86 protein-coding genes, 1 tRNA gene, 1 rRNA gene, 1 other RNA gene, 2 riboswitches and 1 other annotated feature are annotated in these 89032 nt (G+C 36.8%); of the genes, 30 read left to right on the forward strand and 59 right to left on the reverse strand.

Annotated features, from left to right (window positions below):
- The 5 genes from KRR19_RS09605 to KRR19_RS09625 all read right to left on the reverse strand — a co-directional run.
- Positions 1–77 (reverse strand): 16S ribosomal RNA (locus KRR19_RS09605); the annotation flags it as partial.
- A 518-nt stretch (positions 78–595) separates the two neighbouring features.
- A complete protein-coding gene (gene recR, locus KRR19_RS09610) occupies positions 596–1192 on the reverse strand; it encodes a recombination mediator RecR (protein ID WP_216733606.1) in 597 nt (198 codons plus the stop codon).
- A gap of 6 nt (positions 1193–1198) precedes the next feature.
- Entirely contained in the window at positions 1199–1516 is a 318-nt protein-coding gene (locus KRR19_RS09615) for a YbaB/EbfC family nucleoid-associated protein (RefSeq protein WP_002480398.1), read from the reverse strand.
- A 209-nt stretch (positions 1517–1725) separates the two neighbouring features.
- Positions 1726–3456: a DNA polymerase III subunit gamma/tau gene (gene dnaX / locus KRR19_RS09620; protein ID WP_156666698.1), complete on the reverse strand. Its 1731-nt coding sequence runs from the start codon at positions 3454–3456 to the stop codon at positions 1726–1728.
- 68 nt (positions 3457–3524) lie between these two features.
- Positions 3525–4052 (reverse strand): GNAT family N-acetyltransferase, encoded by a 528-nt coding sequence (locus KRR19_RS09625; protein WP_002480396.1) that lies wholly within the window; start codon positions 4050–4052, stop codon positions 3525–3527.
- Positions 4053–4276: 224 nt separating this feature from the next.
- Between KRR19_RS09625 and KRR19_RS09630 the strand changes: the two genes are divergently transcribed.
- Complete coding sequence (locus KRR19_RS09630) at positions 4277–4468, forward strand: hypothetical protein (protein WP_023014937.1); 192 nt, start codon at positions 4277–4279, stop codon at positions 4466–4468.
- Positions 4469–4509: 41 nt separating this feature from the next.
- On the opposite strand, the gene KRR19_RS09635 is transcribed toward KRR19_RS09630, so the two are convergent.
- Complete coding sequence (locus KRR19_RS09635; protein ID WP_023014936.1) at positions 4510–4875, reverse strand: hypothetical protein; 366 nt, start codon at positions 4873–4875, stop codon at positions 4510–4512.
- A gap of 11 nt (positions 4876–4886) precedes the next feature.
- Entirely contained in the window at positions 4887–6059 is a 1173-nt protein-coding gene (locus KRR19_RS09640; RefSeq protein ID WP_156666697.1) for a hypothetical protein, read from the reverse strand.
- Positions 6060–6168: 109 nt separating this feature from the next.
- On the opposite strand from KRR19_RS09640, the gene KRR19_RS09645 reads away from it, so the two are divergent.
- Entirely contained in the window at positions 6169–6570 is a 402-nt protein-coding gene (locus tag KRR19_RS09645; protein ID WP_023014934.1) for a DUF1433 domain-containing protein, read from the forward strand.
- 88 nt (positions 6571–6658) lie between these two features.
- Here KRR19_RS09645 and KRR19_RS09650 read toward each other — a convergent pair whose 3' ends face one another.
- Positions 6659–7840 (reverse strand): MFS transporter, encoded by a 1182-nt coding sequence (locus KRR19_RS09650; protein WP_023014933.1) that lies wholly within the window; start codon positions 7838–7840, stop codon positions 6659–6661.
- A gap of 126 nt (positions 7841–7966) precedes the next feature.
- Between KRR19_RS09650 and KRR19_RS09655 the strand changes: the two genes are divergently transcribed.
- On the forward strand, positions 7967–8875 hold the full coding sequence (locus KRR19_RS09655; protein WP_216733607.1) for a LysR family transcriptional regulator: 909 nt from the start codon (positions 7967–7969) through the stop codon (positions 8873–8875).
- Positions 8876–8970: 95 nt separating this feature from the next.
- On the opposite strand, the gene ffs is transcribed toward KRR19_RS09655, so the two are convergent.
- The 8 genes from ffs to gltB all read right to left on the reverse strand — a co-directional run bounded on the left by ffs (position 8971) and on the right by gltB (position 20185).
- Positions 8971–9238, reverse strand: an RNA gene (ffs, locus tag KRR19_RS09660) — signal recognition particle sRNA large type.
- 88 nt (positions 9239–9326) lie between these two features.
- Positions 9327–10049 carry a trehalose operon repressor gene (gene treR / locus KRR19_RS09665; protein WP_483316486.1) on the reverse strand — a complete coding sequence of 241 codons (723 nt, stop codon included), beginning with the start codon at positions 10047–10049 and terminating at the stop codon, positions 9327–9329.
- A 42-nt stretch (positions 10050–10091) separates the two neighbouring features.
- Positions 10092–11738, reverse strand: coding sequence for an alpha,alpha-phosphotrehalase (treC, locus tag KRR19_RS09670; RefSeq protein WP_002480391.1), 1647 nt, complete (start codon positions 11736–11738; stop codon positions 10092–10094).
- 97 nt (positions 11739–11835) lie between these two features.
- Positions 11836–13263: a PTS system trehalose-specific EIIBC component gene (treP, locus tag KRR19_RS09675; RefSeq protein WP_002480390.1), complete on the reverse strand. Its 1428-nt coding sequence runs from the start codon at positions 13261–13263 to the stop codon at positions 11836–11838.
- A 138-nt stretch (positions 13264–13401) separates the two neighbouring features.
- A complete protein-coding gene (locus tag KRR19_RS09680) occupies positions 13402–13791 on the reverse strand; it encodes a VOC family protein (RefSeq protein ID WP_061054935.1) in 390 nt (129 codons plus the stop codon).
- Positions 13792–13969: 178 nt separating this feature from the next.
- Positions 13970–14062, reverse strand: a tRNA-Ser gene (locus KRR19_RS09685).
- Between the two features lie 135 nt (positions 14063–14197).
- Positions 14198–15670, reverse strand: coding sequence for a glutamate synthase subunit beta (locus tag KRR19_RS09690; RefSeq protein ID WP_156666693.1), 1473 nt, complete (start codon positions 15668–15670; stop codon positions 14198–14200).
- A gap of 24 nt (positions 15671–15694) precedes the next feature.
- Positions 15695–20185 (reverse strand): glutamate synthase large subunit, encoded by a 4491-nt coding sequence (gltB, locus tag KRR19_RS09695; RefSeq protein WP_156666692.1) that lies wholly within the window; start codon positions 20183–20185, stop codon positions 15695–15697.
- A 147-nt stretch (positions 20186–20332) separates the two neighbouring features.
- Between gltB and gltC the strand changes: the two genes are divergently transcribed.
- From gltC to KRR19_RS09725, 6 genes are all read left to right on the forward strand, one after another.
- On the forward strand, positions 20333–21217 hold the full coding sequence (gltC, locus tag KRR19_RS09700) for a glutamate biosynthesis transcriptional regulator GltC (protein WP_156666691.1): 885 nt from the start codon (positions 20333–20335) through the stop codon (positions 21215–21217).
- Between the two features lie 198 nt (positions 21218–21415).
- Positions 21416–21811 carry a hypothetical protein gene (locus tag KRR19_RS09705; protein ID WP_002480385.1) on the forward strand — a complete coding sequence of 132 codons (396 nt, stop codon included), beginning with the start codon at positions 21416–21418 and terminating at the stop codon, positions 21809–21811.
- A gap of 95 nt (positions 21812–21906) precedes the next feature.
- Positions 21907–23019 carry a YibE/F family protein gene (locus KRR19_RS09710; RefSeq protein WP_002480384.1) on the forward strand — a complete coding sequence of 371 codons (1113 nt, stop codon included), beginning with the start codon at positions 21907–21909 and terminating at the stop codon, positions 23017–23019.
- Positions 23016–23798: a YibE/F family protein gene (locus tag KRR19_RS09715; RefSeq protein ID WP_105978209.1), complete on the forward strand. Its 783-nt coding sequence runs from the start codon at positions 23016–23018 to the stop codon at positions 23796–23798. Before KRR19_RS09710 ends, KRR19_RS09715 begins: the two co-directional genes overlap by 4 nt.
- 80 nt (positions 23799–23878) lie before the next feature.
- Positions 23879–24151, forward strand: coding sequence for a hypothetical protein (locus KRR19_RS09720; RefSeq protein WP_002480382.1), 273 nt, complete (start codon positions 23879–23881; stop codon positions 24149–24151).
- A 358-nt stretch (positions 24152–24509) separates the two neighbouring features.
- Positions 24510–24806 carry a HesB/YadR/YfhF family protein gene (locus KRR19_RS09725; protein ID WP_002480381.1) on the forward strand — a complete coding sequence of 99 codons (297 nt, stop codon included), beginning with the start codon at positions 24510–24512 and terminating at the stop codon, positions 24804–24806.
- An 89-nt stretch (positions 24807–24895) separates the two neighbouring features.
- Here KRR19_RS09725 and KRR19_RS09730 read toward each other — a convergent pair whose 3' ends face one another.
- On the reverse strand, positions 24896–25903 hold the full coding sequence (locus KRR19_RS09730) for a LysM peptidoglycan-binding domain-containing protein (protein WP_002480380.1): 1008 nt from the start codon (positions 25901–25903) through the stop codon (positions 24896–24898).
- 518 nt (positions 25904–26421) lie between these two features.
- Here KRR19_RS09730 and KRR19_RS09735 point away from each other — a divergent pair.
- A complete protein-coding gene (locus tag KRR19_RS09735; protein ID WP_216733609.1) occupies positions 26422–28896 on the forward strand; it encodes a 5'-nucleotidase C-terminal domain-containing protein in 2475 nt (824 codons plus the stop codon).
- Positions 28897–28986: 90 nt separating this feature from the next.
- Here the strand turns inward: KRR19_RS09735 and KRR19_RS09740 are convergent, their stop codons facing one another.
- Entirely contained in the window at positions 28987–29766 is a 780-nt protein-coding gene (locus KRR19_RS09740; RefSeq protein WP_002480378.1) for an arylamine N-acetyltransferase family protein, read from the reverse strand.
- A gap of 106 nt (positions 29767–29872) precedes the next feature.
- Between KRR19_RS09740 and merB the strand changes: the two genes are divergently transcribed.
- Positions 29873–30472, forward strand: a complete 600-nt coding sequence (merB, locus tag KRR19_RS09745; protein WP_002480377.1) for an organomercurial lyase — start codon at positions 29873–29875, stop codon at positions 30470–30472.
- A gap of 71 nt (positions 30473–30543) precedes the next feature.
- Here the strand turns inward: merB and KRR19_RS09750 are convergent, their stop codons facing one another.
- The gene (locus tag KRR19_RS09750; protein WP_002480376.1) at positions 30544–31692 is read right to left on the reverse strand and encodes a bifunctional cystathionine gamma-lyase/homocysteine desulfhydrase; all 1149 of its coding nucleotides are present in this window, start codon (positions 31690–31692) and stop codon (positions 30544–30546) included.
- A 22-nt stretch (positions 31693–31714) separates the two neighbouring features.
- On the reverse strand, positions 31715–32614 hold the full coding sequence (locus KRR19_RS09755; RefSeq protein ID WP_037556152.1) for a PLP-dependent cysteine synthase family protein: 900 nt from the start codon (positions 32612–32614) through the stop codon (positions 31715–31717).
- 310 nt (positions 32615–32924) lie between these two features.
- Here KRR19_RS09755 and KRR19_RS09760 point away from each other — a divergent pair, with 310 nt between their 5' ends.
- Entirely contained in the window at positions 32925–33713 is a 789-nt protein-coding gene (locus KRR19_RS09760; protein WP_180363386.1) for a CPBP family intramembrane glutamic endopeptidase, read from the forward strand.
- 109 nt (positions 33714–33822) lie between these two features.
- Here KRR19_RS09760 and KRR19_RS09765 read toward each other — a convergent pair whose 3' ends face one another.
- The 4 genes from KRR19_RS09765 to KRR19_RS09780 form a co-directional block, all read right to left on the reverse strand.
- Positions 33823–35154, reverse strand: a complete 1332-nt coding sequence (locus tag KRR19_RS09765; protein ID WP_002480373.1) for a sodium-dependent transporter — start codon at positions 35152–35154, stop codon at positions 33823–33825.
- A 305-nt stretch (positions 35155–35459) separates the two neighbouring features.
- On the reverse strand, positions 35460–36023 hold the full coding sequence (locus KRR19_RS09770; protein ID WP_002480372.1) for a TetR/AcrR family transcriptional regulator: 564 nt from the start codon (positions 36021–36023) through the stop codon (positions 35460–35462).
- A 275-nt stretch (positions 36024–36298) separates the two neighbouring features.
- Positions 36299–37024, reverse strand: a complete 726-nt coding sequence (locus KRR19_RS09775) for an alpha/beta hydrolase (protein WP_002480371.1) — start codon at positions 37022–37024, stop codon at positions 36299–36301.
- Between the two features lie 158 nt (positions 37025–37182).
- Positions 37183–37683: an isoprenylcysteine carboxyl methyltransferase family protein gene (locus tag KRR19_RS09780; protein WP_002480370.1), complete on the reverse strand. Its 501-nt coding sequence runs from the start codon at positions 37681–37683 to the stop codon at positions 37183–37185.
- Positions 37684–38096: 413 nt separating this feature from the next.
- Between KRR19_RS09780 and KRR19_RS09785 the strand changes: the two genes are divergently transcribed.
- The gene (locus KRR19_RS09785; RefSeq protein WP_002480369.1) at positions 38097–38714 is read left to right on the forward strand and encodes a LysE/ArgO family amino acid transporter; all 618 of its coding nucleotides are present in this window, start codon (positions 38097–38099) and stop codon (positions 38712–38714) included.
- Positions 38715–38904: 190 nt separating this feature from the next.
- Here the strand turns inward: KRR19_RS09785 and KRR19_RS09790 are convergent, their stop codons facing one another.
- The 10 genes from KRR19_RS09790 to KRR19_RS09835 form a co-directional block, all read right to left on the reverse strand.
- Positions 38905–39504, reverse strand: coding sequence for an alpha/beta hydrolase (locus tag KRR19_RS09790; protein ID WP_031262377.1), 600 nt, complete (start codon positions 39502–39504; stop codon positions 38905–38907).
- A gap of 39 nt (positions 39505–39543) precedes the next feature.
- Complete coding sequence (locus KRR19_RS09795) at positions 39544–40533, reverse strand: ring-cleaving dioxygenase (RefSeq protein ID WP_002480367.1); 990 nt, start codon at positions 40531–40533, stop codon at positions 39544–39546.
- Between the two features lie 183 nt (positions 40534–40716).
- Positions 40717–41265 carry a hypothetical protein gene (locus KRR19_RS09800; RefSeq protein WP_002480366.1) on the reverse strand — a complete coding sequence of 183 codons (549 nt, stop codon included), beginning with the start codon at positions 41263–41265 and terminating at the stop codon, positions 40717–40719.
- A gap of 166 nt (positions 41266–41431) precedes the next feature.
- Positions 41432–42235, reverse strand: coding sequence for a DUF4097 family beta strand repeat-containing protein (locus tag KRR19_RS09805; protein WP_002480365.1), 804 nt, complete (start codon positions 42233–42235; stop codon positions 41432–41434).
- Positions 42232–42792 carry an HAAS signaling domain-containing protein gene (locus KRR19_RS09810; protein ID WP_002480364.1) on the reverse strand — a complete coding sequence of 187 codons (561 nt, stop codon included), beginning with the start codon at positions 42790–42792 and terminating at the stop codon, positions 42232–42234. Before KRR19_RS09810 ends, KRR19_RS09805 begins: the two co-directional genes overlap by 4 nt.
- Positions 42785–43108 carry a PadR family transcriptional regulator gene (locus KRR19_RS09815; protein WP_002480363.1) on the reverse strand — a complete coding sequence of 108 codons (324 nt, stop codon included), beginning with the start codon at positions 43106–43108 and terminating at the stop codon, positions 42785–42787. The genes KRR19_RS09810 and KRR19_RS09815 overlap by 8 nt, the downstream gene beginning before the upstream one ends.
- Positions 43109–43324: 216 nt before the next feature.
- Complete coding sequence (locus KRR19_RS09820) at positions 43325–44449, reverse strand: 5-methyltetrahydropteroyltriglutamate--homocysteine S-methyltransferase (RefSeq protein ID WP_002480362.1); 1125 nt, start codon at positions 44447–44449, stop codon at positions 43325–43327.
- Positions 44450–44522: 73 nt separating this feature from the next.
- Positions 44523–44757, reverse strand: a binding site (T-box leader).
- A gap of 70 nt (positions 44758–44827) precedes the next feature.
- The gene (locus KRR19_RS09825; protein WP_002480361.1) at positions 44828–45265 is read right to left on the reverse strand and encodes a 2-thiouracil desulfurase family protein; all 438 of its coding nucleotides are present in this window, start codon (positions 45263–45265) and stop codon (positions 44828–44830) included.
- A gap of 16 nt (positions 45266–45281) precedes the next feature.
- Entirely contained in the window at positions 45282–45464 is a 183-nt protein-coding gene (locus KRR19_RS09830) for a hypothetical protein (RefSeq protein WP_002480360.1), read from the reverse strand.
- A gap of 75 nt (positions 45465–45539) precedes the next feature.
- Positions 45540–45639: riboswitch (SAM riboswitch) on the reverse strand.
- A gap of 122 nt (positions 45640–45761) precedes the next feature.
- A complete protein-coding gene (locus KRR19_RS09835; RefSeq protein ID WP_002480359.1) occupies positions 45762–46394 on the reverse strand; it encodes a DUF5067 domain-containing protein in 633 nt (210 codons plus the stop codon).
- A 390-nt stretch (positions 46395–46784) separates the two neighbouring features.
- Here KRR19_RS09835 and KRR19_RS09840 point away from each other — a divergent pair, with 390 nt between their 5' ends.
- A complete protein-coding gene (locus tag KRR19_RS09840) occupies positions 46785–47255 on the forward strand; it encodes a thioesterase family protein (protein WP_002480358.1) in 471 nt (156 codons plus the stop codon).
- Between the two features lie 52 nt (positions 47256–47307).
- On the opposite strand, the gene KRR19_RS09845 is transcribed toward KRR19_RS09840, so the two are convergent.
- From KRR19_RS09845 to KRR19_RS09890, 10 genes are all read right to left on the reverse strand, one after another.
- The gene (locus KRR19_RS09845) at positions 47308–48090 is read right to left on the reverse strand and encodes a (S)-acetoin forming diacetyl reductase (protein WP_002480357.1); all 783 of its coding nucleotides are present in this window, start codon (positions 48088–48090) and stop codon (positions 47308–47310) included.
- A gap of 140 nt (positions 48091–48230) precedes the next feature.
- Positions 48231–48830, reverse strand: a complete 600-nt coding sequence (gene cysC, locus KRR19_RS09850; protein ID WP_002480356.1) for an adenylyl-sulfate kinase — start codon at positions 48828–48830, stop codon at positions 48231–48233.
- A 2-nt stretch (positions 48831–48832) separates the two neighbouring features.
- Entirely contained in the window at positions 48833–50032 is a 1200-nt protein-coding gene (gene sat, locus KRR19_RS09855; RefSeq protein ID WP_002480355.1) for a sulfate adenylyltransferase, read from the reverse strand.
- Positions 50033–50047: 15 nt separating this feature from the next.
- Positions 50048–50962: a sulfite exporter TauE/SafE family protein gene (locus tag KRR19_RS09860; protein WP_002480354.1), complete on the reverse strand. Its 915-nt coding sequence runs from the start codon at positions 50960–50962 to the stop codon at positions 50048–50050.
- 158 nt (positions 50963–51120) lie between these two features.
- Complete coding sequence (gene cobA, locus KRR19_RS09865) at positions 51121–51882, reverse strand: uroporphyrinogen-III C-methyltransferase (RefSeq protein ID WP_216733610.1); 762 nt, start codon at positions 51880–51882, stop codon at positions 51121–51123.
- Positions 51883–51984: 102 nt separating this feature from the next.
- Complete coding sequence (locus KRR19_RS09870; protein ID WP_002480352.1) at positions 51985–53691, reverse strand: NADPH-dependent assimilatory sulfite reductase hemoprotein subunit; 1707 nt, start codon at positions 53689–53691, stop codon at positions 51985–51987.
- Positions 53692–53709: 18 nt separating this feature from the next.
- The gene (locus KRR19_RS09875; RefSeq protein WP_037556148.1) at positions 53710–55545 is read right to left on the reverse strand and encodes an assimilatory sulfite reductase (NADPH) flavoprotein subunit; all 1836 of its coding nucleotides are present in this window, start codon (positions 55543–55545) and stop codon (positions 53710–53712) included.
- 159 nt (positions 55546–55704) lie between these two features.
- Positions 55705–56430, reverse strand: coding sequence for a phosphoadenylyl-sulfate reductase (locus KRR19_RS09880; RefSeq protein WP_002480350.1), 726 nt, complete (start codon positions 56428–56430; stop codon positions 55705–55707).
- A 279-nt stretch (positions 56431–56709) separates the two neighbouring features.
- Positions 56710–58608 (reverse strand): glycosyltransferase family 2 protein, encoded by a 1899-nt coding sequence (locus KRR19_RS09885; RefSeq protein ID WP_002480349.1) that lies wholly within the window; start codon positions 58606–58608, stop codon positions 56710–56712.
- Positions 58609–58741: 133 nt separating this feature from the next.
- A complete protein-coding gene (locus KRR19_RS09890) occupies positions 58742–59338 on the reverse strand; it encodes a complement inhibitor SCIN family protein (RefSeq protein ID WP_002480348.1) in 597 nt (198 codons plus the stop codon).
- A 163-nt stretch (positions 59339–59501) separates the two neighbouring features.
- Between KRR19_RS09890 and KRR19_RS09895 the strand changes: the two genes are divergently transcribed.
- Entirely contained in the window at positions 59502–59906 is a 405-nt protein-coding gene (locus KRR19_RS09895; RefSeq protein WP_002480347.1) for an NUDIX hydrolase, read from the forward strand.
- A gap of 151 nt (positions 59907–60057) precedes the next feature.
- Complete coding sequence (gene chrA / locus KRR19_RS09900; protein ID WP_002480346.1) at positions 60058–61215, forward strand: chromate efflux transporter; 1158 nt, start codon at positions 60058–60060, stop codon at positions 61213–61215.
- Positions 61216–61297: 82 nt separating this feature from the next.
- On the opposite strand, the gene KRR19_RS09905 is transcribed toward chrA, so the two are convergent.
- From KRR19_RS09905 to xpt, 6 genes are all read right to left on the reverse strand, one after another.
- Positions 61298–62359 (reverse strand): PTS sugar transporter subunit IIC, encoded by a 1062-nt coding sequence (locus tag KRR19_RS09905; protein ID WP_031262374.1) that lies wholly within the window; start codon positions 62357–62359, stop codon positions 61298–61300.
- A 518-nt stretch (positions 62360–62877) separates the two neighbouring features.
- Positions 62878–63657 carry a VOC family protein gene (locus tag KRR19_RS09910; protein WP_002480344.1) on the reverse strand — a complete coding sequence of 260 codons (780 nt, stop codon included), beginning with the start codon at positions 63655–63657 and terminating at the stop codon, positions 62878–62880.
- A gap of 473 nt (positions 63658–64130) precedes the next feature.
- Positions 64131–65672 (reverse strand): glutamine-hydrolyzing GMP synthase, encoded by a 1542-nt coding sequence (gene guaA, locus KRR19_RS09915; protein WP_002480343.1) that lies wholly within the window; start codon positions 65670–65672, stop codon positions 64131–64133.
- Between the two features lie 16 nt (positions 65673–65688).
- The gene (gene guaB, locus KRR19_RS09920; protein WP_002480342.1) at positions 65689–67155 is read right to left on the reverse strand and encodes an IMP dehydrogenase; all 1467 of its coding nucleotides are present in this window, start codon (positions 67153–67155) and stop codon (positions 65689–65691) included.
- Between the two features lie 33 nt (positions 67156–67188).
- The gene (gene pbuX / locus KRR19_RS09925) at positions 67189–68457 is read right to left on the reverse strand and encodes a xanthine permease PbuX (RefSeq protein ID WP_002480341.1); all 1269 of its coding nucleotides are present in this window, start codon (positions 68455–68457) and stop codon (positions 67189–67191) included.
- Entirely contained in the window at positions 68454–69044 is a 591-nt protein-coding gene (gene xpt, locus KRR19_RS09930) for a xanthine phosphoribosyltransferase (RefSeq protein WP_002480340.1), read from the reverse strand. The genes pbuX and xpt overlap by 4 nt, the downstream gene beginning before the upstream one ends.
- Before the next feature lie 393 nt (positions 69045–69437).
- Positions 69438–69539, reverse strand: a riboswitch (purine riboswitch).
- A gap of 232 nt (positions 69540–69771) precedes the next feature.
- Between xpt and KRR19_RS09935 the strand changes: the two genes are divergently transcribed.
- The 4 genes from KRR19_RS09935 (at position 69772) to KRR19_RS09950 (ending at position 73706) form a co-directional block, all read left to right on the forward strand.
- Positions 69772–70158, forward strand: a complete 387-nt coding sequence (locus KRR19_RS09935; protein WP_002480339.1) for a general stress protein — start codon at positions 69772–69774, stop codon at positions 70156–70158.
- Positions 70159–70266: 108 nt separating this feature from the next.
- Positions 70267–70932 carry a hypothetical protein gene (locus tag KRR19_RS09940; RefSeq protein WP_002480338.1) on the forward strand — a complete coding sequence of 222 codons (666 nt, stop codon included), beginning with the start codon at positions 70267–70269 and terminating at the stop codon, positions 70930–70932.
- A gap of 116 nt (positions 70933–71048) precedes the next feature.
- Positions 71049–72020 (forward strand): hypothetical protein, encoded by a 972-nt coding sequence (locus KRR19_RS09945; RefSeq protein WP_002480337.1) that lies wholly within the window; start codon positions 71049–71051, stop codon positions 72018–72020.
- 360 nt (positions 72021–72380) lie between these two features.
- The gene (locus KRR19_RS09950) at positions 72381–73706 is read left to right on the forward strand and encodes an L-cystine transporter (RefSeq protein ID WP_371099726.1); all 1326 of its coding nucleotides are present in this window, start codon (positions 72381–72383) and stop codon (positions 73704–73706) included.
- Between the two features lie 152 nt (positions 73707–73858).
- On the opposite strand, the gene nfsA is transcribed toward KRR19_RS09950, so the two are convergent.
- Positions 73859–74614 carry an oxygen-insensitive NADPH nitroreductase gene (gene nfsA, locus KRR19_RS09955; RefSeq protein WP_002480335.1) on the reverse strand — a complete coding sequence of 252 codons (756 nt, stop codon included), beginning with the start codon at positions 74612–74614 and terminating at the stop codon, positions 73859–73861.
- A 144-nt stretch (positions 74615–74758) separates the two neighbouring features.
- Here nfsA and KRR19_RS09960 point away from each other — a divergent pair, with 144 nt between their 5' ends.
- From KRR19_RS09960 to KRR19_RS09985, 6 genes are all read left to right on the forward strand, one after another.
- On the forward strand, positions 74759–75535 hold the full coding sequence (locus KRR19_RS09960; protein WP_002480334.1) for a 2-keto-4-pentenoate hydratase: 777 nt from the start codon (positions 74759–74761) through the stop codon (positions 75533–75535).
- A 377-nt stretch (positions 75536–75912) separates the two neighbouring features.
- Positions 75913–76482, forward strand: a complete 570-nt coding sequence (gene ahpC, locus KRR19_RS09965) for an alkyl hydroperoxide reductase subunit C (RefSeq protein ID WP_002480333.1) — start codon at positions 75913–75915, stop codon at positions 76480–76482.
- A 16-nt stretch (positions 76483–76498) separates the two neighbouring features.
- Positions 76499–78022 carry an alkyl hydroperoxide reductase subunit F gene (gene ahpF, locus KRR19_RS09970; protein ID WP_002480332.1) on the forward strand — a complete coding sequence of 508 codons (1524 nt, stop codon included), beginning with the start codon at positions 76499–76501 and terminating at the stop codon, positions 78020–78022.
- A 158-nt stretch (positions 78023–78180) separates the two neighbouring features.
- On the forward strand, positions 78181–78507 hold the full coding sequence (locus KRR19_RS09975; protein WP_002480331.1) for a hypothetical protein: 327 nt from the start codon (positions 78181–78183) through the stop codon (positions 78505–78507).
- A 195-nt stretch (positions 78508–78702) separates the two neighbouring features.
- Positions 78703–79239 carry a phosphatase PAP2 family protein gene (locus KRR19_RS09980; protein ID WP_023014895.1) on the forward strand — a complete coding sequence of 179 codons (537 nt, stop codon included), beginning with the start codon at positions 78703–78705 and terminating at the stop codon, positions 79237–79239.
- Between the two features lie 63 nt (positions 79240–79302).
- On the forward strand, positions 79303–79926 hold the full coding sequence (locus KRR19_RS09985; protein WP_002480329.1) for an NDxxF motif lipoprotein: 624 nt from the start codon (positions 79303–79305) through the stop codon (positions 79924–79926).
- 65 nt (positions 79927–79991) lie between these two features.
- Here the strand turns inward: KRR19_RS09985 and KRR19_RS09990 are convergent, their stop codons facing one another.
- Positions 79992–80432, reverse strand: coding sequence for a carboxymuconolactone decarboxylase family protein (locus KRR19_RS09990; RefSeq protein WP_002480328.1), 441 nt, complete (start codon positions 80430–80432; stop codon positions 79992–79994).
- A 158-nt stretch (positions 80433–80590) separates the two neighbouring features.
- Between KRR19_RS09990 and KRR19_RS09995 the strand changes: the two genes are divergently transcribed.
- Positions 80591–81757 (forward strand): ArgE/DapE family deacylase, encoded by a 1167-nt coding sequence (locus KRR19_RS09995; RefSeq protein WP_002480327.1) that lies wholly within the window; start codon positions 80591–80593, stop codon positions 81755–81757.
- A gap of 56 nt (positions 81758–81813) precedes the next feature.
- On the opposite strand, the gene KRR19_RS10000 is transcribed toward KRR19_RS09995, so the two are convergent.
- The 6 genes from KRR19_RS10000 to KRR19_RS10025 all read right to left on the reverse strand — a co-directional run bounded on the left by KRR19_RS10000 (position 81814) and on the right by KRR19_RS10025 (position 86170).
- Positions 81814–82401: a histidine phosphatase family protein gene (locus KRR19_RS10000; RefSeq protein WP_002480326.1), complete on the reverse strand. Its 588-nt coding sequence runs from the start codon at positions 82399–82401 to the stop codon at positions 81814–81816.
- Positions 82402–82737: 336 nt separating this feature from the next.
- Entirely contained in the window at positions 82738–83349 is a 612-nt protein-coding gene (locus KRR19_RS10005) for a hypothetical protein (RefSeq protein ID WP_002480325.1), read from the reverse strand.
- A gap of 543 nt (positions 83350–83892) precedes the next feature.
- Positions 83893–84135 (reverse strand): 30S ribosomal protein S18, encoded by a 243-nt coding sequence (rpsR, locus tag KRR19_RS10010; RefSeq protein WP_002480324.1) that lies wholly within the window; start codon positions 84133–84135, stop codon positions 83893–83895.
- Positions 84136–84188: 53 nt separating this feature from the next.
- Positions 84189–84707: a single-stranded DNA-binding protein gene (gene ssb, locus KRR19_RS10015; protein WP_002480323.1), complete on the reverse strand. Its 519-nt coding sequence runs from the start codon at positions 84705–84707 to the stop codon at positions 84189–84191.
- Between the two features lie 21 nt (positions 84708–84728).
- Positions 84729–85025, reverse strand: a complete 297-nt coding sequence (rpsF, locus tag KRR19_RS10020; protein ID WP_002480322.1) for a 30S ribosomal protein S6 — start codon at positions 85023–85025, stop codon at positions 84729–84731.
- Between the two features lie 161 nt (positions 85026–85186).
- On the reverse strand, positions 85187–86170 hold the full coding sequence (locus tag KRR19_RS10025) for a thermonuclease family protein (RefSeq protein WP_070684289.1): 984 nt from the start codon (positions 86168–86170) through the stop codon (positions 85187–85189).
- 153 nt (positions 86171–86323) lie between these two features.
- Here KRR19_RS10025 and KRR19_RS10030 point away from each other — a divergent pair, with 153 nt between their 5' ends.
- From KRR19_RS10030 to argF, 3 genes are all read left to right on the forward strand, one after another.
- Positions 86324–86581 (forward strand): AbrB/MazE/SpoVT family DNA-binding domain-containing protein, encoded by a 258-nt coding sequence (locus KRR19_RS10030; RefSeq protein WP_002480320.1) that lies wholly within the window; start codon positions 86324–86326, stop codon positions 86579–86581.
- Entirely contained in the window at positions 86575–86913 is a 339-nt protein-coding gene (locus tag KRR19_RS10035) for a type II toxin-antitoxin system PemK/MazF family toxin (protein WP_002480319.1), read from the forward strand. Before KRR19_RS10030 ends, KRR19_RS10035 begins: the two co-directional genes overlap by 7 nt.
- 275 nt (positions 86914–87188) lie before the next feature.
- Positions 87189–88193 carry an ornithine carbamoyltransferase gene (gene argF, locus KRR19_RS10040; protein ID WP_207021275.1) on the forward strand — a complete coding sequence of 335 codons (1005 nt, stop codon included), beginning with the start codon at positions 87189–87191 and terminating at the stop codon, positions 88191–88193.
- Positions 88194–88280: 87 nt separating this feature from the next.
- Here the strand turns inward: argF and KRR19_RS10045 are convergent.
- Positions 88281–89032, reverse strand: a 752-nt coding sequence (locus KRR19_RS10045; RefSeq protein ID WP_216733611.1) for an LPXTG cell wall anchor domain-containing protein, incomplete at its 5' end; no start/stop codon positions are given.

Consider the following 89032-nt stretch of genomic DNA (forward strand, 5'->3'; position numbering starts at 1 on the left):
TCGTCTGTTCGCTCGACTTGCATGTATTAGGCACGCCGCCAGCGTTCATCCTGAGCCAGGATCAAACTCTCCATAATAATTTATGATGTTTGACTAGCTCATAAAAACTAATTGTTTTAAAACGTCCTTAGGACGTTTGTTAATTTGGAATTAACGTTGACATATTGTCATTCAGTTTTCAATGTTCATTCGGTTTATTTTTCCGACTCACAAGAATCAATTATACTCTCTTAAAACTTCAAAGTCAACACTTTTTAAAAGTTTTTTAAGAAGTTTTTTCTATGTGATTGTTGAAGTTATTTGTTTCGTTCGTTCAACAGGTATTAACTATACTAGCTTCTGCGTTTTTTTGCAACCCTTAAAACCCATCTTTTTTCGCTCTTAAACTACTCGATGACGCTATTTTCCGTACTTTTATTCTGATGAAACTTGTAATGTTCGTTAAATATCCCCTTACATTTCTATAACCCTTCACAATCTCTTAACATTCCTCACAAAAAACAAACTTTATTTTTTTCTAAAAAAGTTTTAAAAAAGTGCAGAAGGGCATAATAAGAGGTTGAACCTCTAGTATTATGACACCTCTGCACTGATTTTACATCTCTGTTCTGCCAGCAATTGCGCGTGACAAAGTCACTTCATCTGTATATTCTAAGTCTCCGCCTACAGAAAGACCTTGCGCCAATCTTGTGACTTTAATACCGATTGGTTTCACAAGTCGAGAAATATACATTGCTGTCGATTCACCCTCTAAGTTAGGATTCATCGCAAGAATCAATTCTTTTACTTCTTCATCTTTTAATCGTTCTATTAATGAAGGAATATTAATATCCTCCGGCCCGATACCATCCATTGGAGAGATTGCACCATGCAATACATGATATAACCCTTTATACTCCCTCATTTTTTCCATTGCAATAACATCCTTGTCGTCTTCAACCACACAAATGACAGAACGATCTCTCTGTTTATCTTGGCAAATATAACAAGGGTCTTCTTCAGTAATATGACCACATGTACTGCAATATGTTAATTCACGTTTGACATCTACAAGTGCTTTTGCGAATTGAACGACGTCATCTTCTTTCATATCTAAGACATGAAATGCCAGACGTTGTGCCGTTTTCGGCCCAATGCCTGGCAATTTCATGAAACTATCAATAAGTTTCGAAATTGGTTCTGGATAATGCATGGCTTATCACATTCCAGGAATGTTCAAGCCTTTAGTGTGTTTGCCTAAGCGTTCTGATGTTAATTCATCTGCTTTATTCATCGCTTCATTTGTAGCAGCTAACACTAAATCTTGAAGCATTTCAACATCATCTGGGTCGACTGCTTCTTCATTGATTTCAACATCCACGACTTCTTTATGACCTGTTACAGTTACAGTCACCATACCGCCGCCTGCTGTACCTTTAACTCTTTCGTCTTTTAATTTTTCTTGCTCTTCAGCCATTTTCTTTTGCATTTTCTGCATTTGTTTCATCATTTGTTGCATATTTCCGCCACCGCGCATAATATAGTTCCTCCTTAGATTCTAGCTTTATTATTCAACATAAGTCTAAGATACAAGAGTTCAATCGTATTCAATCGATTTTTTTACTTATAATGGAAGAAACCCATTATTTACTCTCCTATCTCTTCTATTGATATGCAAATTATAACACAAAGCACACAGGTCTTTCGACAATGATGGTATCTGAAAGGCTGTGTGCTGTATTTACTTTATTCTTCATCCATGACATGAACAGTGTCTTCACCAAACATGTCTTTGGCTTTTTGAACAATATCATCTTGAGGTTCTTCTTGTTTCGTTTCTGTTTGGTTTGCTTGTTGATTACGTTTTCGATTTTGAAGATATTCAGAGCGTACTTGCATCCATTGGTCTGCAGGTACACCGACAACTGCAACATCTTTGTTGATAATACTGCGTACAACTTCTTCTAAGTTTTTACGTTTCTCATCATCGTCATTTACGATTTCACAATGAATCTCTGCTTCAAATTGAACCAAGACGCTTTTTTCACTCGCTGCGACTGGAATAGAGTTTTGCAATAAACTCACCAACGCTTTTTGATTGTGATTTTTCGCATGATCAATTACTTCTTGCCAATGCTCTTTTAATAATTGAATATCTTCTTTATTCGCATTATCTAGTACCTTCGCAATTTGCGTCATAGAGTAACTATTCTTACTCTTACGACGCCCTCTAGATGCTGTATGTTGCTTAGGTGGTGTGTTCACTTGTGGAACACCTTGTTGTTTTAAAGCGTGCAATTCTTGCTCAAGGTGTTCTAAACGTTGTAATAAAGCACTATTAACATCATTGGCACCTGCTGTTTGCGTTGCTTGCGGTTGATTCATTGAAGTTTGAGGCTCTGATGTTTTAGAAGCTCCACCCGCTTTAATCAATTCCGCCAATTTAACTAATAATACTTCAAAGTGTACGTTTTGATTTACACTAAAACGCACAGATACTAATGTATCATTAATTAAATCAATCATTTTATATAAGGTATCAAAGTCAAAGCCCATCAAAGCATCATATTCTGTTTGATTTTGGGCTGTTTTATTCATAATCGTATCACGTACAAAGTAAATCAGATCATTAATCAAACGATTGACTTCCTTACCGTCTTCTATAAATTGATGATAGCGTGCAAAAGCTGCTTTCACTTCTCCATTTGCGACATCATTTAATAAAGCATTCAGAGAAGCTTCATCTACACTACCAGTTACATTCAACGCATCTTGCAATGTTAAGTGTTCATCACCGAATGCAATCGCTTGGTCCATGATACTCAATGCATCACGCATACCGCCTTCTGAAGCTTTCGCAATAAACGCAATCGCTTCTTCATCGAATTCAATATGTTGAGATTCCGCAACATAACGCAAACGATCAATAATTTGATCTAAACTGATAGCTTTGAAATCAAAGCGTTGCGCACGTGAAATAATAGTAGGCGGAATTTTATGCGGTTCCGTTGTCGCCAGAATAAAAATAGCATGTGCTGGCGGTTCTTCTAACGTTTTTAACAACGCATTAAATGCACCCGTTGTCAGCATATGCACTTCATCGATAATATAGACTTTATATTTTGATTGTGATGGTGCGTATTTCACTTTATCTCGTATGTTTCTGATTTCATCGACACCATTATTACTTGCTGCGTCAATTTCAATGACATCTGAATTAGAGCCTTGCGTAATACTCTTACAAATGTCGCATTCATTACAGGGTTCTCCGTCAACGCTGTTAGGACAGTTGATTGCTTTCGCAAATACTTTCGCAATACTCGTTTTCCCAGTCCCTCTAGGACCGCTGAAAATATAAGCATGCGATTGTTTACCTTTAGCAATCGCGTTACGGAGCGTCTTAGTTACATGCTCTTGTCCAACCACATCACTGAAACTTTGTGGTCGATACATTCTATATAAAGCTTGATAATTCACTTTCGCACCTCCGAATACAAATCATCATTATTATAGCACGCAGACAGGATGCAATGCGATGATAGAAATCAAACTTCATTTTCAAAGATTAACTGTCCTTGTGGATGCGCATCTAAAGTATCCCACAATAGATAAACACTATATTGATCTATATCTTCGCCCTCTGGAACTTCTACACTGAAATTACTTAAAGGGATAAAACCGAGCGATCTAAAATAATCTGGTTCACCCTCTACAATAATTTCATTATAGCCAGCCTCTTTTGCTCGGCTTTCTACTGCTTCTACCAAAGCCTTGCCGATTCCATATTCTCTATAATCCTCTTTCACAGATAATGAACGTATCATTAAAGGGCGCTGTATATCTTCTTCATTTCGAATCAACTCTTGCATCATCAAAATATGACCGACGATTTCATTATCATCAGTACGCGCAATCATTTCAAAATCATGATTATAGTTAGGCAAGCGTCTTAATTCACGCAAACTATCTTCGTAATATTCCCCTTCGAAGAGCCCTTCACTATCTTTTTTGTCTTTTAAGTGTGCAATCACTGGATAATCGTTTTCTGTTACTGTACCTAGAAATATCTGCATACGTTCCCCTCCGTTATTCAGTAAAAAGTAATAAGTACATTATAACGTAACTTACTTTTTTCTCTTATTAATATGGGTTTATGCATTTTCGTCAATCGCTAAAAACCCATGACGCTCCTTTTTTGAAGAAATTATATAATATTTGTAAAATTAATGTAAATTATGTGATAAGATATGAGTTAACTAAGTCAGCATTGTCAAAATCCATTAAGGGGGCGACACACATGGTAATGAAAAATAAAGCTTATACCCTTTTAGGCATCGTGTTTATTGTATTGTGTCTAGCCAATTTTGTTGTTTTGTATAATATATGGGCAGTTCTGCCAGGCTTGATTTGTGGCATCGTCTTTTTACGCTACGGTATTCAATTCAAAAGTGCAGAAGAAATTTTAAAAACTAAAAGCAAAGAAATATAAAACATGCGATATGTCTCAAATATAGAGATATATCGCATGTTTTATAACCAAGAATAGGTTTTACAACTATCAAGCGCTCTTTTTACTAATACTTGTCCTATACATATCTTCGATTTAATTTTCTCTAATTCACCTATTGCTTTATCCGCCATTTTACCCTCTGCTGCTTCATTAATTTCACCACTAAAAGCATTAATATCCTGAAATAATAAATGCAATTCCTCTTCTATATCGCTTAATTTTTCTCTTTCATCACGGATCATCTGATCAGTCTCTTTTTTCATTTGCATTTTTAATGACATCAAGTAAGCTTGTTCTTTTGCAAATTGAACCCCTTCTTCTATAGTTTCTCCTGTTTTTCCAGTCACATCTTCAACTGTTTCTATTAATTCTTTTCTAATATACATACTTATCTCCTCTAGTTCAAACCAAACTTTTCACTTAAATCCATTTCTAATGTATGCATTTCTTTTGTATTGGTTTCTAAGTGATTGGCAAATTGTACAATTAAACTTTTAATTTTTTTCAAACTGTCTGCACTTTCCTCGAACTCTAATCCATCATAAAAGTCATAGTGTTCTGTTTTAGAAAGCTCTTGCATATAATTTTCAATATCACTTCTACTAATATACTCAAATCCGCCATTAGAAATTTTTTCTGCATATTTACTTTCTATTGCTTTAGCTTGTATTTTAGTTTCATCGATATAGTTTTCTAATTCTTTTAAAGCAACTCCAATAAATTCAACCTTACTCGGTAATTTTTTGGATATATTATATAACATCTCATAATCCATTTTTATAACAATATGGTCTCCATCGAATAGATAGGTATCCAATCCATGACCTTTAATCGTCTTGTAGTGTGTGTGTTTGTCCTGTATCGCAAATTCTTTACCAATAATGGGATGCAAAAATTCAATCGTTCCAATTAAATCTGTATTATGAGAGTAATCAATAAAACGACTAGCATATTTAGAATTATTAAAATTCTTTTTGATTTCTGGTGGTAATAGACTAAAACTATTAGGAGCTGAAAAAGTTCTGACCTGATCAAAATCGAACATTACACCCACAGGCACAATACCAGCACCACCTAAACTGTGTCCGGTACCATATTTGTACTTAAGATTATACTTTTCAATCACTGATTTGACCCAAATTGCACCTTCATCAAATTGATTAATTTTAAATGAATTTACTTTACCTATTTCAGTTTTAGGACTTTTAATTTCCACATTTTCTAAATCACTATACTTTTTTATTTTTGGGGTTGAGTAATTTATCTGTAACGGAAGCGCATTCGCCACTAAAATGTGTACATCAGCTTTAATATCCGCACCCTTATCTTCAAATAAGTTCGTTCCAGCAAAAGCAAAATACATTTCATCTTTATCTACTGAACCATCACTTCTCACTGGCGCAACAGCCATTGCTTTAAAACCATTCTCATGATCAATACGCGAAGACATTACTTTAAACGTTTGTTCTTTATGACTAATTGATACTGTGAAGTCTTTTTCGAACCCTTTTATATTATAGACTTTTGAAGATAATTCATGATAGGTTTTATCCTTTTGGTATAGTTTCATTATTCCACCTCTTTAGGTATACTTATTAATAAGTATTATACATCTTGATATTACAATACGCTATTATATTTTTTATGTATAAATAAAATTAATCTGCGAAAGGTACAATATGAAACAAAAACTATTATTCTATATCTCCATCATTATTATTTTAATATTTATAGTTTGGAAAGGATATGAATGGAAAATGCAACATGATATTGAACAAGAAAGATTTGATAAACTTAAAAATGAAATCACTCTATATTTGAAATATAATTTAAATAGCTTCAAAAGTGTTAAGTTCACTAAAACAGATATTGACCCTCTCGGTTTTTACGTTGTTGAAGGTTATGTGAATAATAATAAAGGCATGAGATTTTCCGCTAGTAAAGATGGTACTAATTCTCAATATTATGAAGGTAACATAGGCGGTAGTGAAACATTCATGAAGCTATTAAAAAAAGACAGAAAATCCATTCCTGAAATTGAAAAAGAAATTCGCAATTCCAAAAACAAAGGACTCCAATAATTAAACATTAGAGTAAATAATTGAAAAACGTCTTATAAAGCATTCAATCTAGTGGCTGCTTTATAAGACGTTTTTTGTATTATCTTGATTAATATTCTATTGTTTTATGTTTGCGACCATGCATGAAATAATAAAGCGCAATTACACCAACTAGTAATAATGCCATTAACATATAAAGGTTTCGATAGCCTACACTACCAATTAAAATGCCGAGTAACGTTGGACCAGCACCAGCACCTAAATCCGCAAAGATATAGAATGTTGAAGTCGCAAGTCCAATCTTTTCAGGTGGTGAGGCTTGAATCGCAATCGTTTGGAAAGATGGAATTAATGTACCATAACCAATACCGATGAATATAGCTGAGAATAATAACATCCAGCTGCTATGCGTCACACTTAATAACACTAAGCCAATGACGAATAGTACTAACACAGGATAAACAACTTTATTCGCACCATAATTATCGAACACTTTACCTGTAATCGGTCTGACAACGAACGTACTAAATGCGTAAACCACAAAGAAGAAACTTGCGGCAGCCGCTAAACCAATGTGACTGGCATACGAATCTAAGAATGCGAGTACGCTTGAATATGCAATCCCTACAAAGACAATGACAATAGAAATCGGTATGGCCTGTTTTTGTAGAAATTGGCCGATGCCTTTAGCTGAATTCACTTCTTTATTCTCTGCATCTACCATAGGTTGTCTAATATTAGAGATAAAGAGTGATAAAACTCCAGCAAGTAAGATACAGATTAAACATACAATGAAGTTACTTTCAAAACTGAAGCGTTGGTTGATTAAAATACCTAAGAAAGGACCAATCGCTGAAGCTACTGTTGTACTTAGTGCGTAATAGCCGATACCTTCACCTTTTCGATCTTCTGGCACAATCGTAGATGAATACGTTCCTGTTGTTGTAGAAGCCATCCCAAATGCGATACCATGGATTAAACGAACAATGATTAAAATAAATAAGCTATGAATAAGGAAATACAACGCTATGGCCACAAATGAAAAGACCAAACTTGCTAAAAGTGTCTTTTTCAAATTAAGCTGATCAATATATTTCCCAGTAAATAAACGCCCGAATAACATTCCAATAATAAAGATACCAGCAGCTAAGCCACCCATACCTTCTCCCGCATGGAAAGTATCTATTGTAAAAGAAGTAACAGTTACGATTAAGGCGTAATGAATGATATACATTAAGAAGTTAATCAATGTAATAAATATAAAATCTTTCGTCCACAAATGACGATACATATTTGTACACTCCCTCTATACGTCACAAAATTTTCAATGAAACTATTATAATCATAAATAACACTAATGTATAATGGAATTTATTAATGTTTTCATAAGCAGAACTAATGAATAAGAGGTATAGTTATGAATTTCACACAGTTATATTATGTTAAAACAATCACTGAAACAGGTTCAATTACAAAAGCAGCAACCTTATTACATATCACGCAATCCGCGTTAAGTCAGTCTATCTCTCATTTAGAAGACGAGTTAAATTTAAAGCTGTTTCAACGTCAAAAAAGCGGTACGACTTTAACACCGCAAGGCAAAGAAATATATCCCTTCATCTTAGATCTGTTAGAACAAGAATCCACACTTTACGAGAAAATTGAAACTTTGAATTCAGAAATGAAAGGGACCCTTTCAGTTGCTACAGTTCCAAGTTTATTTATGACTATCGTCCCAAGTGTAATGTCTACATTTAAAAGAGACAACCCCAATATTGATGTACAAATTACTGAAGCTGAAAATGATGAAGTTCAACGTTTAGTTGTCAGCGGAGAAGCTGACATCGGTTTATATACTATCTTAAAAGAAGAAGACTTAGACGTACGTGGTGCACGTTATGCGCCATTATTCTCTAGCGGTTTTACCGCTATTGTCCCAAGTGACTCTAAACTTGCTTACTATAAACAACTTTCACTAGAAGATATCAAAGGCTTCCCATTCATCCTATATGATCGTAACTTTTATAAAAAGAACATCCAAAATTTCGAAGAAAAGAATGGTTCAATCAACCTTTTATTTTCCACAGAAAACGTCGGTGTATTATTCAATTCTGTTGCGGAAGGCTTAGGTATCAGTATTCTGTCGGATTTAATGGTAGAAAGCACACCTTATTATCAACGCGATATGATTACTACAGTTTCTGTAGGTGCGCCATTTAATCAAATGATAGAATACGGAGTCCTTTATATGGAAGATTCCGAGAAACAAAAACAGATTTCAGAGTTCACGAAGTATTTAGTTAAAGCTGCTCATGACAACCATTAAATAATCCAAATTAAAAAGTGCTTTCATAAGATAAGTTTCAACCTACCTTATGAAAGCACTTCTTTATATATTCGTTCATTATAGACATAAAAAAACCGCGCAACTTTGCTTTGAATGTGTATCATGAACGTTACCAAAGTCGACAGCTAAATCTCGGCTACCCTACGGCACATATGATAATCCACTTAATGCTGCTTCCGTCAGGACCTGACATGATTCATGGGTTCATATTGCATAGGACCGAAATCTTCAAACACCTCGTGCTTTGGGCAGACTTCACAAGTACACACCCTAGGCAAAGTATTCAGTCTCGCATAAGCGGATTTCGAGAATAGGGAACCGCTACCTCCCCACCTAGCACGGCAAGTTATATCTTACTATATATTAAGCAGGTAATGCAAGTATTAATGATTTGTAAATCTCCCTCTTAATAAGTGCTTCATTTTCTTTCTTATCTTCTTGAGAAATCCACAAATCTGAATTCAGTCGCAATATGTTTTGCGATATTGTATTGGAATTTCGTTGTATCTTTTAAATGCACGACACCTCTGACGGTGGCAGTGTAAGGTGGATTTACTTGTCCGAAAGCTTCATATTCCGCTTCTCCAAACGCCTCAAACGTAATGGCCTTACTAGAATAACTAATCTCTTGTTTAAGTTGTTGCTCAATATATTCATAAAGCGAATTCTTCACAATCGTTTCTGTTAAACCTGGAACGACAGCTTCCACCAAGTAATCTTCATCTATAATTTTGACTCTGCCATCCATTTTACGATAACGCACAAGATGCCACAACACGGCATTGTTAGTTAAATCTAGTGCTTCTTGGACAGCAGGAACTTCTTGTGCTCGTACAGTTTCTAATAATTTCACTTCTGTTTCTAAAGTAATCCCTAAATTTTGTTGGACCTCTTTGAAACTTGTCAGCTTAGAAAATGGAAATTCTTTAACACCTTGATAAATCACAATTGAGCCTTTGCCTCTGATTTTTTGAATCATACCTTCACTGACCAATAAATTCAGTGCACGACGTACTGTTTCACGAGAAGCGTGATACATTGTGACCAAATCATGTTCAGAAGGCAGTTGTGTCCCATATTCCAACTTTTCATTTACAATTTGCGTTCTTAAATCATCATAAATCTTGGTGAATTTCTTCGGTTTCGTCATCATCGTTCTCACTCTATCCTTCATTCGTCTTAATCGTTATAGTGCCTAGTTATCCTCTTGTGCAATGACAATCGCACCATAACCTTCAATTTCTCCATCTACAATCGTACCGCGCTCTAAAACAACCTCTCCTGTTGTTTCAAGATCTTCTGGTAATAAAGCCGCTTCTTTACTAAAGTTTGCGATTACCAACCATTGTTGATTTTGATACGTACGACGATAAATCATTAATTGCTTATCATCCATATATAATGGCGTTATATCTCCATACGTTATAATATCATGTTCATGACGTAAGCGGATTAATTCACGGTATGTTTGTAAAACAGAATGTTCATTTTCAATTTCATCTTCAACATTAATATAACGTGCGTTGTCTGGAATATCAATCCAAGGTGTACCACTTGTAAAGCCAGCATTTTCAGCCGGTGTCCACTGCATAGGTGTACGTGAATTATCACGAGATTTTTGCGCAAGAATCTGCATAATACGTGCTTCTTCTACACCTTGTTCTTTTAAATTACGGTACGCGTTCAACGATTCAACATCGCGATATTGATCAATACTTGTGAAATGCGGATTAGTCATTCCGATTTCTTCACCTTGATAAATATAAGGTGTCCCTTGCAGCATATGCAGTGCTACAGCTAACATTTTCGCACTCTTTTGACGTAATTCCTCTGTTGAATCATCTCCAAAACGAGAAACAACACGGGGCTGATCGTGATTGCACCAGAAGATTGCGTTCCAACCGCCGCCTTCATGAATACCCACTTGCCATTCCATCAAAATGCGTTTAAGTGCTAAGAAATCATAATCTGCATACGTCCATTTTTCACCATTCTCATAATCTACTTTTAAATGATGGAAGTTAAACACACTATTTAATTCTTCACGCTCTGGTTTCGTATACTTAATACAATTTTCAATCGTAGTTGAAGACATTTCTCCGACTGTCATTAAGTCTTTGCCTCCGAATGTTTCTCGATTCATTTCATGAATGAATTCATGTACACGTGGACCATCTGTATAGAACTCTTTCCCAATCGCTTCAGAATCTTTGAATTCATCTTTGGAAATTAAATTGATAACGTCAAAGCGGAAACCATCTACACCGAAATCAATCCAATAATTGATCATGTCGTATAATGCTGCTCTCACTTCAGGATTTTCCCAGTTCAAGTCTGCTTGCGTCACGTCAAAAAGATGTAAGTAATATTCATCGGTTTTTTCATCATACTTCCATGCATTACCCCCAAATTTTGACTCCCAGTTTGTCGGAGGCGTACCTTCTTTTGCGGGCTTACGGAAGAAGTAATAATCACGATATGGATTTTCTTTTGATGAAATCGCTGATTTAAACCACTCATGTTCTGTTGACGTGTGATTGATGACGATATCCATCATCACTTTTAAATTATGCGCATGCGCTTCATCTAGTAAACGTCTTAATTCTTCTTTCGTTCCGAAGTCTTCATTAATATTATAGTAATCACTGATATCATAACCATTGTCATTCATCGGTGATTGATACACTGGTGTTAACCAAAGGTAATCGACACCTAAATACTCTAGATAATCCATCTTTTCAATAATCCCGTTTAAATCTCCTACACCATTTCCTGTCGTGTCATTAAATGATTTTGGATAAATTTGATAAACAACAGACTTTCTCCAATCGTTATGTTTCATAGTATGATCACCTTTTCCTCTCTCTTTATAAAAAAACAGAACACCTTTTATATGATGTTCTGTTTTTTAAACGTACGTTTTATATATCTATAATAACTTAATCTACCATTTCTTTTGCTTTTGTTTTCGCAAATTTTGAGAAGATGACTGTTAGAATGGCTGGTACAATCACCGCAATAACTGTACAAATCGCATAGACTACCCAATATTCTTTTTGGATAGAAATGATTGCGGGCACACCGCCGACACCAACGTTACCTAATACTTTGCTGGCACCGATGAAAGCACCAAGCACACCTGATGTTAAAATTGCCGCAACAAATGGATATTTTAATGGAATGTTTACCCCGAACATTGCAGGTTCTGTAACACCTAGTAAACCAGACACACTTGATGTAATCGCTAAACCTTGTTCTTTCACCATCTTACGACGTTTGTAGACGTACCAAGCACCAAGCGCTGCTGAACCTTGACAGATATTTGAAATCGCAAGAATCGGCCATAAGTATGTCCCTTTTAATGAGCTACCCATTAATTGGAAGTCCACAGCTAAGAACATGTGGTGCAAACCTGTAATTACAAGCGGTGCGTAGAATAAGCCGTAAATCGCGCCGCCTAACCAACCTGCGCGGTTGAATAAGAAAGTAACGACATCTGTAATACCTGTACCAATCCATAAAGCAATCGGTCCAATAACTAAGAATGCAAGGAACCCTGTTACTAATAATGCGATAGGGCCTACAACTAACATCTTAATTGAGTCATGAACGACTTTGTTTAAACCTTTTTCAATTTGTGCTAAAACATAAGACGCTAATAATACGGGTAATACTTGTCCTTGATAGTTTAACTGTTTTACATCTAATCCGAAGATATGCCAAACAGGAATCTTAGATCCTTCATTTAAAGCATATTGTGATACCAATTGCGGATGCATTAAGACAAGTCCTAATACTAAACCAAGTACTGGGTTACCACCGAATACACGCATACTACTCCAACCAATCAACGCTGGCAAGAAGATAAAAGCTGTTGTCGCAATCACGTTCACAATGTCTGCGAAGTCATGAATTTGCGGGAATTGTTTCACTAATGGTTGCGGACCGAATAAGTCCTCCATTGTTAAAAGGTTATAAATCCCCATTAATAAACCGGCAGTTACGATAGCTGGTAAGATTGGGATGAAGATATCCCCTAATAATTTTACGAGTCTCTGCAACGGATTACCTTTTTTCGCAGCCGCTGCTTTTACTTCATCTTTAGAAGCTCCTTCTTTACCGACTTCATTCATAAAACGTTTATATACTTCATCGACTGTCCCTGGGCCAATGACAATTTGATATTGATTATCCGCTTTAAATTGTCCTTTAACGAGCGGATTCTCGCTTAATTCATCCTTATTTACTTTATCATCATCTTTTAATACTAAACGTAATCTCGTGACACAGTGCGTCGCTGTCTCTAAGTTTTCAGCTCCCCCGATTGCTTCCACAATCTGTTTAACATCTTTATCTTTTACAGCCATCTGACTCACTCCCTTTATTTTATCTTTGAATCTATTGTACTTGTCTAGACAAGTTATGTAAAGGCTTTCATCAGAAATATTTTTAAAAAAGCGATAATCCTACAAAATGATTACCGCTTCTTCGCTAAAACACCATCACTATGGACGCTCTATAATTTGAATTAAATTACCGCAAGTATCATCAAACACCGCAAACTTTACACCATTTCCCATATCCATAGGTGCCATGGTGAACCCTACACCTTGTTCTTTTAAATTTTGATAAGTTGCTTGTACATCCTCTACATCAAACATCGTGCAAGGAATCCCTTCTTGCTTCAGACCATCTTGATAAGCCTTTGCGACAGGATGTTGATTAGGTTCTAATAATAATTCAGTGCCTTCAGGATTCTCTGATGATACAACTGTCAGCCATCTGTATTCTCCCGCAGGTTCGTCTGCATGTTTTTGAAATCCTAATACTTCAGTATAAAATTTTAATGCATGGTCTTGATCTTCCACAAAAACACTTGAAACTTTAATTTCCATATGAGTGTACCTCCGTTGTTTCGTCACTCTTTCATTCCTTAATTTTGCACAATTTAAACCTATAGTTGAACCAAACCCTATAACGTTGAAGTTATAACAGAAACTAAAAAGGCAATCATTCAACGTAACAGTTGAGTGATTGCCTTTTTATATCTATTAGTCTTGGATTTAAAAATAATGGCGGAGGAAGAGGGATTCGAACCCCCGCGAGCCGTTAAGCCCCTGTCGGTTTTCAAGACCGATCCCTTCAGCCGGACTTGGGTATTCCTCCAAAATAAGCACAAGAACTATTATATGATATTTATAAAAAGAAGTCAACATTGCTTAAAAAATTAATGTTAAGTTTTGTGAGAATGACGCAAAATTAAAACACACAGCCATTTGATTATAGCTGTGTGTTGTATTATTAACTGAATACAGTTTGTTTTTGTAGATATTTGTGTACAGCTTTCGCAACACCGCGTCCTTCTTTAATCGCCCAAACGACTAAACTTTGACCACGTCTCGCGTCACCTGCCGCAAAGATATGCGGTTGACTTGTCGCATAATCTTTATCATTCGCAACGATACTGTTACGTTCTGTTTTTAAGTTAAAATCATTCGGTACGGTATTTTCAGTACCGATAAAGCCAATTGCTAACAAGACTAAGTCAGCTGGCCAATGACGTAAAGTATCATTCATTTCTGTTGAACCATCTGGTAGTTGTCGCAATGTTTGTGTATACACACCACGTACATTACCAAGCTTATCAACGTCGTAACGCATAGAGTTTTCACCATATGCACGTGGTTCAAAACCGAATTTTTCTTCGTATTCACTATGCGCATAATCCATTTTAAAGACTGGCATAGACATCGGCCAATATGGATTACCTTCTATTTCATAACGCTCTGGTAATCTTGTGAACTGGTTGAACTGTACAATAGATTTACAGTTTTCACGTAAAGCTGTTGCGACACAGTCGGCACCTGTATCACCGGCACCGATTACAATCACATTTTTACCTTCTGCACTGATTGTCGCATCTTCTGGTTTCAATTCACCATTTAAGATTTGTGTTTGTTCTGTTAAATAATCTAAGGCAAAATGGATACCTTGTCCCATACGGCCTTCAAGCGGTAAATCTCTCGCTTGATGTGATCCAGTACAAACGATAATCGCATCAAATTGTTCATCTAACGTTTTCCGGGAAATATCGACACCAACTTCAGTATCAGTGACAAATTTCACACCCGCTTCTTCCATCAAATGAACTCTGCGACGAACAACTGCTTTATCCAATTTCATATTTGGAATACCGTACATTAATAAGCCGCCTGGTTCATGTGCACGTTCATAAACTGTCACATCATACCCCTTCGCATTTAATTCATCCGCAGCTGTTAAACCAGCAGGTCCACTTCCGACAATCGCAACGGATTGTCCTAAGCGTTTCTCTGGTACGCGCGGTTGTACCCATCCATTTTCAAATGCTTCATCAATAATCGTTCTCTCAATCCCCTTGATTGCGATCGACTCTCGATTAATTTTCATCACACACGCTTGTTCACAAGGTGCTGGACAGACACGTCCTGTAAAGTCAGGGAAGTTATTAGTTTCAGAGAGACGTTCATAAGCCTCTCTGAAATCACCGTGATAAACTAAATCGTTCCATTCTGGAATATAGTTACCGATTGGACAACCGATTGTTTGTCGTCCTAAACTTTGACCTGTTTGACAAAACGGTGTACCACAATCCATACAACGCGCACCTTGACGCTGTGCATCTTCTTTAGTGAAACGCTGCTGGAATTGAAGATGGTTCGTTAAACGCTCTGCTAACGAAAGTTCCGGCAGTGCTTGTTTGTCATATTTCATAAAACCTTTGAATTCACCCATATCTAAACACTCCTTCTTATTTCGTTAATAAACAACTGAGAATGGTCCTTCTAAGTCTGTTGCTTTACGTGTATCGTAGAAGGCATTCAAAATTGCTGCTTTAGAATTGTCTGCTTTACGTTCTTGATCTTCAATTTTATGCATCATTAATTTGTAGTCTTTTGGAATAACTTTGACAACTTTTTGAGCCACATGATCAAAATCAGCTAATACTGCTTTGGCTTTTTTGCTGTCTGTGTATTGAACATGTTCTTCTAACATGTCTTTAATAATTGAAAATTCTTCTGGTTCAGTAATGGTATCGAAATCAAGTGTTGGTAATGCATTGTACGATTTGAAGTGTTCCACATCATCAGGGAAGATGTAAGCGACACCGCCACTCATACCTTGACCGAAGTTGTCACCGACATTACCTAATACGATGACACGACCGCCAGTCATATACTCTAAACCATGATTTCCGATACCTTCTACAACTGCATGAACACCACTGTTTCTGATACAGAAACGCTCACCGGCATAACCGTTAATAAAGGCTTTACCGCTTGTAGCGCCGTAGAAGCATACATTACCGACAATAATATTTTCTTCACGTTCTTCATTTGGCGCATTAATGATAATCTTACCTCCGGATAAACCTTTACCAACATAGTCATTGGCATCACCTGTATGATGAATTGTTAATCCTGAAGGTGTAAATGCACCGACACTTTGGCCTGCATGGCCTGTAGTTTCAACATAGATTGTATCTTCGGGTAAACCTTCCGCTCCATGTGCGCGAGTAATCAAGCTGCCGGCAGTTACGCCTACATCACGTTGCTCATTGCACAACTTATATGTCCCTCTAAATAAAGTACCGTCTTGAATTGCTGCTTCAGCATCCGGAATCAATTCTGTTTGATCGAAACCTTTTTCTAAGTGATGCTGTTGCTCAATTTGTTTGAATGTCGGTCCTTCATTTTGATAAAGCAACGGTGCCACATCAAGTGAACGTGCTTTTTCATTAGCTACCGAATGATTTGCTTCTAATAAATCAGTTCGGCCAATCAATTCTTCAACAGAACGTAGACCAAGTTCAGCGAGTACTTCACGTAATTCTTGTGCAATAAAGTGCATAAAGTTAACAACGTGATGTGCACGACCGTTAAAGAGTTGACGTAAATCTTCGTTTTGTGTAGCCACGCCGACAGGACATGTATCTTTATGGCACACACGCATCATGACACAACCTAAAACAACTAACGGTGCTGTCGCAAAACCAAACTCTTCAGCACCCAATGCACAAGCATAAGCAACGTCATGTCCAGTTAATAACTTACCGTCTGTTTCTAAACGGATACGTGAACGTAAATCATTCATCATTAATGTTTGATGCGTTTCTGCTAGACCGATTTCCCAAGGCAATCCAGCATGTTGAATACTTGTTTTAGGTGAAGCACCTGTACCGCCGTCATAACCGCTGATGACGATTTTGTCAGCAAAGGCTTTGGCAACACCTGCCGCAATTGTACCGACACCACTCTTAGATACTAATTTCACAGCGATATTCGCTTGAGGGTTCGCATTCTTCAAGTCATGAATCAATTGCGCTAAGTCTTCAATTGAGTAAATATCATGATGAGGTGGTGGTGAAATCAAGCCGATACCTGGCGTTGAACCACGTACTTCAGCAATCCAAGGATAAACTTTCGTACCTGGCAACTGTCCGCCTTCCCCTGGTTTAGCACCTTGTGCGACTTTAATTTGAATTTCAGTCGCATGTTGTAAATAATCACTTGTTACACCGAAACGACCTGATGCAACTTGTTTAATTGTACTTGTATAATCTTCACCTTCTGGACCTTTCACATAACGTTCAGGGTCCTCTCCACCTTCACCGCTGTTACTCTTACCGCCAATTAAGTTCATCGCTTCCGCTAAAGTTTTATGTGCTTCGGCAGAAATTGAACCATAACTCATAGCACCTGTATTGAATCGGTGCACAATATCTTCAATCGGTTCAACCGCATCAATACTGATCGGTGTACGTGATTTGAATTTCATTAAATGACGAATACGATCAGTACGTTGGTGATTCACTGTTTTTGAATACTCTTTGAACATGTCATAGTCATTTTCACGACATGCATGTTGCAGCAACCTAATGGTAGTTGGGTTGAAAGCGTGATATTGACCTTGTTGACGCCATTGGAACGTACTGCCTGATTCAAGATGTTCTTCTTTACGACCTTGACGTTTTTTATTTTCTTCATCAATCAAATCAATCGTTAAACCAGATAACTTAGATTGAGTACCTGTAAAGTATTTATCGATGACGTCATGTGATAAACCGACTGCTTCAAAGATTTGTGCACCTTGATAACTTTGAACCGTTGAAATACCCATTTTAGACATGACTTTAATAACCCCTTCAGCTAACACGTCTGTATAAGTTTTCACTTGTACTTCAACAGGTCCGGATAATTCACCTTGTTCTACCAATGCCGCAATTGTTTCTTGTGCTAAATAAGGTACAACTGCGTTAGCACCATAACCTAATAAACAAGCGACATGGTGGACTTCGCGGATTTCTCCACCTTTCGCAACTAAACTTGTTTCTTGGCGTAAATCTTCAGTAATCAACGCCTGATGCAAGTAGCTGACTGCAAGTAAAATCGGAATCGCGTAGCCAGGTTCATCACGTAAACTGCTGTCATCTAAGACTAAAATGTCATAACCCGCTTTAACCGCTTCAACCGCTTTCTCTCTCAACACTTCTAGCGCATCTTCTAAGCTACCACTATATACTGTAGATAAATGTTTCGCACGGAATGGTCCGTTCTCTGCTACTTTTAATTGCGCTTCTGTTAAAACAGGATGTTTCAATTGAAGACGATTCAACGCATCTGTATCAGGTACAAGCAAGTTACCTTCTTTACCTAAGTATGACAATTCACTTGTTACGATTTTTTCACGATACGCATCAATTGGCGGATTCGTAACTTGTGCGAATAATTGTTTGAAGTAATTGAATAACGATTCAGGACGTTCATTCAATACCGCAAGCGGGGCATCATAACCCATCGCACCGATTGGATCTTTCTTACCACGTACTAATTCAGCCATATATTTATGAATTTCTTCACGTGTATAACCGAATTGTTTTTGTAAACGTTCAACCGTTTCAAAATCCCAACCTTTTGATTCAAACGGCACTTCCAAATCTAAATCGACTTTATGTTTTTTCAACCATGTTTCATAAGGCAACTCGCTTGCAATTTCTGCTTTCAACATATGGTTATGTACCACTTCGTGTTTATCAAAATCAACAAGTAATAAACGACCTGGATTCAAGCGACCTTTAAACGCAACATCTTCTTCCTCTACATCGATTACACCGACTTCAGAAGAGAAGATAATATAGTTGTCTTTCGTAACTGTATAACGACCTGGACGTAAGCCGTTACGGTCAGTCAAAGCACCGATTTTGTCACCATTACAGAAAGCAATCATCGTTGGGCCATCCCATGGTTCCATCATATAACTGTAGTACTCATAAAAAGCACGGACAGCACTTTGGTTAGCTTTGCTGTATTGCCATGGTTCAGGCACTAATAACATCGCAGCTTTCTCAGGTTCCATCGCAAGCGATAAAAACTCAAGCGCATTGTCGACAATTGCAGAGTCACTGCCGTCTACATCTAATACAGCATGTACTTTTGGTCGATCATTTTCATCAAAAATGGTTTCAACTAAACGTTTCTGACGTGCACGCATCCAGTTGACATTGCCTCGAATCGTATTGATTTCACCATTATGCATCAACAAACGGTTAGGATGGGCACGTTTCCAACTAGGAAATGTATTCGTACTGAAACGAGAGTGTACTAAACCTAATTTAGATTCATAATCAGGATGATTTAAATCTTCATATAATCCTTTAATTTGGTCAGAACGTAACCAACCTTTATATACAATTGTTTTCGGAGATAAACTTGTGAAGTATAGTTCCAACTCTTGTTCATCACCGTAAAATTCAATTTGTTTACGTGCGAGATATAAGCGTTTCGCCGCATCTGCACTATGATTTAAATCGATAAAGACCTGTTGAATGACCGGCATTGTTTCAGCAACATGCGGTGCAACAGCTGAAACATCCACAGGCACATCGCGATACCCGATCACGCGAAGACCTTCAGTTTCAAAATAGGCTTTAAAGATTGTTTCGTGTCTTGAACCTGCAATGCGTTCATTAGCGAAAAAGAAACCGACAGCGTAGTTACCTTCTTCAGGTAAGTCTAAGTCTGTCTGTTCTTTGAAAAATTTAAATGGAATTTCAGTCATAATTCCTGCTCCATCACCAGTCATCCCGTCAGCACCGATTCCCCCACGGTGATCCAAACGGCGCAGCATTTCTAGTGACTTAATGACAATATCATGCGATCGTAAATTGTCCATGTTTGCATAAAATCCTATGCCGCAAGCATCATGTTCGTTTCTTGCATCGTACAAACCTTGATTCTGCTCATTTACCATGCTTGCTCCTCCTTTAAATATGCGTTGTATGAATTTTCAGATTATTATCGATAACTATTATAATATAGGAGGGTATTCTTCTGTTCAATTCAAAAATTAGATGATATCATTCTAATAATTAGAACATTAAGTGTGGTGCAGAAAATCATGGAATTTAAACAACTTAAATACTTCATTGAAGTTGCTAAAAGAGAACATTTATCTGAAGCTGCTTTAGAACTGAACATTGCGCAATCAGCCATCAGTCGCCAAATTTCACAATTAGAAGAAGAGTTAAATACAAAACTATTCAGAAGAGAAGGCAGAAATATTTATTTAACCGAAGCTGGTCAACGCTTTATGACCCAAGCAACGAAAATTGTCGAACAAACTGAACAAACTTTAAATATGTTTCGACACGAACAAGAAGCTGAAGCTAAACGTATTAAAATCGGTTATGTCGAAAGCTATGTCTCACAACTCTTAACTTTACTCATACAAAAATTTGAAAAAGAACATACAACAACACTCCTCCCTATGAGGCAATCAAATAAAACATTATTAAAATCAACTCTGAATCGTGATTTAGATGTAGCATTTGTTGATTTAACTTCTTCATTAAAGAAATATAATGAAATTGAAATCATACCGTTATTCGAAGATAACTATCAATTATATGTGCCAAAACAAGATCCATTAACTGCGACAGTCAATCCGCCTTTAAAACAACTGAATACACAACCGATATTTTTAATGGCAGATTTACCTCAGCCACTGATACATCTTCTTGAAAACACAGCGAAATGTACTACATATCGTATTTCAACTGAACGTTTAGCAAACTATTTATTGAGACATCATCGCGGTTATGTCATTACACCACAATATATTGCTTTACCAGAAAGCGAACAGTTTGTACGTTTAAGCCTAGCGCACACAGAACTCAAACGAACGTTAAGCGCAATCGTCAGAAAAGATAATCATAAACCAGAACTGACTGCTTTACTCAAAGAAATTACTACCCTGCTTTCTCATACTTCGGTTTATCATTAAAATGAACAATAATATTCTGTTCTTATTAAAACCTCTACGACATGTCGATATAATTCGGCGCACCGTAGAGGTTTCTTTGTTTGTTAATTTTGACTCTTAAATCATTTGAATTTCTATTAAACAAACGCTTCCAAAAATGACTACTTTATTATAGATTTAAAGTTATAATACAAATAAAAGATAGAAAGGAACTTTTCAATGCGTTACAAACTTAAAGAAAAAGATTTATTAGAATGTTTGAAACTTCATCATCCAGAACATGAATTTAAAGAGGGACGCTTACTCGTCGGTCAAAACAAACGTAACAATTTAGAAATTTATTATTTAGGAGAAGAAGATTTTTTCGCAGTGGTGACGGTTGATTTCTTCACTTTTGATTTCCTTGAAATAGCACTCGTAGACAAGACAAGCATTGATGAAATTTATTTGAAAGATGGTTTGCTGTATAGAAAAATGTTTGTGAAGGTCGGCGATGAAATCGTGAAATATAGTACATCTCGAATGTTGCTCACGGACTTCCAACAAGCACATTATAATAAGTTCATTGACGGACAAAAAGAACGTGTTATTTATAAAGATGGAAAGTTTTTGTAAAAATAATATATTTGAAATCATTGGCATTCTGCTTCCATTAAGCTTATAATCACGTTGTTAATATTTGATTGAGAATCTTAGAAAGGGTGACGATTATGTCATTCAAACAAAGACTGCATCAGCCGTTTTCTTGGGTGTTGATCAGCTTTGCGGTTATTTTTATCGCAAGTCTGCTATTCACATTATTTAATGCCCGTTTTTACCACATGCCTATTGGTGAAATTACAAAAATTCATCACCAAAAGTCGGTTGATGTAACGGATGAACATCATAATCAAGATACAAAATATACGGAACAGCTTAACTTCAAAGTATTAAATGGAAAGTTCGAAGGTCAAACCGGAACCATTAAGCACACTTATTATCAATCACAAGTGGACTCTGAAAAGTTTCATGTGCATAATAAAGTGCTGTTACATATTAATAAGCATCCGAATGATGCGACGATTATAGAAAAGAAACGCGATACATTAGTGGTAGCCATCACTGGTATCTTCTTACTGATAGTATTATGGGTTGGCCGCAAAGTCGGCATACAATCAATTTTATCGCTGATTATTAATAGTGGCGCTATCTTAGGCGCCATTGCGATTCACAATGCGGTACCCTCAGTCAGCCTCTTTTGGTTAATGAGTTTGGCAGTGATACTAGCAACTGTCATTACATTACTGTTAGTCACAGGTTGGCATTGGCGGACACTCATTACCGTTATCAGCACTCTATTCGGCACCTTTATTTGTGTCGGTATTGCAGAGTTGGTGATTCAAGCTACAGGCGGTTCTGGTATTAAATATGAAACGATGGATTTACTGACATTACCGCCTAAAGAAGTCTTTATGGCTTCAGTAATTGTCGGTACATTAGGCGCTGTGATGGATGTAGCAATTACTATCGCAAGCGGTATGTATGAAATCAAAGAACGTACACCTGCGATTGATTTAAAAAGATGGGCACTAGCCGGCCGACATATCGGCCAAGATATTATGGGTACGATGACTAACATCTTACTCTTCTCTTATTTAGCAGGCAGCTTGCCGATGATGTTGATCTATTTAAGAAACGCCAATACGATTACCTACACTATTTCTATGAATTGGTCATTAGAAATTGCACGTGCGCTCATTGGCGGAATTGGTATTGTGTTAACGATACCTGTCACGATTTTATTAATGGAACTCTGGGTGAAAGTAAGGGGTGAGCAAACATGAATGCGGTAGTTATTTTAGCCTTAATTCTTTTGATTTTAATGATCATCTTCGGTGGTAAAAAAGGCGCCATTTCTTACGCCATGTTATTTCTGAACTTTGTCTGTGTATTGCTTGCTTTGATTGCGATTGTATTGCAGTTACCCATTCCGATTATCGCTTTAATCTTCTGCATAGTAGTCGCAAGTTTGAACTTATTTGGTTTAAATGGCAATAATGTTAAAACACAAGCTGCCTTTTATAGTACTTGTATTACGACACTTGTTTTATTAAGCGCAATATATCTAGCCGTGGCATTCGGTCATTTACAAGGGTTTGCGGCCGAACAACAAGACGAAACCTACGTTTACTCTATGAATATCGGTATTAACATGGTTCAGTTTATGGTCTTCACCACCTTGCTTGCGGTCATTGCGGCAGTAGTAGACCTTGCCATAACAATCAGTTCACCAATGTATGAATTAAGCGAAACGAACCCTGAATTGAATCGACGAGAATTGTTTAAGTCAGGCATGCGCATAGGCAGAGAAATTTTAGCTACTTCCGCAAATACCATTTACTTAGCATATTTTGGCGGCCAATTAACGTTATTCTTTTGGTTCTTTAAATTGAATTACTCTTTCGGCCATATCATTAACTCTAAAATATTCGCACAAGAATTTGTTTCTATCCTATTTGGAGGCATCGCGGTCGCGATGAGTATACCGATTACCGCCTGGATAACTGCTTGGCTAATCAAACGTCAAACAAAAGTTAAAGTCGTTCAGACTACACAAAACTAAGGTGAGTCAATCTATCGTCATACATTTTGCGCAATGTTATAATGTGTAGGTATCTAATCAGGATAGGAGGTTTATTTTTCATGGCAAAACAACCTAAATCAAAATTACGTCGTTTATCTAATACGTTAAATATTGTCGGTTATGGTATTGAAGCTTATAATGCTTATGCCTATGATTCTAAAAATCGTAAATTATCAAGCATCGGTTTAGCGATTAACGTCACAGGAGGCATTCTTGATTTCTATACAGCATTAAAATCAGGACGCTTCCTTACAAAAGTATTCTCTTTCGCAAACTTGGCAACAGTCGTTGTCACTTCTTATAACCGCTTCAAATCATTAAAATCAAAATAAATTTAAAATGAAGGCTCTATTTTATGTCACTTGGATATAAAATAGAGCCTTCATTTTTTCGATGATACAACTTATTCCACTTATTCTATTTGAAGTTCCACTGAATTAAATCGCTGTCTTTGGTAGTTATGACAACCTATTCATCCAACTTAACACACAAAGTTTCACTTTCATTCAACTAATTTGTCCAATCTATTACAACTGATTATCAATTCATTTTTTAATAGCTTTAAATACAGATTGTGCAAGACTTTTCTTCAAAAGACTGCTATAATCGGTGGTAAATAGAGATATATTTCAATAGTACTTCTGCCTATCGACACAGTTTAGTATGCAGCAACACCTAGGAGGTAACAACATGAAACTTCAAATCACTGACGAAGCATTGAAATGGTTTAGAAACGAATTAGACTTAGAGCCAGGAGATAAGGTCAACTTCTACGTACAAGCTTATGTACACACTGGTTTACATGAACATTTTACAACTGCATTCAAGATTGAACCGCATGACAAAAACGCATCTGTATCAGTTACAGTCGACCGCATCACATTCTATATCAACGATTCTGATGAATGGTTCTTCAAAGGGCTAGACTTATTAGTAGATTACAACTCTGAAACAGATGAAATTGAATACAAAAGCACAAAACTATAAAATAACGAGAGGTATTGGTATAACCAGTTCCTCTCGTTTTTCATATTAAAAACCCAGAGGCCTATCCACCTCTGGGTTTAACATCCAAATTAATGAATGAAATTATAATAGCCGACTTGGCTTGCTGGAATTGTACGGTAAGTTGTGTAACCTGGGTTGCCTGTAAAGTTCATTTCAGACACCAATACACTGCCGTCACCATTAATACGTTCTACGAAAGCAACATGGCCGAAGTAACCTGCATCTGATTGTAAGATTGATCCTACTGTCGGGTTACGGTCTACTGTGTAACCATCTGCACGTGCTGCGTTGTCCCAATTGTATGCATGCCACCAGTAAGTACTGATTGGTTTGCCGATTTGAGCACGACGGTTAAATGTATGCCATGTACATTGACCCCAGTCGTATAAATTAGAGTGATTGAAAACTGGTGAATAGTATCCACCTGTTGATGTTGATACACCTGGTGATGGCGAATTTGTATTCGCTGCAGTTGTACCTGTCACTTTTAATTTTTGGCCTGGATAAATAAAGAAGTTATTCAAACCATTTAAACTCATAATGTTTTGGTAAGTTGTACCGTATTTAGATGCAATCAATGATAATGAATCACCTGGTTGCACTGTATATACTGAACCACCTGAAACACGTGTCGTATTAGAAGTTGTCGTACTGTTAGATGCTGTACCTGACACCTTCAATACTTGTCCTGGATGAATTAAGAAACCGTTTAAACCATTTAATCGCATAATATTTTGGTAAGTTGTACCGTATTTAGACGCGATTAATGATAATGAATCACCCGGTTGTACTGTATAAGTTGAACCACCTGACACAGATGATCCACCTGAAGTACGTTGACTGCTTGTATTAGCAGAACCAGCTACTTTTAAGACCTGATTCGGGAAGATTAAGTTTGAACTTAAGTTGTTTAATGATTTAATGTTCGCAATTGACGTATTATGACGTTGAGCAATTGACCATAAAGAGTCACCAGCTTGGACTCTATAAGTCGTAGCTGCATCTGCAGCTCCAGCTGTTGCGATAGCGGAAACCGCACTTGTTCCTACAACAGCAGCAATAATTTTCTTTTGCAATGGAAATGCCTCCTGACAATAGTATATTCTCTCTTTCAGTCTTGAATCTTCTGTTCTGCCCCAACAGAAGTTCAATAACCGTTTTCTCTCTTTTCCACCTATACACTTAATTATTATACACATCATTGAGCAAGGCTATATTATTATTAGATGACATTTGTATTACAAAAGATTCTTTTAACTTTTTTAAATAGTAATGTAAGCGCTTAACTTATTGATGTAATAGCTTTGTGTAGACCTAATAATCCTGAATCTCATACTATTCGTATCTCTTCTATTTAATACATTTTTGAAAGATTACAGCCTCATAACGTATTCAAAAACCTACTTTTCAAGAAGACTTTCTATCCTTTATTATCCAATACAAAGCTTCATCATATTAATCACACAATTTGATTAAATAATTTACAAAATTAACAAAAAGACAATACCCCTCTACAACTTTCATTGATAAGATAGTGTTGTATGCATGACATGCATATATAACTTCATACGAGATATAGAAAAGGAGGCTCCTCATGCACAAGCTACTTATCAGAACCTGCTTCTTAGTTGCGATGTTGTTCATGGTATTCAGTTTCACAAGTTTCGCGGCAGAAACAACGCAACCTGAAACTAATACAACAGATGTAAAAGTCGAACAGCCGGCACCGACACCTGCATCTGACACAACAACGCAATCAACACAAGCACCTGTACCTGTCCAATCATCAGCTTCACCAGAACAACCTGCAGAAGATGTTGCGTCAAAGACTGATTCAAATGAACCGGCAGTGACAACAGAACAGGCACCTACAGATAAAACAACACCACCGGCAACACAAACACAGACGGTTGAACCTAAAACAGAAGCAACCGTTCAATCAAATGAACCAGCGCAAAAGACAGCACCTTCAACTGAAGCTACTCCAGATACAACACCAGCTGTAACTGAACCTAAAGCAGCTGAACCGGCACCTACAACGACACAACACACGAAAATTCTTCACACGAACGATATGCATGGACGTATCTTAGAAGAAGACGGACGTGTCATCGGGATGGCTAAATTAAAAACAGTCAAACAACAAGAAAATCCTGATTTAATGTTAGATTCTGGTGATGCTTTCCAAGGCTTACCAATTTCAAACAATACGAAAGGTGCAGACATGGCAAATGCTATGAACGAAGTAGGTTACGACGCAATGGCAGTCGGTAACCATGAATTTGACTTCGGTGTTGAACAAGCACAAAAGTACAAAGAACAATTAAACTTCCCTATTCTTTCCGCAAATACATATAAAGATGGGAAGCTTATGTTTGACCCTTACACAATCGTGAACAAAAATGGGATTAACTACGGCATTATCGGTGTGACGACACCAGAAACAGCTGTCAAAACACACCCAGATAACATTAAAGGTGTCACATTTACAGAACCGATTCCTGCTGTCCAAAACATCATGAATCAAATTAAAGCTCAAACAGATATCTTTGTTATTTTATCCCACCTAGGCATTGATCCTTCGACTAAAGCAGAGTGGCGCGGAGATACACTTGCGGATACACTCGCACGTGACCGTCGTTTCTATGACAACGAAATCATCGTATTAGACGGCCATTCTCACTCAGTTATTGAAAATGGCAAAATTAATCGTAATACTTTACTAGCACAAACAGGAACAGCACTCGCTAATATCGGTAAAGTTGAATTCAATTATCAAAATGGGACTATCTCTAACTTGAATGCTTCATTAATCAACGTTAAAGATACAGCAGATGTTACACCAGACCCTGTTTTACAACAACAACTTGATGAAGCTAAAGCGAAATTCGAAGCTCAAGTTTCAGAAGTAATCATTCCTAATAATACAATTCAATTCCAAGGTGAACGTGATGACGTGCGCAGACACGAAACAAACTTAGGTAACGCAATTGCGGACAGTATGGAAGCATACAGCCAAAACGGCTTTTCCCATCCTGCTGATTTCGCAGTCACAAATGGAGGCGGAATCCGTGCTTCTATCGACAAAAACCAAGATGTTACACTAGGCGATATCATTACTGTCTTACCTTTCGGCAACACGATTTCACAAATCCAAGTCAAAGGGACAGATGTCGAAAAAATGTTTGAACATAGTTTAAGCGCACCTGTTGAAAATGGACAATTAGGCGCTAACGGCGCGTTCTTGCATATTTCTAAATCAATTCGTGTTTATTACGATATTAATAAAGCACCTGGCGAACGCGTGTTAAAAATCGAAGTATTAAACAAACAGACACAACAATTTGAAGCGTTAGATCCTAACCGTACTTACTACATGACTACAAATGACTTTACCGCTTCAGGCGGCGACGGTTACGACATGTTAGGCGGTTTACGTGAAGAAGGCGGCTCTTTAGATAAAGTCTTCTCAGATTACTTAAGAGAAGCAGACTTATCACAATACGACACTGACAAAATCAGCCGTATTATCAACGGTCAACCACCTGTGGCACAAACAGAGGAACAAGCAGATACAGAAACACAACCAGCAACTGGCGATACTGCACAACCAGCACCAAATACAACAACACCAGCAGTACCGACACAACCAGCATTACAACCTGTCGCAAGCACACAAACAACGCAACCAACAGCTTCAACTTCAAATGTAATTCCGTTCCCTGCAGCTACAACAACAGCACAAGCAGGTACATCACAAGTTAATACGTCACAAAACAGCGCATCAATGACAGCACATCAAACAACTACAGCACAGGTTAACTCAGCTGTGACAAACCTAGAGACAATTCAGTCTCATCTAACAACAAAAGCTTCAAATGTTTACCCATTGCATGCCAACCATGCACAACAACAAGCTAAAACAGCTTCAACTACGAAAAATGACTCAAACACTGAACAGACTTTACCGGATACAGGAAGCAATGATCTTCCAGTATGGCCAATCGGTTTAGTACTGACAGGTTTAGGTGTGGCATATATCTCACGCAAACGAGATCATGCGGCATAAAAAACACAGCACAACTTCTGATTTTTCAGAGGTTGTGCTGTTTCTTTTTCTCACTTATGATTTTACTGTTTTCATCTCATAACCGTATGACTATTCAAATGTCTGAATCGTCATTTCAGGAATTCCAAAGTACTTTTCTAAGAATGCTTGATAATTATCAGGCGTTGTATCTTGAACAGTCTTCTCACCATTGACCAATAATGTTAAATGATTTTCAGTCAACGTATTACGTCCGACTTCGGTTGCTATTGTGATCAATAAACCTTGCACAAAGATAGAATCTGGACTGGATTGGTTAAATTCAATGCCATCTTTAAAATCATCTAATTGTTTCGGCTCATTTAATACACGATAACTAGTCTGCCATTGATGATTATCATTAGACCATTTTTCAATATCATAATGTGTCTCATCGACGTGATGCACACGATAACTGCCTGTCACGTCCTGCATACTCGTTTCATCCATCGGCAACGCAAACTTCGGCATATCTCCAAAACCGACATCTACAACATACGGTACACCTTCAATTACGACTTGAAGTGACATATGCGAACCTTCACGCGCCCACCCTTTTGGACTTAACACAGTTGCAGATAATGCCTTCACTTCAAAACCTTTATATTCCAGATAATGTTTAAAGAAATAATTCATTTCATAACAAAAGCCTCCACGTTGTTCATCAACAACTTTATGCATCATCGCTTCATCTGTTAACGCAAGCGGCCAGCCATTTTGTACATTGATATTCTCAAAGGGTACATGCAGCGCATATTGTCTGATATAGGCATTTAATGTTTCTAAACTTGTATCATGGTATTGATCAGTATCTATTTCTAAATATTGTTCTAGTCTTGCAAAATCCACCATACTTTATCTTCCCTTTCTATATATTTTGTTTTATTTGTTTAATATGTTTAATAGGCGTAGAATTAAATCGAAATTATTACGATTAAAGAGAAAGGAGTCGTTTTAGATGCATTACTTTAATTTTGATGCGTTACTTACACCGCATGAACATCAACAAAGACAATCTTTAATTCGAGAGATTGTTAAACAACCGACTACTCCCCCTGCATTTACAGACGCTTATCAAACATTACTTGATAAACATGTGATTGTTGTACAAGACCACCTTATCACTTGTCTCTATCCTTTTGCGACACATCCAACTTCATTTAAAGTTCAGCTTTCAGATCATACCACTGTCTATGCGATGTGTGCGATTGATGCATTAGGCATTCACTATGCCTTGAATGAACCGATTCATATAGAAGCACAATGCGCAGAAACGAAAGAACCGATTCAAATCTCACTTAAAAACGGTCAACTTAACACTGAGAATCCAGCTATCTATGTATTATTTAAAAACTTATGTTCAGAAACACAGTGTGCAGACAGTTGTTGTCCTGAAATTCAATTTTTCATCAATAAAAACGCATTAGATCAATACTATCACACACATATCAATCAAAATATTGCGGTCGAAAATCATACAACTTATCACGCTTTACCACTTACTGAAGCAGATACGGTTGCTAAAGAGATTTTCGAAATTCGCGAAATCAATGAATAGCAAATTGCTTAAATAATAAAGGTGCCTCTCCGACTTGGAAGGCACCTTTATCTATACATCTTTATATGAAATTATTTTTGTAATTGGTCTAAAGCTTGTTTTAAATCAGCGACTAAGTCTTCTGTATCTTCAATACCAACAGATAAACGGATTAAACCGTCTTCAATACCTTCTTTTTCACGTACTTCTTTTGGAATAGAAGCGTGTGTCATTAGAGCAGGTACTGAAATTAAACTTTCCACTGCACCTAAGCTTTCAGCTAATGTGAAGTATTCTGTTTCACGAATCACTGCCTTTGCGGCATCAATATCAGAAACTACAAATGACACAACACCTGTATGACCTGATGCTTGGTTTTCATGTACATCGTGATTTGGATGACTTTCTAAGCTTGGATGATATACTTTTTGAACATTAGGGTGTTCCGCAAGCATTTTCGCAACTGCCACTGCACTACGGCTGACTTGTTCCATACGTAAACCTAATGTTTTAATACCACGAATTAATAAATAACTGTCTTGTGGTCCAAGCACACCGCCTGTTGAGTTTTGAATGAAGCCAAGACGTTCAGCTAAATCTTCATCGCTTGTTGCGAGTAAACCACCGATAACATCACTGTGGCCACCGATATATTTAGAAGCAGAATGTAAGACAATGTCTGCACCTAATTTTAATGGATTTTGGAAATAAGGAGACATGAATGTATTATCCACTACAGAAATTAAATCATGCTTTTTCGCAATTTCTGCTGAAGCTTTAATATCCGTCACACGTAATAATGGGTTAGATGGTGTTTCAACCATTAACATTTTTGTTTCTGGTTTAATCGCTGCTTCAATTTTTTCAACTTCTGTTGTATCTACAAAGTCCGCATCAATACCGAAGCGATTGAACACTTTTGTCAACACTCGGAATGTACCGCCGTAGACATCAGAATTCACAACGATGTGATCACCTTTATCTAATAACATGATAACTGCAGACATCGCGGCTACACCTGAGCCGAATGCGAAACCAAAATGTCCATATTCTATATCTGCAATCGCACTTTCTAGGGCAGCACGTGTTGGATTACCGCTACGTGAATATTCATAACCCTCACGCAAATCCCCGATATCATCTTGTAAATAAGTGCTTGTTTGATAAATCGGTGTCGTTACCGCACCTGTATAATCATCTGTTGTATGGCCGCCATGTACCATTTGTGTTTTCTTATTCATAAATCTTTAACTCCTTTACGCCTTATTTTTTTCCCGAATAATTAAAAATCGATTTAGACATATAACGATCACTGCCGTCTGGGAAGACTGTGACAATCGTTCCTTTGTCTATACGTGCTTTAATTTCTAATGCACCTTGTAATGCAGCACCTGAGGAACTGCCTACTAACAGTCCTTCTTGTAGCGCAAGTTGTTTTACATTATGAAAGGCATCTTCATCTGTAATAGTTAAAATGTCCGTTACTAAACCTTTATCTAAGAAGCCCGGCCATTTTTCAGAACCGATACCTTCTGTGTCATGCAGGCGTTTTTTACCACCGTTTAACACTGACCCGACAGGTTCAACAATGACATTTTTAACACCGTGTTGTGCTAATACTTCGGCAGTTCCTGTAAATGTTCCGCCTGAACCAACACCTGCCACAAAGTAATCTACTTTCGGCAATTCTTTTAAGATTTCTTGTGCCATCGTATCTCGATACGCACCTGGATTATCTTCTGACTCAAACTGATTCGTATAATACGCACCATGTTCAGCCGCATAATCACGTGCCGCTTGTTGCGCACCTAACATACCGCCATTTTGCGGTGTACGAATTACTTTTGCTCCTAATGCTTCCATAATTGAAATCTTTTCTGCCGCAAAACCGATCGGCGCATAAATCACACATTGTAAACTATAGTGGTTCGCCGCAATTGCTAAGCCAATACCCGTATTGCCTGCTGAGGCTTCCACTATTGTGTCACCGCGCTTAATTTGTCCACGTTCCATTGCTTGTTCAATTAAATATTTGCCTAAGCGGTCTTTTACACTGCCGCCAGGGTTGAATTGTTCTAGTTTTGCATAAATTGATACTTTATCATCACTGAACGACTCTAATTTAACCAAAGGTGTATTGCCGATTAAATCAAATCCAATCATAGATGTCCTCCCCGTGAAATGCATGATGACAGGCCCGACTCCTGTTTCCCCATCATTCATTCCCATTATTCCTATCGTACTGGTATGAATTATAGCGCAATGCAGTTGTAAATGCAATTTTCTCTTAAAGTGTAACTTAAAAATATTGATGTAACTTCATTGTGTCTATTCACAAATAATCAAAATAAAATTAAAAGTTAGGAGAGGATGCAACGTGCTTCACACGCACAATACTTTTAAAAACTTCATACAAACTATTTTTCTAGCAATTAAATGGATTATCATATCAATACTACTCATGAGTGCTTTTATGTATAGCTTATTATTTGCGACTGATCACTTTGAAAATCCGATAACACTATGTGTACTTTATATTATTATTCCGATACTCGTTTTATTCGTTTATCAGTATTATTTGAAAATATGTCATATACCTTCTTTATTCAACCCCAAATACGTTCAATCAACAAAATTAGGTTGGTCTATCAAATTTTCCTTGATTACTGTTTCCTATTTTTCCACAAGTATTCTAAGTAGACTTGTTTACACAGGCGAGTCAGAGAATCAAAGGATTTTAAAAGAGCAAGCTGTTGATTTTCCTTCTTCATTTCTTGGTACTAGTTTTAATGCACCTATCATAGAAGAAGTAATATTTAGAGGTATGCTTTTTATCATTATTTTAACCGCCACTTCTTTTCTGTTTAACGAAACTAACCGCAAATCCATGTTTTTGAGAATGGCAATTTATGTAACACTTTCTACAATCATTTTCGGCTTTCTTCATGTGGTAGTCTCAGGCGATTACCAGCATGTTTTCCCTTATTTAGTTCCAGGATTCATTTACAGTATCGTTTTTGCATTAACTAGAGATATCAAAATCACTATCTTACTGCACATACTTAATAATTCTAGCGTTCACCTCTATGAATATGGCTATGAACAAATTAATGTTGTTATTAATATCTTGTTAGTTTTAACTTCACTTATAGGGTTACTTGTCTATCTTAAATCTGATGACTTTAAACAGTTGCGTCATAAGTGGAAGCACCACCAATATATAAAGCTAAAGCGTAAATTCAATAAGGTGGAGACTCCATAAAATTTACTGGATACATTCTCAAATTAAGTTAGATATTGAGGCTAAATAGTAAAGAATTCCCGCTGCATGCATGATGCAACGGGAATTTTCTTTTGTGATTCATTTTATTTTAATTAAAGAATTGGATGACGAAAACTAAGAGTATTACCACAGGCAAGACATATTTAACTAAGTAATACCAAGGCATAAAAATTTTCAAACGATCATTACCAAATACTGATTTCAGGTCTTCTTTTTTCAATAATTGACCGACAAATAAAGTCGTCGCAAGTGCGCCTAAAGGCATTAAAATATTAGAAACTAAAAAGTCCATATTGTCGAAAATCGTACCCGCTAAAAAGTGTACATGACTTAATGTACTAAATGATAAAGTTGCTGGGATACTGATAATAAAGACTAATATACTGCCGATTAAAGCTACTTTACCACGTTTACGGTTGTCATTCTTAGTAAAGTTAGACACATTCAATTCCAGTAATGAAATGGATGATGTTAACGCTGCGAATAAGAATAAAATCAAGAAGATGAAATAAAATCCTGGACCAAAGCTCATTTTCTCAAATACATGCGGCAGTACTTTAAAGAGTAAGCCAGGACCTTCTTCTGGTTTATAACCAAACGCATTGATTGCAGGGAAGATCGCTAAACCTGCAAGTAAAGCCACAATAATATTCATAATTACAATGGATAACGCAGAAGTTTTAATCGTCATTTCTTTAGGGGCATAACTTGCGTACGTAATCATCCCTGTCGTTCCTAATGAGAGGGCGAAGAATGATTGGCCAAGCGCAAAGAGAATACCTTCCATAGATAGCTCTTCCATACGTGGTTCTAATAAGAAACGTACACCTTCAGAAGCACCTTCTAATGAGAGTGAACGTACCACAATTAATATTAAAAAGATGAACAGCAAAGGCATCATAACTTTAGATGCTTTCTCAAGCCCATGCTCAACACCTAACATAACAATTACCATCGTCACTAAGATAAAAGAACCTTGTCCTAACATGGTATAAAGCGGACTTGAGATGACTTGTTCAAATTGAATACTGCCAAGTGTCCCGTCTCTTAGTCCTATTATCTGCATCGCAACTTGTGCGATATAAATCATAATCCAACCACCAACAACGCTATAGAAACCAAATAAGACAAAGACAGCGAGGTTACCGCTCCAGCCGATAACATTTGTCCATTTCTTATTTGATAATTTACCGAAAATAGCGGTTGTATAAGTTCTTCCAAGCTTACCGATTGTAAATTCCATAATGAGTAACGGCAAGCCTATAAAAATTGTAAATATTAAAAACATAAGTAGAAACGCACCGCCGCCATAGATACCAGCCATATATGGGAATTTCCACATGGCCCCTAATCCGATGGCCGAACCTGCGCTTGCTAAAATAAAACCGGTTGAGGTTTTCCACTGTGATTGTTTCGACACGCTGCTCATCCTTTTCTGTTATTTTCAGGTTAAAAAAACTAATTTACTTTAAAGCGTTAAAGCGTTCATGTAAGTAAGTATACTATAACACAAATATAGCAATCCCTCAACTAGCAATTAAACAGAATATCTTGTTGTAACCTTGTCATCATAGGCTTTCTCATATATTTTCGATTTTTTCTATCCCGTATCTCTTAAAGCTACTTAACATTGCTTATGCATTCATTTTCAACTCAAAATGGCATAAAAAAAGATTACCCTTTTGGATAATCTCATCTTGCTTTAAAGTTATGATGGGTATGAACTTATTTGAGTTCCAACAAAGCGTTCAATGTTGATTCAACATCTTTTTCCATAGTATATCTGCGATAGCTTAATTCATCAAAGTAATTAACGAAAGTTGTTCTGATAAAGCCGCTTTCCATGATACCTAACATTAAATCTTTAAACTCTCTGATTGGCATTGAAATATCATTAGCTTCATAATATAGTTCTAAAATACGACTCAATTTACTATGCAGCGTAGCAATACCTTGATACAGTTGTTCTTTAAACTCATTTGGTGCTTGGTTAAATTGTATATACATACGTAAATAACTGATGTTAGGTTTAAAAACCATATCTATGATAAATTGACGTAAGTTTTCTAAAGTACGTTGCGATATATTTTCTTGTAAGTCTAAGATTCTATTAAAATATTGGATAATTCTATTTGAACATGCTTCATAAATATTAGCTTTACTTGGGAAATAATAGTATAAGCTCGCTTTTTTTATAGATACACTGTTGGCTATTTCTTCTAAAGTACAACCATAGTATCCTTTTTTCGCAAATAGCTCAATCGCGTTGTTGACTATTTCGTTTTTCATAACGAAATCCCTCCAATTCATCTTTCTCTTCTTCTTGGGTGGAAATATCTATTTTTCAGGGTAATTAGTTTTTGTTTGTTGATTTACAATCGAATACTCTATATTTAACTATCACAGTCAACACACGGTTCGAGTGTTCGTAGAAAATTTAATAGTAAAAGTACTCTTATGGCCATCTTATCATATACGAACACTCTGAAAAAAACATTATCTTGTATGATTTTACGCTACTTTCGTTGTTAAGTAAAACGGTTTCACAAAAATTCATTTTAATCTTACATAAAATTAATGATTTTTTCTATGATTTTTTGTTTCTCTGTGCTTCTTGTCATTAAATGACCTGAATCCTCAAAACATCCAGTTTCAATATCCGATGCATGAACCAACTTTTTAGCGATGCTATCTACACTTTCCTTATACGAAACATCATCTTTTCCACCGTATAATAACAGCGTCGGTGCTTTGATTCTGCCAAGCTCATTCATGGTTTGATTCACAAACGCTTCAAAATGGGCGGCACCCTCTTGATAAGCAGGCACATATGCCATTTCTTCTGCTTGTTCCTCTTCAGTACAACCAATATAGTATTGTAGTCGTGTACCATAATGGTTCAATCTGCTTAACACACCTTCTGCAGATTTATGATAAGGCACTGACATCCCAATCACACGATCTACGTCAAATTGTTCAGCTATTTTTAATGCAAAAATACCACCTAACGACACGCCAAGAACAGTGATTTTACGGTATCCCTTTGCATGTAGAAAACCATAAGCCGCTTCTGCATCTTCCCACCAATCTCTAATATCATATTGTACGAACTCAGAAACAGGCAGACCATGCCCCCTATAACAAGGCGCATAACAGGTATAACACTCTTTATGTAATGCTTCTGCTACTTCTTTGACATCTTGTACAGTCCCAGTAAAAGAATGCAACAACAACACCGCTTCATCTCCCCCTTCCAAAAAGAGATGTTTCGGTGCTTTCACCTTCAACATACTTACTCACCTCCAACACATTCGTATTAATTCTATTATAGGTTCTCTTTCCTCTTTATTTCCACCTTCAATTAAACGCCATTAAATATTGTAAAACTCTTAACAAAAAAGACTAAGAACGTTTAAAATTTGTTCTTAGTCTTACACCGTTATGTTATTTATTTAAGATGTGCCATCGCGCTTTCTTCTTGTTGAATGCGTACATATAGTGAAACTGCATACGGAATAAGCAGTACACTTACTGGATAAGCTTGTGTTAATAAAATCACACCGATTAATTCAGGAATAATATTTAAGAAGTAATTGGGATGTTTAACGAATTTAAAGAGCCCTGATTTTACAATATGATGTTCTTTAAGTATGTAGACCTTCAACGTCCAAATTGGACCTAGTGTACGAATGACCCAAAACAACATCACATAACTGACGATCAGTAATACGAGGCCAATTTGTGATACTACATTAAATGCGGGTTGAGCGATTGTCGCATAAACAAAGCTGGCCACATAAATTAAAATATGTAATAACGCAAGATATTTTGAGTTCTTTGCGCCATATTGCACTGCACCTTGCGCAATCAATTCACGCTCATGACGAATAGAGATGGATAAAGAGTATAAGCGAATAATAAAGAATAAACCTAGAATCATTAAAACCATAAAAAGCGTAACCTGCCTTTTCTCAAAGAAATAAAAAATCCGAATTTTGAACGATAGCCAAAATCCGGATATCCAACGAATAAGGATAATTGGTTTCATATAGCGGTCAACTAATGAAAATCCATAGAAAATAATTACTTAATTTCCTATTTTCAGTGTAGCGTTTTGTATCTGCATACACCATAAACCAAAGTTTAATAAATTCTTAATTCGAGTTAACAAAATAGATTACAAACGAATGAGAGACTGAATTATATACCTATCTTATTTGTCTTTTTGTTATGCGTTGTTCACCGTTTAGTTTTTGTATATACTACAAATTAACTAACATACATACAATCCCTCTTTATGTACACGCTTAGCCCAATCACAAAATCAAAGAGACATTGTATAGAGAAAGTGGGTAGTCATTTATGTTACAAGCGATACTTCATGGTGTTTTGTTAGCGTTAGGTCTGATTTTGCCTTTAGGCGCACAAAATGTCTTTGTGTTTAACCAAGGTGCGAATCAGAAAAAATTGACGCATGCTTTACCTGTCATCCTCACTGCAGGATTTTGTGACACATTTTTAATTGTAGTCGCAATACTCGGTGTGTCTTTGATTTTAATGTCTATGCCGACGTTACAATTAGTGATCTATATCATTGGTTTTGTATTCTTAATCTATATGGCTTGGTCACTTTGGAAAGAAAAGCCTTCTAATATTGATGAAATTGAACCGATGAGTCCTAAGAAACAAATTCTATTTGCACTCTCTGTTTCCTTACTTAACCCACACGCTATTATGGATACAGTCGGTGTCATTGGGACAAGCGCCTCAATCTATGAAGGGGATGACAAATTGGCCTTTTCTATCGCCACCATCTCCATTTCTTGGATTTGGTTTATCTTCTTGGCAGTTTTAGGACGTATAGTCGGCACTGTCGATAAGTCTGGCAAATTCATTTTAATTCTTAACAAAGTATCCAGCGTTATCGTTTTTTTGGTCGCGTTGATTATATTAAAGAATATTCTCGCTTTAATACTCTGAATTTAAAAAGATCTATCCGTATTAATTTAGCTTCTGTGTCTGCAGAAGCTTTTTATTATACTTTCACATATTAAAAAGCACTCAGCACTTTTTGAATTTTAGTCAAAAAGCCTGAGTGCTTGATTACGGGGTTTGATTGAATTGGTCTGGAGGTCCTTCAATCACGTGTCTATTAAGCTATTATTTAAGTTTATTGTTCGTTCACAACTTTCACTGCTTCATTAAGTGACTCTTCAGTAATGCCGTGTGATTGTGTCCAATGTGTTGTAACATTCGCACCTGAACGTTGGAATAAATCAATTAAACGTTCACTTTCAGATACAGGTACGATAGGGTCATGCGTACCCATTGAAAGATAGATGTCTGTGCCACTTAAATCTTTCACATGGTCAATGTGTGTTGGATAAAGCCCTGCGAATAATAATGCTTTCGCAAATTTAGTTTCCTCACGTAATAGTAAGTTAATCGCAATGTTCGTACCGTTTGAGAAACCAACTAAGATTGCATTTTCTAAATCAAAGTCATATTCTTTTGCGGCTGCTTGTAAGAACTCATATAATTCTGTGCCGCGTTCTTCTAAGTCTTTCCAATCATATTGACCTTCACCATGACGTTTGAAGAAACGTGTCATACCATTTTCATCCACATTTCCTTTCACACCTAACATGTTATAGTTTGGGTTCAAACGTAATGCGAGCGGGAATAAATCAGATTCGTCTCCACCTGTTCCGTGTAATAAGATGAATGTAGGTTGATCTGAACTTTGACCTTTTCTAAAAATGTGCTTCATTGTATCTAAAGCCATGATACCTGCCTCCTTAGTGATAAATTATTGATTTGTACGGCCTGGTTGGTTGTGGCGCGTTGTTTCAATATGACGTACTTGTGCTTCGATTTGTTCTCTTTTTGGTTCCAAGAATGGTGGTAATGATAAGATTTCACCTACTGTTTCGTATGGTTCATCTCCCATGAAACCTGGACCATCTGTCGCAATTTCAATTAAGATACCTGGATAGAATTTAGAATAAAGTGATTTGAAGAAGTAACGTTCTACAAATCCAGAGTTGCCGATTTGATATTTATTCATACGGTCAATCCAGACATCTAATTCATCTTTATCAGCCACACGGAACGCAGTGTGATGGATTGTACCATAACCTTGCATACCTGGGTTGCCGCCAAGTTTACGTACGATAACTTGTCCGCCGTTACCGCCTTTTCCTGTTTCGAATAAATGATAGTCGCCTTCAGATTCAACTTCTTTATAGCCGTATACTTCTTCGAAAATTTGTTTGAATGGATCGAAACGGCTCACGTTTAATTCGATAGGTCCTAAACCGACAATCGCATATTCTTCTGGTACTGGCGCATTTTTCCAAGCAACACCTGGTTCTACACTGTCTGCTGAATCTGATTCATCAGAAATTAATGTGTAAAGTTGGCCATCAAAATCTTCAAAACGTAAGATTTTTTTACCGAATAGTTCTGTTGGCGCTTCATGTTTCACGTCAAACTCACTTAAACGGTCATTCCAAAATTCAATCGCCGCATCTGATGGTACACGTAATGTAATACGTGCAATTTCATCTGTTCCATGTGTACCTTTAGGAATTCCAGGGAAATCGAAGAATGTGACATCTGTTCCTGCATTCCCTTCATCATCCGCAAAGAATAAATGATACGTTTGGATATCATCTTGGTTTACTGTTTTTTTCACTAATCTTAGACCTAATACGTCTGTAAAGAAATCATATATTTTAATCGCATCACTTGTAATCGCAGTGACATGGTGCATACCTTTTAAGTTGTTGTTGTTCATTTATTTCATCTCCTTATCTTTGAATAACTTCCCTTTTCTACTCTTTTCTATCTTATAATGAGGACGTTGTTCTTCTGATATACTTATTATACTTAATATAATAATACTACTTTAGGAATAATGCAAGTATTTATGCTCATACATAAAAAAAGACCCCAAACTTGATATTTTGGAGCCCATTCACTATTGGTTAATCGCAGATTTTTGAACAAACTGCAATTCATAGATTGGATTTTCATCTAATTGATTGAAACTATCGATTTTACCGAATAACTCTATATGCTGTGTTTTACGGCTTAAGTTGTGTTTGAAGTTTATATCTACTTTTAAAGCTGCTTCATAGCCATTCTGTTGAATCGTTTCTTCTAATTCATGAAAGACACCTTCATTAATAGGCACAAGATAATACTCTTTACTTGGTAAAATACTGACATATTTCCTTTGAAGTACTTCTTCTTTACCCATGTGTGTGATTGTGACTATCACTTCTTTTGCGGCACCGCCGCCTAAGTTATACAGCTTTAAAAAGCGATTGCTATCTTGGTTTGCTGCGCTGATATTAAATAACTTCAATCGATCATTTTTACTTGTCTGCAGTAAAATTTGATTAAAACCAATGGCTGGCGTAAATGAAATACGCAGTTGATAGAGTTGAATCGATACAGACACTAAATAGAACAAAGCCATAATAAATGTCCCGATAGATCCAATGGCTGATAACAGATTAATCATATATTTCTCCTTTCTTTCATTTTCGCAAAAGACATTCTAACGTATACATAAACGAGAAAAAAGTAATTAAACTTATATACAAAAATAAATTTAAAAATATTAATTTTATCAATATAAAGAAGCACCTAGACAGAACTTCTCTGCTTAGGTGCTCATAGTGATAACTTTAATTAATTTCTACTGTACCTGTATCTGATTCTAATTCAATTGTGTGCGAAGCATTGCCATAACGTTTTGCTTTTAAAGCAGGTTGATGAATATCCATATCTACATCTTCTTTATGAATAGCCTTAGTATTTTTAGGTGGTTCTGCATAATCTACCTCAATATCACCTGTGTCTGATTGTACTTGGAGATTCACATCGCCTTTGATACCTTTGACTTCAGTATCGCCAGTATCATTTCCAATTCTCATATTTTTGAAAAGTGTTTGTGTGATTTCAATATCACCTGTATCACTTGTTAAATCTACTTTATTAAGATCAACTGCTTTTAACACTAACTCTCCTGTGTCCAACTGTGCTTCTAAATGATTCGCTTTTAAACCTTCAATTGTCATGTCTCCTGTATCATTATAAATTGTCACATCTGACAATTGACGTTCAGGTACTGTAATTGTGATGGTGCTGTTTGTGATATTTCCAAATGTAAAATTAATCGTAGGGTTTGGAAGTTTTGATTCAACCGCTAATGTATCACCTTTGATAGTACTGTTAATTTTTGTTTTTCCTTTAATACCACCTTCCCCTTTAACATGGAAGTGGTTACCTTTTTTAATGATGACGTTTGATGTATCCGTATTGATTTTCAAGTTTTTTATTTTCGCATCTTCATGCTTATAGTCTTTTGTGTAATGAATTGGATTATCAGCTTTTTTAAGTTGCTTTTTTCCTTCTACATAGCCCGCAATTCCGAAACCGACTGTAATCACTAAGCCTATACTAAAGATAATCAACAATGCTTTTTTCATGATTGCGCACTTCCTTTCACAACTTTAATATTCCAACGTAAATATCTCATAAAGAGAACGAAGCTCCATTTATAAGCAAGGTACGTTACTGTAAATAACATCAATCCGATTCCAAAGCATGTAAATGAAACATAGATATCTAGAGGAATAATTTCTCCAAATCCATCTATCATGCCTTTGACCAGTAAGAATATAGGTGCAGCTAGAAAAGTAAGCGTCGCCACACCTAAAGATAAAAGCACACCGAACCATGTCGCAATTACAATGGTAATAACGAAGAAGTTTAAAATACTTAATCCCATAACCGCTAACACAGCATTCGTGACATTGCCGGCATTGCGAGAAGATTCTGCTTTATCTACCGCCGCATTCGCACTCATTTCACGCCCGATGTCTTTCGGATTACCTAATTCCCGGGAAATTTCTTCTTCAGTTTTTCCTGCTTCTTTACCACTGATGAAGTGTGTTTCATACTCGTTTAAAATATCTTGGCGTTCTTCCGGTGAAACGCGCGTTAAATAACGATTTAATAACTGTAAATATTCTTGTTTACTCATCTCTCTCACTCTCCTCAATAAATAAATCTACAGCTTCTGTAAAGGCCTTCCATTCTTCAAGTAGTGCTTCTAAACGTTCATGACCCTCTTCGGTAATTCGGTAATACTTGCGTGCTGGTCCTTCTGTCGACGGTTTAAAATAAGTTGTTAAATAACCTTCCTTAACTAAACGGCGCATTAAAGGATAGACGGTACCTTCTGCGATTGTGATACGCGGTGTTATCTTTTGTACAAGTGAATAGCCATACTGATCTTCACCTTGAATAATAAGCAAGACTAAAAATTCAAGTGCGCCTTTCTTAAATTGTATATTCATAGCAAACCTCCAACACATTATTCAGTACTGTTTAATGTTTAATAGTAGTTCACTTATAATATACCCCTTACTATTAAATAATACAAGGTAGTGATTAAAAATCTTTGTCAGCTTGGTGACTTTTGTGAAGTTAACTTAAAGAAATGAATAAAAAAAGATGAATTCCACCTTCTCTAGTGAAATTCATCTTCTATCATTCATTAATGTATTGATGATTTAACCTTTTACTTTTTCAGGCCATACTTCTTCCGCAATACTTTTGACTAAACGAATTTTAGCCCATTGTTGTGCTTCAGTTAAGTTATTACCTTCTTCTGTTGATGCGAAGCCGCATTGTGTACTTAAAGCTAAACGGTCTAACGGGATATATTGTGACGCTTCTTTAATACGTTTTATGACTTCATCAATATCTTCTAATTCACCATCTTTAGAAGTAATGAGACCTAATACGACTTGTTTATCATCTGATACGTATTGAAGCGGTTCAAATCCACCTGAACGATCACTATCGTATTCTAAAAGATAAGCATCTACATTTTCTTGGTCGAACAACGGTGTTGCGACACTGTCATATGCGCCTGATGCGAACCATGTGGAACGGTAATTACCGCGACAAATATGAGTTTGAACACGCAAGTCTTTAGGTAAACGTTCAATTGCGCGGTTATTCACGTCTTTGAATAATTGTTTTAAGCGTTCTTTTTCTTGTTGGTCACCGTTTTTACCGTTAATTTCAGTTTGGTCTCCGACTAAACGCCCCCATGTTGTATCGTCAAATTGAATCGTTTTGAGACCCGCTTCATATAAATCTTCAATCACTGTTTGATATGCATCCGCAATGGCATCAATTAATGCGTCATCTGTTTCGTAATATTTGCGTGTTGCTTCAATATTTTCTTTTCGTGTCAGCTCTGAGAAGAGTCTGGCAGGTGCTGGTACAGTTTGACGTGCCTCGATACCTTCTGGTGTATGAGCTAATAAGAATTTGAAGTCTGCCACAAACGGATGATTGTCTCCTGAAATCGGGCCTGATAAACGTGCTGTTTCAATACGAGATTGAACCGCATCGAACTCAAATCCGCCTTCATCTTTGACTGTTTCTACACCATTCAATCCCCAGAAGAAATCTAAATGCCACCAACTTCTACGAAATTCTCCATCTGTAATTGATTTCAAACCATTCTCTACTTGCTTCTCAATCAATGTTTTAATCTCACGGTCTTCTACTTCTCTTAAGGCAGCTTGATCGATTTCTCCTTTTTCGAACGCTGCACGCGCTTCTTTTAATGCCTCTGGTCTTAAGAAACTTCCTACAATATCATAACGTAATAATTCACTCATCTTAACTTCCCCCTATGTTTATGTTCTTATTTCAAATAATAAAAAAGCCCCCATAAAGCCTATACTAAAGCTTTACAGGGGCGTAGAATTCGATTCTGCGCGGTACCACCCAGTTTCAAGAAGTCCATACTTCTCCTTAACAGTACTATCATACTCGAGCAGTGGTAACGTTTGCTAACACGTGCCAACTTAACGATTCAGCTGACAGATTCAGAGTCCATTTTCGATATTGTCGAATTACTTTTTCACACCAACCAAAAGCTCTCTGTTAATTCTTCAATATGTACTTTACTCATCATAATCAATTAATATTATTTGAATTAATCCTAGTCTATAGTTAAAAGAATATTCTGTCAATAAGAAAATTCACACTAAAAATTAAATCGACGTGAAATCTAATTTTTTTCTCCAGTTTAATTCATTCATAATTGTAATTCCGTGCCGTATTAATAACGCTGTACAGACACCCTCGCCGGATTTCAAGGTTCCACAAGAAGGACTTTTCGACTTTAGAATCATTGCCGTACATTGATGTGCTTGTAGCAATTCCAATGTCTTTAATGCACCTTCTTTAAATGCCTCCGTAACATCTTCACCTGTCGTCGCAATGACTTTAGCACGACCTGACCACACATCAAAACCATCCCCGCCAACAATTTCAGCTGCTAGTCTCGGTGTAGTCAAACCGCCTAATACTTCAGGACATAGCGCTATCGCTTTATCCTCTTGAACAAGTTGGCGTAATGTATCATTCAATTTATGACTGCCGTCGTAACGTACATTCTCTCCAATTAAACACGCACTGATTGCGATCATGAACTTCTCTTCTTTCTTACTTTTCTTCTAGCCAATCTTTAATCACTTCCAATGGAACCATTTGTCTGATTGTTGCCTCAATATCATGAATTTGGGCTTTTCTTCCCATACTGCTAGCCATATTCATTGGTTCATAATTCTCCCATTGTTCCAGCTCTTGCATTTTCTCTCTGATTTGTTGTTTAGCGAATGTTGTCATTTTATTTACCACCTTTTTCTCATTTTGGATAAATAAAATAGCCCTCCTTGCAAGAAGAAGCGCTTCACGTACGTCTTCTTATCTTTCAAGTTACCTTGTTGGATTTAGCACGTCACCTTGCGGTTGTTGCTGGAGCTTCACAGGGCCAAGTCCCTCCACTCACTCTTAATAAGAACTATTTTATTTATTACTATCATACCGTATTAACTTATTTTTTCAACTTATTTGATAAACTTTATTGATTTAAACCAACATAATAAAACACTGAAATATCGTTTATTCCAGTGTTTTAATTTCTTATAAGTCAGTCATATCCTCACTTTTAATATCGTCTTCAGATGACTTCTTATCAGATGATTTATTATCAGATGATTTCTTGTCTTTAATATTAATTTTGATTGAACCGATGTTTGGATCCTCGTAGTTCTCTTGATCTTTCGCTTTTAATAACACAGGTGACTCTAAATCATTTAACTTGTACGTTTCAATAGATGAAATTGTACTTCCTTTTTTAATATTATCTTCACCTTTATCTCTTTCACTATCATAAGTTTCTCCTCTTACATGACCGTAATCTAAGCGCTTTTCTGAATCTTTACTATCTTGATACGCTTCAAACACTTTCAAATAAGACCTAGTTGGTTTAACTTCATTGTCATCTTTACTGTTATTCGTCACTTCATATTTTACAACTAAAACATCATCATCTTGATATTCTGTTGTCCCCTTAGGCACAATTTCTGTACCCACAATTTTCACCTTTACCCCTTTGATTTCAACTGCGTTATCTTTAATTTTAGCTTTTTCTTTTGTTTTTGCTTGTTTCGCATCTAAACTAGATGTTTCCTCTTTCTCCGACTCCTCTTTTTTGTCACCACAAGCCGCTAAAATTAATACTGATGCACTTAATAAACATAATAGCCTCTTCATGATATCCCCCCATTTGTTTAATGTGTTGCATTATTACAAATCATTATACACAAATTTCATAAAATAGTTAACTTTATACAGAAGAATATTTTAGTTCTATTCTTTATACATTCTTTAACATTTACTATACTTTTTCGATGATAAATTTCATTGATAATACACTTCAGCAAAATAGTTGGTATTGTATCTATTACTTAAATTGATAATTTGAATTCATTTTTAGAATGTGCGAATAAAATAATTCTAATCCTGTTTCAATTTCAGGAACGTTTCTCCTACTTTAGTCACTTCATACGAATGTCATCATAGTCTAAAGAAAGTACGTCCAAGCTATCGATTTCATTTATATGATACACTGCAGTTATATGCATTAAAGGGGGAAAATTAAATATGGGGTACATTTATACTTATGAGGATAAGGTGCATCCTTCTTGGATTGATCATAATCAACATTTACATGATGCACAGTATTTTTCAATTTTCAGTGATGCGGTCGTCGGTTTCTTTGCGAAAATGGGGTTCTCGATTGATTACCGACAAAAACATGACACAACAATTTTTAATTTAGAAGCACATATCACTTACTTAAAAGAAATGTTGCTAGATGAAACGTTTACGGTAGAAGTTTATGTTTATGACTATGACCATAAACGTGTACATTTCTTTTTAAAGATGTTTAATCAAGATCAAATACCGACTGCAACGTATGAGGTTATCATGATGGCTATTGATAACCAACAACGTCGCAGCAGTGCTTTTCCAGATTTTGTTTTTGATAACATCAAAACATATTATGAGGAACAAGGGGAATTTGAAACACCGAAACAACTCGGTCATGCGATTGGTATTCCTAGAAAATAAAAAGAAGGCAAGTGTCCTGTTTAGGTGCACTTGCCTTTCTTTATGTCTTGTATTAATTGAAGACCATACCGCCATCAATAATTAAAGCTTGGCCAGTCATATAATCACTATCTGGTCCTGCAAGATAAGATACACATGCTGCTACATCTGAAGGTTCTGATAAACGTTTTAATGCGATATTTTTAGAGAATTGTTCCATACCCCATTCATATGGTTTACCTGCTTCATCAGCTGTTTTTTGTGCGATATCTTCCATCATCGGTGTTTTAACGATACCTGGGCAATACGCATTCACAGTAATACCTTTATCAGCTAAGTCACGTGCTGCAGTTTGTGTAATACCACGGATTGCGAATTTAGTTGCGCCATATAATGCAAGTCCTGGGTTTCCGACTTGTCCTGCTTGAGAAGAAGCGTTAATAATTTTACCACCGTGACCAAATGATTCAAAAGCTTCAACCGCTGCTTGAATGCCCCAGAAAATTGCGCCGACGTTTACATCGAAAACTTTGCGATATTGATCATACGTAATTGTATCAAGTGGTGTTTGTGGTCCTAATCCAGCGTTATTAACAATCACATTAAAATCTCCGAAGTGCTCTTTCACTGTATTGACTGCTTGGAAGACTTGATCACGATCTGATACATCTACTTTAACCGCAAGTGCTTCATAGCCTTCATCACGTAAGCTTTGTGCAACCGCTTCTGCAGTTGTTTCATTAAAATCTGCCACCCCTACTTTAAACCCGTCTTTTGCGAGTCTGCGACAAATTGCTTCTCCGATACCTTGTCCGCCGCCTGTCACCATTGCTACTTTGCCTTTTACTTCTGCCATGTTGTTCGACTCTCCTTGTTGTTCCATATATTATTGTACACTTCTATTTTAATTCAATTTCAGAATAATCGCAAAACTTAACCGTGATAATAGCCACCAAAAAAGCACACACAATTTAAGGTTTGTGTGTGCTCGGGATATTAAATAATTTGTTTGTCTTCTAAATAGTTTAGAATCTGCTGAACCGCTTCTTCCACAGAAGTTGTCTCTGTATCCACGACAATTTCCGCATGTTCTGGCGCTTCATATGGCGCATCAATACCAGTAAAGTTCTTAATTTCTCCTGCACGTGCTTTTTTATACAACTGTTTCGGGTCACGCTGCTCACACGTTTCAACACTGGCTTTCGCATATACCTCGATAAATTCGCCATCTTCTAAAATTTCACGGACACGATCACGATCTTCACGATAAGGTGAGATGAACGCCGTTAATGTAATCAGTCCTGCATCTGCTAATAATTTACTGACTTCACCGATACGACGGATATTTTCTTTACGGTCTTCTGGACTGAAACCGAGGTTATTATTTAAACCATGACGGATGTTATCCCCATCTAAACGATACGCATGAATACGACGTTCGAATAATGCTTTTTCTAAAGCGACACTGATGGTAGACTTACCTGAACCGGATAAACCAGTGAACCATAGGACTACACTCTTATGGCCATTTTGAGCTTGACGTTCTGTTTTCGTTACTTCTGAATCATGCCATGTAATGTTTTGAGATTTTGTCATCGTTACGCCTCCTCATTTTGTTCTCTATGTCTGCGTAAACCGCGAATTAACACTTCAGCGACTTCAGGACGTGAGAATTCTTTCGGTAAAGATTCTCCATTACGTAATTTTTCACGGACTTTTGTCCCGCTTAAATGCACATGATGTTCTGCACCATGCGGGCACGTTTTCGCTGTCGCCATATTACCGCACTTCGTGCAATAGAAAGCATGTTCAAATTTTAAAATATGAATACCCAACTCTTCTTGATATTTCGTAATCAACTCTTGCGCTTCATATGTACCATAATAGTCACCTACACCTGCATGGTCACGTCCTACAATGAAATGTGTACAACCATAGTTTTGGCGCACAATCGCATGTAAAATCGCTTCACGCGGTCCTGCATAACGCATCGCAGCTGGATAAATCGCTAAGCGTGCACGATCTTCTGGATAATAGTGTTTTAAAATCACTTGGTAACTTTCCATACGAACATCCGCTGGGATATCATCAGACTTTGTTTCCCCTACTAATGGATTCAATAAGAGACCATCAACTGTTTCTAACGCACTTTTTTGGATATACTCATGTGCACGATGTACTGGGTTACGTGTTTGGAAACCTACGACTGTTTTCCATCCCAAATCATGGAACATTTGACGTACTTCAATCGGATCTAATTCAAATTCTTCAAACTCACTATGGTCTGGACGATTTACTAATTGAATCGGACCTGCTAGATACACATTACCTTTGTCATATACTTTTTTGACGCCTGGATGAGCTTCTTCTGTCGTTCCATAAACATTTTGTGCTTCTTTTTCTTTATCATACGTATATTTTTCTTCTAAAGTTAAGACACCGTATAACTGTTGATCTTCTCCATAAAGCGCAATCTGTTCTCCAATTTCATATTGGTCCGCTTCTGCTTCATTAACTGGTAAAGTAATTGGAATACTCCATAACGTTCCATCTGCAAGATGTAAGTTTTCAACGACGTTTTGATAGTCCGCTTCTCCCATAAATCCTGTTAATGGACTGAAACCGCCAATTGCGATTAATTCTAAGTCGGATAAACTCCATGCGTTTAACGTTAATGTTTTAAAAGCTTCTGCTGCTTCAATTAATGCTTCACGTTCTGCTCCTTCAAGTTGACGATTAATTAACTTACCACCATGCGGTGTGTTCGTATGTTCTAAAATTTGTGTTGTTGTAGCCATTTAACTCATCTCCTCTTATTGTTTTACTCTTCCTACTTTATTTGCTTCTTTTTTGTGAAAAAAGTTCGATAATTTACCTTCTTTGCGCAAAATGACAAACAATAATGCAAACCAACCAATAACCACTGCGACTCTTACGAAAGCAATCGCTTCACCCGGTGCACCAAATGCGTTCAACAAAGTATTGCTGTTGGTAAAGATAATCAAACCGCCGACAAAAATACCTAAGACATTCACTGGGATGATCTTAACGAGCCATGCCGCAAATGGTGCAGCCGCAACGCCGCCGACACTTAATGCCAGAACCAATCCCCAATTAATTAAATGAAGAGGTAAGAAAATCAAGAAACTGATAGACGCTGCAATCGTTACGAAAAACTCACTGATAGATACACTGCCGATAACATGACGAACATTGATATCACGACGTGCAAGTAATGCAGAAGTATTGACTGGTCCCCAGCCGCCTCCACCGATAGCTGTTAAAAATCCAGCAGTCGCACCAAGCGGAAACATAAATTTATTACTCAACTCTGACCCTCTTGTCAGCTTTTTAGTTTGTCCGCGTTTAAACGCAAATTGAACTAAAATATAAATACCGATGGTAATCAGGAACAAAGCAACGACAGGCTTAACTAAACCTGCATGCAGATGGCTGACTGCCGCTGCACCAATGAAAGCTGCCATCGATCCCGGCACCGCTAATTTCAGTATTAAACGCTTATCTGCGTTAGAGAATGACATGTGCGAAACACCTGATGCTGCTGTTGTCGCAATTTCAGAAAAATGGATTGTCGCTGATACAATGGCTGGTGCTAAACCAAGCGATAACAAAATCGATGATGATGTTACGCCGAAGCCCATGCCGAGGGAACCGTCAACCAATTGTGCAAAAAACCCTACGAAGGCAATAATTAATAGTTTTTTCATTGTCTTTGCTCCTTTCTTTCAATAATCAAGTTTTGATTGTTAGAATTTTCATATTATTTATGTTGTGTAGCACACAGATAATACTATTCTTATCAGTTTACAAGGAATTAAAGTTAAAAAAATGAACTTAATATGTCTTGCTTGTCGGAATGACACATTTATTGATGCGCTGCTGCTTGGGCTGAAACAGATTCAAACCAGCTGATTTTCTCACGTAATTGTACGACTTCACCGATTACAATCATCGATGGATTTTTAAAATCTTTTGCGACATCAACAATGGTTTCTAAAGTACCGACTGCAGTTTGTTGAACTCCGCTTGTTCCTTGATAAACCAATGCGGCAGGTGTATCTTTCGGTCTGCCATGTTGCACTAACAAGCGACAGATTTCAGGCAACCTGCTGACCCCCATGTAAATACACAGTGTTTCAGGACCTAATGCTAAATGTTTCCAATAATCTTCTTTTAACGTTTTCTCTTTATTAACACCTGTCACAAATGCGACAGAAGAACTATAGTCTCGATGTGTAACTGGGATACCTGCATAAGCAGGTGCGGCGATACCTGAGGTAATACCAGGTACAATTTCAAAAGCGATGTGATGTTCTGCCAGAACTTCCGCTTCTTCTCCACCTCTACCGAACAAGAAAGGATCTCCGCCTTTTAATCTTGTTACAGTAAGACCTTTACGTGCGAAACTCACCATTAATGCATTGATTTCTACTTGAGGAATTGATAAACCACTCGGGTCTTTCCCATAATAAATCAATCTTGTATTCGGCTTTGCGTATTGCAATAAGGCCTTATTAACGAGGCGATCATATAGAATCACATTGGCTTGTTCTATAGCTTTGACACCTTTTACTGTGATTAAATCCGGATCTCCGGGACCTGCGCCTACGATATATACTTTTCCCATTCGATCACCTCTTTGTTTTATTTAAATAGATGTTGAGCATTACTGGAGAAAGGACGTATCCAAGTGCGTAGATACGTCACTTTCTGAGGTAATGCTTACTGCTTATCTGAAGTCACGACCATCTGTAACTTTTTCTACAATACCTTTACGTACTACAAAGTCACCGAAGTGTTCCCCTGTTTCACGCTCTTTACTGTATTGTTCTAAAATTGGACGTAAGCTTTCTAAAATTTCCGCTTCTCCGATATTTTCTTTATATAATTTATTCAAACGTTCACCGATAAAGCTACCGCCTAAATAGAAATTATATTTACCAGGTGCTTTACCAATAAAAGCAATTTCAGCTAATGCAGGACGTGCACAGCCGTTCGGGCAACCTGTCATACGAATCGTGATTTCTTCTTCTCGTAAACCAAATTCATCTAAAATGTCTTCAATTTTAGTCACTAAAGAAGGTAAATAACGTTCTGACTCTGCCATCGCAAGCCCGCAAGTCGGAAAGGCCACACAAGCCATAGAGTTACGACGTAAACCACTGTAATTTTTGCCGTCTGTTAAACCATACTCTTCGATAATCGCATCAATAGCGGCTTTATCTTCTTTCTCAACATTCGCAAAAATCAGGTTTTGGTTCGGTGTCATGCGAATTTCACCTTTATGTGTTTGCGCTAATTTCTTAATCGCTGTTTTCAACTTAAAGTCTTCTGTATCTTTAATACGACCATTTTGAATGAATAATGTATAGTGATACTTACCTGAACCTTCAACCCAACCTAAACGGTCACCGTTACTGTCAAATTCAAATGGTTTCGCATCTTCGATTTCCCAGCCTAAACGACGATTTAATTCTTCACGAATCCAATCCACGCCTTTACGTTCCACTGTATATTTGAAACGCGCTTGTTGACGGTCTGCACGGTCACCGAAATCACGTTGAATCGTTAAGATTTTCTCACAAACTTCCGGTGCTGTTTCTTTAGGAATATAACCTAATACTTTACCGACTTGAGGATGTGTTCTTAAATCATCATGCTTACTGCCCATACCGCCGCCGACAGTTACTGTGAAGCCGGTTAATTCATCATTTTCAACGATACCGATTAAGCCGATGTCTTGTGAATAGACATCAATATCGTTAGAAGGTGGTAACGCAATACCGATTTTAAATTTACGCGGCAAGTATGTTTTACCGTACATAGGTTCATGATCTTCTTGTTTAGAATCGATGATTTTTTCACCGTCTAACCAAATTTCATGGTACGCTGTTGTCTTCGGTAATAAATGTCCGCTGATTTTATCCGCATAATCATTTATTTCACTATACACATCAGATTGGTAGGGATTAGGGTTGCACATGACATTACGATTGACGTCACCGCACGCTGCGATTGAATCAAGTACAGCTGCGTTAATCGCTTGCATTGATTTTTTTAAGTTGCGTTTTAAAATCCCGTGATACTGTACGGTTTGACGTGTGGTTAAACGAATTTGTTCACCTGCATAATCATCTGCCAATTGATCTAGCTTCAACCATTGATCCGTGGAAACACGGCCTCCAGGGATACGTACACGAATCATAAATGCGTAAAGAGGTTCTAATTTTTGTTTGCGTCGTTCTTGACGTAAGTCACGGTCATCTTGCATATAGCTGCCGTGGAATTTTAATAACTTGGTATCATCATCAGCGATTGCACCAGTCACAGGGTCTTTTAAACCCTGTGCAATGGTACCGCGCAAATAATTGCTTTCGCCTTTATTACGTTCTAAATCATCTAAGCCTTTATATAAATCATTGTTATTCTCAGCCATAATTTGCCTCCTCAAAAATTAATACACGTCACGTTGATAGCGTTTTTCTTTTTTCAATTCTGATAGGTACTCTTCTGATTCTTCTTCAGATAAGCCGCCTTCTTTTTCCAATACATGAATGATGGCTTGATGTACATCTTTCGCCATGTGTTTTTCATCGCCGCAGACATAAATTGCTGCGCCATTTCTTAACCATTCATAAAATTCTGCACTGTTTTCATCGATTAAATGCTGAACATAACGTTTTTCTTCTTGATCACGTGAAAAGGCTAAATCTACTTTTTCTAACACACCGCTCTTCAACCAATCTTGAATTTCGGTTTGGTATAAGAAGTCTGTTGTAAAGTGTGGGTTACCAAAGAACAACCATGTGTTACCTGTTAAATCCAATTCTTCTCGTTCTTGTAAGACACTGCGGAATGGAGCGATACCTGTACCTGGTCCAATCATGATGACTGGTGTGTTCTCATCGAATGGGAATTTAAAGTTAGGATTTTTCTTCAAGTATACTTTTAATTTATCGCCCGGCTCTACACGTTCTGCGAGTTGTACACTGCAGACACCTGAGCGTTTACGATTATGTGCTTCATAACGTACTGCACATACTGTAATGTGTACTTCATCTTCATTTGCTTTATGACTGCTTGAAATAGAGTAACTGCGTGCAGGGATTTTTCTTAAGACTTGATGTAATTGGTTCGGTTGTAGTGACTCTGTAGGGAAATCATTCAATAAGTCTATTAAGTCACGACCGTAGATATAATCTTTCACCCATTCACTATCAGAGGCTCTATCTAATAAGTCTTCATTATCAAAGAGCTGTGCTGCACTTTCGATTAATGGTTTCGTTAATTTTGTGATTTCAAAGTATGACGTCAATGCTTCTTCTAACGACATTTTGTCACCTTGTGTATTCACAGTAATATCTTTTTCTGCCACCCAATCTTGCATATCGATAATTTCATCCACAAGTTCTGGATCATTTTCAGGTAAGATATTAATGGAATCGCCTGGTGCGTAGTCATCGCCATAACCTTCTAATGATAATTCAAGGTGGCGAACTTCTTTATCAGAACCACGACCAGTTAAATTAATATTTTCTAAGACTTCTGCTTCGTAAGGAAATGTTCTTGAGTAAATGGGTCCAGAAGCATCTTCAACAGGCGCATCTTGTGCCTCTTGAACCACTTGCTTTACTTCTTGATCACCTAACTCATTAATAATGTTTTCAATCCATTCATTAGCGAGTTCTTCGAAGTCAATATCACAATCGACACGCGGTAAAATACGGTCAGCGCCTAACTCTTCTAAGCGTGCATCAAAGTCTTTACCTGTTTGACAGAAGAACTCATAAGATTGGTCACCTAAAGCAAGTACTGAGAAGCGTGCGCCTTCTAATTTAGGTGCTTTACGTCCGTATAAGAATTCATAGAAAGATAATGCGTTATCCGGTGGATCGCCTTCACCGTGTGTTGACGTCACGATAAGTAGGTCTTCAACATTTTTTAAATCTTTCGTTTTATATTGGTCCATTTCAGTTAATGTGGCATCAAAATCGTTTTCTTTTAATTTACTTTCGAGTAATTCTGCCACCCACTGTGCGTTACCAGATTCAGAACCAAATAATACAGTGACTTTGCGTGGTTCTACAGCTTGTTGTTGCGCTGGTGCTGCTGGTGCCTGCGTTGCTGCTGCGCTAGAAGCAGGTGCTTGTGTTGCTGTGCCATCTTGGAGATGTGCCGTTAAATAACCGCTAAGCCAGAGCTTCTGGTCATTTGATAATGTTGATAACGCTTGATTAATGAGTTGCGCCTGTTCATCGTTGAACGGACTATTTGTTGCTGATAAATTCAAGTGTCTTCCCCCCATATGATAGATTTTATCCTTAGTTTTTTAGTAGGAATTGAAACTAAAAAAATATCTACACTTAATTCAAGTATAGTCATTGTGCTTTAAAAATTCCAACATATCCACTAGGAATTATATACAAAAAAATTAATTGTAACTTTCAAATTAAGATTTACGTCCGATGTGCAAACCACATTCAGTTTTCATGTTGTTTTGCCATCTGCCTTCTCTAGAGTCGCCGCCTTCAAAAACAGGTGAAGTACATGGTGCGCATCCGATGCTTGGATAGTTCTGATCATGTAAAGCATTATAAGGTAAATCATTCGATTTAATATAATCCCATACATCATCCCAAGTCCAATGGATTAACGGACAAACTTTAATAGATTCAAAACGGTCGTCTTTATTCACAAAGTTTGTGTTGCGTCTTGTTGGAGATTGTTCACGTCTCAATCCTGATACCCAAGCTGTTTGGCCAGTTAATACTTCTTCAAGCGGTTTAACTTTACGGATATAACAACATTGGTTTGGATCTCTACGCCAAAGATTACCGCCATATTCTTGAGCTTGTTGATCAAGTGTTAAATCTGGCTTCTTCATAACAATGTTCAATTTAGGATATTTTGCTTTAACACGGTCGATTAAATCGTACGTTTCATCGAAATGGAGACCCGTGTCTAAAAAGACGATACGTGCGTCTGGTTTTACTTGCGAAATTAAGTTAATCAGAACGATGCCCTCTGCTCCGAAACTGCAAGCATATACAATTTCATCTCCGTAAGTATCATATGCCCATTTCAGAACATGATACGCACCTTTTGTTTCATCTGAAACATCTAATGATTCAAAAGGGTCTGAGGTGAAGTCTGTATAAGTAATTTTAGAAGTCAATAAAATACTCTCCCCTCATAGTATATAGATATAGCACCCTACAATTCAAATTGATACAATGATATTCGAATTGTCAGAAAATAATTATGTATTGAATCTTACCGTTTTCTCTATCCCCTGTCAACAATATTTATAATAATTTCACAAACTTAATAACCTTCTAGCAATATACGTTATTTTATACTATTCATAACCGATTTCTTTAAAATATTTAATGATACTTTAACGCATTACCACGTTATCCAAACAAAAAGAAGAAGAGATTTTCATCCCTTCTTCTTACTTTACAACCTGCACAAAATCTCGATTTGCGGTGATAAAATAACCCGCTTTTGTTTTTAAACGCGGTGTCCCTTTAGAAGAACACACAATTTTATCTATTTCTATCGTGTCATTTAACTTCGGTTGGAATTCTGCTTCAGTTTTAAAGTTACGATCTTCATAAGCTTTACACTTTTTAATGACTTGAATCGTGATTGGCCAGTCTACAATATAATGTTCAGACAGATCACTGTCTAACTGTTCGACAAACTTTTTATTCGCAGTAATCACGTTCCCATCCTCTAATACTAATCGCGGTGTCCCTTTTTTAGAATACTGTATCTCTGATACATTAAACACCTCACCGACTTCCATAGATTGAGCTTGTTCTTGTGTAAATTCAGTATCACCATACACTTTAAACTTCTTAGTCGCCCATACTTTCCCTGGGTTTTCTGCATAATATTTAGTAATATCCACCTCATTAGGTTCAGCTGATGATGCTTGTTCTTGTTGTGTTGAAACGTATTCTACTTTCTGACCTTGACGTTTTAAAGCATGATTTTCCGTAATGCTTGGCAACATCATGTGTACTAAAAATGGTTTGTAGTGATCATAAATAACTTGCAGATTAAAATCGAAATCTACGTTTAATGCATCTGAAGGTATCCAGAGTTGATTGTCTTGCTGCTCAAACGTTACTTCCTGCGTAACGGATTCATCAGAAAGCTTCACCAAATGCACTGCGTCGACTTCTGTCGAATCTTCTTTATATAACGTAATAACCTCATAGAACTGATTATCTTTAAGATGTGTGCCGCTATAGACCGCATAGAAGGGTTCGTATAAGGGTTCAACGGTGTGCAAGTCTTCCGGCAAATGATAATATACTAATCCGTCTGCAATATAATGTGGTGCTCGTATACCTTCGCTTAATAAAGTAATCAACGCTTCTACTTTTTCTTTATCGCTATTTAATAAGCATTCACATACTTTTTCATATTTCGGTTCAGTCAAGTAATCTTTAATATCTAAGTCATGTTGGTCTAAAGTTGAAACTAACTGATCAAAAGCTTCATAGAATTTATTTTTCTCTGCGCTTTTTAAGAAGCGACGATTCATGAATAAGCGTGATAAATAATCCATTTCTACTATTCGACTGATCGCATGTTTGCGTGCAGTCTCCGGGATGTCTAAATCTAACAACTGCTTTAACACTTCTAAATTAAAAGCTGTTTTTTCAAAAATATCTGTTTCACTGACCAATGATTGATTCGCACCATATCGATTCACATGATAGACCACGATATCATTCATAGCGGCTGTTTTAGCGTGCGCAATTACTTCGGTAAAGAACAGCTTATCTTCTCCGTATTTCATCGGTTCAAAATAAAGATGATGATCTTGAATCACTGATTGTTTTATTATTTTTCCAGGTGGACCGACGGCACGAAAGATTTTATCAATTTCGTAAGGCACAAGTCCTTCTTCTTTTGTATAAGCACTAAAGCGCGCAATTTGGCTCACAGACTGGTCCTTATGTTTTAAACTTTGACCGAACACTATATCACTCTCTGTAGTTAAAGCTTGGTCAAGCAACTTCGGAAAACCTTCTGTATCTAACCAGTCATCTGCATCTAAGAACGTAATATAAGTGCCTTCAGCCGCTTCCATCCCCACATTTCTCGGCTTAGCTGGACTGCCGCTGTTTACTTCTAACTCTATAACACGCATGTAATCACGCGTTTGTTCAAACTGTTTTAATTGTTCCAATGAGTCATCTGTTGAAACATCGTCAACAAAGATGGCTTCTATCTCATCATGATTCAACTTTAACTCATCAATAGATGATACACATTGTTGTAAAAACTGAGATTTATTATATACAGGAACAATAATCGATAATGCCTTAGACATAACATTCCCCCCTTGGATGTTGTCTCTCATATGTGTAGTTATGTTTACCTATATACCCCTCAGTCAAAAAACTGAACATAAAAAAACACAGCAACCCTATAGAGATTACTGTGTTCTATCGCTTATATCTTTATTAATGATGTGCTACAAATGCCTGATATGACTCTACATTTTGAATGTGTTGTTGAACTGCGTTAATCGCATTCACTAATTCAAAGTCTGGTGCTGTTTGGTTTAATACAGCTTGTGCTTGCGCAGCAGTTTGTTTTAGCTGCGCTTCATCTTGATTCATTGAAAGATGACTTTCAGTTAATAAATGGTTTGCTTTTACAATTAGGTTTTGTAGTTCTGCTTTTTTACTTAAGATGTCGGCACTGCCTTTTTCAGTTTGCAAATGCAATTGAAATACCTCATTATAGATAGCTGAAAGTTGATTAATTGCTGTCACAACTTGTGAATCATTATTAGACTTTTGTTGTTTCTTAGCAAAATAAATCGCTTGGTTTAATTTATTCTGGTAGAATGTTGCACCTGATTCTTTCGCCATGTCTTTATAATAGTGACTCGCGTTCAATAAGTTTTTCAAGTTTTCTTTAGGTTGTACGCTGTAATCACGAAATTCGTGTGCGCCGAATTGGGCAGCTTCTGCTTGATATGAAAATACATGTGCACCTGCTGATCCAAGTAATACACTTGCGAGGCCTGTCAGTAAAAATTGTTTAAAATTCATCGTTGTTGTCTCCTTTAATTTACATGCTTTTATTATAAAACAGATATACACTACAATTGAATTAACTAATTATTAACTATAAATTATTTTTTACATATTTTTAGACACTAGCTGTTCACTTTTAACGAGTATCATTCAATAACACAACTCTAGGAGGATTAAGATGACCCCAAAACATATTGTTTCCGCTTCATGTGTGGTCACAAATGATGAGAATAAAATACTTTTAATCAAAAGTCCTTTGCGTGGCTGGGAAATTCCTGGCGGGCAAATTGAAAATGGTGAAACCATTCGAGAGGGTGTCATTCGTGAAGTGAAAGAAGAAGCCGGCGTCACCATCAAACTCACGACATACTGTGGTGTCTTTCAAAATACTGAACACAGTATCATCAATCATTTATTTAAAGGAATCTACATTGACGGCACACTTACGACTAGCGATGAAAGTTTAGAAGTTGGATTCTTTACTTATGAAGAAGTCATGCAAAAGGTCACTTGGGGGAATTTCACAGAACGCATTCGTTTATGTTTAACAGAAGACGAACAACCCTTCTTAGTATCCTTTTGATATAGAGATACTATAGAATTGATCATAAAACTCAAATACATGTCATTCATAAACTTTACAAAATCCATACATCACCTTTACGCATTTCGAAATATAATGAAGACTAACGCAAAATCTATAAGTTGATGCTAATTTATATAAGGAGTTGCCTATGTCTCATTATTTCACCATTTTTATTGTAGCTTTAAAACTTGGTTTGATGTCCTTTGGTGGACCTACAGCGCATTTAGGTTATTTTTATGATGAATATGTGAAGAAAAGAAAATGGTTGGATGAAAGAGAGTACTCTGACTTAGTCGCGTTATGCCAATTTCTTCCAGGCCCTGCCAGCAGTCAAGTCGGTATCGGTATAGGTACCATCAGAGGTGGTGTATTCGGTGGTATTCTCGCATTTCTAGGATTCACTATGCCTTCAGTGATTGTTTTAATGTTATTTTCAACTTTATTTGTGAATGGGGATACACACTTTACTTGGATGCAAGGATTGAAACTTGTTGCTGTCGCAATTGTGGCACAAGCAATTATTGGTATGGGCAAGAAATTAACTAATACGAAAACAACCATCGCATTGGCTATGTTTGTGTTAGCACTCTCATTATTGATCAATAGTATTTATATTCAAGTGGTTGCGCTGGCTATAACTGGCTTATATGGTGTCTTATTCCTTAAGCCTACATCAACGCCAGACGCTGATTCTAAAGTGTTCTATTTACCTAAAAGATTAGGGATTATCTCTTTATCGTTATTTGTTTCTTTGCTTGTTGTATTGCCTATCTTAAGCGCAACCACTCAAAATATATGGATTAAAATGTTCGACAGTTTCTATCGTTCTGGTTCACTTGTTTTTGGTGGCGGCCACGTCGTGTTGCCACTGTTAGAAAAGGAGTTTGTACCGCAAGGATTGATTTCTTCTGATCAGTTCATTACAGGTTATGCGGCAGCACAAGCTGTGCCTGGCCCATTATTCACTTTTGCGTCTTATATCGGCACAAATATCGGAGGCGTTCTAGGAGGGTTGCTTGCGACATTCGCAATCTTTTTACCTGCCTTTTTACTGTTGTTTGGTGTCTTGCCATTTTGGGATAGTTTTAAGTCCAACCTTTATGCCAGAGGCTTTTTGAAAGGGATCAGCGCAGGTGTGGTTGGTATTTTAATCTCGGCTTTCTACCAACCTATTTGGACTTCTACGGTTAAACAACCTTTAGATTTCACATTCGCAACGATATTATTTGTCTTATTAGCTTATTTCAAACTACCTTCATGGGCAATCGTACTCATTGGAATTGGAATAGGCGTATTGTTCTATTAAAGCTTAATAGTTCGTGTCATTTTTAGCACTAAAAAAACAACACACATCAGGTATGTCCCTTTAGTGTGTTGTTTCTTTATTTCTATGCTTCATTCACTGTTGGATTAGCTTTGTTTTCTATGATTTTAGATTTATAACCCGTCACTTCACTGTTACGGATTGGATAGTTTCTAAATACATATGACATTACCCAACCGACAATGAAACAAATTGCAGCTGCGATGGCTGCGTATTTTAATACGTCGAGTGCTGGGTTGAAACCAAACATAACGAGAATACCTGGTGTCGGTGCTGCTGTACCTGGCGCATCATTGACTAACCCCGAGTAAGCAATGACCATACCAGCTAGTCCTCCACCGATAAAGTTCGTCACATAGATTGGCACTGGATTAGAAGACACTAAGTCTGCTTTTGACAGTGGCTCAATCGCAATAGAAATAACTGATTTCAAGTTACCGATTTTCAAACGATGTAGTAACGTTGTATTCATAAAGCTAGACGCAAACGCTGTTAACGCCGCAACTGCCATTGGTACACCTGTTAAGCCTAACATTGCTGTTAATGCCATAGAACTTAGTGGTGATGTTCCAACAACTGTCACAATACCACCAAGAATCAGACCCATCAGCAATGGACTTGTATTCATCGCCACATCGATAATACCGCCGATTTTCAATAATGAACCATCGACTAGTGGCGTGAACCAAACCCCTAACAATCGTCCAACTGGAATACAGAATAATACTACGATAATAAAGTCCATACCGTTTGTAATTTTCTTTTCAATAAAGCGAATCACAAACGACATCAGATAAGCCGCAAACAATGCAGGAATCAGCCCGATTTCCGCAAATGCGACCGCAAGCAACGCTGAGTTTTGTGGATTGATCTTTCTCGATAATGCGACTAGGAATGCGACAATGACCCCACTCAATGTCCCAGCTAGACTACCCGTTTCCTTTAAAAACTTAATATCGAAAATATCTCCCAATACAAACCCTTGCAACGCCTCAACTAAGAATGTTGCGATTGCTGCTGTTGCTAAAGCCCCCATGACTGCACGCCCATCTGGCGCATAATACGTGAACACAGTGAAAAATACTAAAATAAGTAACAATAAACCTGTACCGATTAATATATCTATTTTGCACAGCCCCTTTTTACATGTGTTCATTCAAGCTTATACCTTTTGGCGCACGAAAGCAAATGTTATTTTCATTATAGTATGAATTTTCTAATAATTTTTATAAAGTACTTATTCACGAAATTTCAAAACAACTCGCTAATCCTAGTTATTAACTACGATTTAAAAACATCAACATACACAATATAAGCGCATTTATAATAATAATTCATGAACATAACAGATATAACATAATGTATTCAAAACTTTTTTATTGATATGTGATTTTACGCTTTTCTCAATGCTTTACTGACCTTAACGGTTGATTGTCTATGAATTATAAAGAAAAATCGCACCATAGCTCACGCATTCATAAAAATGAACACTTAATCCATAGCGCGATTATAACAAAAGTCCAAAAACATCATTATTTTTCATAGAGTTACTCTAACCTTCAGTGGTTGTTAAAATTCTCAAAATCAATTAGGAGGCACCTCCATTTTAAGAGGTTTCTAATTTTATTCATTTGATTCATTTGATTATGCTTGGATACTTAAATTTAATCCTTCAGGTGTTTTATATTTTTCTATGCCTTTTTTGGCGTCTACAATATTAAATGCAGTCAATCCATATGTCTTTTCAGCATCTTTTAGCGGTTGGTTCGACTGCCAAGTGTTAATAGCTATATGGTGATGATATTTTTGATCAGATAAAAATAATGCTTGTGGTAATGCAGACGCAACTTGAAATCCTAATTGTAGATAGAATTCACTTGAGGCACTTAAATCATGCGTTTTTAAATGAAGGTGTCCTATTTTCGAATCTGCAGGCATACCTTCCCATTTTGCACCTTTTGCTTCAGTTAAAATACGCGTGACTTCTAGTTGTAACGTATCCATTACTACTAGTTCATTTTGCCATTGCCATAACTCAGATGGACGATCGGTATAAACTTCTATACCATTACCTTCTAAGTCATTAAAATAAATCGCTTCGCTGACGAGATGATCTCCCCCAGCAATCGGTATCTTTTCATCTGAAAGATGTTTAATGAGCGCTCCAAGTTGCTTAACATCACTTAATAGAAACGCGATATGGAATAATCCTGCTTCTGTCTTACTCGCAAAGCGTCCATTATCTAGTTGTTTTAAGACAACTTCATGACCATCCGTACCTACTGCTAAAACTGTTTGTGTCGGTGTGGATGAGATAACTTTAAGACCCAGTATATGATTGTAAAAATCGGTTTGGCGTTTTATATCTGCAACATTTATTTCGATTCGATTAACATGTTTGATTGTTGATTGATGAAAGTTCATAATGTACCTCTCTTTATTTAAGTATAATAATTATACCTTAATAAAGAGAAGTTTGCTTAAAAAGAGCTTAAGATTATCAAACACCCAAATTGCTTTAAGCCATTTTTCCTTTTATATTTGTCTATAAGGCAATGAAAAAACTCTAACTATCACTATTAAAAGGGGTTAGACTGCTTACACCCAATCCATATGTATTTACTTGACCTTCAGGGGTAACAATCACGTTATTTTCCTATTGGCTAATAATCGTATTAAAAAGCAACGGCATAGCCAATACACCTAAATAGAGCCCGGTAACTACTGCGAATAGTTATCGGGATCGGTGTTTATCATGTTAGCATCATATTTGTTACCTAAATTATAATATACACATTCACTTTTGAGAATTCGTGTTGATTTTAAAAGTAAAGTATTCTTAAAAAACCCTCTAACCATTGCGGTTAAAGGGTTTTCGTTTTATATATTCAGACTGGTTACTCCCATTCGATTGTGCTTGGTGGCTTAGAAGTAATGTCATAGACTACTCTGTTGACGTGATCTACTTCGTTAACGATACGACTTGAAATCTTTTGTAAGACTTCCCAGTCGATTCGCGCAAAGTCACTTGTCATACCATCAATTGAAGTTACGGCACGGATACCGATTGTATAGTCATACGTACGGTAATCGCCCATTACACCTACTGAACGCATGCCTGGAAGTACTGTGAAGTATTGCCAGATTTCACGCTCTAAACCTTCTTCACGAATCACTTCTCTTAAGATGGCGTCTGATTCGCGGACGATTTCTAATTTTTCTTCAGTAATTTCACCTAGAACACGGATACCAAGTCCTGGACCTGGGAATGGTTGTCTCCAAACTAAGTGTTCAGGAATACCAAGTTCGATACCTAAAGCACGTACTTCGTCTTTGAATAATGTATTGATAGGTTCAATCAATTCAAATTGCATGTCTTCAGGTAATCCACCTACGTTATGGTGAGATTTGATTGTTTGTGCTGTTTTTGTACCTGATTCAATGACGTCAGTGTAAAGCGTACCTTGAGCAAGGAAGTCTACACCTTTTAGTTTTGATGCTTCATCGTCGAAGACATATACGAATTCGTTACCGATGATTTTACGTTTTTGTTCAGGGTCAGACACACCTTTTAATTTATCCATGAAGCGATCTTTCGCATTCACACGGATGATGTTCATGTTGAAACCTTCACCGAATTGTTCCATAACCATGTCGCCTTCGCCTTTACGAAGTAAACCGTGGTCTACGAAGATACAAGTTAATTGATCGCCGATTGCTTTATGCAAGAGTACTGCAACAACTGAAGAGTCTACACCGCCGCTCATTGCGCAAAGCACTTTACGGTCTCCAACTTTTTCACGGATTTTTTCAATTTCGACTTCAATGAAGTTTTCCATTGTCCATTCGCCTGTACAATCACATACACGACGCACAAAGTTACGTAAAATGTCATTACCATACTCAGTATGACGCACTTCTGGGTGGAATTGAACACCGTAGATACGACGTTCTTTATCTTCGATTGCTGCGTAAGGCGTGCTTGGACTATCTGCGATAGATTCAAAGCCTTCTGGAATTTCAATCACTTTATCTGAGTGGCTCATCCATACTGTTTGTTCTTCTGGTAAACCGAAGAAGATTTCATCAGATTTTGCGTGGATAATTGCTTTACCATATTCACGTTCATTCGCACGCTCAACTTTTCCACCTAATAATTTTGTTGTTAACTGCATACCATAACAAATACCAAGTACAGGTACGCCTAAATTGAAGATTTCAGGATCAATTGTGTAAGAACCTTCTTCATAAACTGAGTTTGGTCCGCCTGATAAGATAATACCTTTTGGATTCATATTTTTAATTTCTTCAATTGAAATTTCATGGTCGTGCAACTCACTGTACACACCCATTTCACGAATACGACGTGTAATTAATTGGTTGTATTGGCTACCAAAGTCTAATACAAGAATTAACTCTTGTTCTTTCGCCATTTCCATAAATCAGTTTCTCCTTTTATCTTGAGTAGTTTGGTGATTCTTTTGTGATTTGGATATTGTGTGGGTGGCTTTCTGCTAAACCAGCAGGTCCCATACGTGTAAACATTGCTTCTTCACGTAATTCTTTCAAGTTGTGAGAGCCTGTATAACCCATACCGCTTCTCACACCGCCCATCAATTGATAGATGTTGTCTTGTAATAAACCTTTATATGCGATACGGCCTTCAATACCTTCTGGAACGTATTTTTTAGGTGTTTTATCTTCTTGGAAGTAACGATCATTTGAACCACTTTCCATTGCACCTAATGAACCCATACCACGGTAAGTTTTATATTGTCTACCTTGGAAGATTTCAGTTTCTCCTGGGCTTTCTTCAGTACCTGCAAGCAAGCTGCCTAACATTACTGCGTGTCCACCAGCTGCTAATGCTTTTACAACATCACCAGAGTATTTGATACCGCCGTCAGCGATAATCGCTTTGCCGTGTTTACGTGCTTCAGTTGCACAGTCATACACTGCAGTAATTTGAGGTACACCTACACCCGCAACAATACGAGTTGTACAAATAGAACCAGGTCCGATACCTACTTTAACAACATCTGCGCCAGCTTCAAATAATGCTTTTGTAGCTTCGCCTGTCGCAACGTTACCAGCGATAACTGTTACTTCTGGATATTTAGCTTTAATGTGTTTAACTTGGTCGATAACACCTTGTGAGTGACCGTGTGCAGTATCGATAACTAATGCATCAACACCTGCTTCAACCAATTTCTCTGCGCGGATGTCAGTATCTTTAGAAATACCGATAGCTGCTGCACATAATAAACGGCCTTGTGCGTCTTTAGCAGCGTTTGGATATTCGTGAACTTTCTCAATATCTTTGATAGTGATAAGTCCTTCTAATTTACCATTTTCAGTTAATGGTAATTTTTCGATTTTGTGTTTTTGTAAGATTTTTTCTGCTTCGTCTAAAGTTGTGCCGACTGGAGCTGTGATTAAGTCTTCTTTTGTCATGACATCTGAAATTCTGATTGAGAAATCTTCAATAAAACGTAAGTCACGGTTTGTGAGAATACCAACGAGGTTGCGGTCTTCTTTATTGTCTACGATCGGTACACCTGAAATGCGGTATTTACCCATTAAGGCTTCAGCTTCATAAACTTTTTCTTCTGGTGTTAAGTAAAATGGATTAGAAATAACACCATTTTCAGAACGTTTAACTTTTTGTACTTCATCAGCTTGATCTTCGATGTTCATGTTTTTATGAACGACACCAAGACCGCCTTGTCTTGCCATAGCAATTGCCATTTTTGACTCAGTTACAGTGTCCATACCAGCTGAGATAACTGGAATTTTCAATTTGATTCTGTCTGATAACTCAACACTTAAATCTACTTCCTTAGGTAATACATCAGACTCCGCTGGAATTAACAGTACATCATCGAACGTCAAAGATTCTTTAGCAAATTTATTTTCCCACATTGAATACAGCCTCCATTATTTGTTTTAATTACATTATTTCACATTTTCTTCGTTTTGTTGATACTTTAAGCCGTTAAAAAAGAAATTAAGTACGATTGCTGAGATAGCACCTAGTACAATTCCATTTTGTGTTAACCAAGCGAATTGTTCGCCCATTGCTTTAAATGCTTCCGGAACAGCACTGATACCTGTTCCTAAACCGACAGCCACAGCAATAACTAACAAGTTATTCTGCTTCTTGAAATCGATACTGCCTAAGATACTGACACCATAAGCCATTACCATACCGAACATCGCGATCATCGCCCCGCCGAGTACAGGTAATGGAATAATATTTGCTAACGCGCCTAACTTTGGAATACAACCGCAAATTAAGAGTAAGATGACCATTCCATAGATGACATTATTCTTTTTCACGCCAGAAAGTGAAACCAAACCGACATTTTGAGAATATGCAGTATATGGAAATGCGTTGAAGATAGAACCAATCACAATCGCAAGCCCTTCCGCAGTGTAACCTTTGCGGTAGTCGTTACGCGTCAAAGTTCTTCCTGTGATTTTACTTAACGCTGTGTATACACCTGTTGATTCAATCAAGCTGACTAATGCGACGATAAAGAATACTAAAATCGCACCGATATCAAACGCAAAGCCTGAGAATCTGAATGGTTTCGGGAACTCGAACCAATGTGCTGTTCCAACTTGATTCAAGTCGACAACACCAAAAGCACCAGCGAGCAAAGTTCCTGCAATCAACCCGATTAAGATTGCAATAGACTTTAAGAAACCATGTGTAAAACGTTGTAAAAGCAAGATAATCAACAACGTTGAAAAACCTAAAATGATATTTTTCATATCGCCGTAGTCTTTTGCCCCTTGTCCACCTGCTACATAGTTCATAGCAACCGGCATTAAATTAATCCCGATGATCGTTACCACACTACCTGTTACGACAGGTGGGAAGAATTTAACAACGTAAGAAAAGACAGGTGCAATTAAGACCACTAAAATCCCTGATACAAAGAGTGACCCGTATAATACGTCCAAACCTTTGGTCTGGCCGATTAATATCATCGGTGCAACCGCAGTAAAGGTACATCCTAAAACAATCGGTAAACCTGTACCCGTTACTCTATTCGCTTCTAAAAATGTGGCTACCCCACACATGAAGATATCGACTGTTACAAGGTACGCGATTTGTTCTGGTGTGAATTTCAAACTCGTCCCGACGATAATTGGAACAAGTATAGCACCTGCATACATTGCAAGTAAATGTTGTAGACTCAAGATGAAATTCTTCATGCGTTCTCTTCACCTTCACCTACTAAAGTTACTTGGTTGCCTTGAAGCGATGCGACTTGGCAAAGCGAAGAAACTTTTAAGCCAGCTTCTTCTAATCGTTTACGGCCTTGTTGGAAACTTTTTTCCACGACAATACCGATACCGACTGTTTCTGCACCTGCTTGTTCAACTAAACGATTCAAACCAAGTGCCGCATCTCCATTCGCTAAAAAGTCATCGATAATCAATACACGATCATTTTCTCCTAAAAATTCTTCAGAGATAATGACACGATTCGTCTTGTTTTTCGTAAACGAATGAATATCTGTCTGATAAAATCCATCTGCCAAAGTACTTGGCTTAGCCTTCTTCGCAAAAAGACATGGTACTTCAAAACGATATGCTGCCATAATAGCTGGCGCAATGCCTGATGCTTCAACAGTTAAGATTTTAGTGATGCCTTGATCTTTAAACTGTTCATAAAATGTTTCGCCAATGTCATACATTAACACTGCATCAATTTGATGGTTTAAAAACCCATCTACCTTCAAGATTTTTTCGCCAATGACGACGCCGTCTTCTTTAACCTTCTTTTTCAACGCTTCCACGTCAACAAACCTCCTAAATTTGTGTATAAAAAAAATCCCAAACTACTCTATGAGTTTCAGGATCTATGAGTGGCACAGGCAATACACATCATTATCAATATGAAGTTCACTTTGGAGTCAGGAGGTCAATTTAAATCATCTTATATTTATTAGATATAAGACCATTCTTGTTGACGCCTTCTGTGGTTAACGCAAGTTCAACCCCTTCAAGCGTGTTGCCAAAGCAACTTATAAATGACGGTTTGAGAAGCTGTTATTGTTCTCCGCGTTTCAAAACTTAATCGCTCGATGTTTGTGAACACTAAAATATAAGTCCCATCTCCCAAATAGTCCTCAACTTATATTGTAGAATGAACACGTGTCTACCCGTTTGTTTTGAAAGCACCATTGTGTTGTATTGTATCAGTGACTCATAGTCATGTCGTTAAGGCGACATGGTAGAAACTTCTAAAGCCTAATTCTCTAGATTATATGAGTAAGGTAAATTATTTAATGATAATATCAAATTTCAAGCTTTATTTCAATAACTGAAACTTAATTCATCATATTTCCATAAAATCTAATTGTGCATCGAAGAAAATACGTCCTTGCGTTGATAATAGTGTGAATTTTCTTATATTTATTTGATAGCTTAGCCGTATAATAGTATAATTTAGATGGTTCAATTATATAAAAAAAGGGTATACATTATAACATTAAACATATTTCACAGAGGGGGAGCTTTAACATGGCAAACATTACTGTACTTACATCACAAGACGAAATTTTTGATACTTTAAAACGCAGATTAGATGAGGGGTATACCAAAGACGAGATTTCAGTTATCAGCAAAAACAAATTAAACCTTGGCAGTATAGCAAGCACGGACATGACAGTGCAATCTACAAGCGGAACGTTCAGTGACAGAATTGCTCGCCTTCTAACTGGGGAAGACGGTGAACAAGCAGTCTTATTACAATACGACTTATCAGACACAGAACGTCAAATTCTAAAACGCGAATTACTTAATGGTAATATCGTTGTGCTTGCTGATAAACATGATATCAGCCGAAAAGAGTTCAAAGACGAATACGAAACCAAAAAAGATAAACACGATAAAGAATATGAAATTTAATTTGCATTCATGATAATCAGCAGCTTAGTCTGCTGATTATTTTTTATTTACATATAAGCCCAGTGTATCAATATGCTATAATCAAAAGAAAAATGGGAGGGCAGCGCTATGGACTTTAAATTAGTGAAACAAACATCCGATCCATTGTATGAGGCAGCTTTAAATCTCTTTGATAACTATCAATTCGGAAATGTGTCACAAAAACACCATGTATTCAAACAATCACTTGAAAATAAACGCACCCAAAATGATTACGTCTTCTTAGTCGGTTTAGATAACGATGAAGTTGTCAGTTTTGCCACGGGCCACTACGAAGCTACTACAAATGCAGCATTTATTATGTATCTAGTTGCTGTAGACACACCAGAAAGAGAACGTTATTTAACTGAAACATTAGAGAAGCTCCAAGAAGGATTGGATAATCTAGCCAACCGTGTGCATGACCGCGATGTAAATTTCTTTATGATGGAAGCATTACCGATTCCGGATTCTTTAGATGAACCTGATGCAGATCTGCTTATGCAACGTCACCTTTTCTTAAAAGAACATGGCTTTGAAGAACAAAGAGAAATCGATTATATTCGTCCTGCTATAGAGCCAGGCGGCGAACCAATTCCATTGAAATTATTCTTGCACACACGCATTCCGTTGACTAAAGACATTTACGGTACTAGTGTTAAATCTTGTTATATTTTAAAATATGTTTTCGCAAATCACCTTTCACGCAAAACCGTTTATCCGCTACTTGAACAAATGGATCTTCGAAAATCGTGAGAACCCTTGAAATCAAAAGGAAATCGGGTTAAACTAACATAGAGGTTAGACTAACGTTTGTGTGACGTAAGACATACGTCCCACTTAAAATCATAGAGTGAAAGGATATAGATCAGATGCTAACAAAAGAATTCGCCCAACGCGTCGAATTAAGTGAGAAACAAGTACGTAAAATCGTACAACATTTAGAAGAACGCGGTTACCATTTAAAGAAAACAGAATACCGTGGTCGTGAAGCAACTGACTTCCAAGAAGAAGACATCGAGTTATTCAGAGAGATTGCGGATAAAGTTAAGCAAACAAATAGTTACGACTTAGCTTTCGAAGAATTAGAGAAAGAAAATGATTTCTTACAAATTGTTGTTAAAGAGGATGATCAAAATCAACTTCCTAGCGATCAAAACTTCGCAAAATTATTAAGTGACTTACATAACGACATCACTAAGATGCGTGAAGAACGTCAAATGCTAGGCCAAATGATTTCTCAAGTGCACCAACAACAAAAAGATTTACAAACTTTACAACAACAAATGACAGATAAGCTTGATCAACACGAAAAAACACTTAAAGCGATTGAAACAGCACAAAAAGATCAAGCAAAAGCAGTTCAAGATAACACTGAAGCTATGAAATCTCATACTGAAAAAGTTTTAGCACAACCACAACCTACTGTTGAAACTAAAACTGAACCTAAAGCAGAGGAACAAGTGGCTAAGACTGCTGAAGTCAAAGAAACTAAACCTTCAACAGAAGAAGTTAAAACTGAAACAACATCTTCAGAAGAACAAACTCAAAAAACTACAGAAACACCGCTTTCTGATTATAAAGGTGCCACAGCATCAGCTGAAACTGAACAACCGACACAAACAGAACCAGTTAAATCTGAAAGTACTTCAGAACAACCAGAAGTTGATGCATCTGAAACAACTAAATCAGAAAATGAAACACCTGAGACAGAAGTTCAAGGTACACCAAATTCAACAACACCTGAACCAGAAATACCGATTGACAATCAACATGAACCTACTGTTCCACATCATAAGAAAGAAGAGAAAAAAGGTTTCTTCGCACGTTTATTCGGTATGTAAATTAAACACTATTCAAATCCAATCCGATAATTCGGGTTGGATTTTTTTATTTTGTTCACAGTATTTTTAAAGAAACAGTTAAAAACCGCCATTGACCCTTTCTTATATATACGATATATTTACTATGTATTTAAACGGACTTTACAACTATCCTATACTGTTGTATAAAAAAGTTGATACATATCTGCTAAGTTCAGTTATCATAAAATGAACTTCCTTCTTTGAGCAGTTATTTGAATTCAAATCAAGTCTTATCTTTTGCTATTAAGATAAATATTTATGAAAGGAAGTTTGATTCAATTGGGTTTCACTATTCTTAATATTGTCATCTTCGTTCTGCTTCTCGCTGGACTTTTTGTTATGGCAAAAAAACACGTTTCTTTCTCAAAACGTGTTTTCACCGCACTAGGTATCGGAATTGTACTTGGCGCTATTATGCACCTGGCTTATGGTGCTGGTTCTAAAATCACAACCACTACAACAGATTGGTTCGGCATTGTAGGTAATGGTTATGTCGCATTACTTCAAATGATCGTTATGCCACTGATCTTCATTTCGATTGTCGCAGCTTTCACTAAAATTCAATTAGGTGAAAAATTCGCGAAAATCGGTTTCTACATCTTTGTGTTCCTAATTGGAACAGTTGCAATCGCAGCAACAATTGGTATTATTTCAGCACTTGTCTTCGGATTAGATGCTTCATCTATTGATTTAGGCAGTGCAGAACAATCACGCGGTACAGAACTTGCTCAGAAAGCAAAAGATATGACCGCAAGTACGCTACCCCAACAAATCTTAGAATTATTACCAAGAAATCCATTCTTAGATTTCACAGGTCAACGTACAACATCTACAATCGCTGTAGTTATTTTTGCGACATTTATCGGTTTCGCATATTTACGTGTCGCACGTAAACAACCTGAAAATGGTCATATCGTAAAACGTGCAATTGAAGCTATCTATTCAGTAATCATGTCAGTTGTGACTTTCGTTTTACGTTTAACGCCTTACGGTATCTTAGCCATTATGGCAAATACCATTGCGACGAGTGATTTCGGAGCGTTATGGACATTAGGTAAGTTCGTATTGGCCTCATATGCGGCTTTAATTACGATGTTCATCATTCATTTAATTATTGTCAGCATCCTCGGCTTGAATCCTTGGCGCTATGTTCGTAAAGTCGCTGAAGTATTAATTTTCGCATTCACATCACGCTCAAGTGCAGGTGCCCTGCCATTAAACGTACAAACACAAAAATCACGTTTAGGTGTACCTGAAGGTATTGCGAACTTATCAGCATCTTTCGGTTTATCTATCGGCCAAAACGGTTGTGCAGGTATCTATCCAGCAATGTTAGCAGTGATGGTCGCACCGGTTGCAGATGTTGAAGTCAACTTGCAGTTTATTGTGACACTCATTGCGGTTGTTATTATTTCTTCATTTGGTGTTGCAGGTGTTGGCGGCGGCGCAACATTCGCTGCGATCTTAGTACTTTCAACATTGAACTTGCCTGTCGCATTAGCTGGTGTGCTAATTTCAGTAGAACCATTAATTGATATGGGTCGTACAGCATTAAACGTCAATGACTCTATGCTCGCAGGTGTCGGCAGTGCTAAATTAACTGGCAACTTGGATAAAAAGAAATTTAATGAAAATCAATATAATGACTTAAGTACAGACTATTAAGAGATAAGAAGGCCAACTTCTTATAAGTACGAGTTAAATATTAGGCTTTATGTAAAATAAATCAGCCCTATCGCGTTCACAATTAAAGTGAGCGTGATAGGGCTGATTTTTTAATTTCTCTACTTTTAATCAAGTGTCTGATGAATGAACACTTATTTTTTAATGAAACCTGACTTATGCAGTTCGTCTAACATATCTGCACGTTCTTTCATTGTTAAGAATTGTGCAATTTGTTCTGACCAAGTTTCTTTACGTTCTCCATTTGTACGTTTGTCGTAATATGCGCTGACTTCTTTGTCATAATCTTTAATATAACCTAATTCTTCGTCATCGTTTTGGTTGTATCCATTTTCATGGAAGACAGCTTCAAATGGTAAACGTGGTTTTGGTGAACCATTTTCATCATCTGCAGGAACACCTAGTGCCATTCCGAATAATGGGAATGTATATTCAGGTAAGTTCAATAGCTCTTTCACGCGAGCAACATCATTACGTAATGAACCTAAATAAACCATACCAAGTCCTAAGCTTTCTGCCGCAATTGAAATATTTTGTGCAACTAACGCAACATCAATTGTACCGACAAGTAAGCCTTCTGCAGATTCAAATGAACTTTGTAAGTTTTGCTCAACTTCATTGTTGATTAAATCTTGACGGTGATAGTCCATCACAAAGACAAATAAATAGCCGCTTTCTTCTACATAAGGTTGACCTGAAATTTCTCTCAATGCTTTTTTAATTTCAGGGTCTGTAATACCAATAATAGAATATGTTTGTAAGTAGCTTGATGTAGAAGCTCTTTGGCCTGCTTCCACTAACTTTTTAACCGTTTCTTTACTTAAAGGTTCATTTTTAAATTTTCTTACAGAGTGGTGTTTCATCATAATTTGATCGATTACATCTGACATAGAATTTTCATTCCTACCTTTCAAATGATTTTAGCACTCTTATTTTACCCTCTTTTCATAAGTCATAAAAATTTAATGCTTTGAAAGTTAAGACAATAAAAGTTATTCTAATAATAGTAATATTCAGAATAAGGGGAGATACCTATGGTCCAATACAAAAAAGAAATTGTAAATGCATTGTTTAAAGCACAACAAAATCATGAACCGATTGACTTCGTTTCAGAAAAATATGGCATCAGCGAATCGGTAGCCTATCAAATCCAAGATGCTTTAATCAGTGAATTGACACAAGCAAACAACAGTGAAATCGCAGGCTACAAAGTAAGTATGACCAGTGCAGAAACGCAAGCTTACGCGAATACAGATGAGCCGGCTTACGGAACAATTTTATCTGATAAAGTTGTAAAATCAGGTGAAACAGTTCAATTATCCAAATTATTCGCACCGCTTATCGAACCTGAGCTCGTGTTCGTGATATTAAATGATATTAGTCCCGATGCATCAGACGAAGATATCTTAAACAGCGTTAAAGTAGCGCCAGGTATTGAAATACCAGATGCACGCTATAAAGATTGGTTCCCTAACTTCACTTTAGGCGACTTAATTTCTGATAACACAGCTTCAGGTTTAGTCGCATTAGGTGAAGCTGCTGATCGTGTCTCATATGAAGACTTTGAAAATATCACTTTAAAATTAACAAAAGATAATGAAGAAATTGCGACAGGTGTTTCTTCAGATGTACTAGGTAATCCAATTGAAGCATTAAAATGGTTAGTTAAAAAACTTGCATCACAAGATAAACAACTGCTTAAAGGCCAAATTGTTTCTTCTGGTACATTTGTTCCACCTGTTCCAGCTGAAAAAGGTACGTATCGTGCAGAATATAGTTACCCAGGCTCAATTGAGGTCACATTTGAATAATAAGTTACAATACCCCTTTCTGTTATTATAGAGACAGAAACGGGGTATAACGTTATTGTAGAGATTGCGATTAATAATCAGTCATCTTTATTGAGAAAATTAATCTCTAATTGATATTGAGAAATAATTGTTAATTTCCTATGAATTTCTTTGCTTTACACACATTCTAAAAGTCGTTAATATTTCTAATACACTAGTATTTACAGTGTTTTATGCATTATTCCACTTACACAATCACGAGTATTGACTATTTCTGACGATAATGTGATAATAGGAATCAAGGAGATTAGAATTATTATAAATAATTAGGATAATTTAGCTATCCTGATTAGCTTTCTAATCAAAAAAACTTTTTAATTTCTAGGAGGATGTATTTTATGTCATTAATTAACAAAGAAATTTTACCATTCACAGCAAATGCTTATGATCCTAAAAAAGATGAGTTCATCGAAGTTTCAGAAGAAACATTAAAAGGTTCTTGGAACGTTTTAGTATTCTACCCAGCAGACTTCTCATTCGTTTGCCCAACTGAATTAGAAGACGTTCAAAACCAATATGATGAATTACAAAAATTAGGTGTTAATGTGTACTCAATCTCAACAGATACTCATTTCGTACACAAAGCTTGGCATGACCACTCAGATGCTATCAGCAAATTACAATACACAATGATTGGTGACCCATCACAAACAATCACTCGTAACTTTGATGTATTAGATGAAGAACTAGGATTAGCTCAACGTGGTACTTTCATCGTTGACCCTGATGGCGTAGTACAAGCTGCAGAAATTAACGCAGACGGTATTGGCCGTGACGCAAGCACTTTAGTTCACAAAATTAAAGCTGCTCAATATGTACGTCAACATCCAGGTGAAGTTTGCCCAGCTAAATGGGAAGAAGGCGGCGAAACTTTACAACCAGGTCTTGACTTAGTAGGTAAAATTTAAGGAGGCATTCATATAAATGCTGGATAAAGAGTTAAAATCACAATTATCTCAACTTCTTGAATTAATGGAAGGCGACGTGGTTTTAACAGCGAGCTATGATGACAGCGACAAATCTAAAGAGTTGAAAGACCTGTTAGATGAAATTGCTGATATGTCATCGCATATCACTGTTAAAGAGGATACACTGAAACGTACACCAAGTTTCAGTGTAGATACTCCTGATGCGCACACAGGCATAGTATTTGCCGGTGTGCCATTAGGTCATGAATTCAACTCACTCGTATTGGCTTTATTACAAGTCAGCGGACGCCCTCCGAAAGAAGAACAAAGTGTTATCGATCAAGTCAAAGCGCTTGAAGGACCACTTCATTTCGAAACATTTATCAGCTTAAGCTGTCAAAAATGTCCGGATGTGGTTCAAGCATTGAACATGATGAGTGTGTTAAACCCTAACATCACGCATACCATGATTGATGGCGCAGTCTTCAGAGAAGAATCTGAAGATATTATGGCAGTTCCTGCTGTATTCTTAAACGGTGAAGAATTCGGTAACGGCCGCATGACTATTTCTGACATCTTAAACATGTTAGGCAGCCAAGCAGACCCTGCTGAATTCAATGATAAAGAACCATTCGATGTATTAGTCATCGGTGGCGGTCCTGCAAGTGGTACAGCTGCTATCTATACTGCACGTAAAGGTTTACGTACAGGTATTGTGGCAGATCGTATCGGTGGTCAAGTGACTGAAACTGCAGGTATCGAAAACTTTATCACAGTTAAAGAAACAACAGGTCCAGAATTCTCATCTGCTTTAGAGCAACACATCAATGAATACGATATTGATGTGATGGATGGTATCCGTGCTTCTAACGTTGAGAAAACTGAAGACGGCATTGTTGTTACTTTAGAAAATGATGCCAAACTAAAAAGTAAGACAGTTATTATTGCTACAGGTGCACGCTTCAAAAACTTGAACATTCCAGGTGAAGACGAGTTACGCAACAAAGGTGTTGCATACTGCCCTCACTGTGACGGACCTTTATTCGAAGGTAAAAATGTTGCGGTTGTCGGCGGCGGCAACTCTGGTGCTGAAGCTGCTATTGACTTAGCAGGTATTGTAAAACACGTTACACTTGTAGAATACAAAGACTTCTTACGTGCAGATGAGATTTTACAAAAACGTTTAGGTGAATTATCAAACGTTACAATCTTGAAAAATGCACAGTCTTCAGAAGTTCTTGGTGACGATCATGTTACCGGTCTTAAATATGAAGACAACAAAACTGGCGAAACACATCAAATTGATGTAGATGGTATTTTCGTCCAAATCGGTCTATTACCAAACTCTGAATGGTTGCACGGTGCAATTGACACAAACGACCATGGCGAAATTATCGTAGACCGTAAACAAGAAACAAGTATGCCGGGTGTATTCGCGGCAGGCGACGTAACAGACGATCGCTTCAAACAAATTATCATCGCAATGGGTACAGGTGCAGACGCTGCACTGAACGCATTTGATTATATTATCCGTAACTAATCTCTCCCTATCATTTGATTAAGACGGATAACTAATAAGACAGGCAAAGATAAATTTCTTTAAGAAAGCTATCTTTGTCTGTCTTTTTTTATACATATTCATGTTACAATTAATATAATTCACTACAATATAGCTGAGAAAAGGAGCTTTGGTTGTCTATGTTATTATTACTTGTTTCTATAGTTCATCTCAGCCAAGCTTCTCGTTCTACTGTCAATTTTAACAATCTTTTCATCGGTTTGAATCGAACCCGCACGTTTCCTAGAAACCTCAATTGGGAACAGCTGCAACGCTTTTATCAGTCACTGCAAACACGTTACTTCAAACGTCTTTTATACGTCAGTCTTCCATTAAGCGTCCTCGACTTATTTATACTTATCAAACTTGGCCACGCATGGCTCATTTTAGTCGAACTCGGTGTATATTTAGCACTGCTCTTCTTTATACTGCGTAAAGTTGAAAAATATATTCAATCCCATGATTAATCAAACCTATCACCTACCGTTAGGTTTAGTTCATTCCAAAGTAGGATGGCAAAGATGAGACAGTAAGCTATAATTTATCTAAATCAAGAAAGAAAGTTAGGTTTTATTATGAAGGTCCTACATACCAAACATATCGGCATTACCCTCGTTATTTTTATTATTTTAATGCTGCTGGTGAAATTGGACTTCATCCTTATGATAGACGAACCGATTTATAACTTCGTCAGACTCTTACATCAAGTACCATTTATGGACCGCTTCTTAATCGTCTACTCTAACCTATTTCAACCATGGCACTTAGTTGGTTTTATGGCTGTCATTTTAATTATTTTATTCTTCAAGAATAAAAAGCTCTCATTGATAACAATGACTTGGGCAATTGTGACACTTTTATTAGGAATTGGATTGAAGTACTTTATTCATCGCGCACGTCCTGTGGAATATATCTCAGGATTCAGTTTCCCAAGTTTGCATACGTTAACAATTGTCGTTGCGGCAGTGGTCTTCTTAACGTTAATGCGCAAACGTTATTGGCATTATATCGCGTATCTGATGATTTTCATTATGATGGTTTCACGCATTTACGTTCATGCGCATTACTTTTCTGATACCGTCGGTGCTGTGTTATTCGGCTATCTCATGCTGCACGTTGCGCAACATTTCATCGCGAAATATCAACTCGATGTTCCTTTCACTTCAAGACTGGAATCTCCATGGCAACGAGATACTTAACGCATGCTAGGATGTTAAGCTATAATGAAAGTAATCATATAGAACAGTGAAGGAGAAACAAAAGTGAGCAAACTAAAACAACTATTAATCATCGCTTTCACATTAATGTTAGCTGTGACGCTTACAGCTTGTGCACAAAAAGACGAAAAACAAGAACATCACGCAAAATATGCGCCGAAAAATGCGACACCGATTCACAAAATAGAAATCTTTAAAACCTCTGAAAAAGGTAAAGATTTAACTGAACAAGAAACGCGTGATTATTTAAAACGTTACTTAGAAGCGAATAACGATATCATTGATAACAAATACGTCTTACAACATAAGCTAGACCAACAATATGATGGTCGTCAAAAAGTCTCAGATCAGTTAGATACAGATTTACGAGAATTAGCTAACATTACAACGAAGAATCAAATGAATTTCGAAGCATTCTTAAAAGATAATAAAGTTCCTTCTAATCAAAAAGAAGATATCGAACGTATTAATAAATACTTCAGCGCTGTTAACTATAAAGTTGCACGTGCAGATCAACAGTTAGAAGAGTTGAGTTATAGTCCACAAAAAACAATCAATGTCGTCGATGTTCCTACAAACTACGCAGGTGACGTAAATTTAAAACAACAAAAGAAAATCAAAGCTTTCTTAAAGAAACACAAGCTATCTACTCAAGCGATTGATAAATAATCATTGAACATACAAAAGCGCGCGAACACTCATTAAACAGTGCTCGCGCGCTTCTTTATATGATATTAAACATTATGTTCATTACCCATTGAAATAGAGAGTCTATTCCAGAAGTTGATTTGATTAATCACAAAGACTAAATCTGTATATTCTTCTTCTGAGTATACTTCCCGTACGCGGCGATATAGCTCATCAGATACGCCATGTTGTGAAATTAAAGTAATAGCTTCTGTTAATTCTAAAGCCAGTTTCGTTTTCTCAGAATATATATTCGTATCATGCCATGCGTTCAATAAGAAAATTTCTTCCTCACTTACACCGATTTTACGTGCATCGCTTGTATGCATCGCCAAACAAAAGGCACAGCCATTAATTTGAGAAGCACGAATTTTCACTAATTCTTGTAAGTGATGATCGATGCTCGCTTTTTTCAATTGTTTTTCTATTTCGTATAGAATATTAACCTTATCTTTCGCAACGTTTTGATATTGAATTCTATTATCCAATACGATTCCTCCAATGTCTTCGACTCATTTATTATTTTTCCGTCTACCTCCGAGTTTACGCTTATTTATTTTAACGTTCAAAAGTGCGAATTGTTTGAATACTATTATCCGATATTTTACGCTTATATTGTATGAAAATTTATGAGGGAGCTGATGATATGGGTAAATTAACGTCAGATGAACGTATTCATATATTAAGAGATTTAGTCGGTATTGAATCTGTGAACGATAATGAATTAGACGTCGCAGAGTATCTGCAAGACCTTTTCAAAAAACATAATATCGACGCTAAAATTATTAAATTAACAGATACACGCGCAAACCTTGTAGCTGAAATTGGTAGCGGCAGCCCTGTTATCGGGGTATCTGGTCATATGGATGTTGTTTCACCAGGTAACCCAGAAGATTGGCAAACACCACCTTTCAAACTAACTGAAGATGATGAAGGACGTCTACACGGTCGTGGTGCAGCAGATATGAAATCTGGTTTAGCTGCATTTGTGATCAGTTTAATTGAATTACACGACCAAGGCTTACCAAAAGAAGGCACAATCCGTTTACTTGCGACAGTAGGCGAAGAGATTGAAGGTGACGGAGCTAGAGCCTTCTATAAAGATGGTTATATGGATGATGTAGATGCATTGCTTATTTCAGAACCATCTCAAGATAAAATTATTTATGCACACAAAGGTTCTATGGATATCCGTGTCACATCAAAAGGTTCATCTGTGCATAGTTCTATGCCTCAACTCGGTTATAATGCGTTGAATCCATTAGTAGACTTTGTGCATCGCATTAATGAAGCACAAGCTAAAATTACTGCGACAAATGAAGAGTTAGGCGAACCTGTCGCAAATGCGACAATCTTTAATAGTGGTACACAAGTCAACTCTATTCCTGACCGCGCAGTAGCAGAATTTAATATCAGAACAATTCCAGAAGCAGACAATGATGGCTACCAAGACTTATTCGAACAAGTCGCAAAAGATGTTAAAGAAAAATACAGTGATTGTGATTTAGACATTGATACGTATATGTCACGTTCTGCAGTCTTCACAACTGGTGATAATCCAGTAGTAGACCTAGCACAATCACTCGGTAAAAAATATTTAGGTGAATCTATTCCTAAACAAGCTTCACCAGGTGTCACAGATGCGGCTGACTTAATGCTTGATAAAGGAAAAGACTTCCCACTTATTATGTTCGGTCCTGGCGAAACAAGCCAAGCACACCGAATTGATGAATACGTTTATAAAGATGTTTATTTAAACTTCATTGATTTGTTTGAAGAGTTATTACCTCAAGCAATCGACAAATTAAAATAAAATCAATCAAGATAAATGTTAAGCGGTTGAATCCAAAACAAAGGATTCAACCGCTTTTATATGTTTTCAGTATCTACAAGAATCGGATCACAATTCTCAATGTGTTTGTCGAATAATTCTTCTTCAGTAATTACACCTAAATAATACAAGCAGCAACGTATCCAAATTTGATGCGCCACAATCACTACTACTTCGTCTTTAATATCCAATATATCTTTAAAAAATTCATCTATTCTTCCTAATACATCTGAATAGTTTTCACCGCCAGGTGCACGTTGTGTAAAACTGTTTCGAAAGTCGCTGTATCGTGGATCTTCAAAATAACGACTATAAACGGGATTGTCACGCAGTGTTTCTCTTGGATAGCCTTCAAACTCCCCTAGAGAGCGTTCTCTTAATAATGGTGAAAAAGTATGTGGACTCGCACTGTCAAAACCATTTTCATATGTTTGAATCGTACGGGTTAAATCAGAAATGTAGATATGGTCTATATGTATACCTTCAAAATATGTTTTTAATGCTTGTGCAGAACGTACGCCTTCTTTTGTTAAAGAGACATCTAATTGTCCAGTAAAGTATTGATTTCCATGATGATTATCATAGTTTGCGGTTGATTCTCCATGCCGTATCAAATAAAGCTTCACGTTGTGTTCACTCCTATAATCTCGTTATCCTCTGCCGTTTACTCAATTCACTTTACTTCATTATGACACTGAGCAAATAGATTTAACGTAATGATAACATGTTTTTATATAATTTTATCGACTTAATGTTTGTTTGTTATCTAATTTTAACATTCTTGTACGGTCTCTTGTGTACAAGTGATTATATTTTATGTACTTCTTACATTAACAACACCCAAACATTCCTTTCAACCTATACAGATAGCTAATGAAAATAAAATCAGATAAAAAAATCCCTGTAATATTGATATGCATCAATGCTACAGGGTTAAGGTCTCATACATTTTTATTTAACTTTTAAATTTCGTCAAGTTGATTATTTTTCATCAAGATTTTTAAGAATTCACGCTCTACTTCTAATAAATGAACGTAATCATCTGACATAATTTCTTTACTTAATTCAATATTCTTTTCAGAGATAAAATTAACTAACTCTTCATTATCTTTATTGCTTGAGTATTCGCTTTTTGCTTGTGCAAGCAGTGAATCTTCACAAACTAAAATGAAAGAACGACCATAAGCAATATCAACTTTACCACGTTGATAATGAGACTCTAAAAATCTTTTAGCCTCTTCTAAATCATCTGTATGTTCAAAAATACCGAATACTTGTTCAGTCACTTTATCTGATAAGTTAGCTAAACGATCTTTTTCTGGTTGACTATCTGGTTTCACTCTATCTTTAACCAACATTTTTTGTTTTTTGATTTCATCTTCGATTAATTCTAATTCTTTAGTACGTTCTTCTTTTGACCACTTATTTTCATTTTCTTTGTACTCTGTTAATAAATCATTCGCTTTATGCAGATCAAAGTGTTCTTCACTTTTACCGCTATGATCTAATCCTTCGTAGTGCGTTGGATGAGATGTTTCATTCTTATCGTTTTTATTTAATCCTTGTCTACTCATATTAAGATGCTCCTTTTCAACTTGACATTTATTCACTTGTCCAATGTAGTGGATACATTTCAAAAATATTTTACCCGTCCATAAACGCAATAAACACAGTGTACAACTCATCATACTTATACTTTTAGAACACTTAGGGAACGTAACTGTTATTTCCAGAGTCAAAATTTAACAGTTAAGTAGGTTAAATGATGACTTAAGGAATTTTGCGCAATGAAATAGAAAAATCATCTAGAATAAAATTAAGATAAAAAAAGGAGGTTGCTTATCATGATGATCGCAGATATTATTGGTGGTATTATCAAGTTAATCGTGAACTTAGTAGACACTTTTGCTCCTAAAAAATAATCCATAAATACTTAATGACTTTTATAATACGCTCGCGAAGTCGGGCGTATTTTTTCTGTTAAAAAAACAAACTTTAGAGAATCTTACCTCTTTTAGATTAATATTTTCTATCCTTATTTCGTCCTTTATTATTATTTTTGAACATGAAAAAACCCCGTAAGCCTATGCCTACGGGGTTTATCTATAAGTTTTATCTTAGTTTTCGTCTTTAACATATGGTAATAAAGCCATATGACGAGCACGTTTGATAGCTGTAGTCAACATACGTTGATATTTAGCTGAAGTGCCAGTTACACGACGTGGTAAAATTTTACCGCGTTCTGAGATAAAACGTTTTAATAAGTCAGTATCTTTATAGTCGATGTGTGTAATTCCGTTTGCTGTGAAGTAACAAACTTTTTTACGACGACGTCCGCCTCTTCTTGGTCCACCTGCCATGGTTAACTGCCTCCTTTAATCGATATTTTCAAATTTTACGTTCATTACACGTATTAGAATGGTAAATCATCGTCACTGATGTCAATAGGTCCGTTCGTATTTGCGAATGGATTGTCTGATTGACCAGCGTTGGATGAATTGTTGTTTTGATAAGATGACGTATTTTGTCCTTGTTGTTGACCACCATAGTTTTGACCATAGCTCTGGAATTGGTTATTACCGCCAGATTGTTGGCCATGACGTTGGTTTTGTGATTTTGGTTCAAGGAATTGAACACTGTCACATACAACTTCAGTAACAAAGATACGGCGTCCTTCTTGGTTTTCGTAACTGCGTGATTGTAAGCGACCATCAACGCCTGCAAGACTTCCTTTAAACAAGTAATTGCTTACGTTTTCTGCTTGTTTTCTAAAAACAACACAGTTAATAAAGTCCGCTTCACGTTCCCCTTGCGCATTCGTAAACGTACGATTAACCGCTAGAGTAAAAGTCGCTACACTTACGCCTGAGGGTGTCGTTCTGTATTCAGGATCCTTAGTTAAACGGCCTACTAATACAACTCTGTTAATCATTTAAACGCCCCCATTCTGTTTTTACTTATCTTCGTCTTCGCGAATAACCATATAACGAATGATATCGTCATTGATTTTTGCTAAACGTTGGAATTCATCTGTAGCTTCACTGTTTTCAGTGTTGATACGTACAATGTTGTAGAAACCTTCTTTGAAATCGTCGATTTCGTAAGCAAGGCGACGTTTGCCCCAATCTTTTTCTTCAATGATTTCAGCACCGTCGTTAGTTAAAATATTTTTGAAACGTTCAACTAATGCTTTTCTCGCTTCGTCTTCAATGTTTGGACGAACAACGTACATAATTTCATATGTTCTCATTTTTATCTGCACCTCCTCGTGGACTATACGGCTTACTCTCAATTGGAGTAAGCAAGGAATAATTTTCATTACTCACAATCAAGAATTATAGCATAGCCATTTACTTTTTACAATCATTTTTATTATGTGAATTCAAACGAATTCTACTTTTTTCATACCCATTAATTTATCTCACATGCCCATCCATCTTTATCTCCATCCATTTTATCTCTATAAGCCGGATGGTCTTTAGACACTCCTCCAGGATAGTCTTTTCTCAATTCTGTACAGTTAGCATAATACTTCGTTCCTCCATTTTGAGACGCACTGTTTTGTGAATGATTTTGAGATCCTTGGGAGCCTGACGGTAGGCTACTTTGATAATTATTTTCTGGGACATTACCACTCCAAATATTCAGACGCTCCTGTTGCGCTAAACGTTGACTCTCTTGTAATTGGTCTAAATACGTAACACTTGGCGGATAAATATAAGCTACTTTTGCTAAACCTTGTCTGACTAATGCATCATTTACCATCACACCATCGGCATAGACATATGCTAGATATCTGCCATATTTATCTGTCTTACCGCCCTTATCAAACTCAACTTCAACCTTAGAAGCATGCATCAACATATTCTTGGTAAAATCAGACGCTTCTTTACCATATGGTTCTACACCTTTTCTAGGATGTTTCGTCTCCGGTGTATCAATCAACAATAATCTGAAGGCAGATTCTTTTCCTTCATATCTCAATCTTACTGTATCTCCATCTACAGGACGTGTGAATTCAACTTCTTCTCTAACTAAACCATTAGGTTGTGTTTGCGGTTCAGATTTAGGTTCACTCGTTTCTTTCTTTTGGCCATTGTCCGATTCTTGTTCTGATTTCGGAGCTGCTTTAGGTTGTTCTGACTGATTGTCTTTTTGTGTATCTTTCGATTCGTCTTTTGATTGATCTTGTGTTGTATCTGCAGTTTGATTATTCGTTGTTTCAGGCTTTGTATCTGGTTCAGACATTCCAAAGAACATCATACTTAAAATAAATGCTACTAAAGCAATGATACCTGCTGCTTTCTTCTGCTTACCTTTTATCCATAAAAAGACAAACATGGCTATGTAAATTATAAATATAATAAAACACAACACACCTAGTATTCCCAACATCTTGTACACCTCCTCTTTAGCACTTGTTTCTTTCTATTCTAAACTATTTCTTTATTATTAATAAGATTCAATCTACACTTTATAATAAATCCAACATTATTTCTGCCGATTTTAAGTTAAATAAGATATGATAAGTCTGAAGAGGTGTTATTTATGTCAGAAGAACATGCACGAATTTTCAAAACTGAACAAGGTCATGCCGTTACATTGCCTGATACTGTGATAGAATCTTTAAATTTAAAACCTGGAGATCAATTAGTTCACGAAATAATCAACGATACTATCGTTTTAAAAAAAGTAAACCATGAAGATTTTACTAAAGAGTGGAACCGTTTCTTTCAACAGGGCGGCGATTACTCAGATTACAAAACGCATGAATGGGGCGAAGCATCGGAGCGTGAGCAATGGTAAAACAATATCAAATTATAGAAGTTAATCTGAATCCCACACTTGGTCGCGAGAAAGGTAAATATAGACCTTGTGTGGTTCTAAGCAGAAATGAATTCAATCAAAAGACAGGTTTAGTATGGGTTTCTCCTATTACAAGTAGAGCTGTTAAATATCCTACTGATGTTGAACTATATTCTATGGAACATCGAATTAAGGGTACTGTCGATGTCGGTCAAATACGTACTTTAGATTTAAGCTCGAGGCATTATAAAATCGTTGATCGTACAACGCACGAAGTCATGCACAAAATCGACGATATTATTACGCACATTCTGAAAATGGAGCATTTCTAACACGCTTTTTCAAAAAGTGTGCTTTTTTATGAATAATTACGCATTTTTATTCGTTATAGTGTATAATAAATCAAAACCAATGTCTCACACCTTTATTTCTAACCACAAGAAGCAGATTACAATTAAAGCCTAATTTTCAAAATTATAGAATCGCAATTGTTTAGGAATAATTAGAGTTCTGTAAAGTTTTTTAAAACTATATTTATTTCATTGTCTTGAAAAATAAGTCACTTATAATGAAGGTGTAATATATCACAAAGAGGAGTTGTAGTAGAATGCAAAACTTAAGAAACAGACATTTCCTAACATTATTAGATTTCAGCCAAAAAGAAGTAGAATATTTATTAAACCTTTCAGAGGATTTGAAACGTGCGAAATACGCCGGTATTGAGCAACAAACACTTAAAGGAAAAAACATTGCATTAATTTTCGAAAAAGACTCAACTCGTACTCGTTGCGCATTTGAAGTTGCGGCAGCTGACCAAGGTGCAAGCACTACTTACCTTGGACCAACTGGTTCTCAAATGGGCAAAAAAGAAACAGCAGCAGATACAGCACGCGTTTTAGGCGGCATGTATGACGGCATCGAATATCGCGGATTCTCTCAACGTACTGTCGAAACATTAGCTGAAGAATCAGGCGTGCCGGTATGGAACGGTTTAACTGACGAAGATCACCCAACACAAGTATTAGCTGACTTCCTAACAGCTAAAGAAGTATTGAAAAAACCTTATCACGAAATCAACTTCACTTACGTAGGCGATGGCCGCAACAACGTTGCGAATGCGTTGATGCAAGGTGCAGCAATCATGGGTATGCGTTTCAACCTTGTTTGCCCTAAAGAATTGAATCCTACGGATGAATTATTGAACCGTTGTAAAGAAATCGCTGAAGAAAACGGCGGCGAAATCTTAGTAACAGACGATATCGATAAAGGTGTTAAAGATTCAGACGTACTTTACACAGACGTATGGGTATCTATGGGTGAACCAGACGAAGTTTGGGAAGAACGTATCAAATTATTGAAACCTTACCAAGTAAACCAAGACATGATCGAAAAAACAGGCAACCCACATGTTATTTTCGAACACTGCTTACCTTCTTTCCACAACACTGACACAACAATCGGTAAACAAATTGAGGAAAAACACGGCTTAAAAGAAATGGAAGTCACAGATGAAGTCTTCGAAGGCAAACACTCTGTTGTATTCCAAGAAGCTGAAAACCGTATGCACACTATCAAAGCTGTGATGGTTGCGACTCTAGGAGATATTGGATAATTCAATTTCACTTTATAAATAAAGAAATGCCATGGTAATGGGGTTCAATCCCTACCATGGCATTTTTATTTTAGACTACCCTCAGTCTTATTTATCTGTTTTTTCGTTCTTATTAAAGCGTCTTGCGATAAAACCTAAACCAAACAATGTCAACAATGAACCTAATAACGGCATTGATGATGTTTCATTACCTGTTTCAGGTAATGCTTGTTTATTAGTCTTACTTTCTTTTTTATGAGTAAAAGTTTTAGAGTTTAAAGTTGTTGATTTTTTATCTTGAACATCTTTTTTCACTGATTTTGTTTTCACATTTTCTGTGTCATTTTGTATAGTTACTTCACCAGTGCTTTCTTTTGATGTGTCATTGTTTTCAACAGTAACTTCATCATTTTCTTCCTCTTTTTCAGACTCTACTACTGTATCTTCTTTAGAAGGAGAAATTTCAGTAGACGTTTCTTCTGTTTCTTTTACTGGTTCTTTCTCAACTGGAGTCTCTGATCCTGTCGATGTTGGTTCTTCTACCGGTTCCTCTGGCGTCGGCTCTGTCGGCGTTGTTTCTTCTACCGGTACTTCTGGTATTACTTCTGGTGCCGGTTCTATTGGTGTTTCTGCCTCTGGCTCGGCTGGCACTTCTGGTGCCTCTTCGACTGGTACTTTCGGCTCTGTCGGCGTTGTTTCTTCTACCGGTACTTCTGGTGTTACCTCCGGTGCTGGTTCTGTTGGTGTTTCTGGTTCCGGTTCAGCCGGTACTTCAGGTACTTCTTCGACTGGCACTTCCGGCTCTGTTGGTGTTGTTTCTTCCACCGGTACTTCTGGTGTTACCTCCGGTGCTGGTTCTG

Origin of the sequence: Staphylococcus sp. CWZ226, from assembly GCF_018986355.1 — a bacterium.
GTDB classification, from domain to species: domain Bacteria; phylum Bacillota; class Bacilli; order Staphylococcales; family Staphylococcaceae; genus Staphylococcus; species Staphylococcus simulans.

Excerpts from the sequence above, each read along its gene's own strand:
- recR (WP_216733606.1), bottom strand. The coding sequence starts at position 1,192 with ATGCATTATCCAGAACCAATTTCGAAACTTATTGATAGTTTCATGAAA.
- KRR19_RS09615 (WP_002480398.1), bottom strand. The coding sequence starts at position 1,516 with ATGCGCGGTGGCGGAAATATGCAACAAATGATGAAACAAATGCAGAAA.
- KRR19_RS09625 (WP_002480396.1), bottom strand. The coding sequence starts at position 4,052 with ATGCAGATATTTCTAGGTACAGTAACAGAAAACGATTATCCAGTGATT.
- KRR19_RS09630 (WP_023014937.1), top strand. The coding sequence starts at position 4,277 with ATGGTAATGAAAAATAAAGCTTATACCCTTTTAGGCATCGTGTTTATT.
- KRR19_RS09635 (WP_023014936.1), bottom strand. The coding sequence starts at position 4,875 with ATGTATATTAGAAAAGAATTAATAGAAACAGTTGAAGATGTGACTGGA.
- KRR19_RS09640 (WP_156666697.1), bottom strand. The coding sequence starts at position 6,059 with ATGAAACTATACCAAAAGGATAAAACCTATCATGAATTATCTTCAAAA.
- KRR19_RS09645 (WP_023014934.1), top strand. The coding sequence starts at position 6,169 with ATGAAACAAAAACTATTATTCTATATCTCCATCATTATTATTTTAATA.
- KRR19_RS09650 (WP_023014933.1), bottom strand. The coding sequence starts at position 7,840 with ATGTATCGTCATTTGTGGACGAAAGATTTTATATTTATTACATTGATT.
- KRR19_RS09655 (WP_216733607.1), top strand. The coding sequence starts at position 7,967 with ATGAATTTCACACAGTTATATTATGTTAAAACAATCACTGAAACAGGT.
- treR (WP_483316486.1), bottom strand. The coding sequence starts at position 10,049 with ATGATGACGAAACCGAAGAAATTCACCAAGATTTATGATGATTTAAGA.
- treC (WP_002480391.1), bottom strand. The coding sequence starts at position 11,738 with ATGAAACATAACGATTGGAGAAAGTCTGTTGTTTATCAAATTTATCCA.
- treP (WP_002480390.1), bottom strand. The coding sequence starts at position 13,263 with ATGGCTGTAAAAGATAAAGATGTTAAACAGATTGTGGAAGCAATCGGG.
- KRR19_RS09680 (WP_061054935.1), bottom strand. The coding sequence starts at position 13,791 with ATGGAAATTAAAGTTTCAAGTGTTTTTGTGGAAGATCAAGACCATGCA.
- KRR19_RS09690 (WP_156666693.1), bottom strand. The coding sequence starts at position 15,670 with ATGGGTGAATTCAAAGGTTTTATGAAATATGACAAACAAGCACTGCCG.
- gltB (WP_156666692.1), bottom strand. The coding sequence starts at position 20,185 with ATGGTAAATGAGCAGAATCAAGGTTTGTACGATGCAAGAAACGAACAT.
- gltC (WP_156666691.1), top strand. The coding sequence starts at position 20,333 with ATGGAATTTAAACAACTTAAATACTTCATTGAAGTTGCTAAAAGAGAA.
- KRR19_RS09705 (WP_002480385.1), top strand. The coding sequence starts at position 21,416 with ATGCGTTACAAACTTAAAGAAAAAGATTTATTAGAATGTTTGAAACTT.
- KRR19_RS09710 (WP_002480384.1), top strand. The coding sequence starts at position 21,907 with ATGTCATTCAAACAAAGACTGCATCAGCCGTTTTCTTGGGTGTTGATC.
- KRR19_RS09715 (WP_105978209.1), top strand. The coding sequence starts at position 23,016 with ATGAATGCGGTAGTTATTTTAGCCTTAATTCTTTTGATTTTAATGATC.
- KRR19_RS09720 (WP_002480382.1), top strand. The coding sequence starts at position 23,879 with ATGGCAAAACAACCTAAATCAAAATTACGTCGTTTATCTAATACGTTA.
- KRR19_RS09725 (WP_002480381.1), top strand. The coding sequence starts at position 24,510 with ATGAAACTTCAAATCACTGACGAAGCATTGAAATGGTTTAGAAACGAA.
- KRR19_RS09735 (WP_216733609.1), top strand. The coding sequence starts at position 26,422 with ATGCACAAGCTACTTATCAGAACCTGCTTCTTAGTTGCGATGTTGTTC.
- KRR19_RS09740 (WP_002480378.1), bottom strand. The coding sequence starts at position 29,766 with ATGGTGGATTTTGCAAGACTAGAACAATATTTAGAAATAGATACTGAT.
- merB (WP_002480377.1), top strand. The coding sequence starts at position 29,873 with ATGCATTACTTTAATTTTGATGCGTTACTTACACCGCATGAACATCAA.
- KRR19_RS09750 (WP_002480376.1), bottom strand. The coding sequence starts at position 31,692 with ATGAATAAGAAAACACAAATGGTACATGGCGGCCATACAACAGATGAT.
- KRR19_RS09755 (WP_037556152.1), bottom strand. The coding sequence starts at position 32,614 with ATGATTGGATTTGATTTAATCGGCAATACACCTTTGGTTAAATTAGAG.
- KRR19_RS09760 (WP_180363386.1), top strand. The coding sequence starts at position 32,925 with ATGTATAGCTTATTATTTGCGACTGATCACTTTGAAAATCCGATAACA.
- KRR19_RS09770 (WP_002480372.1), bottom strand. The coding sequence starts at position 36,023 with ATGAAAAACGAAATAGTCAACAACGCGATTGAGCTATTTGCGAAAAAA.
- KRR19_RS09775 (WP_002480371.1), bottom strand. The coding sequence starts at position 37,024 with ATGTTGAAGGTGAAAGCACCGAAACATCTCTTTTTGGAAGGGGGAGAT.
- KRR19_RS09780 (WP_002480370.1), bottom strand. The coding sequence starts at position 37,683 with ATGGTTTTAATGATTCTAGGTTTATTCTTTATTATTCGCTTATACTCT.
- KRR19_RS09785 (WP_002480369.1), top strand. The coding sequence starts at position 38,097 with ATGTTACAAGCGATACTTCATGGTGTTTTGTTAGCGTTAGGTCTGATT.
- KRR19_RS09790 (WP_031262377.1), bottom strand. The coding sequence starts at position 39,504 with ATGAAGCACATTTTTAGAAAAGGTCAAAGTTCAGATCAACCTACATTC.
- KRR19_RS09795 (WP_002480367.1), bottom strand. The coding sequence starts at position 40,533 with ATGAACAACAACAACTTAAAAGGTATGCACCATGTCACTGCGATTACA.
- KRR19_RS09800 (WP_002480366.1), bottom strand. The coding sequence starts at position 41,265 with ATGATTAATCTGTTATCAGCCATTGGATCTATCGGGACATTTATTATG.
- KRR19_RS09805 (WP_002480365.1), bottom strand. The coding sequence starts at position 42,235 with ATGAAAAAAGCATTGTTGATTATCTTTAGTATAGGCTTAGTGATTACA.
- KRR19_RS09810 (WP_002480364.1), bottom strand. The coding sequence starts at position 42,792 with ATGAGTAAACAAGAATATTTACAGTTATTAAATCGTTATTTAACGCGC.
- KRR19_RS09815 (WP_002480363.1), bottom strand. The coding sequence starts at position 43,108 with ATGAATATACAATTTAAGAAAGGCGCACTTGAATTTTTAGTCTTGCTT.
- KRR19_RS09820 (WP_002480362.1), bottom strand. The coding sequence starts at position 44,449 with ATGAGTGAATTATTACGTTATGATATTGTAGGAAGTTTCTTAAGACCA.
- KRR19_RS09825 (WP_002480361.1), bottom strand. The coding sequence starts at position 45,265 with ATGATCGCAATCAGTGCGTGTTTAATTGGAGAGAATGTACGTTACGAC.
- KRR19_RS09830 (WP_002480360.1), bottom strand. The coding sequence starts at position 45,464 with ATGACAACATTCGCTAAACAACAAATCAGAGAGAAAATGCAAGAGCTG.
- KRR19_RS09835 (WP_002480359.1), bottom strand. The coding sequence starts at position 46,394 with ATGAAGAGGCTATTATGTTTATTAAGTGCATCAGTATTAATTTTAGCG.
- KRR19_RS09840 (WP_002480358.1), top strand. The coding sequence starts at position 46,785 with ATGGGGTACATTTATACTTATGAGGATAAGGTGCATCCTTCTTGGATT.
- KRR19_RS09845 (WP_002480357.1), bottom strand. The coding sequence starts at position 48,090 with ATGGCAGAAGTAAAAGGCAAAGTAGCAATGGTGACAGGCGGCGGACAA.
- cysC (WP_002480356.1), bottom strand. The coding sequence starts at position 48,830 with ATGACAAAATCTCAAAACATTACATGGCATGATTCAGAAGTAACGAAA.
- sat (WP_002480355.1), bottom strand. The coding sequence starts at position 50,032 with ATGGCTACAACAACACAAATTTTAGAACATACGAACACACCGCATGGT.
- KRR19_RS09860 (WP_002480354.1), bottom strand. The coding sequence starts at position 50,962 with ATGAAAAAACTATTAATTATTGCCTTCGTAGGGTTTTTTGCACAATTG.
- cobA (WP_216733610.1), bottom strand. The coding sequence starts at position 51,882 with ATGGGAAAAGTATATATCGTAGGCGCAGGTCCCGGAGATCCGGATTTA.
- KRR19_RS09870 (WP_002480352.1), bottom strand. The coding sequence starts at position 53,691 with ATGGCTGAGAATAACAATGATTTATATAAAGGCTTAGATGATTTAGAA.
- KRR19_RS09885 (WP_002480349.1), bottom strand. The coding sequence starts at position 58,608 with ATGTCTAAGGCATTATCGATTATTGTTCCTGTATATAATAAATCTCAG.
- KRR19_RS09890 (WP_002480348.1), bottom strand. The coding sequence starts at position 59,338 with ATGAATTTTAAACAATTTTTACTGACAGGCCTCGCAAGTGTATTACTT.
- KRR19_RS09895 (WP_002480347.1), top strand. The coding sequence starts at position 59,502 with ATGACCCCAAAACATATTGTTTCCGCTTCATGTGTGGTCACAAATGAT.
- chrA (WP_002480346.1), top strand. The coding sequence starts at position 60,058 with ATGTCTCATTATTTCACCATTTTTATTGTAGCTTTAAAACTTGGTTTG.
- KRR19_RS09910 (WP_002480344.1), bottom strand. The coding sequence starts at position 63,657 with ATGAACTTTCATCAATCAACAATCAAACATGTTAATCGAATCGAAATA.
- guaA (WP_002480343.1), bottom strand. The coding sequence starts at position 65,672 with ATGGAAATGGCGAAAGAACAAGAGTTAATTCTTGTATTAGACTTTGGT.
- guaB (WP_002480342.1), bottom strand. The coding sequence starts at position 67,155 with ATGTGGGAAAATAAATTTGCTAAAGAATCTTTGACGTTCGATGATGTA.
- pbuX (WP_002480341.1), bottom strand. The coding sequence starts at position 68,457 with ATGAAGAATTTCATCTTGAGTCTACAACATTTACTTGCAATGTATGCA.
- KRR19_RS09935 (WP_002480339.1), top strand. The coding sequence starts at position 69,772 with ATGGCAAACATTACTGTACTTACATCACAAGACGAAATTTTTGATACT.
- KRR19_RS09940 (WP_002480338.1), top strand. The coding sequence starts at position 70,267 with ATGGACTTTAAATTAGTGAAACAAACATCCGATCCATTGTATGAGGCA.
- KRR19_RS09945 (WP_002480337.1), top strand. The coding sequence starts at position 71,049 with ATGCTAACAAAAGAATTCGCCCAACGCGTCGAATTAAGTGAGAAACAA.
- KRR19_RS09950 (WP_371099726.1), top strand. The coding sequence starts at position 72,381 with ATGGCAAAAAAACACGTTTCTTTCTCAAAACGTGTTTTCACCGCACTA.
- nfsA (WP_002480335.1), bottom strand. The coding sequence starts at position 74,614 with ATGTCAGATGTAATCGATCAAATTATGATGAAACACCACTCTGTAAGA.
- KRR19_RS09960 (WP_002480334.1), top strand. The coding sequence starts at position 74,759 with ATGGTCCAATACAAAAAAGAAATTGTAAATGCATTGTTTAAAGCACAA.
- ahpC (WP_002480333.1), top strand. The coding sequence starts at position 75,913 with ATGTCATTAATTAACAAAGAAATTTTACCATTCACAGCAAATGCTTAT.
- ahpF (WP_002480332.1), top strand. The coding sequence starts at position 76,499 with ATGCTGGATAAAGAGTTAAAATCACAATTATCTCAACTTCTTGAATTA.
- KRR19_RS09975 (WP_002480331.1), top strand. The coding sequence starts at position 78,181 with ATGTTATTATTACTTGTTTCTATAGTTCATCTCAGCCAAGCTTCTCGT.
- KRR19_RS09980 (WP_023014895.1), top strand. The coding sequence starts at position 78,703 with ATGATAGACGAACCGATTTATAACTTCGTCAGACTCTTACATCAAGTA.
- KRR19_RS09995 (WP_002480327.1), top strand. The coding sequence starts at position 80,591 with ATGGGTAAATTAACGTCAGATGAACGTATTCATATATTAAGAGATTTA.
- KRR19_RS10005 (WP_002480325.1), bottom strand. The coding sequence starts at position 83,349 with ATGAGTAGACAAGGATTAAATAAAAACGATAAGAATGAAACATCTCAT.
- rpsR (WP_002480324.1), bottom strand. The coding sequence starts at position 84,135 with ATGGCAGGTGGACCAAGAAGAGGCGGACGTCGTCGTAAAAAAGTTTGT.
- ssb (WP_002480323.1), bottom strand. The coding sequence starts at position 84,707 with ATGATTAACAGAGTTGTATTAGTAGGCCGTTTAACTAAGGATCCTGAA.
- rpsF (WP_002480322.1), bottom strand. The coding sequence starts at position 85,025 with ATGAGAACATATGAAATTATGTACGTTGTTCGTCCAAACATTGAAGAC.
- KRR19_RS10025 (WP_070684289.1), bottom strand. The coding sequence starts at position 86,170 with ATGTTGGGAATACTAGGTGTGTTGTGTTTTATTATATTTATAATTTAC.
- KRR19_RS10030 (WP_002480320.1), top strand. The coding sequence starts at position 86,324 with ATGTCAGAAGAACATGCACGAATTTTCAAAACTGAACAAGGTCATGCC.
- KRR19_RS10035 (WP_002480319.1), top strand. The coding sequence starts at position 86,575 with ATGGTAAAACAATATCAAATTATAGAAGTTAATCTGAATCCCACACTT.
- argF (WP_207021275.1), top strand. The coding sequence starts at position 87,189 with ATGCAAAACTTAAGAAACAGACATTTCCTAACATTATTAGATTTCAGC.